The sequence below is a fragment of the Methylobacterium sp. Leaf361 genome (assembly GCF_001424445.1).
Lineage (GTDB): Bacteria > Pseudomonadota > Alphaproteobacteria > Rhizobiales > Beijerinckiaceae > Methylobacterium.
In genome coordinates this window covers 167,336-258,167 of sequence record NZ_LMPY01000067.1, presented here as the reverse complement: position 1 = coordinate 258,167, position 90,832 = coordinate 167,336, and the positions used below count along the sequence as shown (strand labels likewise).

General features: G+C 71.9%; 78 protein-coding genes and 4 pseudogenes (1 of these 82 only partly in view). 34 read left to right on the top strand and 48 right to left on the bottom strand.

The window, feature by feature from the left end; all coding sequences use genetic code 11:
- Positions 1 to 17: 17 nt before the first annotated feature.
- Positions 18 to 795: pseudogene (locus ASG32_RS29500) on the top strand (ferredoxin--NADP reductase); the annotation flags it as partial.
- Between the two features lie 187 nt (positions 796 to 982).
- Here ASG32_RS29500 and ASG32_RS29495 read toward each other — a convergent pair.
- From ASG32_RS29495 to ASG32_RS29435, 13 genes are all read right to left on the bottom strand, one after another.
- Entirely contained in the window at positions 983 to 3,022 is a 2,040-nt protein-coding gene (locus tag ASG32_RS29495; protein ID WP_056533372.1) for a molybdopterin oxidoreductase family protein, read from the bottom strand.
- Between the two features lie 224 nt (positions 3,023 to 3,246).
- A complete protein-coding gene (locus ASG32_RS29490; RefSeq protein WP_042672622.1) occupies positions 3,247 to 3,939 on the bottom strand; it encodes a GntR family transcriptional regulator in 693 nt (230 codons plus the stop codon).
- 85 nt (positions 3,940 to 4,024) lie between these two features.
- Entirely contained in the window at positions 4,025 to 4,789 is a 765-nt protein-coding gene (locus ASG32_RS29485) for a carboxymuconolactone decarboxylase family protein (RefSeq protein ID WP_056533369.1), read from the bottom strand.
- Positions 4,786 to 5,175: a cupin domain-containing protein gene (locus ASG32_RS29480; protein ID WP_020093166.1), complete on the bottom strand. Its 390-nt coding sequence runs from the start codon at positions 5,173 to 5,175 to the stop codon at positions 4,786 to 4,788. The genes ASG32_RS29485 and ASG32_RS29480 overlap by 4 nt, the downstream gene beginning before the upstream one ends.
- Positions 5,176 to 5,184: 9 nt before the next feature.
- Positions 5,185 to 6,114: an NAD(P)-dependent oxidoreductase gene (locus tag ASG32_RS29475; protein WP_280141623.1), complete on the bottom strand. Its 930-nt coding sequence runs from the start codon at positions 6,112 to 6,114 to the stop codon at positions 5,185 to 5,187.
- A 2-nt stretch (positions 6,115 to 6,116) separates the two neighbouring features.
- The gene (locus ASG32_RS29470; protein ID WP_056533363.1) at positions 6,117 to 7,493 is read right to left on the bottom strand and encodes an MFS transporter; all 1,377 of its coding nucleotides are present in this window, start codon (positions 7,491 to 7,493) and stop codon (positions 6,117 to 6,119) included.
- A 70-nt stretch (positions 7,494 to 7,563) separates the two neighbouring features.
- Positions 7,564 to 7,965, bottom strand: coding sequence for a carboxymuconolactone decarboxylase family protein (locus tag ASG32_RS29465; RefSeq protein ID WP_056533361.1), 402 nt, complete (start codon positions 7,963 to 7,965; stop codon positions 7,564 to 7,566).
- Between the two features lie 58 nt (positions 7,966 to 8,023).
- Positions 8,024 to 9,460: an aldehyde dehydrogenase family protein gene (locus ASG32_RS29460; RefSeq protein WP_056533359.1), complete on the bottom strand. Its 1,437-nt coding sequence runs from the start codon at positions 9,458 to 9,460 to the stop codon at positions 8,024 to 8,026.
- Positions 9,461 to 9,464: 4 nt separating this feature from the next.
- Positions 9,465 to 10,337, bottom strand: coding sequence for an NAD(P)-dependent oxidoreductase (locus tag ASG32_RS29455; protein WP_020093161.1), 873 nt, complete (start codon positions 10,335 to 10,337; stop codon positions 9,465 to 9,467).
- A gap of 55 nt (positions 10,338 to 10,392) precedes the next feature.
- Positions 10,393 to 10,719 (bottom strand): NIPSNAP family protein, encoded by a 327-nt coding sequence (locus ASG32_RS29450; RefSeq protein WP_020093160.1) that lies wholly within the window; start codon positions 10,717 to 10,719, stop codon positions 10,393 to 10,395.
- 12 nt (positions 10,720 to 10,731) lie between these two features.
- Complete coding sequence (locus ASG32_RS29445) at positions 10,732 to 11,541, bottom strand: N-acyl homoserine lactonase family protein (RefSeq protein WP_056533357.1); 810 nt, start codon at positions 11,539 to 11,541, stop codon at positions 10,732 to 10,734.
- A gap of 127 nt (positions 11,542 to 11,668) precedes the next feature.
- Entirely contained in the window at positions 11,669 to 12,907 is a 1,239-nt protein-coding gene (locus ASG32_RS29440; protein WP_056533355.1) for an MFS transporter, read from the bottom strand.
- A gap of 146 nt (positions 12,908 to 13,053) precedes the next feature.
- The gene (locus ASG32_RS29435; RefSeq protein ID WP_244492290.1) at positions 13,054 to 13,806 is read right to left on the bottom strand and encodes a helix-turn-helix domain-containing protein; all 753 of its coding nucleotides are present in this window, start codon (positions 13,804 to 13,806) and stop codon (positions 13,054 to 13,056) included.
- A gap of 407 nt (positions 13,807 to 14,213) precedes the next feature.
- Between ASG32_RS29435 and ASG32_RS29430 the strand changes: the two genes are divergently transcribed.
- The 8 genes from ASG32_RS29430 (at position 14,214) to ASG32_RS29395 (ending at position 22,685) form a co-directional block, all read left to right on the top strand.
- The gene (locus ASG32_RS29430; RefSeq protein ID WP_056533353.1) at positions 14,214 to 15,224 is read left to right on the top strand and encodes an ABC transporter substrate-binding protein; all 1,011 of its coding nucleotides are present in this window, start codon (positions 14,214 to 14,216) and stop codon (positions 15,222 to 15,224) included.
- Positions 15,225 to 15,274: 50 nt separating this feature from the next.
- Entirely contained in the window at positions 15,275 to 16,426 is a 1,152-nt protein-coding gene (locus ASG32_RS29425) for an acyl-CoA dehydrogenase family protein (protein WP_056533351.1), read from the top strand.
- Between the two features lie 5 nt (positions 16,427 to 16,431).
- Complete coding sequence (locus tag ASG32_RS29420) at positions 16,432 to 17,547, top strand: acyl-CoA dehydrogenase family protein (RefSeq protein WP_244492288.1); 1,116 nt, start codon at positions 16,432 to 16,434, stop codon at positions 17,545 to 17,547.
- A 14-nt stretch (positions 17,548 to 17,561) separates the two neighbouring features.
- Complete coding sequence (locus ASG32_RS29415) at positions 17,562 to 18,818, top strand: CoA transferase (RefSeq protein ID WP_056533347.1); 1,257 nt, start codon at positions 17,562 to 17,564, stop codon at positions 18,816 to 18,818.
- Positions 18,815 to 19,618, top strand: coding sequence for an enoyl-CoA hydratase-related protein (locus ASG32_RS29410; protein WP_056533345.1), 804 nt, complete (start codon positions 18,815 to 18,817; stop codon positions 19,616 to 19,618). Before ASG32_RS29415 ends, ASG32_RS29410 begins: the two co-directional genes overlap by 4 nt.
- 169 nt (positions 19,619 to 19,787) lie before the next feature.
- Positions 19,788 to 20,789 (top strand): TRAP transporter substrate-binding protein, encoded by a 1,002-nt coding sequence (locus ASG32_RS29405; protein ID WP_056533343.1) that lies wholly within the window; start codon positions 19,788 to 19,790, stop codon positions 20,787 to 20,789.
- Positions 20,790 to 20,817: 28 nt separating this feature from the next.
- Positions 20,818 to 21,405, top strand: coding sequence for a TRAP transporter small permease (locus tag ASG32_RS29400; RefSeq protein WP_020093150.1), 588 nt, complete (start codon positions 20,818 to 20,820; stop codon positions 21,403 to 21,405).
- Positions 21,402 to 22,685, top strand: coding sequence for a TRAP transporter large permease subunit (locus tag ASG32_RS29395; protein ID WP_056533341.1), 1,284 nt, complete (start codon positions 21,402 to 21,404; stop codon positions 22,683 to 22,685). The genes ASG32_RS29400 and ASG32_RS29395 overlap by 4 nt, the downstream gene beginning before the upstream one ends.
- Before the next feature lie 134 nt (positions 22,686 to 22,819).
- On the opposite strand, the gene glpT is transcribed toward ASG32_RS29395, so the two are convergent.
- From glpT to ASG32_RS29380, 3 genes are all read right to left on the bottom strand, one after another.
- Positions 22,820 to 24,160, bottom strand: coding sequence for a glycerol-3-phosphate transporter (gene glpT / locus ASG32_RS29390; RefSeq protein WP_056533339.1), 1,341 nt, complete (start codon positions 24,158 to 24,160; stop codon positions 22,820 to 22,822).
- 256 nt (positions 24,161 to 24,416) lie between these two features.
- A complete protein-coding gene (gene glpD, locus ASG32_RS29385; protein WP_056533337.1) occupies positions 24,417 to 25,922 on the bottom strand; it encodes a glycerol-3-phosphate dehydrogenase in 1,506 nt (501 codons plus the stop codon).
- A gap of 97 nt (positions 25,923 to 26,019) precedes the next feature.
- Complete coding sequence (locus ASG32_RS29380; RefSeq protein WP_020093146.1) at positions 26,020 to 26,781, bottom strand: DeoR/GlpR family DNA-binding transcription regulator; 762 nt, start codon at positions 26,779 to 26,781, stop codon at positions 26,020 to 26,022.
- Between the two features lie 218 nt (positions 26,782 to 26,999).
- On the opposite strand from ASG32_RS29380, the gene ASG32_RS29375 reads away from it, so the two are divergent.
- The 3 genes from ASG32_RS29375 (at position 27,000) to fixJ (ending at position 32,614) form a co-directional block, all read left to right on the top strand.
- A complete protein-coding gene (locus ASG32_RS29375; protein ID WP_056533333.1) occupies positions 27,000 to 30,338 on the top strand; it encodes a PAS domain S-box protein in 3,339 nt (1,112 codons plus the stop codon).
- Between the two features lie 115 nt (positions 30,339 to 30,453).
- Entirely contained in the window at positions 30,454 to 32,007 is a 1,554-nt protein-coding gene (locus ASG32_RS29370) for a PAS domain S-box protein (protein ID WP_056533331.1), read from the top strand.
- Positions 31,997 to 32,614, top strand: a complete 618-nt coding sequence (gene fixJ / locus ASG32_RS29365) for a response regulator FixJ (protein WP_056533329.1) — start codon at positions 31,997 to 31,999, stop codon at positions 32,612 to 32,614. Before ASG32_RS29370 ends, fixJ begins: the two co-directional genes overlap by 11 nt.
- Before the next feature lie 95 nt (positions 32,615 to 32,709).
- Here fixJ and efeB read toward each other — a convergent pair whose 3' ends face one another.
- The 3 genes from efeB to ASG32_RS29350 form a co-directional block, all read right to left on the bottom strand.
- On the bottom strand, positions 32,710 to 33,951 hold the full coding sequence (efeB, locus tag ASG32_RS29360) for an iron uptake transporter deferrochelatase/peroxidase subunit (RefSeq protein WP_056533327.1): 1,242 nt from the start codon (positions 33,949 to 33,951) through the stop codon (positions 32,710 to 32,712).
- 78 nt (positions 33,952 to 34,029) lie between these two features.
- Positions 34,030 to 34,917, bottom strand: a complete 888-nt coding sequence (gene efeO / locus ASG32_RS29355) for an iron uptake system protein EfeO (RefSeq protein WP_056533325.1) — start codon at positions 34,915 to 34,917, stop codon at positions 34,030 to 34,032.
- A 241-nt stretch (positions 34,918 to 35,158) separates the two neighbouring features.
- The gene (locus tag ASG32_RS29350; RefSeq protein WP_056533322.1) at positions 35,159 to 35,344 is read right to left on the bottom strand and encodes a hypothetical protein; all 186 of its coding nucleotides are present in this window, start codon (positions 35,342 to 35,344) and stop codon (positions 35,159 to 35,161) included.
- A 209-nt stretch (positions 35,345 to 35,553) separates the two neighbouring features.
- Here ASG32_RS29350 and ASG32_RS29345 point away from each other — a divergent pair, with 209 nt between their 5' ends.
- Together ASG32_RS29345 and ugpB are read left to right on the top strand one after the other, a co-directional pair.
- Positions 35,554 to 37,899 (top strand): HAMP domain-containing sensor histidine kinase, encoded by a 2,346-nt coding sequence (locus tag ASG32_RS29345; protein ID WP_056533408.1) that lies wholly within the window; start codon positions 35,554 to 35,556, stop codon positions 37,897 to 37,899.
- Positions 37,896 to 39,281: a sn-glycerol-3-phosphate ABC transporter substrate-binding protein UgpB gene (gene ugpB, locus ASG32_RS29340; protein ID WP_082558096.1), complete on the top strand. Its 1,386-nt coding sequence runs from the start codon at positions 37,896 to 37,898 to the stop codon at positions 39,279 to 39,281. Before ASG32_RS29345 ends, ugpB begins: the two co-directional genes overlap by 4 nt.
- Positions 39,282 to 39,407: 126 nt before the next feature.
- Here ugpB and ASG32_RS29335 read toward each other — a convergent pair whose 3' ends face one another.
- The 5 genes from ASG32_RS29335 to ASG32_RS29315 all read right to left on the bottom strand — a co-directional run bounded on the left by ASG32_RS29335 (position 39,408) and on the right by ASG32_RS29315 (position 45,017).
- Positions 39,408 to 41,045, bottom strand: coding sequence for an ABC transporter substrate-binding protein (locus ASG32_RS29335; RefSeq protein WP_056533320.1), 1,638 nt, complete (start codon positions 41,043 to 41,045; stop codon positions 39,408 to 39,410).
- Positions 41,042 to 43,369, bottom strand: a complete 2,328-nt coding sequence (locus ASG32_RS29330; protein WP_056533318.1) for a HAMP domain-containing sensor histidine kinase — start codon at positions 43,367 to 43,369, stop codon at positions 41,042 to 41,044. The genes ASG32_RS29335 and ASG32_RS29330 overlap by 4 nt, the downstream gene beginning before the upstream one ends.
- A 244-nt stretch (positions 43,370 to 43,613) precedes the next feature.
- Positions 43,614 to 43,829: a hypothetical protein gene (locus ASG32_RS29325; RefSeq protein WP_056533316.1), complete on the bottom strand. Its 216-nt coding sequence runs from the start codon at positions 43,827 to 43,829 to the stop codon at positions 43,614 to 43,616.
- Positions 43,830 to 43,844: 15 nt separating this feature from the next.
- Positions 43,845 to 44,114, bottom strand: coding sequence for a hypothetical protein (locus ASG32_RS29320; protein WP_056533314.1), 270 nt, complete (start codon positions 44,112 to 44,114; stop codon positions 43,845 to 43,847).
- A gap of 141 nt (positions 44,115 to 44,255) precedes the next feature.
- Complete coding sequence (locus tag ASG32_RS29315; RefSeq protein ID WP_056533312.1) at positions 44,256 to 45,017, bottom strand: response regulator; 762 nt, start codon at positions 45,015 to 45,017, stop codon at positions 44,256 to 44,258.
- Between the two features lie 134 nt (positions 45,018 to 45,151).
- On the opposite strand from ASG32_RS29315, the gene ASG32_RS29310 reads away from it, so the two are divergent.
- Positions 45,152 to 46,906: a DUF3369 domain-containing protein gene (locus tag ASG32_RS29310; RefSeq protein WP_020093132.1), complete on the top strand. Its 1,755-nt coding sequence runs from the start codon at positions 45,152 to 45,154 to the stop codon at positions 46,904 to 46,906.
- Between the two features lie 249 nt (positions 46,907 to 47,155).
- On the opposite strand, the gene ASG32_RS29305 is transcribed toward ASG32_RS29310, so the two are convergent.
- Together ASG32_RS29305 and ASG32_RS29300 are read right to left on the bottom strand one after the other, a co-directional pair.
- Positions 47,156 to 47,665 (bottom strand): c-type cytochrome, encoded by a 510-nt coding sequence (locus ASG32_RS29305; protein WP_082558095.1) that lies wholly within the window; start codon positions 47,663 to 47,665, stop codon positions 47,156 to 47,158.
- A 158-nt stretch (positions 47,666 to 47,823) separates the two neighbouring features.
- Positions 47,824 to 49,215: a PLP-dependent aminotransferase family protein gene (locus tag ASG32_RS29300; RefSeq protein ID WP_056533310.1), complete on the bottom strand. Its 1,392-nt coding sequence runs from the start codon at positions 49,213 to 49,215 to the stop codon at positions 47,824 to 47,826.
- A gap of 205 nt (positions 49,216 to 49,420) precedes the next feature.
- Here ASG32_RS29300 and ASG32_RS29295 point away from each other — a divergent pair, with 205 nt between their 5' ends.
- From ASG32_RS29295 to ASG32_RS35465, 8 genes and pseudogenes are all read left to right on the top strand, one after another.
- On the top strand, positions 49,421 to 49,825 hold the full coding sequence (locus tag ASG32_RS29295; RefSeq protein ID WP_085986796.1) for a DUF983 domain-containing protein: 405 nt from the start codon (positions 49,421 to 49,423) through the stop codon (positions 49,823 to 49,825).
- 280 nt (positions 49,826 to 50,105) lie between these two features.
- Complete coding sequence (locus ASG32_RS29290) at positions 50,106 to 51,362, top strand: AAA family ATPase (protein ID WP_280141621.1); 1,257 nt, start codon at positions 50,106 to 50,108, stop codon at positions 51,360 to 51,362.
- A complete protein-coding gene (locus ASG32_RS29285) occupies positions 51,359 to 51,811 on the top strand; it encodes a hypothetical protein (RefSeq protein WP_157862099.1) in 453 nt (150 codons plus the stop codon). The genes ASG32_RS29290 and ASG32_RS29285 overlap by 4 nt, the downstream gene beginning before the upstream one ends.
- Complete coding sequence (locus tag ASG32_RS33585) at positions 51,808 to 53,721, top strand: hypothetical protein (protein WP_056533306.1); 1,914 nt, start codon at positions 51,808 to 51,810, stop codon at positions 53,719 to 53,721. Before ASG32_RS29285 ends, ASG32_RS33585 begins: the two co-directional genes overlap by 4 nt.
- Positions 53,706 to 56,681, top strand: coding sequence for a hypothetical protein (locus ASG32_RS29275; RefSeq protein WP_056533304.1), 2,976 nt, complete (start codon positions 53,706 to 53,708; stop codon positions 56,679 to 56,681). Before ASG32_RS33585 ends, ASG32_RS29275 begins: the two co-directional genes overlap by 16 nt.
- 110 nt (positions 56,682 to 56,791) lie before the next feature.
- The gene (locus ASG32_RS29270; RefSeq protein ID WP_056533302.1) at positions 56,792 to 57,718 is read left to right on the top strand and encodes a LysR substrate-binding domain-containing protein; all 927 of its coding nucleotides are present in this window, start codon (positions 56,792 to 56,794) and stop codon (positions 57,716 to 57,718) included.
- 129 nt (positions 57,719 to 57,847) lie between these two features.
- Positions 57,848 to 58,885: pseudogene (locus ASG32_RS35470) on the top strand (MFS transporter); the annotation flags it as partial.
- 204 nt (positions 58,886 to 59,089) lie between these two features.
- Positions 59,090 to 60,043, top strand: coding sequence for an alpha/beta fold hydrolase (locus tag ASG32_RS35465; protein ID WP_056533300.1), 954 nt, complete (start codon positions 59,090 to 59,092; stop codon positions 60,041 to 60,043).
- 44 nt (positions 60,044 to 60,087) lie between these two features.
- On the opposite strand, the gene ASG32_RS29255 is transcribed toward ASG32_RS35465, so the two are convergent.
- Entirely contained in the window at positions 60,088 to 60,513 is a 426-nt protein-coding gene (locus ASG32_RS29255; RefSeq protein ID WP_056533297.1) for a MucR family transcriptional regulator, read from the bottom strand.
- Between the two features lie 473 nt (positions 60,514 to 60,986).
- On the opposite strand from ASG32_RS29255, the gene ASG32_RS29250 reads away from it, so the two are divergent.
- Positions 60,987 to 61,688 (top strand): GntR family transcriptional regulator, encoded by a 702-nt coding sequence (locus ASG32_RS29250; protein ID WP_020093119.1) that lies wholly within the window; start codon positions 60,987 to 60,989, stop codon positions 61,686 to 61,688.
- 10 nt (positions 61,689 to 61,698) lie between these two features.
- Here the strand turns inward: ASG32_RS29250 and ASG32_RS29245 are convergent, their stop codons facing one another.
- A complete protein-coding gene (locus tag ASG32_RS29245; RefSeq protein WP_056533294.1) occupies positions 61,699 to 62,115 on the bottom strand; it encodes a nuclear transport factor 2 family protein in 417 nt (138 codons plus the stop codon).
- A 196-nt stretch (positions 62,116 to 62,311) separates the two neighbouring features.
- Between ASG32_RS29245 and ASG32_RS29240 the strand changes: the two genes are divergently transcribed.
- Genes ASG32_RS29240 through ASG32_RS29225 form a run of 4 tightly spaced genes read left to right on the top strand, consistent with a single transcriptional unit; the run spans position 62,312 to position 67,746 of the window.
- Positions 62,312 to 63,493 (top strand): ABC transporter substrate-binding protein, encoded by a 1,182-nt coding sequence (locus ASG32_RS29240; protein WP_056533292.1) that lies wholly within the window; start codon positions 62,312 to 62,314, stop codon positions 63,491 to 63,493.
- Positions 63,494 to 63,501: 8 nt separating this feature from the next.
- Positions 63,502 to 64,371, top strand: coding sequence for a branched-chain amino acid ABC transporter permease (locus ASG32_RS29235; RefSeq protein WP_043348786.1), 870 nt, complete (start codon positions 63,502 to 63,504; stop codon positions 64,369 to 64,371).
- A gap of 4 nt (positions 64,372 to 64,375) precedes the next feature.
- Positions 64,376 to 66,844 (top strand): branched-chain amino acid ABC transporter ATP-binding protein/permease, encoded by a 2,469-nt coding sequence (locus ASG32_RS29230; protein WP_056533290.1) that lies wholly within the window; start codon positions 64,376 to 64,378, stop codon positions 66,842 to 66,844.
- Positions 66,845 to 66,855: 11 nt separating this feature from the next.
- Positions 66,856 to 67,746 carry a polysaccharide deacetylase family protein gene (locus ASG32_RS29225; RefSeq protein ID WP_056533288.1) on the top strand — a complete coding sequence of 297 codons (891 nt, stop codon included), beginning with the start codon at positions 66,856 to 66,858 and terminating at the stop codon, positions 67,744 to 67,746.
- Between the two features lie 22 nt (positions 67,747 to 67,768).
- On the opposite strand, the gene ASG32_RS29220 is transcribed toward ASG32_RS29225, so the two are convergent.
- The 5 genes from ASG32_RS29220 to solA form a co-directional block, all read right to left on the bottom strand.
- Complete coding sequence (locus ASG32_RS29220) at positions 67,769 to 68,548, bottom strand: amino acid ABC transporter ATP-binding protein (RefSeq protein ID WP_056533286.1); 780 nt, start codon at positions 68,546 to 68,548, stop codon at positions 67,769 to 67,771.
- Between the two features lie 4 nt (positions 68,549 to 68,552).
- Positions 68,553 to 69,404: an amino acid ABC transporter permease gene (locus tag ASG32_RS29215; RefSeq protein ID WP_056533284.1), complete on the bottom strand. Its 852-nt coding sequence runs from the start codon at positions 69,402 to 69,404 to the stop codon at positions 68,553 to 68,555.
- Positions 69,401 to 70,150, bottom strand: coding sequence for an amino acid ABC transporter permease (locus ASG32_RS29210; RefSeq protein ID WP_012320251.1), 750 nt, complete (start codon positions 70,148 to 70,150; stop codon positions 69,401 to 69,403). Before ASG32_RS29210 ends, ASG32_RS29215 begins: the two co-directional genes overlap by 4 nt.
- A gap of 37 nt (positions 70,151 to 70,187) precedes the next feature.
- Positions 70,188 to 71,030, bottom strand: a complete 843-nt coding sequence (locus ASG32_RS29205) for a transporter substrate-binding domain-containing protein (RefSeq protein WP_056533282.1) — start codon at positions 71,028 to 71,030, stop codon at positions 70,188 to 70,190.
- Positions 71,031 to 71,101: 71 nt separating this feature from the next.
- On the bottom strand, positions 71,102 to 72,265 hold the full coding sequence (solA, locus tag ASG32_RS29200) for an N-methyl-L-tryptophan oxidase (RefSeq protein ID WP_056533399.1): 1,164 nt from the start codon (positions 72,263 to 72,265) through the stop codon (positions 71,102 to 71,104).
- Positions 72,266 to 72,468: 203 nt separating this feature from the next.
- Here solA and ASG32_RS29195 point away from each other — a divergent pair, with 203 nt between their 5' ends.
- Entirely contained in the window at positions 72,469 to 73,425 is a 957-nt protein-coding gene (locus tag ASG32_RS29195) for a GlxA family transcriptional regulator (RefSeq protein WP_056533280.1), read from the top strand.
- Positions 73,426 to 73,449: 24 nt separating this feature from the next.
- Here ASG32_RS29195 and eutC read toward each other — a convergent pair whose 3' ends face one another.
- The 15 genes and pseudogenes from eutC to ASG32_RS29135 all read right to left on the bottom strand — a co-directional run bounded on the left by eutC (position 73,450) and on the right by ASG32_RS29135 (position 85,427).
- A complete protein-coding gene (gene eutC / locus ASG32_RS29190; RefSeq protein WP_056533277.1) occupies positions 73,450 to 74,229 on the bottom strand; it encodes an ethanolamine ammonia-lyase subunit EutC in 780 nt (259 codons plus the stop codon).
- Positions 74,226 to 74,589, bottom strand: a pseudogene (gene eutB, locus ASG32_RS35460) (ethanolamine ammonia-lyase subunit EutB); the annotation flags it as partial. The pseudogene eutB (ASG32_RS35460) and the gene eutC, both read right to left, overlap by 4 nt.
- 1 nt (position 74,590) lies before the next feature.
- Positions 74,591 to 74,879, bottom strand: a pseudogene (eutB, locus tag ASG32_RS35455) (ethanolamine ammonia-lyase subunit EutB); the annotation flags it as partial.
- Between the two features lies 1 nt (position 74,880).
- Positions 74,881 to 75,777, bottom strand: an 897-nt coding sequence (gene eutB / locus ASG32_RS35450) for an ethanolamine ammonia-lyase subunit EutB (RefSeq protein WP_244492284.1), incomplete at its 3' end; no start/stop codon positions are given.
- Between the two features lie 18 nt (positions 75,778 to 75,795).
- A partial coding sequence (gene eutB, locus ASG32_RS33580; protein ID WP_206780042.1) for an ethanolamine ammonia-lyase subunit EutB occupies positions 75,796 to 75,981 on the bottom strand: 186 nt, incomplete at its 3' end.
- Between the two features lie 97 nt (positions 75,982 to 76,078).
- Positions 76,079 to 76,783, bottom strand: coding sequence for a L,D-transpeptidase (locus ASG32_RS29180; RefSeq protein ID WP_056533275.1), 705 nt, complete (start codon positions 76,781 to 76,783; stop codon positions 76,079 to 76,081).
- 257 nt (positions 76,784 to 77,040) lie between these two features.
- A complete protein-coding gene (locus ASG32_RS29175; RefSeq protein ID WP_056533273.1) occupies positions 77,041 to 77,802 on the bottom strand; it encodes an SDR family NAD(P)-dependent oxidoreductase in 762 nt (253 codons plus the stop codon).
- 21 nt (positions 77,803 to 77,823) lie between these two features.
- On the bottom strand, positions 77,824 to 78,816 hold the full coding sequence (locus ASG32_RS29170; RefSeq protein ID WP_050731620.1) for an acetamidase/formamidase family protein: 993 nt from the start codon (positions 78,814 to 78,816) through the stop codon (positions 77,824 to 77,826).
- A 32-nt stretch (positions 78,817 to 78,848) separates the two neighbouring features.
- A complete protein-coding gene (locus ASG32_RS29165) occupies positions 78,849 to 79,559 on the bottom strand; it encodes an ABC transporter ATP-binding protein (protein WP_056533271.1) in 711 nt (236 codons plus the stop codon).
- Complete coding sequence (locus ASG32_RS29160) at positions 79,552 to 80,298, bottom strand: ABC transporter ATP-binding protein (RefSeq protein ID WP_020093101.1); 747 nt, start codon at positions 80,296 to 80,298, stop codon at positions 79,552 to 79,554. Before ASG32_RS29160 ends, ASG32_RS29165 begins: the two co-directional genes overlap by 8 nt.
- Positions 80,295 to 81,353: a branched-chain amino acid ABC transporter permease gene (locus ASG32_RS29155; RefSeq protein WP_056533397.1), complete on the bottom strand. Its 1,059-nt coding sequence runs from the start codon at positions 81,351 to 81,353 to the stop codon at positions 80,295 to 80,297. Before ASG32_RS29155 ends, ASG32_RS29160 begins: the two co-directional genes overlap by 4 nt.
- A 22-nt stretch (positions 81,354 to 81,375) precedes the next feature.
- Positions 81,376 to 82,248 carry a branched-chain amino acid ABC transporter permease gene (locus ASG32_RS29150; RefSeq protein ID WP_020093099.1) on the bottom strand — a complete coding sequence of 291 codons (873 nt, stop codon included), beginning with the start codon at positions 82,246 to 82,248 and terminating at the stop codon, positions 81,376 to 81,378.
- A gap of 103 nt (positions 82,249 to 82,351) precedes the next feature.
- Positions 82,352 to 83,599: an urea ABC transporter substrate-binding protein gene (locus ASG32_RS29145; protein ID WP_056533269.1), complete on the bottom strand. Its 1,248-nt coding sequence runs from the start codon at positions 83,597 to 83,599 to the stop codon at positions 82,352 to 82,354.
- A 35-nt stretch (positions 83,600 to 83,634) separates the two neighbouring features.
- Complete coding sequence (locus ASG32_RS29140) at positions 83,635 to 84,276, bottom strand: ANTAR domain-containing protein (protein WP_056533267.1); 642 nt, start codon at positions 84,274 to 84,276, stop codon at positions 83,635 to 83,637.
- On the bottom strand, positions 84,273 to 85,427 hold the full coding sequence (locus ASG32_RS29135) for a transporter substrate-binding domain-containing protein (protein ID WP_056533265.1): 1,155 nt from the start codon (positions 85,425 to 85,427) through the stop codon (positions 84,273 to 84,275). Before ASG32_RS29135 ends, ASG32_RS29140 begins: the two co-directional genes overlap by 4 nt.
- 428 nt (positions 85,428 to 85,855) lie before the next feature.
- Between ASG32_RS29135 and ASG32_RS29130 the strand changes: the two genes are divergently transcribed.
- The 5 genes from ASG32_RS29130 to ASG32_RS29115 form a co-directional block, all read left to right on the top strand.
- Positions 85,856 to 86,473: a glutathione S-transferase gene (locus ASG32_RS29130; protein WP_056533263.1), complete on the top strand. Its 618-nt coding sequence runs from the start codon at positions 85,856 to 85,858 to the stop codon at positions 86,471 to 86,473.
- 56 nt (positions 86,474 to 86,529) lie between these two features.
- Positions 86,530 to 88,590, top strand: a complete 2,061-nt coding sequence (locus tag ASG32_RS29125) for a pyridoxamine 5'-phosphate oxidase family protein (RefSeq protein ID WP_056533395.1) — start codon at positions 86,530 to 86,532, stop codon at positions 88,588 to 88,590.
- A gap of 115 nt (positions 88,591 to 88,705) precedes the next feature.
- A complete protein-coding gene (locus ASG32_RS35850) occupies positions 88,706 to 88,900 on the top strand; it encodes a hypothetical protein (protein ID WP_107352011.1) in 195 nt (64 codons plus the stop codon).
- A gap of 81 nt (positions 88,901 to 88,981) precedes the next feature.
- The gene (locus ASG32_RS29120; RefSeq protein ID WP_020093092.1) at positions 88,982 to 89,872 is read left to right on the top strand and encodes a LysR family transcriptional regulator; all 891 of its coding nucleotides are present in this window, start codon (positions 88,982 to 88,984) and stop codon (positions 89,870 to 89,872) included.
- A gap of 215 nt (positions 89,873 to 90,087) precedes the next feature.
- Positions 90,088 to 90,832: the 5' portion of an acyl-CoA dehydrogenase family protein gene (locus tag ASG32_RS29115; RefSeq protein WP_056533261.1), read on the top strand. 404 nt of this gene lie beyond the right edge of the window; the window shows 745 of its 1,149 coding nt (coding positions 1–745); it begins with the start codon at positions 90,088 to 90,090; its stop codon lies beyond the right edge, outside the window.

The window sequence follows — 90,832 nt, the reverse complement described above, 5'->3', positions numbered from 1 at the left end:
CGAGGACTGATCCGTCGATGAGCAAGTTCTACGAGGAGCGCGTTCTGTCGGTCCACCACTGGACCGACAACCTGTTCTCGTTCCGCACGACGCGGGATCCGGCGTTCCGGTTCCGCAACGGCGAGTTCACCATGATCGGCCTGGAGGTCGAGGGCCGGCCGCTCCTGCGCGCCTACTCGGTGGTCTCGGCCAACTACGAGGAGGAGCTGGAGTTCTTCTCGATCAAGGTCCAGGACGGCCCGCTGACCTCGAAGCTGCAGCACCTGAAGGTCGGCGACCCGATCATYGTCGGCAAGAAGCCSACCGGCACRCTGGTGCTCGACAACCTGCTGCCGGGCCGCAACCTGTACCTGCTGGGCACCGGCACCGGSCTGGCGCCGTTCCTGTCGATCATCAAGGATCCCGAGGCCTACGACCGGTTCGAGAAGGTCGTGCTGGTCCACGGCTGCCGGCAGGTGCAGGAACTCGCCTACGGCGAGACCATCACCGAGACGCTGCCGCGCCACGAGTTCCTGGGCGAGATGATCTCGAACCAGCTGGTCTACTACCCGACCGTGACCCGCGAGCCGTTCCGCAACCGCGGCCGGATCACCGACCTGATGGTCTCGGGCAAGCTGTTCGAGGATATCGGCCTGCCGCCGATGGCGATCGAGAACGACCGCTTCATGCTCTGCGGCAGCCCCGACATGATCCGCGACACCCGCGAGCTCCTGACGTCCCGCGGCTACGAGGAGGGCAACCACGGCGAGGCTGGATTGGTTCGCTGGCCGCAGGTGCGTGAGCGGACCGGGCTCANGAACGACCGCTTCATGCTCTGCGGCAGCCCCGACATGATCCGCGACACCCGCGAGCTCCTGACGTCCCGCGGCTACGAGGAGGGCAACCACGGCGAGGCCGCCCACTACGTCATCGAGAAGGCCTTCGTCGAGAAATAGCGCGCCCGCGCAGGCCGGTTCGGCCTCAGCCCGGTGCGGTCCGGGATTCAGGCCGCGCGGACCCAGACCGCGGTGTCGTGGAAGGCGGCGCCGTCGTTGGGCGCGGCCGGCGCGGACCCGATCAGCGCGTTGATCCCGCTGCCCCCGCCGATGAAGGCCGCGCTCGGCCACAGGCTCTCGACCACGACGACGCCCGGCTGCTGCCCCTCGGCGAGCCGCGCGTGCAGCCGGACCCGGCCGCGGGCATTGCCGATCTCGACGGCGTCGCCCGTGCCGATCCCGAGCCGGTCGCCGTCCGCGGGGTGGATCAGGCAGGTCGGCCGCCCCTCGCGGCGGAGCGACTCGGGCACGTTGGTGAAGGTCGCGTTGAGGAACTGGCGGGCCGGCGGGGCGATCATGCGGAACGGGTGCTCCGCATCGGCGGGCTCGGCCTCCGGCCAGTGATCCGGCAGGGACGGCATCCCGGCCGCGCGCGGGCCCAGTGACGCCCAGTCGGGCGCGAAGCGGAAGCGCCCGTCGGGATGGCCGAACCCGTTCAGGAAGTGGCTCTCGGCAAAGTCCGGCTGCGCGTCGATCCAGCCCTCCGCCTCCAGCCTGTCGAGGCCGCCCCAGCCGGAGCGCGCCAGGGTCGCGTCGGCGAGGTCCCGGGCGCTCAGGCGGAAGCCCGCGTGGTCCGCGCCGAGCCGGGCGGCGAGCGCTGAGAGAAGCGCGTGATTCGACCGGCACGCGCCCGGCGGCTCCAGGATCGCGGGGCCGGCCTGGATGTGGCTGTGGCCGCCGGCCCCGTAGATGTCGTCGTGCTCCAGGAAGGTGGTGGCCGGCAGCACGAGGTCGGCGAGCGCGGCCGTCTCCGTCAGGAACTGCTCGTGCACGGCCACGAACACGTCCGGCCGCGCGAGCCCGGCGCGCACCCGGGCGCTGTCGGGCGCGGAGACCGCGGGATTGGCCGACTGGATCAGCATGGCGCGGACCGGGGGCCCGCCCTGCAGGGCGTCGGGATCGTCGGCGAGCACGGCGCCGAGCCGGCTCATGTCGAGCTCGCGCACGCCCGGCGCCCTGGCGTCGAGACCCTCCGTCAGGGTCTTGTCCCAGTTGAAGATCGCGGCGTGCTGCCAGAGGGCGCCGCCGCCCGGGTGCTGCCACGCGCCGGTGACGGTCGGCAGGCAGGTCACCGCGTGCAGGTTCACCGCGCCGTTGCGGCTTCGGGTGAAGCCGAAACCGCAGCGGATGTAGCTGCGCGGCGTGCGGCCGTAGAGGGCCGCGAAGGCCTCGATCGCGGCGGGCTCCAGGCCGGTGATCGCCGCCGCCCATTCGGGCGTGCGCGACGCCAGATGCGCCTCCAGCGCGGCCGTGTCCTGCGCGTGCGCGGCGAGATAGGCCCGGTCCGCGTGGCCGTCGCGGAACAGGACGTGGAGCACCGCGCAGGCCAGCGCCCCGTCGGTCCCGGGCCGGGGCGCGAGGTGAAGGTCGGCGGCCGCCGCGGTCCCGGTGCGGTACGGATCGATCACCACCAGCTTGGCGCCGCGCGTCTTGCGGGCGCGGCTGATGTGGGTCATCGCGTTGACCTGCGTGCTGACCGGGTTGCCGCCCCAGACCACGATCAGGTCGGACAGCGCCATCTCGCGGGGATCCGGCCCGGCGATCCGGCCGACCCCGGCGCTCCAGCCCGCGATCGCCACCGCCGTGCAGATGGTGCGCTTGCGCCGCGAGTAGCCCATCACGTGGGTCAGCCGGTGGATGCCGTCGCGCTGGACGAGCCCCATGGTCCCGCCCGAGTTGTACGGCCAGACCGCCTCCGGCCCCCAACGGTCCGCCGTCTCGGAGAAGGCCGCGGCCAGCCGGTCGAGCGCCGCGTCCCAGGAGATCCGGCGCCACGCCCCGCCGCCCTTCGGCCCGACGCGCTCCATGGGGTGGAGGATCCGGTCCGGGTGGTGGACGCGCTCGCCGTAGCGGCTGACCTTCGCGCAGATCACCCCGGCCGTGTAGGGGTTGTCGCCGCCCCGGACCGAGACGACGCGCCCGTCCGCGACTTCAACGTCGAGGCTGCAGGCGGAGGGGCAATCGTGCGGGCAGACGGTCCGGACCAAGCGACGAACTCCCGTGGCGCCAGCATGGGGAAGCAAGGACCGTGCGGTTCTGGGCCTTCCGCCGGGGGACCGCAAGGCGTGTCGCCGCCGGTCGCTCGGCGCAGGGCGCCCGACATCACCGACAGGGCACCGATCCCCTGGACCGCCTCGGCCACGGGCGTCGCCGCGGAGGCGACCTCGCCGCCCTCCCCCGCGCAGGGTCTGCGCGCCCGCGGACCGCGCGCTCAGCTCACCGCGTCGAGGGACGTCTGCGCGATGCGGAACGCGAGCTGCTTGAGGGCGACCGCGCACGCGTTGGTGACGTGGAGGCGGGCCAGCTGCTCGGCCTTCGCGGCGTCCCGGGCCCGGAAGGCCGCGACGAGGGCGTCGATCTCGGCGAGGCTGTGCGGCAGCCGCTCGGGATGCATCAGCGATGTCGCGCGCAGCAGGTTGATCCGCGAGTAGAAGCCGCGAAGGGTCTCGCGGACCAGATCGTTCCCGCAATGGCTGAGCATCACGTCGTACAGGACGCCCTTGGCGCGCAGGACGCGGTCCGTGTCGCCGCTGCCGGCAGCCTCGCGCAGATCACCGGCAGCGCGTCCGAACTCGGCGATCGCCGCGTCCGTGGCCTGGGTGGCGAATTCGTGCGCCGCGTAGCCTTCCAGCACGGCCCGCAGCGCGTAGAGCTGACGCGCCTCCTCCACCGAGATCGAGGCCACGACCGGGCCGCGATGCGGCACCGTGTGGACGAGCTTCTCGGCCTCGAGCCGGCGCAGGGCCTCGCGCACGGAGGCGCGGCTGACGCCGAGCCCCTCGCACAACTCGCGCTCGATCAGCCGCTCGCCGGGGGCGTAGACGCCGGACGTGATCGCCTCGCGGACGGCGTCCTCGACCTTTTGCCGGAGCGTGTCCGGCTGGATGGCCCTGATCTTGTTCATCGCTGGGGATTCGGGGATCGCTGGCGAGCCGAAGCGGTGGCATGGCGCAGCCTCGGGTGGCAAGGCGTGCCCCGGCGAGCGTCGGTCAGCCCCGGCCCCGCGCGGCCAATTCGTCGCGCAGGATCGGCGCGGCCAGTTCCGCGCCGTGCATGCCGATCAGGCTGACGATCTCGAGGACTTCCATCAGCTCCTCCTTGGTCGCCCCGTAACCGAGGGCGTTCTTCATGTGCATCTTCAGGCCCGGTACGTAGAGGTGCGTCGCCGCCGCGTCGAAGGCGCAGTAGACGAACTCCTTCATCTTCGGCGTGAGCACGCCGTGGCGCCAGGGCCAGGCCGAGAAGTCGAGGTAGCCCTCGAACAGGTCGGGATCGAGTTCGAGGAGACCGTCCCAGAACGCGTGCCAGTAGCCCCGGTCGCGGGTGAAGTCGGATTTCAGCTGCTCCTGCCGCGGCGTCAGCGGCGCGGGGCCGCTCCGCTGACCGGCCTCCTCCAGCACCTCCAGCAGCAGCGGCACGCCGATGTTGCAGGCGTGGATGCCGAGGGTCGCCGTGAGCGCGAGCACCTCCGTGATCTCGTCGGCCGTCGCGCCCGCATCGAGGGCGTTGCGGATCTGGCGGCGCGTCCCGGGCGCGTAGAGGTGGGTCGCGGCCGTCGCGGCCGAGAGCGCGATCAGGGCGCGGTCCTTGGCGCCGAGATGGTTCTTGCGCACGGGGACCATCGCCAGCCGGGCCCAGGCGTCGAGGAAGCCCGGGGCCAGCTCGGCGAGGGCCGCCTGCTCCGCGTCCCAGTAACCGAGCTCGCCCTGCACGGTGTGCCGGAGGCTCTCCGGGCTCGGCGCGGGCCCGGTCATGCCGTGGCTCCGGCGTAGTCGGCCTCGACCACCTCGTCCTGCCAGTCGGTCTTGCCGAGCGAGATCGCCGTGTGGAGCAGGTAGCTGTCGGCGGCCGCGCCGTGCCAGTGCCGCTCGTCCGCGGGGATCCAGACGGTGTCGCCCGCGCGGATCGGCTGCGCCTGCTGGCCCGCGACGCAGATCCAGCCCTTGCCGGCGGTGACCTGCAGGATCTGGCCCTGCGCGTGCGCGTGCCAGAAGGTCCGCGCGCCGGGCGTGAAGAAGACGTTGTTGATCATCACGCCGCCCGTCGACGGCATCACCGGATCGGCCCAGACCTGCCCGGTGAAGGTCGGCCCGCGGCTCTCGGACTTCGCGCTGTTCTCGCGGCCGTGGAAGATCTGCATCGTATCCTCTCAGTTCTCGTGTCGGTTGCCGTGGAGCCGGACACCGCCGGAGACGTCGCCGATGGCGTCGACGACGCGGTTGGAGATGACGTCGCCGTAGCCGAGCGCCGTGGCGAGGCCGAAGCTCGCCATCGGGCCGGACGCGTTGAGGGAGGCGACGCCGAGCTCGTGCAGGAGATCGGTGTAGAGCACGACGTCCTTGGTCATCAGCTTGCCGGTCAGGCCGCCTTCCAGGTAGTCGCCGTCGACGATCTTCGGGAAACGGTTCAGCGTCGCGAAGTTGACGCCGCTGGAGGCGTTCAGCACCTCCAGGAGCCGGTGCAGGTCGAGCCCGGCCTTCCGGCCCGCGACCATGACCTCCGCGGTGGCGGCGAGGCTGACCGCGTTCAGGAAGTTGTTGAGCAGCTTGGTCGTGTGGCCGGCCCCCGATCCGCCCATCACGACGACCTTCTGGGCGATCGGCGCGAACACCCAGCCCAACCGGTCGATGACGGCGGGATCGCCGCCGACCATCAGGGTCAGCGTGCCTTTCTCGGCCGCGGCGGCGCCGCCGGAAATGCCCGCGTCGACGTAGGCGACGCCGCGCTTGGCCAGCGCCGCGGCGATGCGGCGCGTCGAGCTGGCCGAGGCCGTGCTCAGGTCGACGACGATCTGCCCGTCCCGGCAGCCCGCGAGGACCCCGCCCGCGCCGAGCACGACGCGCTCGACCACCTTGCTGTCGGGCAGGGACATCAGGACCACGTCCGTCTCACCGACGACCGCGGCGATCGAGGCCGCGTCCGTCGCGCCCCAGCGCGCGGCGGCCTCCTGGTCGGTGTCGAAGCCGACCACATCGATCCCCGCGCCGGTCAGGCGGCGCGTCATGCGGCCGCCCATGTTACCGAGCCCGATGAAGCCGATCCGGTTCCCGTTCATGCTGCGTCCTCCGCGCGGCGTCAGGCTCAGTGGCCGGTGCCGAAATCGACGTCCTTGGTCTCCGGCCCGATGAGCGCGCCCACGGTGCCGATCAGGCCGCCGACGATGAGCAGGGCCACGGGCGTCAGCGCGAGCGGCATCAGCGCGCTCAGCCAGTCCATGTAGAAGGCGTAGAAGGACGGGATCACCACCGAGAGGCTGAAGCCGATGCCGAAGCCGGTGGCGCGGACATCCGTGGCGAAGCGCTCGTTGATGTAGGTGACGATGACGCCCCAGGGCGAGGTCACGATCACCGCCAGGAGGCTGACCAGCAGCACGCGGGTGCCGAACGCCATCTCGGGCGTGACGGTCAGCGTGTAGAGGATGTACGCGCCCACCGTCGCGATCAGCGGGCCGACGATCACGAAGAACCGCCGGCGGCCGATGAGCTGCCCGAGCAGGCCGGATCCGATGTAGCTGAAGAACAGGATCGTGTAGCAGATCATCAGCGTCGCGGTCAGCGCGAAGCCGTTGAGGTGCAGGGTCTTCACCAGCAGACCGGTCGGCATGTAGATCGTGATGATGTTCTGCGTCGTCCAGAAGCCGGTCATCAGCAGCAGGACCTGCAGGAGGTCGCGCCCGCCCTTCCCGGAGAACAGGCCCGCCATGGGCGATGCCTCGGCCTGTTCGTCCCCGGCGGCGGCCTCCTTCTTCCAGACCTCCGATTCCGAGACCTTGTGGACGTAGTAGAGAGCGAGCAGGCCGGCGAGCGCCGCGCCGACGATGAAGGGGATGCGCCAGCCCCAGACCGTGTAGGGCGACCCGGGCCCGTCGAGCGGGAACAGGTAGAACATCAGCATCGTGATGAGGTTGATGCTGACGTAGGCGGCCGGGAAGCCCGCGATGATCAGGCCGCCGACGAAGCCGCGCTTGTCCTTCTTGGAATACTCGATGGCGAGCGGCATCGCCCCGGTGTAGCCGCCCCCGAGGAAGATGCCGTCGAGGAAGCGCAGCAGCACCAGCAGGATGTACGAGGCGAGGCCGAGCCTCTCGTAGCCGGGCAGCAGGCCGATCAGCAGCGTGATCACCCCGAAGCCCGCCACCGAGTAGATCGAGGCGGCCCGGCGGCCGACCTTGTCGGCGATCAGACCGAAGATGAGCGCGCCGATCGGGCGGCCGAGCAGGGTTGTGATGAAGACCAGCGAGGCCAGCACCGTCTCCATCTGGGGAGACAGGTTCTTCGGCTGGAACATGAACATCACCGGCGCCAGCGCGACCACCGGCAGGTAGATGTCGAACATGTCGATGTATTCGGAGAAGAACGCGCCGCGGATGGCGCTCTTCCGCTTCTCCTCGATCGACTGGGACGCGGCCGGGCGCGCACCCGCCGTATCCGTTGCCAAGGCTGCCGACGTGACCGACATGGCGTCTCCCTCCCTGTTCGTCTGCCGCGCGAGTTTTCTGACTGCGTCGGACCTGGGCGCGGGTGCGGGCTCAGCGCCCGCTGGCGTGCTCTCTGTCCCAATCGGCGATCGCCGCGGAGGCGGTCCGGAAGGCAGCCAGGGCCGCCGGGGCGCCGCAATAGACGAGCGCCTGCATCAGCACCGCCTGGATCTCGTCCCGGGTCACGCCGTTGTTGAGCGCGCCTTTGACGTGGACGCCGAGCTCGTGGTGCTGGTTCATCGCGGTCAGCATCGCGATGTTGAGCATGCTGCGGGTCTTGAACGGCAGCTTCTCGTCGCCCCAGACCGCGCCCCAGCAGTACTCGGTCACGAGCCGCTGGACCGGACGGTTGAACGCGTCGGCATTGGCCCAGGATTTCTCGACATGGGCGGCGCCGAGGACGGTCTTGCGGTTCTCGAAACCCTGGCCGAACAGCTCGCTCTCGTCGGACATCTAGTTCTCCTGGTCGGGGCCGACGCGCGCGGGCGCCGGCCGCATCGCGCGGGACGGATCAGTCGAGGCCGAAGCCGATCATCGCCTTGGTCTCGAGGTATTCCTGGAGACCGGCCTCGCCCCATTCCCGGCCGTTGCCGGACTGGCGGTAGCCGCCGAAGGGCGCGTGGACGTCCGGGGGCGGGTAGTTGATGTGGACCTGCCCGCCGATGAGCCGCCGCGCCACGGCGCGCGCCCGGTCGCGGTCCCGTCCCTGCACGTAGGCGGCGAGCCCGTAGCGCGAGCCGTTGGCGATCGCGATCGCCTCGTCCTCGCTGTCGTAGGCGAGGATCGACAGGACCGGGCCGAAAATCTCCTCCCGCGCGATGGTCATGTCGGGGGTCACGTCGGCGAAGATTGTCGGGCGGACGTAGAAGCCGCGCTCGAGATGGTCCGGCCGCTCCGGGCCGCCGGCGACGAGCCGCGCGCCCTCCGCGATGCCGGTGCGGATCAGCCCGACGACGCGCTCGTACTGGGTGCGGTTGACCACCGGGCCGAGATCCGTCTCGGGGTCGGCGGTCGGGCCGAGCCGGAAGCCCGCCGCCGCCTCGGCCGCGATGGCGGCCGCCTCCTCCATCCGGGCCCGGGGCACGAGCATCCGCGTCGGGATCGAGCAGGACTGGCCCGAGTTCGTGCAGCAGGCCGCGACGCCGCGCCGGACCGCCTGATCGAAGTCGACGTCCTCCAGCAGGATGTTGGCGGACTTGCCGCCGAGTTCCTGCGCGACGCGCTTGATGGTCGGGGCCGCTGCCCGGGCGATCTCGATCCCGGCGCGGGTCGACCCGGTGAACGAGACCATGTCGATCCCCGGATGCGCGGCGATCGCGGCGCCGACGCCGGGGCCGTCCCCGTTCACGAGGTTGAACACGCCCGGCGGCACGCCCGCGTCGTGCAGGACCTGCGCGAACAGCATCGCGCTGACCGCCGAGTACTCGCTGGGCTTCAGCACCATCGTGCAGCCGGCCGCGAGCGCTGGGGCGATCTTCACGACGATCTGGTTGATCGGCCAGTTCCAGGGGGTGATCAGGCCGCAGACGCCGATCGGCTCGCGCCGGATCCGGGTGGTGCCGCGATCCTCCTCGAACGCGAAGCGCTCCATCACCGCGATCAGCGCGTTGAGGTGCGCCGGGCCCCGCGCCGCCTGCCCCTTGCGCGCGAAGCCGATGGGCGAGCCCATCTCCTGCCGGATCGTCTCCGCGAAGATCTCGAACCGCTCTTCGAAGAGCGCGAGGATCCGGCGGAGAAGCGCGACGCGTTCGGTGGGCGCCGTCTCCGAGAAGGCCGGGAAGGCGGCGCGGGCCGCGCGCACGGCCCGGTCGACATCCGCAGCATCGCCGAGCGCGAGGGTGCCGAACGCCGTCTCGGTGGCGGGGTCGATCAGCGGGAACGGCCGGGCCGAAACCGGCTCGACCCAGGCGCCGTCGATGTAGAAGCGGCTCAGGTCCGTAAGCGCCATGGTCTCAGGCTCCCTCGGCCAGCAGGCGGTACATCTCGGTGTGGTCGGCCGCGGGCCCGACCTCGCCGGCGATGGCGTGCCAGGTCTCGATGCAGTGCCGGCCGAAGCCGAGCGGGTAGTCGACCGAGTCAGCCAAAGCCCCAGCGATGCCGAGATCCTTGTCCATCAGCTTCAGCGAGAAGCCCGAGGCGAAGCTGCCGCTGAGCATGAACTGCTTGACCTTGTTCTCGGAGGTGTTGCTGCGCCCGGACGAGGCGTTGAGCACGTCGGTCATGGCCTCCGGCGCGATGCCGAAGCGCTGCGCCACGTGGAGCGCCTCGACGGTGGCGAGCAGGCCCGCGGCGGAGACGAAGTTGTTCAGCGCCTTGGCGGCGTGGCCCGATCCCGCTTGGCCGATATGCAGGACGGATGAGCCCATCGCCTCCAGCACCGGCCGCCAGCGGGCGAGGAGATCCGCCTCGCCGCCGACGAGGATCGCGAGCGTGCCGTCCACGGCCCGCCGCACGCCGCCCGAGACCGGCGCGTCGAGATAGCCGAGCCCCTTCCCGGCGAGCGTCTCGCCGAGCGCGCGGGAGCGCACCGGCTCCGACGAGCTCATGTCGATCACGGTGGCGCCGGCCGGGAGCGCGTCGGCCCAGCCCTCGTCGAGCAGCACCGCCTCGACGATGGCCGAGTTCGGCAGCATCGTGATCAGCAGGTCGAGTTCGGACGCGTTCTCCCGCGTGAGAGTCGCCGCGCCGAGATCCCGGGCGAGCGCGTCGGTCCGGCCTGCATCCGCGTCCAGCAGGCGGAGCGCGTGCCCCGCTCGGGCCAGGCACCGGCTCATGGGATCGCCCATCATGCCGAGGCCGATGACGCCGATGGTTCTCTGTTCCATGCCGTGAATATCCCTCTGAGCGACGGCCGGACTGGCCCGGCGCCGCGTGTCCCCGTCAGCGCAGGGCGGAGAAGTCCGTGGGGGCGAGGAAGGTGTTCTCGATCCGGGCGACGATCGGCCGGTCCTTCTCGGTCTCGGCGCGGGCGGCGATCCAGTCCGGATCGGCCTGGAAGGCGTTCCAGCGCGCCTCGCGCTGGGCCATGTCCTCCCACTTGAGCAGGTAGGTGAGCGCGTGGTTGTCGGGACCGACGAGCGTGGTCCAGAAGCCGACCTGCTCGATGCCGTATTTCTGAAAGAAGCCGAGTGTGGTGGAGCGGAACCGCTCCAGCAGGGCCGGCAATCGGGTCGGGGCGCAATAGTAAACGCGCATCTCGACGATCATGGAATCCTCCGGTCAGTAGGTCGGTGAAGCGGTCGGAGGCAGGTCGACGCGCGCGATCCAGCCGGCGACATCCGCGGACGCCGGCGGGTAGATCGCGAGAACCTGCGGATCGTGGCCCGGGACGATGTGATCCTCGGACTCGGCCAGATGCCGGACCGTCCGGTAGCCCTCGAACATGTCGCCGACATTGTAGACAATGGGATAGGCGAGCCGGCGACCGATATTGGCGTAGAAGTGCGCGGCGTCGGAGGCCAGTACGACCCAGCCGCGCGCGGTCCGGACTCGGACGATCTGCAGGCCGTCCGAATGGCCGCCGACCCGGTGGAGGGTGATCCCCGGATAGAGCGTGTCGGTCGTCTCGCGGAAGCGGACGCGGTCCTCGAACAGGCGGTCCACCATCGCTTTCACGTCCTCGGCGGCGAAGGGGTGGCGGACCTCCGGATGGCACATGCACCGGCCGGTGCAGAACGCCATCTCGCGTTCCTGGACGTGGAAGCGGGCCGTCGGGAACAGGTCGTGGTTGCCGGCGTGGTCGTAATGCAGGTGGGTCAGGACGACGTCCTCAACCCGTAGCGGGTCGACGCCGATCCGCGCCAAGCCCTCCTCGACCGGCCGCACGACGCTGCGGCCCCGCTTCGTCGCCATCGCGCGGTCGAAGCCGGTATCGACGACGATCGTCCTGCCACCGCCGACGACGACCCAGACGAAGTAGTCGATCGGCATCGGGCCGTCGTGGATGTCCCCGCCGATGAAGTTCTCGCGGGCCATACGGTGATGATGCGCGTACTTGATCGCGTAGATCTCGTAGATCTCTGCGTCCATGCGGGCGTTTCCTTCGGGCGGCCGGTTGACCCGGCTCATCCTCGCGGATGCCTCTCATCCGCGGGCCGAATGGAGCACATCGTCCGACAATCTGTCAATCTGGCAAAATCTGGTCCGCAACCGCCGGTCAGGCCGGCGCCCTCGGGCGACGCATCGCGAAGCCGAACACCCACAGGGACAGGCCGAGATTGATCGCCGCCACGGCCAGCATCACCTCCAGCAAGGGCAGCAGGCCGAGCCGTTCGGCGACGTAGCCGCAGGCCAGGGGCGTGATCGCCTGGCCGAGGAGCGGGAGGCGGGCGAGCCGGCCCATCGCCGCCGCGTACTGGCCCTGTCCGTAGAGCGCCAGCGGCAGCGTGCCCCGCACGACGGTGCGCATGCCGTTGCCGGCGCCGTAGAGCACCATCGCGAGCCACGCCAGGGACGGGATCGTCGCTAGCAGCAGGAGCCCCAGCCCGACGCTGGCGCTCGACAGGAGCAGGGACCAGGCCGGGTGGGCGCGGCGGCCGAGGGCCAGTTCGACGACGCGCACGCCGACCTGGGCGGGACCGATCAGGCCGGTCAGGGCCACCGCGGCGGTCGCGCCGACGCCCAGCGTCTGCAGCAGGTTGAGCAGTTGCACCGAAGTGGCGGTCATGATCATCGCCGCCATCGTGAAGGTCACGGCGAGCAGGCGCTCCGCCGGCAGGCGCGCCGCTTCGGTCGAGCCGGTCGGCTCGTAGGGCCGGGGCGCCGCGGCGGGCTCGACCGCGCCCCGGCTCCGGGCCGGCAGCGCCCAGGCGAAGAGTGGGACCACGAGGGCGACGGACAGGATCGCGTAGGTGAGGCAGGCCCCGCGCCAGCCGACATGATCGACCAGGAACCTCGTGGCGGGCCAGCAGAGCGAGACCGCGAAGCCCGACGAGATCGCGATCTGGGTCATCGCCCCGCGCGCGGCGGCGCCGTAGGCTTGGCCGATCGCCGCGAAGAGCGGGTCGTAGAGCGCGGCCGACATGCCGAGGCCGGCGACCATCCAGGCGAGCAGGAAGACCGGGAGGGACTGCGCGACCGCCATCAGCACGAGGCCCGCCGCGATGATCGTGGCGCCGGCTACGAGGACCGGCCGCCCGCCGTGACGCCGGATCATGCGGCCGACGAACGGCGCGGGCAGGCCCGACACGAAGATCGCGAGCGAGAGCGCGCCCACCACCATCGCCTGCGGCCAGCCGGTCTCGGCGACGATCGGGTCCGAGACGACGGCGATGAGGAAGAACGTGCCGCCCCACAGGACGATCTGCGTGACACCGAGGGCGACGTTGCCGGCGATGGTCGGACGCGGCAGCGTATCGGGCGGCTCTGAGCCGCGCGCGGTTGGGGCGCCGGGCACGATGATGATGTCTCCCAGTGGTCGTCTTCGAGGCTGCAGGGCCTCGAGCCTCACTAGCGCGCTACCGGGCCGATCAGCCCCGCAATCCTCGATCTGCAGCCGTGCGCGGGGTTCGGAGGTGACGGCGGGGTCGACGGCGACCGGCCTCAGGGCCGCGACGGATCCTCCGGCAGGAACCGCGCCACCGCGTCGTGGATCGTCGCGGCGATCTCCGCTTCCCGACGCTCGAACTCGTCGAGCAGGCCGGACACGGCGACCGCCAGCGGGCGGCCCTTGCTGTCGATGCGCCGGGGCAGCGGGACCGCGATCGAGCCGGCGCCCGGCGTGACGAGCCCGCGGGAGAGGAAGTGCCCGTCCCGCCGCAGCCGCGCCAGGTTGGCCAGGACGGCCGCGACCGCGATCGGCGGCTGCTCGGCCGGCGCCTCCGCGTTCGTGCGGCGGACCAGCGGACCGATCTCGGCCTCCGGGCTGTCGGCGAGGAGCGCGGTGCCGGTCGCCGACCAGACGACGAGGCGGCGCGTCCCGGGCGGAACGTGGAAGCGCATGGCGGTGCGCGCCTGCAGGACGTGGACGTACTGCGAGAAGATCGCGTTGCGCGCGGCGAGGATCACCGTCCCGCCCGTACGCTCCGACAGGTGCTCGAGCATGCGCACGAGGCTGCCGTCGCGCACCGGTCCCTTGTCGAGCCACGCGCCGAGGAGCGCCACCCGGGGCGACGGCAGGAAGCTGCGGCTCGCCGGGTCGTAGTCGAGATAACCGAGCCGGACGAGGCTCTTCAGGAGCACCGAAGTCGAGGATTGCGGGACGCTCAGCCGCTCGGCGATCTCGGAGACCCTGGCTTCCCGCTGGATCTCGTCGAACAGCTCCAGGATCTGGAGCACCCGTCCGGCGGACTTCACCAGGGCCACATCCGAACCGGCGGGATCGGCCCCCACCGTCAGGTCCGTGGACGCGCCCCCCCGAGCGCCGATGCGCTCAACCATGACGCGACGCGCGAAACGACAGTCCTGGAGGCCGCACAGCTCGAAACGGCCCTGGTCGCCCACGCGCGGATCCGTGGTGATCGCGGCGCATCGCAGGCACGTTCCCTCCTCCGCCGCCCCAACAGGCCGCGCCGCTCGCCGGCACTATAGATCCGGCATGCCCGGCGACTCCCATCATATATGTGATATTCCTCAGCATATGGGCGATGGCTGTTGATGCCGGGTGCAGGCTCTGCCCTACTCGTGCGCGGTGTCGGACTCGTCTGACTGACCGGCACCGGGAGACCGCGCGGCAAGCGCGGCCCTGCTCGGGAGGAATACCGATGTCGCTCCGCCACGCGGCCGTCGCCGCGCGCCTCCTCGCCGCCGCGCTGATGCTCCCGGCCCTCGGCGGGGCGGCGCGGGCCGAGACGGCCTCTGTCCGCATCGGCCTGCAATACGGCCTCGTCTACCTGCCGGTGATGATCGCGCAGAGCGAGGGGCTGTTCGACAAACGCGCCAAGGCCGCGGGGCTCGACGGCTTGTCGGTCACGCTGACGCGTTTCAGCGGCTCGACCGCGATGAACGACGCGCTGCTCTCCGACAGCGTCGAGCTCGGCACCCTCGGCTCAGCCGGTGCCCTGATCGCCTGGGACAAGACCCGCGGGAGCCAGCAGATCAAGAGCCTCACTGCCCTGAGCTCGGTCGTCTACACGCTGTTCACCGGCAAGCCCGGCGTGACTGCACTGAAGGACTTCACCTTCGGCGACAAGATCGCGGTCCCGGCCTTCAGCTCGCCTCAGGCGATCCTGCTGCGGGTCGCGGCGGCCCAGCAGCTCGGCGGATCGGCCAAGGCCGACGCGCTGATGGTAAGCCTGCCCCATCCGGACGCCACCGCGGCGATGCGCGCCGGACAGGGCATCGCCGGCTACTTCGCGACGCCGCCCTTCACCCAGGTGCTGCAGGCGGATCCGAAGATCCGGACGGTCATGACCTCGACCGGCCTGATCGGCAGCGGCGACATCACCGCCGCGACCCTGAACGCGAAGCAGGGGTTCGTCGACGCGAACCCGAAGGTCGCGCAGGCGATCCGCGCCGGGATGGAGGATGCGGTGGCGCTGATCCGCAGCGACCCCAAGCGCGCGGCGTCGATCTATCTCGCCTCGGAGCAGGTTCAGATCGACCGCGCGCAAGTTGAGGCGATCCTGACCGACGGTTCCATCGTCTACGACGTGGCCCCGAAGGGAATGGTCGCCCTCGCCAAGGCGATGGCGACGCAGGGCTTCCTGCGGAAGGTGCCGGGCGACTGGCAGGAGATCTTCTTCCCCGGCCTCGAGGGCCGCGACGGCAGCTGAGCGCCGCGGATTCGGCGCCGCCAGCCCGTCCCGCCGCTCAGGGAGCCCCGATGCACAGTTTCCGCTTCAGCGCCGAGCCGCTCCCGCCCGAGGCCGAGGCCGCCCGCGCGTCCGTCCGCGCCTTCCTCGACGCGGAATGGGCGGCCGGGCATTTCGTCCCGCACCGGACCTCGTGGACGACCTTCGACGCCGCCTTCAGCCGGCGGGCGGGGGCCGCGGGCCTCATCGGCCTGACGATGCCGGAGGCCTATGGCGGCCACGGCCGCTCCGGCCTCGTCCGCTTCGTCGTCACCGAGGAGATGCTGGCGGCCGGCGCCCCCTGCGGCGCGCACTGGATCGCCGACCGCCAGTCGGGCCCGCAGATCCTGCGGCACGGCACCGAGGCGGCCAAGCGGGCGATCCTGCCGCGGATCTGCCGGGGCGAGTGCGCCTTCGGCATTGGCATGAGCGAGCCCAATTCCGGCTCGGACCTCGCCGCCGTCCGGACCCGCGCGGTCCGCGACGGCGACGATTGGGTGATCAACGGCTCCAAGATCTGGACGACGAACGCCCATCAGGTCGACTACCTGCTGGCCCTGGTCCGGACCGGCGAGCCGGGGCCGGACCGGCACGGCGGGCTGACCCAGTTCATCGTCGACATGGCGGCCCCCGGGGTGACGGTGCGGCCGATCCTCGACCTATCGGGCCATCACGAGTTCAACGAGGTGTTCTTCACCGATTACCGCGTCCCCGACGCGATGCGGGTCGGCGCCGAGGGCGCGGGCTGGGGTCTCGTCACCGAGGAGCTCGCCTTCGAGCGCTCGGGCCCCGACCGCTTCCTGTCGGATTACCGGCTGCTCGTCGAACTCGTCGACCGGATCGGGCCGGAGCCGGACCGGTTCCAGGCGGTCGAGACCGGGCGAATGGTGGCGCAGCTCACCGCGCTCCTCGGGATGTCGGCCTCGGTTGCGCGCCTCCTCGACCAGGGCGTCGTGCCGGGCGTCGAGGCGGCGCTCGTCAAGGATGTCGGCAACAGCTTCGAGCGCGCGGTGCCGGAGATCGCTCGGCGGCTGGTGCCGGTCGAGCCGAGCCTCACCGCACAGGGCGACGCCTTCCGCGAGGCTCTGGGCGGCGTGACCCTGCGGGCACCGTCCTTCACGCTGCGCGGCGGCACCCGCGAGGTCCTGCGCGGCGTCATCGCCCGGGGGCTGGGGCTGCGATGAGCCGGATGGAGCACGCCGAGGCCGGCGACGCGGTCGACGGGATCGTCCTCGATCAGGTCGAGCGGCTGCTCGCCCAGCACCTCACGCCGGCGCTGCTGGCGGCCTGCGACGGGGCCTCGGCGGCGGCCGCCTGGCCCGCGGATCTCTGGGCGGCGCTCGCCGAGAGCGGCCTGCCGCTGGCGCTGGTGCCCGAGGCGGAGGGCGGGATCGGCCTCGCCGCCGCCACCGCCGCCCGGCTGATCCGGCGCTGCGGCCGGGCCGCCCTCCCCCTGCCCCTGCCGGAGACCGTCGCGGGCGCGGCGCTCTGGGTCGCCGCGGGGGGACAGTCGGGCGACGGCGCCCTGTCGCTGTCCCCGGGCGGTGGCCCCGTGCGGATCGCGCCGCACGCGGAGGGCTTCGTCCTGGACGGACGGGTCGCGCAGGTGCCCTGGGGCGGTTCGGTCGCGGCCCTGCTCCTCGACGCCGTCGACGCGGCCGGCGTCCCGCACCTCGTGCGGATCGCCGCCCCCGAGACGATCCGTGACACGCACCACAATCTCGCGGGCGAGCCGCGCGACACGCTCGATCTGACCGGCCACACCGTCCCGGCCGAGGATGTCCGCGCCGCGCCGGGCTGGGCGACCGGCGCGGGCGTGCCGTCCGTCGAGGCCGTCGGCGCCTGGGTCCGGGCGCAGCAGATGGTGGGCGCCCTGGAGACCTGCCTCGGCTCGGCCCTCGCTCACGCCCAGGAGCGGCAGCAATTCGGCCGGCCGCTCGCCAAGTTCCAGGCGATCCAGCATATGCTGGCCGAGGCCGCGGGCCATGTCGCGGCCGCAACCGCAGCCGCCGACCTTGCCGCCGCCTGCTGGGGCGACCCGCGCTTCGTCCTCGCCACCGCCATCGCCAAGGCGCGCTGCGGCGAGGCGGCGGGCCACGTCGCGGCGATCGGCCACCAGATCCACGGGGCGATGGGCTTCACCCAGGAGCACCCGCTCCACCGCGCGACGCGGCGGCTGTGGTCCTGGCGCGACGAGTTCGGATCCGACGCCCTCTGGCAGGAGCGGATCGGGCGCGCGGTCTGCGCGGGCGGCGGCGCGGCCCTCTGGCCGATGCTGGTCCGCCTGCGCGGCGGCGCCGGGTGACTGGGGAGACAGGCGTGCCGGATCACTCCGCCGAAACTCACTCCACCGAGACGAACACGGCCGGCCCGCTCGCGGGCGTGCGGGTCGTCGACCTGACCAGCGTGATCATGGGGCCCTCAGCGACCCATATGCTGGCCGATCTCGGCGCCGACGTGATCAAGATCGAGACGCCGGAGGGCGATTCCTTCCGGCATTACCGGCCTGCCCGCGGCGCCGGGATGGGCGGCAACTTCCTGCACCTCAACCGCAACAAGCGCAGCGTCCGCCTCGACCTGAAGCGACCCGCGGCGCGGGCCGCCCTCGACCGGCTGATCGCCACGGCCGACGTCTTCGTCCACTCCATGCGGCCCCACGCGATCCTGCGACTGGGCTACGGCTACGAGCGGGTGCGCGCGCTCAAGGCCGACATCGTCTACTGCGGAGCCTACGGGTTCGGGGCCGACGGCCCCTACGCCCACAAGGCGGCCTACGACGACCTGATCCAGGCGGGCTCCGGCCTCGCGGCCCTGCAGACAACCGCCACCGGCCAGCCCGGGTACCTGCCCACGGTGCTGTGCGACAAGATCGCCGGGCAGGCCATCGCCTGCGCGATCCTCGCCGCCCTCTTCGAGCGCCGGGCCGGCGGCGGCGGGCAGGCGGTCGAGGTGCCGATGTTCGAGACCATGGTGGAGTTCAACTTCGTCGAGCACATGGTCGGCTACGCCTTCGAGCCGCCGCTCGGTCCGCCGGGCTTCAACCGGGTCCTGAGCCCGCGGCGCAAGCCCTACCGGACCCGGGACGGCCACGCCTGCATCCTGCCCTACTCGGACCGGAACTGGCGCGACTTCTTCATCCACACCGGCCGGCTCGAGTTCGTGGACGACCCGCGCTTCGCGCCGCTCGCCGTGCGGGTCGAGAACATCGAGATCCTCTACGCGCTGGTCGAGGAGGAGGCGCCGCGCCGGACCACCGCCGAGTGGGTGGCATTTTGCGATTCGGTGAGCATCCCGTGCATGCCGGTCCTCGGCCTGGAGGACCTGCCGGAGGACGCGCACCTGAAGGCGGTGGGCTTCTTCGGCAGCGCCGAGCATCCGAGCGAGGGGCGCTACCGCACCATGCGCCGGCCGGTCTCGTTCAGCGGCAGCCGCTTCGCGATCCGCCGCCACGCCCCCCGGCACGGCGAGCACACCGCCGAGGTCCTGGCCGAGGCCGGGCTCGACCCGGCGGAGATCGCCGCCCTGATCGACGCGCCGGACAGTTCCGATGCTGCGCCACTGGAGGCCGCCAGATGAGTGCTGAAGCCGAGACACAGGACGCCGGCGAGGACCTGCTGTTCTCCGTCGCCGACGGGGTGGCGACCATCACGCTGAACCGGCCCGAGCGGAAGAACGCCTTCACCTTCCCGATGATCGAGGCCTGGACGGAGGCCCTGCAGCGCTGCCGCACCGACGCGGCGATCCGCGTCGTGGTGGTGACCGGCGCGGGCTCGGCCTTCTGCAGCGGCGGCGACATCGTCGAGATGGGCGAGCGCCTCGACCAGCCGCCGGCACGACGCAAGGAGGAGCTTTACGGGCGGATCCAGCGCATCCCGCTGACGCTGGAGGATCTCGACAAGCCGGTGATCGCCGCCCTGAACGGCGTGGCCACCGGCGCCGGCCTCGACCTCGCCCTGATGTGCGACCTGCGCTTCGCCGCCAGGAGCGCCCGCTTCGCCGAGACCTACGTGCGGGTCGGCCTCGTCCCCGGCGCGGGCGGCGCCCATTTCCTGCCCCGCCTTGTCGGGACCGCGAAGGCGCTGGAGCTGTTCTTCACCGGCGATTTCGTCGATGCCGACGAGGCCCTGCGGATCGGCCTCGTCAATGGCGTCCACGCCGATGCGGACCTGATGCCGGCCGTGGCAGCGCTGGCGCGGAAAATCGCCAAGGCGCCGCCGCTGACGCTGAGCCTGATCAAGCGCGCGGTCTACCAAGGCATGCGCAACGACCTGCGCACCAACCTAGACCTGATCTCCTCGCACTACGCCGTCGTCACCGCGACGCCCGAGCATCGGGAGGCCGTGCAGGCTTTCATCGGGGGGCGCGACAGGACCTGACGCGTCGGGGCCCGGTCCCATTGCCGCCCGCATCAAGACTGAAACGTTTGTGCGGGCGACATCTTCCCCCCGGCGTCGCACTTTCGCGCTTGTCGCCACCGCGCTCACCTGCAAGTCTATCCAAAATTCAATCCGCGCAACGACGCGGGCTCAGGTCTGGGAGGACGCGATGACGGCTCGGATACTCGGTGCGCTCGTGTGTGCGCTCGCCTTCATCGCGCCGGCCGCGGCGCAGAGCCCCATCGTCATCAAGTTCAGCCACGTCACCACCACCGACACGCCCAAGGGCCAGGGCGCCGAGCGGTTCAAGCAGCTCGCCGAGGAGCGCACCAAGGGCGCGGTCAAGGTCGAGATCTACCCCAACAGCACGCTCTACAAGGACAAGGAGGAGGTGGAGATGCTCCAGCTCGGCGCCGTGCAGATGCTGGCGCCGTCCACGAGCAAGTTCGGGCCCCTCGGCGTGAAGGAGTTCGAGGCCTTCGACCTGCCCTACATCTTCCCCAACGAGCAGGTGCTGCGGCGCGTCCAGGACGGACCGATCGGCCAGGGCCTGTTCAAGAAGCTCGAGACCAAGGGGATCAAGGGCCTCGGCTACTGGGACAACGGCTTCAAGATCCTCACCGCCAACAAGCCGATGCACGCCCCCGAGGACGTGAAGGGCCTGAAGTTCCGAATCCAGTCCTCGAAGGTTCTGGAGGCGCAGTTCAAGCAGCTCGGGGCGCTGCCGCAGGTGCTCGCCTTCTCCGAACTCTACCAGGCGCTGCAGACCGGCGTGGTCGACGGCCAGGAGAACCCGCCGTCGAACGTGACGACCCAGAAGCTCAACGAGGTGCAGAAGCACGCCACGCTGACCTATCACGGCTACATCGGCTACGCGGTCATCGTGAACAAGGGCTTCTGGGACGGGCTGCCGGCCGACATCCGCGCGACGCTCGAGGGCGCCATCAAGGATGCGACCACCTACGAGCACGAGATCGCCGACAAGCAGAATGAGAAGGCGCTCGCCGACATCCGCGCCACCGGCAAGACCGAGGTCTACACTCCGACCGATGCCGAGAACGCCGCGTGGCGCAAGGTCCTGGCGCCGGTCCAGCGCGAGATGGCCTCCCGCGTCGGCAAGGATCTGGTCGCGGCGCTGAACAAGGAAGCCGAGGCGGCGCCGAACAACTGACCCCGCCGCAGCAGCGCCCGGACCGACCATGTTGCTGAAACTTCTTGATCGGCTCGAAGAGGTGCTGATCGGAACGCTGATGGCGGCCGCGACCGTCATCACCTTCGCCACGGTGGTGCACCGGTTCCTCTCCGGCATACCGGCGCTGCAGGACTACACCGACCGGATCGATTTCGGCTGGTCGCAGGAACTGTGCATCTACATGTTCATTTGGGTCGCGAAGTTCGGCGCGGCCTACGGCGTGCGCACCGGCATCCATGTCGGCGTCGACGTGCTGGTCAACCGCCTGCCGCCGGGCGCGCGCCGGGTGATGGTCCTGGTCAGCCTCGCGGCGGGCGCGCTGTTCACCGGGATCGTCGGCACGCTCGGCACGAACTTCGTCTGGCGCATCGGCCACACCGACCAGACGACGCCCGACATGGAGATCCCGGTCTGGATCGTCTACCTCGCGATCCCGCTCGGCTCCTACCTGATGTGCTTCCGCTTCCTGCAGGTCGCGTGGAGCTACTGGAAGACCGGGCACCTGCCCGCCCGCGACCACGCCCATGTCGACGGCGTCCCGACCGTCGAGGGCGTCGACCCGATCCAGCTCGGCCGCGAGGGAGGCCCCGCATGAGCGGCCTGATCATCTTCGGGCTTCTCATCGCCCTGATGCTCACCGGCATGCCGATCTCGATCGCGCTCGGCCTGACGGTGCTGACCTTCCTGTTCACCCTGACGCAGGTGCCGATCGAGAGCGTCGCGCTCAAGCTGTTCACCGGGATCGAGAACTTCTCGATCATGGCGATCCCGTTCTTCATCCTCGCCGGCAACTTCCTGGCCCATGGCGGCGTGGCGCGGCGGATGATCGCCTTCACGACCTCCCTCGTCGGGCACTGGCCGGGCGGCCTCGGGCTCGCGGGCGTGGTCGCCTGCGCGCTGTTCGCCGCCGTGTCGGGGTCGAGCGTGGCGACCGTGGTGGCGATCGGCTCGATCATCCTGCCCGCCATGGTGGCGGAGGGCTACCCTCGGCGCTTCGGCGCCGGGGTGATCACCACATCGGGGGCGCTCGGCATCCTCGTGCCGCCCTCGATCATCCTCGTGCTCTACGGGGTGTCGACGAATTCCTCGATCGGCAACCTGTTCCTCGCCGGTGTGATGCCCGGCATCGTCCTGTCGGCCATGCTGGCGAGCGTCACCTTCGTCATCGCCAAGCGCCGCGGCTATCCGCGCATGCCGAAGGCGTCCTGGGCCGAGCGCCTGCGCGCCTTCCGCGAGAGCGCCTGGGGCCTGTTCCTCGTGGTGATGGTGATCGGCGGCATCTACGCCGGCATCTTCACCCCGACCGAGGCGGCCGCGACGGCGGCCGTCTACGCCTTCGTCATCGCGGTGTTCGTCTACCGGGACCTGAAGCTGTCGGACGTGCCCCGCGTGCTTCTCGCGTCCGCCAACATGAGCGCGATGCTGCTCTACATCATCACCAACGCGGTGCTGTTCTCGTTCCTGATGACGTCGGAGAACATCCCGCAGACGATGGCGGCGTGGCTGATCGCCATGAATTTCAGCCCGCTGGTCTTCCTGCTCGTCGTCAACATCATCCTGCTGATCGCCGGCAACGTGATGGAGCCGTCCTCGATCCTGCTGATCATGGCGCCGATCCTGTTCCCGATCGCGGTCAAGCTCGGGATCGACCCGATCCATTTCGGGATCATCATGGCGGTCAACATGGAGGTCGGCCTGTGCCACCCGCCGGTCGGGCTCAATCTCTACGTGGCGAGCGGGATCGCCCATATGGGCATCTCCGAGCTGACCGTCGCGGTGCTGCCCTGGCTCCTGACGATGCTGGCCTTCCTGGTCCTGGTGACCTACTGGCCCGCCCTGTCCCTGTGGCTCCCGCGGGCGCTCGGGGCGATGTGACGGCCTGACGACCGGCGGAAGGATCCGATCGTCACGCTCGGCGCCGGGACGGCCGCTCCGGGCGCCCGTCCCGATCGCACCGGCACGGGCCGGCAGGAAGCCTGAGCATCCCTGCCGTGCCCGGAAACCGCCGCTCAGGCAGGCTGCGCGACCGCGGTGCTGCTGTGCCGCAGGGTCAGCGACAGGCAGACGATGGCGAGGACGCAGGCCGCCAGCAGGAGAATGAAGCAGCCGTTCCAGCCGTAATGGTCGGTCGTGTAGCCGACCAGCGCGCTCGCCGCGACGGAGCCGCCGAGATACCCGAACAGGCCCGTGAAGCCCGCCGCCGTCCCGGCCGCCTTCTTCGGCACGAGCTCGAGGGCCTGAAGGCCGATCAGCATCACCGGCCCGTAGATCAGGAAGCCGATGCAGATCAGGGCCGCGAGGTCGACGCCCGGATTGCCCTCGGGATTGAGCCAGTAGACCAGCGTCGCCGCCATGACGCCGAACATGAACACCACGCCCGTCGCGCCCCGGTTGCCGCGGAACAGCTTGTCGGACAGCCAGCCGCAGAGAAGGGTACCGGGAATGCCGGCCCACTCGTAGAGGAAGTAGGCCCAGGAGGTCTTATCGACCGAGAAGTGCTTGGCCTCCTTCAGGTAGGTCGGCGCCCAGTCCAGCACGCCGTAGCGGAGCAGATAGACGAAGACGTTGGCGAAGGCGATGTACCAGAGCATCCGGTTCTTCAGCACGTGCTCGACGAAGATCTCGCGCGTGGAGAACTCGCGCTCGTGGTTCGCGTCGTAGCCGTCCGGATAATCGTCCTTCCAGGCTTCCACGGAGGGCAGCCCGCAGGATTGCGGCGTATCGCGCATGGTGATGAAGGCGAAGACCGCGACGCCGAGCGCCACGGCGGCGGGCACGTAGAACGCCGCGTGCCAGTCGTTGAACCAGGCCAAGCCGAGCAGGAAGAGCGGGCCGATTAGGCCACCGCCGACATTGTGCGCCACGTTCCAGACCGAGACGACGCCGCCGCGCTCCTTCTGGGACCACCAGTGCACCATCGTGCGGCCGCTCGGCGGCCAACCCATGCCCTGGAACCAGCCATTGAGGAACAGCAGCACGAACATGATGCCGACGCTGGAGGTCGCCCAGGGCACGAAGCCAAACAGGAACATCACCAGCGACGAGAGCACGAGGCCGATCGGCAGGAAGTAGCGCGGGTTGGAGCGGTCCGAGACCATGCCCATCAGGAACTTGGACAGGCCGTACGCGATCGCGACGGCGGAGAGCGCGGTGCCGAGCTCACCGCGGCTGTAGCCCTGCTCGACGAGGTAGGGCATCGCCAGCGAGAAGTTCTTGCGCAGCAGGTAATAGCCCGCATAGCCGAGAAAGATGCCCGCGAAGATCTGCCAGCGCAGCTTGCGGTAGGTCGGATCGACGCGATCCGTCTGAATGGGTGGCCTGTGGGCCGCGGGAGCGAGAAAGCCGATCATGGCGCGCCTTGGTGCTTGAGACCGCGGATGAACCCGGGCTCATCCCGGGCGCATCTCGGATTGGACGGGGTGCTGAGGTGCAGCGCTCAGCGTCGCGCCGTATCGGCGCGCCGACGCGCGATCCGCGCGTCCGGTCTCGACCTGTGGCGATGGTGGACGGCATGGTCCGGTCGCGGCATCGTTTCCTCCTGTGATGCGGCGCCTCTCCGGCTCGGCCGGGTCGCCGTCTCTCGGTCTCGCTGCGTCCTTGCCGGTCTCAGACGGCGGCGGCCATCGCGCCGTCGGTGCGGCCGGTCATGGACGCGATCCGCGCTCGGAGCGCCGCGACCTCGTCGGGCGAGAAGGCGAGACCGAGCTTCGACCGGCGCCAGAGAACGTCCTCGGCGGTGCGGGCCCATTCCCGGTCCATCATCCAGCGCAGCTCGCCCTCGTGGAGGCCGTGTCCCAGATCGGGTCCCAGATTCGAGGCGATGCGCAGCGCATCCGTCCCGTAGGCGGCCACCATGCGCTGGACCGTGGCGGCGCCGAGCCGGGGCGCGGTGCGGGCGAGGCGCGCCTCGAGCTCGGCCACCCCGTCCACCGCGAAGTCGCCGCCCGGCAGCGCGGCGCCTCCGGTCCACGAGCGGCCGCGCGCCCCGAGGCGCTGACCGATCTCCTTCAGGGCATCCTCGGCCAGCTTGCGGTAGGTGGTGATCTTGCCGCCGAAGATATTCAGCACCGCCGCCTCGCCGGCCGCGCCGTCCGTCTTCAGCACGTAGTCGCGCGTCGCCTCCTGCGCCGCGGAGGCGTGATCGTCGTAGAGGGGGCGCACCCCCGAGAAGGTCCAGACGATGTCGTCCCGACGAAGCGGCGTCGCGAAGTACTCGCTGGCGGCGCTCAGGAGATAGGCGATCTCCTCCTCGGTGATCGCCGCGTCGGCGGGATCGCCGGAGAAGTCACGGTCCGTCGTGCCGACGAGCGTCGTGTCGTTCGCGTAGGGGATCGCGAAGATGATGCGCCCGTCCGCGTTCTGGAAGATGAAGGCCCGGTCGTGGTCGTAGAGCTTGCGCATCACGATGTGCGAGCCCTGCACGAGGCGCACGTGCTTGGCCTCGCTCCGGCCGAGCGGGCCCTGGATCACCCGGTCGACCCAGGGGCCGGCCGCGTTGACGAGGAAGCGCGCGGCGATCTCCTCCTCGCGGCCGGTCCGAAGCTCGCGCCGGACGATGCGCCAGAGATCGCCCTCGCGCCGGACCGAGACGACGCGGGTCCCCACCGCGATCTCGGCGCCCCGCGCCTCGGCGTCGCGCGCGTTGAGCACCACCAGGCGCGTGTCGTCGACGCGCGCGTCCGAGTACTCGAAGCCGCGCCGGAACTCGGATTTGAGCGGGGCGCCGATGGGGCCGGAGAGGTCCACGGGGCGCGTGCCGGGCAGGCGCTTGCGGCCGCCGAGATGGTCGTAGAGGAACAGGCCGATCCTCAATAGCCAGGCGGGGCGCAGGCCCGCGTGCAGCGGCAGGACGAAGCGCAGCGGGCGCACGATGTGGGGCGCGATTCCCCAGAGCACCTCGCGCTCGGCCAGTGCCTCGCGCACGAGGCGGAATTCGTAGTGCTCCAGGTAGCGCAGACCGCCGTGGATCAGCTTGGTCGACCATGACGAGGTGCCGCTGCCGAGATCGTTCTGCTCGGTCAGCGACACCGAGTATCCCCGGCCGGCCGCGTCCCGCGCGATGCCACAGCCGTTGATCCCCCCGCCGATGACGGCAACGTCGAACGTCCGCATGATCCTCCCCCTCTCGTGCCGCGGCGTCGGACGCGCGGCTGCGAAAGCAGAAGAATTGAATACGAAACCAAAGGAAAGTCAATCGAAACCGATACGCTCAGCGACCGGTTTCGACGAGCCGCACTCCGGACGCGCGGCACAGGTCGCGCAGCGTGTCGCTGGGGCAGCGATCGGTCACGAAGGTGCCGACTTGGCTGAGCTGGGCGAGCCGGACCGGCGCGCTGCGCTCGAACTTGGTGGAATCGGCGACCAGCACGACGTGGCGGGCGTTGGCGATGATCGCCTGCGCGACCCGAACCTCGCGATAATCGAAGTCGAGGAGGGCCCCGTCCTCGTCGATCGCCGAGGCCCCGATCACCGCGAAATCGACCTTGAACTGGCGGATGAAATCCACCGCCGCCTCCCCCACGATCCCGCCGTCCGAGCGGCGGATCAGGCCACCCGCCACGATGCACTCGATCTCCGGGCTGGGCCGCAGGGCGAGCGCGACGTTGAGGTTGTTGGTGATCACCATGAGGCCGGAATGGCTCAGCAGCGCCCGGGCGACGGCCTCGGTGGTGGTGCCGATATTGATGAACAGCGAGGAGCGGTCCGGGATCAGGTCGGCGGCCGCGCGTGCGATCGCCGCCTTCTCGGGCGCCGCGATCGCGTTGCGTGCCTCGTAGTCGAGGTTCTCGGCGCCCGCGCCGAGCACCGCCCCGCCGTGGATGCGCGAGAGGAGGCGAGCGTCGCAGAGGTCATTCAGGTCCTTCCGGATGGTCTGCACGCTGACCGCGAACCGGCCGGACAGGGCATCGACCGAGACGCGCCCCTCGGTCCGGGCGACGTCCATGATCGCGTTCTGACGCTCCGAGAGCATGCCTTCAGACCTCCGCGCGGCGAAAACGAAACCGGTTTCGGTGCGAACGCGCGAACGATGCCGAAAAGCGAAGGCGCGCTCTGAACCGGCCTTCACGCCTAGCGGATTCACCTCTGGGAGGAAACGTCCGGACCCCGCGGCCCGGCCCGGCGGATGTTGACGATGCGCGCCCGCGCGTCGACAAGGGCCGCGATGGAACGGTTTCGGTATTCGCATCGATGACGCGCGGGGCCGTCCCGCAGAACTGGTCTCCGGTCGGAGGCGGGGTTCTCGGCGACCTGATCCGCGGTCATGACTGGGCGGCGACGCCGCTCGGGGCCATCGCCTCCTGGCCCGCGCCTGTCCGGACCATCGTCCAGACCCTGCTGCTCTCGCCGGTCCCGACGGTGGCGATCTGTGGAAGCGACGGGATCTTGGTCTACAACCGGGGCTACGCGGAGGTCTGCGGCCCGCGCCATCCGGAGGCCCTCGGCGGGCGTCTCCTGGAACTCTGGCCGGAAGCCCGCACCTTCAACGCGCACGTGATCGCCAGCGGCCTGGCCGGTCGCCCGCTCAGCTTCCGCGCCCAGGAACTGGAGCTCTGGCGACACGGGCGTCCGGAGACGGTCTGGATGGACCTCGACTACACGCCCATCCTGGACGACGACGGGACGCCGATCGGCACGCTCGCCACGGTGCGCGACATCACCGAGCGCGTCCTCAGCGAGCGTCGGATCGCCGAGAACGAGAGCCGCCTCGGCTTCCTCGACCAGCTGGGCCAGGCAACCGCGAACGCCCGCGACGCCGGCACGATCCTGGAGATCACCACGCGCTGCGTCGGCACACATCTGAACCTGTCGAATTGCGCCTACGCCGACATGGATCCGGACGGCGACGGCTTCACCATCCGCGGCAACTGGCATGTGCCGACGGCGCCCTCGATCCTCGGGCATTACAGCCTCGCCGATTTCGGCGCCCTGGCCGTCCAGGAACTCAATGCCGGCCGGCCGCTCATCATCAACGACAACGCCGCCGAGCTCGCCCCGCATGAGGCCGAGGCCTTCCGGGCGATCGGGATCGCGGCCACCATTTGCATGCCGCTGGTGAAGGACGGACGGCTCGCCGCCCTGATGGCCGTCCACCACGCGCGGCCTCACCGCTGGTCGCGCGCCGAGCTCGCGCTCATCCGCGAAGCGACCGAGCGCTGCTGGGCGCATATCGAGCGTGTCGGCGCGGAGGCGAGCCTGCGGCTCAGCGAGGCGCGGCTCCGCGCCCTGGTCCACGCGACCTCCGACGTGGTCTACCGCATGAGCCCGGACTGGCAGGAGATGCGCCAGCTCCACGGCCGCGGCTTCCTGTCCGACATGGCGGAGCCGAGCGTGCGCTGGCTCGACCGCTACGTCGATCCGGCCGACAGGCCCGAGGTCATGGCCGCCGTCAACGACGCGGTCAGCCGCAAGGGCCTGTTCGAACTCGAGCACCGGGTCCGGCGCGCCGACGGCGGCGTCGGCTGGACGCTGTCGCGCGCGGTGCCGCTGATCGATCGGCACGGGACCGTCACCGAGTGGTTCGGGATGGCCAGCGACGTCACGTTCCGCCACGAGGCCGACGCGCGGCTCAGGGAGAGCGAGGCCCGCTTCCGCGCCATGGCGGACGACGCGCCGGTGATGACCTGGATCACCGACGAGACCGGGGCGTGCATCTACCTCAACCGGCGCTGGTACGAGTTCACCGGGCAGGCGGAGGCCGATGCGCTCGGCCTCGGCTGGCTGGACGCGATCCATCCCGACGACCGCGCCCACTCCGAGCAGGTGTTCCTGGCGGCGAATGCCGACCGAGCGTCGTTCCGCCTCGAATACCGCCTCCGGGACGGGGACGGCCGGTACCGCTGGGCGCTCGACGCCGCGTCGCCGCGGTTCGCCTCCGACGGCGCGTTCCTCGGCTATTTCGGCTCGGTCATCGACATCGACGAGCGCCGCGAGGCCGAGGCGCGGCTGCGCACGCTGACCGACGTCGTGCCGGCCTTCGTCTGGTTCGCCTCGCCGGACGGCCGGCTGCATTACCTGAACGACCGCTGGTGCGCGTATACCGGCCTCGACACGCAGGCGTCGCTGCCCGATGGCTGGATCGAGGCGGTGCATCCGGACGATCGCGCGCGGACGGCGGCGGTCTGGGCGGACGCGCGCGAGCGGGGTGTCACCTACGAGATCGAGGTGCGCTATCGGCGGCACGACGGCGCGTATCGCTGGTACATGGCCCGGGCCGAACCGCTGCGCGATCCCGGGGGGACCATCACCGCCTGGTTCGGGACATCGACCGACATCCACGACCGCAAGCTGGCGGAAGACGGCCTGCGCGAGCTGAACGAGACCCTGGAGAGCCGTGTCGCCGAGCGCACCGGAGAGCTGCTCAAGACCGAGGAGGCGCTGCGCCAGTCGCAGAAGATGGAGGCCGTGGGCCAGCTCACCGGCGGCGTGGCGCACGACTTCAACAACCTTCTGACCATCATCCGCTCGTCCGTCGACTTCCTGCGCCGGCCCGAGCTGCCCGAGGCGCGCAAGGCCCGCTACCTCGACGCGGTGTCCGACACGGTCGATCGCGCCGCCAAGCTGACCGGCCAGCTTCTCGCCTTCGCCCGCCGCCAGACCCTGGACCCGCAGGTCTTCGACCTCGGCGACCGGTTGCGGGCCGTGGCCGAGCTGCTCGACACGGTGACGGGCGCGCGGATCCGGGTCGTCACCGCGATCCCGGAAGTCTCCTGCGCCGTGCGCGCCGACCTGAGCCAGTTCGAGACGGCGCTGGTGAACATCGCCGTCAACGCGCGCGACGCGATGGACGGCGAGGGCACCCTCACGCTGCGATTGACCTGCACCTGCCCTCTGCCGGCGATCCGCGGGCACGCGGCGAGTGCGCGGCCGTTCGCGGCGATCGCGCTCACCGATACCGGCTCCGGCATCGCCCCGAACGTGCTGGACCGGATCTTCGAGCCGTTCTTCACCACCAAGGAGGTCGGCAAGGGGACGGGCCTGGGCCTGAGCCAGGTATTCGGCTTCGCGAAGCAGTCCGGCGGCGATGTCGCGGTCGAGAGCGTGCTCGGCGCGGGGACGACCTTCACGCTCTACCTGCCCGAAGTCGCGGCCGAGTCCGCGCCGTACGCCGCCGTCGCCCCCGCGGAGCCGGCCTCCCCCATCGGTTCCGGCCAGCGCGTTCTGGTGGTGGAGGACAACGTCGAGGTCGGCACCTTCGCCACGCAGATTCTGGAAGATCTCGGTTACGAGACCACCTGGGCGGCGAATGCCGAGGAAGCCTTGGACCGGCTCGGACCCGAGGGAACGGAGTTCGACGTCGTGTTCTCGGACGTAGTGATGCCGGGAATGGGGGGGTTGGCCCTCGCGCAGGAACTCAGGCGCCGGATGCCGCGGCTTCCGGTGCTCCTGGCCTCAGGCTACAGCCACGTCCTCGCGCAGGACGGCGCGCACGGATTCTCGGTCCTGCACAAACCCTACTCGGCCGAGCAGCTCGGACGCCTGCTCCGGCAAGTCACCGCGCGGAAGCAGGGCGCGACGGCGACGCCGTGAGCTGCTGCGGCGCGCACGCGCCTCCCCCCGGCTGTTTGCTGATGCAACCGGCGGTGTAAGACGGGCGCCGACGACCCGGAATGATGACGGTGCCGTCCCCCCGCGCGCGACTGACATGACGACGCCTGAACACCCATACGCGCCCGCCACCGGCAACGGCGGCCCCTTCGACGCCGACGGCCTGCGGCTGACGCTCGACGAGGCCGGCATCTGCGGCTGGGCCCTCGACATCCCGACCGGGCGCGTCACGATCCTCCCGTCCTGCATCCGCCTGTTCGGCGTGCCGCCGGACCGTCTCACCACCCTGGACGAGATCCAAGCGCGCGTTCACCCGGACGACCGCGCCGCCCGGGCGGCGGCGATCGGGCGCGCGCTGACGGACGGCGGAAGCTACGAGATCGACTTCCGCGCCGTGCATCCTGATGGACGCGTTCACTGGTTGCGCTCGCGCGGGCGCGTGCAGGTCGATGCCGGCGGCCGGCCGTGCCGGCACCGGGGCGTGGTCTTCAGCATCCACGCGCAGAAGCAGGCCGACGAAGAGTTGCGGGCGCGCGAGGCGCACCTGCGCTCGATCCTCGACACGGTCCCCGATGCGATGATCGTCATCGACGAGCAGGCGCAGATCAAGTCGTTCAGCGCGGCCGCCGTGCGCCAGTTCGGCTACGGCTCGGTCGAGATGGTCGGGCGGAACGTCAGCGTGCTGATGCCGGAGCCGTACCGCAGCCAGCACGACGCCTACATGGCCCGCTACCTCCGGACGGGCGAGCGCCGGATCATCGGCATCGGCCGCGTCGTGGTCGGCCAGCGCAAGGACGGCTCCACCTTCCCCATGGAGCTGTCGGTCGGGGAGATGCGCTCGGGCGGCGAGCGCTACTTCACCGGCTTCATCCGGGACCTCACCGAGCGGAACGAGACCGAGACGCGCCTGCAGGAGCTGCAGTCCGAGCTGGTGCACATGTCGCGCTTCACCGCCCTCGGCGAGATGGCCTCGACCCTGGCCCACGAGATCAACCAGCCCCTGACGGCGATCGCGAGCTACCTCAAGGGCTGCCGCCGCCTCCTCGGGCGCATGGAGGGTCCCGAGGTGCCCCTGCTCGCCGACGCGGTGAATCAAGCGGCCGATCAGGCCCTGAGAGCCGGGCAGGTGATCCGGCACCTGCGGGATTTCGTGTCGCGCGGCGAGAGCGAGCGCCACATCGAGGGATTGCCGAAGCTGATCGAGGAAGCGAGCGCCCTCGCCCTCGTCGGCGCCAAGGAGAAGGGTGTGCGCGTCCGCTTCGATCTCGACCCGGACGCGCCACTCGTGATGGCGGTCCGGATCCAGGTGCAGCAGGTCCTGCTCAACCTCATCCGCAACGCGATCGAGGCCATGCAGGACGTCGCCCGGCGCGACCTGACCGTCGCCACGCGGGCGCTGCCCGCCGAGGGCCTGGTCGAGGTGCGCGTGTCGGATACCGGGACCGGCATCGCGCCCGAGATCGCCGAGCAGCTCTTCCAGCCCTTCGTGACGACGAAGGCGAATGGCATGGGCGTCGGCCTGTCGATCTGCCGGACCATCGTCGAGGCCCACGGCGGCAAGATCCAGGCCGGCCCCGGTCCGGACGGCGGGACGACCTTCCGCTTCACCCTGCGCACCTTCGACCGCGAGGAGATGGCTCATGTCGAGTGACGCGCCCGTGCACATCGTGGACGACGATCTCGCGGTGCGTCAGGCGCTGGCCTTCCTGCTGGCGACCGACGGGCTGACCGTCCGCGTCCACGATTCCGCGACCGCCTTCCTGGCGGCGGAGCCCGAGCGCGTCGGCTGCGTCGTCACCGACGTGCGCATGCCCGGCATCGACGGCGTCGAGCTCCTGCACCGCCTCCGTCAGCGGGGCAGCCTGCCGCCGGTCATCGTCATGACGGGCCACGCGGACGTCGCCCTCGCGGTCGCGGCCATGAAGGCCGGCGCGGTCGACTTCATCGAGAAGCCGTTCGACGACGAGGTGCTCCTCGCCAGCATCCGCTCGGCCCTGGCGCGCTCGGACCGGACGGCCAAGCGCGCGTCCGAGCGCGACGCGGTGCGGGCGCGCCTGGCCGAATTGACCGAGCGCGAGCGGCAGGTGCTGGAGGGACTGATCGCCGGCAAGGCCAACAAGGTGATCGGCCTCGATCTCGGCATCAGCCCGCGGACGGTGGAGATCTACCGGGCGAACGTCATGTCCAAGCTCCAGGCCGGCAGCCTTTCCGAACTCGTCCGCATGGCCCTGATCGCGGGACAGGCGGACGGCGACTGAGTGCGGAGGCGATCCCGCGGGCGGCCGGTCCCTCGGGCGCCCCGGGCGCAGCATCCGGGGGCGGTGGTCCGAGCCGGGATCCGCGTCGACGCCGTCTAGGTCGTGGCCAACATGCCTTCCCCGAGGAAGGAGCCGGGCCCCGGCACGCCGGGCAGAGCGAAGAAATAGCCGCCGCCGATCGGGCGGATGTACTCTTCGAGCCCCTCGCCGGACAGACGGTTCTGCACGGTGACGAATCCGGCGGCGAGGTCGGCCTGGTAGCAGACGAACAGCAGGCCCATGTCGAGCTGGCCGGCGGCGGTCAGCCCGCGGGAATAGTTGTAGCTGCGGCGCAGGATCAGGCTGCCCTCGGTGCCCGGCAGGCGCGGATTGGCGAGACGGATATGGGCCGCGAGCGAGATCGCCTCGCCGTCCGGGTCGGCGGCGTAGTCGGGGACGTCGCGCTCGTGTCCCTGCCGGAGCGGCGCGCCGCTGCCCTTGTGCCGCCCGATGATGGCCTCCTGCTCGCCGAGCGGCGTGCGGTCCCAGCGCTCGACAAGGGTGCGGATGATCCGCACCACCTGGTAGCTTCCGCCCGTCGTCCAGGCCGGCTCGTCCTGCCCCGACCCGACCCAGACGTAACGGTCCATCATCCGGAGGTCCCGCACGTCGAGGTTGGCGGTGCCGTCCTTGAAGCCGAGCATGTTGCGCACGGTGTCGGCCCCCATGGTCTTCACCACGTGGGGCGGGAGGAAGCCCTCCATCTTCCAGCGCGGCGTGAGGAGGCCGGGCGTCGCCTTGATGACGTCGCGCAGGGCGTGGATGTTGGTCTCGGCGGTGTTCGAGCAGAACTGGATCAGCAGGTCGCCGTGGCACTGCGCCGGGTCGAGGGCGTCGTTGGGGAAGCGCTCCATCGGCCCGAGATGGCGCGGGCGAGCGCGACCCAGGCCGAACCGGTAATCGAACAGGCTCGCGCCGACCGAGACGGTGGCGGTGAGATTGTCCGGGAGGATGGTCGGCCCGAGGATGCCGGAATTGCGCGGCGGCAGTTGCGGGTGGAGATCGGGCACGGCACCGCCCCGCGTCAGGAAGGCGAGGCGCTCGGTGAGGGTCCGGAACAGGTGGGGCAGCTCGCCGCGCCGCTCGGCCAGCACGTCGAAGGCGACGTAGAGGGCGGCGGCCGGCTGCGGGGTGACGATCCCGGCTTGGTGGGGGCCGTAGAAGGGCTGAGAGACGAGCGTCCCCTCGGTGGCGGTGGTCGGAGTCGCATCCTCGGCCCGGGCGGGCCCGAGGAGCGCGGCGGCGCCGAGGCCGCCGAGAAACCGGCGGCGGGTGGGAACCGGTGAAAGGAAGCGCATCGTCGCTCGGCAAGATCTGGTCGCGCTGCCGCCTTTAGCCACGAAGAGAGGCCACAGCGCGGCACCTCGACAACGATATCAGTCTAGACCCAACCGGCCACGCAGCGTCGACAGATCTTCAGCCAGAAGGGTGATGGGCCCCTTCAGGGCGTTGCGGTCCCGGGCGGTGAGGTTGTCGTAGCTCTGGAAGCCGCCGTCCGGACTGCGGTAGCGCGCGAGCAGGTCCTCGACCCGCTTGTAGCTGCGCTCGACCCGGGCCACGAAGTCCCGGTCCGTCAGCAGCGGCCGCAGGAGCGTGAACACCACCTTCGAGCCCTCGATATTGGCCTGGAAGTCCCACAGGTCGGTGCGGCTGTAGCGCTCCTCCTCGCCGCTGATCTTGGTGGCGGCGATCCCCTCGATCAGGGCCGAGGCCGCCCCGACCGCCCGGGCGGGCGGGATGGCGAGCGCCGCGAGTCGGTCGCGCAGGGTCACGGTCTCGGCGGTGAGCCGCTCCGCGACCTCGCCGAGCCCCTCCGTGGTGCCGAGGGTGAACAGCGCCATCTCCAGCCGATGGAAGCCGACGAAGGCGGGATCGCGCTCGCGCAGCTCGAACTCGTCGCTGCGCACGTCGAGACGCTTGATCAGCTCGGGAAACAGGGCCGCCACCGGCTCGATGCGCTCGTAGGGCGCGCGCGCCGGGGCGTAGAGCCGGCGCGCCTCCGCGAGCTGCCCGGCCTGGATCGCCGCGACGAAGTGCGCGGTCTCGCGCACGAAGGCGTTGGCCTGGGCCACGACGTAGGTCCTGTACGCCGCGAGGGCCGCGGCCAGCTCCGGCGGCACCGGCCGGGACGGCCGGGCGGGACGCGGGCTGTCCGGCATGTCGAGGGACCAGCCCGGGCGGGGATCGCCGACGCCGATCAGCGTCGCCAGAGCGAGGGCCGCGATGCGGGATCGGTCCCGGGCGAGGCTTGGAGACGCGGGCATGGGCGGCGGCGCATCGTGACACGGGGCGCGGCCCGAGCCGGCCGCATCGACCGGCTAATCGAGGCCTCACCGGCGGGCAACTGCCGACCGCGGCGGCGGTTCGCGGCGGGCCCTGGTCGACCGGCCTTCCGGCGGCCTCGCGGAGCATGATCGCGGCGCTTTCAGACGAGGAGCGGGATCACGATCGCGAGCAGGACATTCCCGCCGACGAGCAGGATCAGAGGAAGCGTCTCCACGCCGGTCAGCCCAGGCAGGACCGGGCGCGGATCCCGGCCATCGCGGGCTTCGCCGGGCAGGCGGGCGCGTCCGCGGCGTAGCTCCGGGTGCCGGCCGGCTGCCCGGTGACGGCCTGCGAGAGCGCCGGCAGGTAGGTCGTGCCGACCATGATGCCGGCCGAGAGCAGGAGGCGGGCGATGACGTCGAGCATGGTGTTTCCCCTCATTCGGCCTTCGAGGACCGTTGTGCGGGGCGGTATCTACGCAAGCGGTGCTGCGGGAATATTGCGTCCCGTGTTGCTTCAGCGCTCTCGGGAAGTCATCGCGCCGATGGCACAATAACGGAGTGTGTCGTCGCGGAATCAGCGACGGATCGGGGAGCGGGACGGGTGACGGGGCGCGGGACACGGTGCGCGGCGCGATGATCCGCGGGTTGGGGAGGTCCGGGATCGCGCGCCGCGTCCTCGTGGTCGGCGCGATCCCGATTCTCGTCGCGGCCGCCATCGCGCTGGGCGCCTGGATCCTGCTCTACGAGGCCGAGCGGGCCCGGACCGGCGCCGTGGTGGCGACGGAGACCGCACAGACGCTGACGTCGATGAACCGGGCGCGGGCGGATGCCGTCAGCGGCGGCACCGCGCGGCGGGACGAGGCCGAGCGACGCTTCGACGAGCGGGCCGCCACGGCGGCCGGGCAGCTCGAACGTCTGGAGGGTCTCGCGCGCACCCGCGGCCAGTCGGCTCTCGTGGCGACCGTCACGGGCGATCTGAACTCGCAGGTGACGCGCATGCGCTCGCTCCTGCTCTCCGAGCGGACGGCGAACGCGACGATCGCCGATATGGCCCGGCGGGCGGACGCCCTGGTGGCGCTGACCGACGTCGCGCGCCGGCGCCAGCAGCAGGACAACGCTCAGCTGATCGCCGTCCTGGCCGTCAAGGATGCCGAGCTGGAGCGGAACCAGGGCGTCGTCACGGCCCTCCGGGAGCTCCGGGAGGCGATCAGCACCGCGGAGCTGAACCGGGCGCGCATCGGCCGCCCGGTCTTCCCGATCGAGTTCGATGAGCTCGCTGCCGACCTGCGGCAGCTCGATGCGGTGGGCGACCGGCTGCGCCGCGTCCTGCGGGTCGACGGCGAAGCGGGGGCGGCGGACCGGGCGACGGAGCTCCTGAAGGCGTACCGCGACCGGAGCCGGACCGAGGACGGCCTCAACAGGGTGCTCTCCGAGGGCTTCGAGCTGACCCGCGCGACCCAGGCCGGCCGCGTCCTGGTCGAGTGGTGCGACCAGCTCGTCCAAGTGAACGTCACCCGGCAGAACCGGCTGTACGAGGAGGTCGCGCTCCTGATCCGTCACTCGGTCCTCTCGAACGAGGCCGAGCTCTCCGCCCAGGACATCGCCCTCACGGCCCTGCGCTTGGCCCGGCGGACGGATGCGGCCCTGGCGCGCCGGGATACTGCGGAAGCGTCGCGGGTGCTGGAGGCGGGCGCGGAGCTGTCGGGCACGTCCCGGACGCTGCTCATCCCGGTGAGCATCCGGGACGAGATGGCGGAGGCGATCGACGGGTGGCGCACGCAGCTCGCAGCGACGATCGGGAAGATCGGCGAGCAGAACGAGACCATCGCCGACATGGACAGCCGCGCCGCCACGATGAGCGCCAACGCGCAGACCTTGAGCCGGGCCTTCATCGACGATGCCGACCAGTTCGGCAGCGTGATCCGGCAGTTGCTGGTCGTGGGGGCGGTCGGCGCCCTGTGCCTGGGGATCGGCGCCGCCGCCGCGGTGGCGCGCTCGATCACCCGGCCGCTGCACGCGCTCCAGCACAGCATCGTCACCGCCGCCGCCGCGCCCGCCCCCGAGGATATCGGCCGCGACAGCCACCTGCTCACCCGACGCGACGAACTCGGCGACATCGCCAGGGCGACCAACGCGTTCCTGGAGCAGATCCGCCGCCGCGAGGCGGACCGGCGCAACGCCTCCCAGCGCGCCGACGACGCGCTCACGACCCTGCGGCAGGCCCAGGAGGACCTGATCCGCGCCGAGCGGCTCGCCTCGCTCGGGCAGCTCGTGGCGGGCGTCTCGCACGAGATCAGCACCCCGCTCGGCATCGCCCTGACCACGGCGACACAGGTCCAGTCCGACTCGGCCGCGTTCGCGCGCATGGTCGGGGACAACCAGCTCTCCCGGTCGCGGCTGACCCAGTATGCCGGGCGGATGCGGGAGGGCGCGCAGCTCCTGACCAGCAACCTGATGCGCGCGGCCGATCTCCTCTACAGCTTCAAGCAGGTGGCGGCCGATCAGGCCATCGAGGACCGCCGCCCGCTGAACCTCGCGGACTGGATCGACGAGCTCCTGAAGAGCCTGCGCGCCCTGGCGCGGCCGGGCCGCCACGTCTTCGAGGTCGACTGCCCGCCCGATCTCGTGGTCGACACCCTGCCGGGGATCCTGGCGCAGGTCGTCTCGAACGCCGTCAAGAACGCGATCGAGCACGGCTTCCAGGATCGGGAGGGCGGCCGCATCACCATCACGGGGATCCGGTCCGGGGACGGCATCGGCCTCTCCATCGCCGATGACGGGCGCGGCATCGACGGGGCCGACCTCGGCCGCGTGTTCGACCCGTTCTTCACGACGGCCCGCGCCCGCGGCGGCACGGGCCTGGGCCTGCACATCGTCCACAACCTCGTGGTGAACCGCCTCCAGGGGCGAGTCGAACTGCAGAGCAGCGCGGGTGCCGGCACGGTGCTGCGGCTGTGGCTCCCGGAGCGGCTGACATGAGCGGCGCGACGCAACCCATCCGGCGCGGCGTCGGCCGCTCGAGGCTGCCGAGCACCGGCCTGCTCATGCCGCTGCTCGTCGGGCTACTCGTCGGGCTGCCCGCGGCGCTGCGCCCGCTGCCCGCCGCGGCCCTCACCGAGATCCAGTTCTGGCACGCCCTGGACGGGCCGAACGGCGAGCTGGTGACCCGCCTCGCCGAGACCTTCAACGCCTCACAGCCGGACTACCGGGTCGTGCCGGTCTACAAGGGCTCCTACGCCGAGACGATCAGCAGCGGCATCACGGCCTACCGCACCGGCGCGGCGCCGCACCTGCTGCAGGTCTTCGAGGTCGGCAACGGCACCATGGCGGCCGCCGTCGGCGCCGTCAGGTCCGTCGCCACCGTGATGCGGGAGGCCGGGCTCTCGGTGACACCCGAGGACTTCCTGCCGGTCGTCGCCACCAATTATCGGGATGCCGAGGGCGGGATGCTGTCGCTCCCCTTCAACGTCTCCTCGACGGTGATGTGGATCAACCGCGACCGGTTCCGTCTGGCGGGACTCGACGCCAAGCAGCCCCCGGCGACCTGGCCCGAGGTCTTCGAGGCCGCGCGGCGGCTCAAGGCGGCGGACGGCAAGCGGTGCGCCCTGTCCTCCGCCTGGCCGACCTGGGTGCATCTCGAGCAGCTGTCCGTCTGGCACGACCGGCCGCTCGCGACCCGCTCCAACGGCCTGGACGGCTACGATGCCGAACTCGTCTTCAACGGCCCGCTCCAGGTCCGCCACCTGCAGAACCTCGTCGACCTGAAGCGCGCGGGCGTGTTCGAGTACAACGACCGCGTCAATCGCGGCGAGAGCCGGTTCGTCTCGGGCGACTGCGCGATCTTCCTCACCTCGTCCAGCCTGTACGGCAAGGTCGCCACCGCCGCCCGGTTCGACTGGACGGTCGTGCCCATGCCCTTCTATCCCGACGTCGTGCCGGAGCCGCAGAACGCGATCCTGGGCGGCGGCTCGCTCTACGTGATGCAGGGCAAGACGCCGGACGAGTACCGCGGCGTCGCCCGGTTCCTGGCCTTCCTGATGGACGGGCGGCAGCAGGCCGCGATGTACCGGAACACCGGCTACATCCCCACCACGCGCGCCGCCTACGACGACGCGGTGGCGGAGGGCTTCTTCGAGCGGCACCCGCAGCTCCACGTCGCCGTGCAGGAACTCACCCGGCGGCCGCCGACACGCAACACCGCCGGTCTGCGCCTGGGCAACATGCTGCAGATCCGGGACATCTGGGCCGAGGAACTGGAGGCGGCGCTCGACGGCGCGAAGGCGCCGCAGCGGGCCCTCGACGACGCCGTGGCGCGGGGCAATCAGGTGCTGCGGGTCTTCCAGCAGCGGACCAAGAAGTGAGCGTGGTCGGTCGGCCCACCCCGTCATCGCGAGCGCCGCGAAGCGACCCAGGGATGCGCGCCGTCAGTGAACGTGGCGCTGCTGGATTGCTTCGCTCCGCTCGCGAGGACGGTGCTGTCGTTGCCGTCAGCGCGGGTCGCGGAACCGTACCGTCTCGAACAGGTGGCGGCCGAGGGGATCCATCGTCAGGCCGAGCACGTCGTCGCGGAGCGCCAGATGCACCTTGGTGTGGGCCAGGGGCACCCAGGGCATCGCGCGCCGGGCGATGGCCTGAGCCTGCCGGTACAGAGCCTGGCGCGCCTCCCGGTCGCCGGTTCGGCGGGCGGCCTCGACCAGCCGGTCGTAGGCCGGGTCGCACCAGCGGGCGAGGTTGGCGCCGCCGGTCTGGGCGGCCTTGCAGCCGAGCAGGACGTTCAGGAAGTTGTCCGGGTCGCCGTTGTCGCTCGTCCAGCCGTAGAGCATCAGCGTGGGCTCTCCGCCGTACAGGGCGGCGCGGTACGCGTTCCAGGGACGCGTGACCGGGCGCGCGCGGATGCCCACCTGCGCGAGGTCGGCCTGGATCATGTCGGCGACGCGCCGGCCGTTCGGGTTGTAGGGTCGGCTGACTGGCGGATACCACAGGTCAACGTCGAAGCCGTCGGCGAGCCCGGCCTCGGCCAGCAGGCGCAGCGCCTCGCCGCGGTCGAAGGGGGTGTCCGGCAGGTCCGCGTCGTGGGCCCAGATCCCGGGCGGCAGCGGCCCCTGCGCCAGGATCCCGGCATCGCCGTAGACGCCCGCCACGATCGCCCGCCGGTCGATGGCGAGGTTGACCGCGAGCCGCACCCGGACGTCGCCGAAGGGCGCGCGGGTCGTGTTGAGGGCGAGATAGGCGACGTTCAGCTCGGCCAGCGCGAGCAGCGTCAGGCCCGGCTCCGCCCGGATCGCGTCGAGGTCGCCGGTCGCCGGGAACGCCATGGCGTGGCACTCGCCGGCCCGCAGCTTGTTCAGCCGGACCGCCGCGTTCGGCGTGATCGCGAAGACGAGACCGTCGGGGCGCTCGCCCGGCTCGTTCCCGTCCGCGGGGCGGCGCCAGTAATCCGGGAAGGCGCGGTAGCGGAGGACCTGATCCGGCCGGTACCCCTCGAAGACGAACGGGCCCGTCCCGACGGGCGCCCGGGCGAGGTCGTCCGACGCGTTGCCGGCCGCGAGGGCGGCCGCGTACTCGGCGGACAGGATGGCGCCGAAGGCCTGCGCGATGTTGGCGAGGAAGGTGGTGTCGGCCTCGCGCAACCGGAAGCGGACGTGGCGCGGATCCTGGGCGTCGACGGTCTCGATCAGGTCGGCGAGGCCGAGATCGTGGAAGTAGGTGAAGCCCTGCGAGGCGCCGTCGGGCCCGGAGCGCCGCTGCCGGGTGAACGAGAACACCACGTCGTCGGCGTTCAGGGCGCGCGTGGGGGTGAAGCGCGCGTTGGCGTGGAAGCGGACGCCGTCCCGCAGAGCGAAGACGTAGGTCCGGCCGTCCTCCGAGACCGTCCAGGATTCGGCGAGGGCCGGGCGGATCGTCGTGGTGCCGGGCACGAATTCCACGAGCGTATTGTAGACCTGCCACGCGGCGTTCATCGTGGTGGTGGTCGTGGCGCGGGCGGGATCGAAGGTTTCCGGGCTGCCTTCCGAGCAGAACACGAAGGTGCGCGCAGATGCCGGGCCGTGCCCCAGGAGCAGGGCCGAGATGAAGCCGGCCGCCAGGGCGCGCTGCCCGGCGCGGTATGCCGCGGCTGGCCTCACGGCGTCCGGATCGCGCCGGTCCGCGGCCGCGCGGCCGCTCCGGCACCCTGGGCGGGAAAGTCGACCTGCACGACGGTCCCCTGGCCGGGCTCGCTGCTGACCGCGATGCGGCCGCCGAGCTTGGCGGTCACGAGATTGTGGACGATATGCATGCCGAGCCCCGTGCTGCCGGCGCTGCGGGCCGTCGTGAAGAACGGGTCGAAGATCCGGTCGAGGTGCTCCGGCGGGATGCCCTGACCGGTGTCGCGGACCTCCATCCGCACGAGGCCGCCCTCCCGTTCCGACACGTGCACGGTGATCCGTCCCGGCTCGCCCGCCCGGAACCCGTGCACGACCGCGTTCGCGATGAGGTTGGTCACGATCTGCGCGAGCACGCCGGGATTGGTGTCGATGACGAGGTCCGCGGGGCAGGCGCGCTCCACCGTATGGCCGCCCTTGCGCAGCATCGGCCTGAGGCTCGCCAGCAGGTCGTCGAGCCAGGTCGCCAGCACGACGCTGCGGCTCTCGTCGCTGACGCGGTCCACCGCGACCTGCTTGAAGCCCTGGACGAGGTCGGCGGCCCGGGTGAGATTCGTGCAGAGCAGGGTGGCGCCCTCCTCGACCCGGTCGACGAAGTGGTTCAGCCGGGACCGCGACAGCGTGCCGGCAGACAGGCCGGTGCGGAAGGCCCGCGCCTCGTCGCTCATGAGCGTCCCGGTGGTGAGCGCGATGCCCAGCGGCGTGTTGATCTCGTGGGCGACCCCGGCCACGAGCTGCCCGAGGGAGGCGAGCTTCTCGGCCCGGACGAGGTTGTCCTGGGTCCGGCGCAGCTCGACCAGGGCGACGTCCGCCTGATCCTTGGCCCGTCGCAGCGCGCCTTCCCGGCGGGTGATCTCGGAGACGAAGACCGCGGTGGCGCGGGCGATGTCGCCGAGCTCGTCGCGGCGTGCCGTGCCCCGCACGGCCGCCCCCGCCGGGTTACCGGTCAGCATGACCATGTCGCCCTGGAGGGCGCGCAACGGCACCAGGATCGAGCGGGCGACGAGGATCACGACCAGCGCGCCGAACAGCAGGAGCCCGGCCGCGCCGGCGAGCAGGATCCGCTGGATGACGATGCCGGACCGGTCGGCGTCCTCCACGAAGGCGTCGTTGAGCGCCTTGGCACTGTCGATCATCGTCGCGGCGAGCCCGTCCATCGCGACGATCATGGCGTTCTGCTGCCGCAGGCCCCCGATGGTGGTGGTGAGGCGCCCGCGCCACCCGTCGAGGGCCTGGACCATCTCGGCCTGGATCAGCGGCGAGATCGGCAGCGAGGCGGCGCTCCGGGCGAGGCGCTCGCCCTCGTCGCGCATCCGCTCGGCGAGGGCCGCGTCCCGGTGCAGGAGGGCGCCCGCGGTGCGCGGCCCCAGCTTGAGGGTGCCGATCGCGACGTTCTGGGTGGCCCGCTCGATCTCGTTGGCCTCCACGGAATAGGCCAGCAGCTGCGCCACCTCGTCGTGCAGGCTCTCCTGGCCGGACGTCTCGATCTTCAAGGTGCGCTCGATCCAGGCGTCGAGCCTCGCGCGGAGGTCCGGCTTCGACCCCGCCGTCTCGGCGGTGAGCGCGTCGAGGGCCTCCGCGTCGGCGTCCCGGCCGTCGGCCCGCAGCGCCGCCGCGAGGTCGCGGCTGGCGGCGCGGAAGAGGCCCTGCGCGCGCGGGCCGTCGCTCTCCGAGACCGCCGCTCCGGCGGGGCCGGCCGCGGGGGCCTCGCTCCGGGCCGCGGCCTGGGCGGCGAGCACGGCGCTCTCCGCGCTGCGGGCTCTCAGGGCGTTGAGGCGGGCCACGAGGCCCCGGGCGACCCGCAGCGCCTCGACCTTCTCGGCCGTCGAGCGCGCGAGGTCGGCGTTCGAGGCCTGCTGCCGCAGGCGCGCCCGGTCGGTGAGGTCGATCAGGGTGTCGGCCCGCTGCGTCATCTCGCGGATCAGGCCGTCATTCTCCCGGGTCCGGCGGACGAAGGCGTCCATCTCACCCCGGTAGCGGGCCAGCGCCCGCTCCACCGAGGCGGTCCGCGCGCGCTGCTCGTCGATGCGGGCGAAGCCGGCGAGCCGGCCGAGGCCGGCCTCGGCCCGTGCCGTCAGGCTGGCGAAGCGCTCGGCGTAGGCGGGCCGGTCCTGCGCGTCCGCGGCGGCGTACTGGTCGCGGACCAGGCGGGCGGTGGCGATGTCGTGGTAAACGTCGGCGGCCAGGACCGCGCCGCGCCGGGCGCGCTCCTCCTGCGCCAGGAGGAGCCAGCCGGCCATGGCGATCGCGCCGGCGGCGAGGATCGGCACGCCACCGACCAGGGCGATCTTGGGTCCAACCCGCATCCACGTCCCGACATAGGGGTCCGGCAGCAACTTAAGGCCGTGCCGGAGAGCGGTGCAATCGGGCGGCGCTCCGGCGACCGGATCACCCGGTGTCCGCGCGCAGTCTTCGGTCGATGCCGCCCGCCCCGTCATCGCGCGCGCAGCGGAGCGACCCAGGGCGGCGCGCGCCCGGCCGATGTGGCGCCGCCGGATCGCTTCGCTGCGCGCGCAGAGACGGCGTCGAAGCCATCCGCCACGGGCGATCTCAGCGATGTCGGGATCGGGGCGGCCGCGGGTCCGGGCCGGCCAGCACGGCATCCTGCGCGTCACGCGCGCGATCGCGCGGCGCCGGCACGCCGAACCGCTCGGCGCAGGTCGGCAGGCGCCGCGGAGCGCGTTCTCCGGCGCGCAGCATGCGGCGCAGCGCACCGAGCAGGTCGGGATCTTCGTCGGCACCGGGGTCGTCGCTGAAGTGCGGCATGGCGGTTCGCGCCCCTCACCGACGGCCGGGCGCGGCGTCGACCGCGATGAGCCGGACGCGACGGCCCGCCGGGTCGCCGACCAGGCCGGCACCCGCGCAGGCGCCGGGCGGGTACGGCCAGGCCGCCCCGCCACAGGCGGCGCCGTCACGGGCCGCCGCGGAGGCTTTTGCGCCCCCGCTGGCCTGCATCGGCACCGTGCTGGCCGCTTGGGTCCAGCCGACGAGCGCCAGGACGCAGAGCGTGCCGAAAGCCGCGGTCGACGAGGTACCGATCACGTGTCGCATGGCCCGTCCTCCGGGCACCTCCGGCCCTCGGTCCTGCCACGCTGATAGGGACGCTCCGTACCGCGGATATTGCTTCCAGCCCGATCTGGAGCGTGAATTGTTGCGTCACCCCATCACGACGCAACATTGATCCGGGTCGCATCAGTCTCCCTCGGGGCGGAATATGTATCCGAGGCCCCGCACGGTGCGGATGTAGCGCGGATTGCCGGGGTCCGGCTCGACCTTCTTGCGGATGCGGTTGATCCGTACGTCGATGGCACGGTCGAACGCGTCCGGGTCGCGGGCGTCCGCGAGGTCGAGCAGGCGCTCGCGCGAGAGCGCCCGCCGCGGATTGTCGGCGAACGCCTTCAGCAGATCGAATTCCGAGCGGGTGAGCGCCTGCTCCAGACCGGCATCGTCGCTGAGGCGCAGGGCGTCGAGCTCCAGCCATTTCGTGCCGAACCGGATGCGGCGCCCGCTCACGGGAACCGGGGCCGGCGCGGCGGTCGGCGTCTGCACGCGGCGTAGGACCGAGCGCACGCGGGCGACCAGCTCGCGCAACTCGCAGGGCTTGGGCAAGTAATCGTCGGCCCCGAGTTCCAGCCCGACCACGCGGTCGATCGCGCTCGCCGTGGCGGTGAGCATGATGATCGGGATCGCGGTCCGGGCCTTGAGGTCGCGCACGATGGAGAGCCCGTCCTCCTCGGGCATGTTCAGGTCGAGCACGATCAGGTCCGGGCTGTGGCCGGCGAGGTGCTCCCGCAAGGAGCGCCCGCCGTCGCACAGGACCACCGAGAACCCGTGGAGCTTCAGGTAATCCCCGACCATCTCGCGGGTCGCCGCCTCGTCGTCCACCACGGCGATCGACGGGATCGCCGCACCGCCGCGGGCGGCGCCGGGGGCGGGGCTGTCTGGTATGGTCATCGCAGCGGTGCGCACTTTCCGGGTTCGCTCTTGAACGAATGCAGGAATCGTATCGGCTCACGGTAGCGTGACAAGTTTTCAACACGATTTCTAGCGTAGTCGTCCGATTGCGAGCAGCATTTCAGGTCATAGCCATGGACGATGACACCCTCACGCTGATCCCTGACGACCTCGACGAGGCGCAGCCGACCGCGGGAGCCTGGGTGATCGCTGTGATCGACGACGATCCGGCCGTGCATGACGGCACGCGCTACGCGCTGGCGAGCTACACCCTCGACGGGCGCGGCCTGGAGATTCTCACCGCCCGTTCGGCCGCGGAGGCGCGGGTGCTGCTCGCCGAGCGCCGCGACGTGGCGGTGGTGCTGCTCGACGTGGTGATGGAGACCGACAATGCCGGGCTGGAGCTGGTGGACTACATCCGGCGCGAGCTCCGGCAGGAGACCGTGCGCATCATCCTGAGGACGGGCCAGCCCGGGCAGGCGCCGGAGCGGCGGATCATCGTCGACTACGACATCAACGATTACAAGGCGAAGACCGAGCTGACCGCCGACAAGCTGTTCACCAGCCTCACCGCGGCCCTGCGCGCCCATCAGCAGCTCAAGCGCCTCGACGAGACCCGGCGCGGGCTCGAGATCATCATCGACGCCGCGCCGATGCTCCTCGATCACAAGTCGATGCAGCGCCTGGCGGAGGGTGTCCTCACCCAGGTCGCCTCGCTCCTGAACGTCGCCTGCGCCGGCATCTTGGTCCTGCGCGAGACCGCCGCCCCGCAGGAGCGCTTCTGCGTTCTGGCCGGCTCCGGCTGTTACGGCCACTACGCCGGCCGCGAGCCGTGCTGGCCGCTGGAGGAGCGGGTGCAACCCCTTGTCGAACGCGCCTTTGCCGAGCGCCGGCACAGCTTCGGCGAGCATTGGTCGACCCTGTATCTGCACACGGCGAGCGGCAGCGAGATCGTCGCGCTGATCGAGGCCGACCGCCAGTTGTCCGAGACCGACCGGTCGCTCATCGCCCTGTTCACGAGCCGGCTGTCGATCGCCTTCGACAACGTCATCCTCTACGAGCGGCTGCAGCTGACCAACGCCGACCTCGAGCGGCGGGTCGTCGAGCGGACCGCCGAGCTGATCCGGGCGAATCGCCGGCTGGACCTGCAGCGCTCGGACCTGCGGCGCGCCAACAGCCTGAAGACCGAGATCCTCGGCACGATCGCGCACGATCTGAAGAACCCGCTGGCGGTCATTCTCGGCCGCGCCGAGATGCTGTCCGACCTGATCGACATGCAGGGCGACCGGGAGCAGATGCGGGCGCAGGTGCAGCACGTGCGCACCAGCGCCAAGGGGCTGACGACCATGATCGACAGCCTCATGGCCGACGCGATGAACGACGCCCTCGACATCAGCCTGCGCCGGGAACCGGTCGACCTCGCGGGCCTCGCCCGGGAGGTCTGCGAGGCCGACCGGCCGCTCGCCGACGCGAAGGACCAGACCCTGGTCTGCGAAGGCCCGGACGAGCTGTTCCTCTGCGGCGACGCCGAGCGCCTGCGCGAGGCCCTCGACAACCTCGTCTCGAACGCCATCAAGTACAGCCCGACGGGCGGGGCGATCACGGTCCGGGTCAGCCGCGAGCCGGGCCCGCGCGGCGCGGAACTGATCTGCGCCGTCGCCGACCACGGGCCCGGCCTCTCGCCGGAGGATTCGGCCCGGGTGTTCGGGCGGTTCCAGCGCCTGTCGGCCAAGCCCACCGGCGGCGAGAACTCGACCGGTCTCGGGCTCTCGATCGTCCGTCGGATCGCCGAGCTTCACGGCGGCCGCGCCACGGCGGAGAGCGCCGGTCCGGGGCTGGGGGCGGTCTTCGCGATCCGCTTCCCGGAAGAATCCGTCGGACTGATCTGAGGGATCGCCGGGTCAGTCCGTGCCGCCACGCGAGACGTCGCGCAATCCGGCGGCAGAGGAGCTTGACCACAACGCCGCTCCGAGGCGGCCGATCACCGGCCGCGACCGCGAGGAGACGGCCGATGGCGACGCGCGGGATGACGAACACCGCGTCCGGATCCGACCGGCTCGTCGCTTGGTCGATGATCGCGGGTCTCGCACCGGCTCCGATCGCGTCGCGAAGGACGCGCGATGCCGCCGGGGAGCCGCTCAAGGCCGCGACGGGCGCGCCTCTGCGTCACCGTCCCCCGGTGACCGGGTCCGGAGATAGGCGATGAGATCCCCCCGATCGAGGGGATCGGGAAGGCCGCGGAAGGTCATGCGCGTGCCGGGCGCCAGCTTCGCCGGGGCGGCGAGCCAGAGGTCCATCCGCTCCGGTGTCCAGACGCCGCCCAGCGCCCGGAGCGCCCCGGTATAGCCGTAGCGCCGGCTGTTGCTGGCGACCGGCTTGCCGAGCACGCCGTAGAGTTCGGGTCCGTTCCGATCGCCCGCCCCCGGGCTGATCGTGTGGCAGGCGGCGCACTGACCGAACAGCCGCCCGCCGCGCTCCGCGTCGGCCACCCGCATGACGTCGTCGAACGTCGGGGTCTCGCCCAGGGCGCGGCGGCGCTCCCGTCCGTCGTCCGAGCAGGCTGAGGCGAGCAGTGCCAGCGCCAGTGCCGAGACGCGCGAGGGACGACGCAGGATCCGCGGGCGCGTCCGCCTGAGACACCGGATCATCGCGTTCCCTTCGCGGTCAGAGGGGTCGGACCGGCATGGGCCGGTCGGCCGTTGGGGAGCGCGGCGCGCCGGGCACGATCCGGCCGACGACCGGGGCGGCGCGCGACCGGGCGGCGCAGCTTGGCCGAGCGCGCGAGGCTCGCGCCGCCTCTGCCGGCTCAGACAACGGTGGAGATCGCACCGGGCGGGTGCGCCAGCAGCGTCGCGAGCAGGCTGAGGCCGTACCGGAGCGTCTCGGCGTCCGGCGCCGCACCCAGGGAGACGCGGATCGCTTCCGGGGCGGCCCCGACCGCGAAGGCGTCGCTCGGGACGACCGACACGCCGAGCTGGCGCGCGTGGGCGCCGAACTCGCCGCGACGCCAGGGATCGGGCAGCCGGAGCCACAGATGGTGCCCGCACGGATGCGCCCAGACGTCCAGGTCCCGGAGCGTCTCGCGCGCGACCGCCTGCCTGAGCTCGTTCTCCTGCCGGATCGCCGCGACGATGCCGTCGAGCTCGCCTTCGGCGATCCAGTGCGAGGCGAGCGCGGCCGTGAGGGGCGAGGCCATCATGTTGATGGCGCGCAGTTCGGCCGCCAGCCGCACCGCCTCGTTCGTTCCCGGGACCGCGACGTAGGCGATGCGCAGGCCGGGACTCGCGCATTTGGACAGCGTCGCGATGTGCCACGTGATGTCGCTCGCCTGGGACGCGATGGGAGCCGGGGCGTCGTGGGGCAAGGCGCCGTACGCGTCGTCCTCGATGATGGCGACGCCGTGCGTGCGGGCGGTCTCGGCGATCCGCCGACGCCGGATTGCCGGCAGGGTCGCGGTGGTCGGGTTGTCGAGGGTCGGCACGAGGTACAGGGCCCGCGGCCGATCGGATCGGCACCGCTCGAGCAGGGCGTCCGGGTCGAGCCCCTCCGCGTCGCCGGCCACAGGCAGGAGGCGGACGCCGCGGCGCTCCGCGGCCATGCGCAGCCCGGGATAGGTGAGCGCTGGGACGCAGAGGGCGTCGCCCGGCTTCAGGACGGCAGCGAGCACGGCGGCGAGCACGACCTGGGCACCGCCGGCCACGAGGACGCGCTGCATCGGGAGCGCCCCGAGCCGTTGACCGAGCCAGTGGGCCGCCGCCGCCCGGTCGGCGAGGTTCCCGGCACTGTCCTGGTACTGCATCCGGGCCAGGAAGGTGGACGAACCGGCCAACCGCGACAGACCCGCGTCCAGGCGCTCCGCCAGCCGCGCCGCCTCCGGCTGGGGCGGCATGTTCATGCTGAAATCGACGCTGCCGGACGGATCGGGCCTGCGCATCTCCCCGGCCGGCGATCGGGACGCCCGGACGAAGCTGCCCCGTCCCGCGGTCGCGTCGATCAGGCCCGTTCGGCGCGCCTCGTTGAAGGCGCGCGTGACCGTGGTGAGATCGACGTTGAGGTGCTTCGCCAGGGCGCGCTGCGGCGGAAGGCGCGCTCCCGGCGAGAGCCGGCCGGCCCGGATGTCATCGGCCAACGCCCGGACGATGGCGAGGTACTTGGGCCCCGTGTCGCCGGCGATTGTCGGGCTCCAGGATTCCATCATTGACCCCTGTAATCCCACCACTGTATGCATACATTGAGCGCGCGGCCAGATCGCTCAGTGTTCGCAACCGGCCGCGATCCGCCGGAAACCTGTCGGATTGCTCAGTCTCAACCGCGATTGTATGGCTTGATATGCCATACAATCGGCAGGCGCAAGGCCGGTCGATCAGGGATCGGCGCCGGCCTGTTGCTCAGGACCGTCGATGATGCAGAGGACCACCGACCAATCGCTCATGTCCGTCGGCCTGCGCTGCCGCTGCCCGCGCTGCGGGACAGGACGCCTGTTCGACGGCTTCATCACCCTGCGGCCGCGCTGCGAGGCGTGCGGGCTGGACTACGGCTTCGCCGATCCGGCGGACGGGCCCGCCTTCTTCATCATGATGACGATGGCGTTCCCCGTCACCGCTTTCGGGATCTGGCTGGAACTCACCTACGATCCGCCGCTCTGGGTCCACGCCGTGGTGACGCTGCCGCTGCTCCTCCTGGCCTGCGTGCCGATCATCCGGCCGCTGAAGGGGCTCTTCATCGCCAGCCAGTACATCAACAAGGCCGAGGAGGGACGCCTCGCGGTCCCGAAGGCGCCGGTCTCCGGTCCGACGTCGCGGGACTGACCGCGTCGCCGGTGCGTGCGCGTCGCCGCGATGATCAGGCGGCGGTCGCGGCACGTTGACCAGAAGTCGACCGCCGGGCTAGCCTCGCGGAATCAGAGTATTCCGGGAGATCTCGTGGGCAGAATGTTTCGCCTGATCGTCCCGGCGCCGGGGCTGCGCGACGATAGTGGGAAGCGTACACGGGCAGATTTGGCGTCGCGGCGGATGCCGGTGATCGGCACGCGCGGCCGCGCTGGAAAGTCTTCGGTCCAGCCGCGCCTCACGTCACGGGACGGGCTCCGTGAGGCGCCCGCCGCCGGCTCGACGGCGCGGCGCGGGACGGCACCGCGACCGATCGCCCTGTCGCGGCGAGCGGGCCGAACCTGACGGGAGGGGGGTTATCGATACCGCCATCGCACGCCTGGAGCGCGCCATCGGCCGCGCGGCCCGCGGCCTGGTCGGGCGTCGCCACGTGGTGGAGCTGGTGCACCTCGCGCTGGTGGCGCGCGAGCATCTCCTGCTGATCGGACCGCCTGGCACCGGCAAGTCGGCCGCGGTGCGGGCCTGCGCCGCCGGGACCGGGGCGCGCTGCTTCGAGTACCTGATCGGACGCTTCACGGAACCGGCCGAACTATTCGGCCCGCTGGACCTCGAAGCCCTGCGCGCGGGCAAGCTGCGGCCGGACATCTCCGGCATGCTGCCGGAGGCCGAGTTCGCCTTCCTCGATGAGGTCTTCCTCGGCTCCACCGCGATCCTGAACGCGCTTCTCGGCGTGCTGAACGAGCGCCGCTACCGCCGGGGGCATTTCGACACCGCCGTCCCGCTGCGCTGCTGCGTCGGCGCCAGCAACGCCCTGCCGGAGGATCCCGGTCTCGCGGCCTTCGCCGACCGCTTCCTCGTCACGGCCTTCGTCGATCCCCTGGCCGATACCGACCTGGAGGCCCTGCTCGCCGGCGATCCGGTCGCGTCCCTCGAACCCGGCGACGGGGAGGCGCCGCTGACGCTCGCGGAGATCGACGCCCTCGCCGAGGCCGCCGCGCGGATCGACCTCGCGCCGGTCCGGCCCGCCTACGCGCAGGTGGTGCGCAAGCTGCGCGCCCGCGGCGTGCGGCTGAGCGACCGGCGCGTGGTGCGGGGCCAGTCGCTCGTCGCGGCGGCGGCGCTCATCGCGGGCCGGACGGCCGCGGAGGAGGCCGACCTGTGGCCGGTGATCCACCTCGTCCAGGACCGGATCGCGCAGGACGAGGCCCGCGACCTGCTGCGCGTCGAGCTCGGCGCCGCGGCGAGCCCCGTCCTGCCCGCGGCCGCCAAGGCGGCGGGCTACGGTCCGGCCGCGCGGGCCGCGGACCTCGCCAGGGAGGGGGAGGCTCTGGCCGCCTCCGCCCCGGACGACCGGACCGCCCCCGCCTTCGAGGCCTGGCTGGTCCGCGCCGAATCCTTCCTCGTGCAGATCGACGCCGCCTTCGGGGCGGAGGAGCGCCCGCCGGCCCTCGCCGCGGCGCGGGACGCACTGCTGACGCGCTGCCGGGCACCGGTCGCGGGCGTGACTCCGGCGTGATCCAGGATCCGGCGCGTCTTCCCCTGCGATTGATGCCGGCGGCCGGCGGCTCGCCGGTGGGTCTGCGCCTCACCTGCAGCGACGCGGCCGGCCTCTTGGCGCGGATCGCCCCGCGGATCGGCTGCTACGCCACCCTGCGCCTGGCGCTGGCGGGCGGCGAGGCCGTCCTGTTCGCCCCCGACACGGGCTCGGGCCGGCTGGCGCTGCCCTGGTGCGCGACGCCGCTCGGGTGGCTGGCGGCCGACGGGCCGCTGCTCCTGCCCTTCGGGTGCCGCCTCGCCGTGCCGGCGCCCTGGCGCGCCGAGGTCGCGCGCCGCCTGCTCGACCGGCACGGTCTGGGTGGTCCGGCCCTGCTCGTCCCCGAGGGCGAAACCCTGCGCCTGCTCGACCTCGCCGGTTCGCGCGCCGTGCCGGACATCGATACCGGCCGCCTGGGAGAGGCGGCGTGAGCGCCGCATCGACCGGTCCGCGGACGACCCTTCCGCCGGCGCTCGCACCGTGGACGGCGCTCTTCTCCGACATGGCGGAACCGGATCTGCGGATCCTCGCGGCGCTGGTCGAGGCGCTGCGGCCCCTCGTCGAGCGGGCCGACGGCACGAGCGGGCAACCGCAGGGCGAGATCGACGGGCTGGGGTGCCTCGGAACCCGCGGCGGGATCGAGCGCCTCGTCGCCTCGGAGTGGCTCTGGCGCGACCTCGATCCGGACGCCTTCCTGCAGCGCGCGGCCGAGCGCGACCTGCTGACCCTGGAGCCGGTCTACCGTCAGGCGGCGGATGCGGGCGCCGTGCTGGTCGTGGTCGATGCCGGGCCGGAACTCCTCGGCGCCCCCCGCCTCGTGGCCTTCGCGGCGCTGCTCTGCCTGGCCGGCCTCGCCCGGAGGCGCGGCGCGCGCCTGCTCTGGGCCTCGACCGCCACGCCGGAGCGGCGCTGGCTCAGCGCGTTGAATCGGTCCGACGCCGCGATCCTTCTCCGCGAGAGCGCCGCCACATCCCTCGACGCGGTCGAACTCGAACGGGTCCTGGCCGAGCCGGTCGCGACCCGCGCGGCCGGGCGGCCCGGCGCCAGCCTCTGGCTCATCGGCGGGTCCGACCTGCCCGAAGCGGCGCGACCGTGCCGGCGGATCACTATCGTGGAGCGGCCGCGTCTCGGGCCGGACGGCCTCGCCGTGGCCGCCGACGTCACCGTGCTGGACGCCACCGGCCCTGTCGCCGCCGCGCGCCTCGACCTCCCGCCGGAGCGCGAGGCGGTGGCGCTGTTGCGCGACCCGTTCCGGCCCCGTCCGGCTCCCGGACGCCCACCGCCCCGGCGGTCCGCGCCCGACCGGAGCGCGGCGCCTCCGGAATGGGCGCCCCGCGGGCTGGCCTTCGCGCCCTGCGGCGAGCACCTCCTGGTGGCGCGGCCCGACGGCATCCTCATCGTCCCCGTCACCGGCACCTCCGGCGCGCTGCGCCTGCCGGTCGCACCCCACGAGCGCCTCGTGGGGCTCGCCGTCGGCCGGTCGCGGATCCGGGCCGCGTGCCTCAACGTCTACGCCGACGACGCGCGCCTGACGCTCCGCAGCTGGACCTTCGACCGCTCGGGCGCCGCTGCGACGCTCGACCGGCGGATCCCGCGGGACCATCCCCTGGTGAGCCGGCGCCTGCCGAAGGCGGTTCTGCCGCCCCTCGGGACGCTGAAACGCCGCAACCGGTCCTGGCTCCTGGCGGCCGACGGCACGGCCTTCCTGGTCTCGGAGACGCGGCTGATCGACTACGCGCCGCTCGCGGGCGAGCTTCCCCTCGCGGTCACGCCCGCCGGTCTGCTGATGCGCGATCGCGCGGACGGGGTGATCGCGCGGCGGCCGTCCGACGGGAAGGTCGTGGCGCGGTTCCCCGGCCGGGCCGGATCGCTGCGGCCGGGCGGCGGCCTCGCCCTCTGCGCGGTGCGCGGGCAGCCCACCCTGGGGATCGAGCAGGCGGGCGGGCACTGGCACGTGGTGAACGCCGCGGACGGAGCGGTCGCGCACCTCGGGCCGCAGGGCCGGATCATCGGCATCGTGCCCCCGTACGACGGCGTGCGCGCCCAGGCCGTCGGAAGCCTCCTCGCCCTCCATCTCGACCACGACGAGGCGGACTCGGCGCGCCTGACGTTCCGGACCCCGGACGGCGCGGCGGCGGGCGATCCCCTGACGCTTCCGGACGCGACCCTCGAGGCAGTGCGCGTCGCCGTCGATGCCGATGCCGTCCCGTGCATCGCGGCCGCGCGGTGCGACGCAGGGGGCTTCGTCGACGCGCTCGCCTTCGGCCAGCTCGACCGCGGATGGTCCCACCTGAGAGATCTCGGCGCGTTCGCGGAAACCGTCCCGTGCCTGGGCGCCTGAGGCCGCCGCCGGTCCCCGATGCCCGGGAGCCGCTCGCGGCCCTGCGCCCGCGCGGCTGGTTGCATGCCGGCACGATCCCCCTCGACGGGATCCTGATGGCGCGCGGCTCCGCGGGGCCGGACTGGCGCGCCCGGCTCCTTCCCTGGCTCGAGCACGCCGCGGAGGTGCGATCACGCGGCGATCGCGTGCTCGTGCTGTTCGCCGCGCCCGTCACGCGGGACTGCGCGGCCCTCGGACCGGTCCTGCCGGTCGTGCGCAGTGCCGGGATCCTGACCGCCGTACCCCTCGCCGAGCCGGAGCCGCCCGTCGCCGCGGCCCTGCGGGACCATGTCGTCCACATGACGGGGGGACGCCTCGCCGCCGAGCCGCTGGCGGCCTTCGCCAGTCTCGACATCGCCGGTTGGTGGGATCTCGACGCGATCGCGGTGCATCCGGCCGAACGCCTGCCGGTCCTGCGACCGGCGCCGCCGGCACGCCGCCTCGTCAGCGCCCCCGCCCTCGTCGCCGACGCGGACCCCCTCGCGCCGGTCCGCGACGCCGCGACCCGGCGGCCGCGGCGTCGGACGAAGCACGTCCTCGGCGATCTCGTCACCCGCGGCCGGCGCCTGATCGGCGGCGCGTTGGGGCTCCTCTGGACCGCCTACGTCGTCCTGCTGGCCTCCATCATGGTCGGCGCCATGGTGCTCGGCTTCGCCGAGAACGTCCAGACGACGGCGGAGCAAGGGGCCGCCGCGGCCCACTGGGGCAGCCTCGCGCTGCCGGTGCTGGTCCTTCTCGTCCTCGCGTGGTTCGCGTTCCGGCGCCGCGGAGCGCGGGCCGCGCGTGAGGGCGCCGCGCCCTCGGCCAGCCCGCCCGCCGGAACCGGCAGCGGGCGCACGCCCATCTGGCGCCGGGCGGCGGCGTGGCTCGCGTGGCGCTCGCCCTACGCGGCCCATCTTCGCCGCCTCTATGCCCGGCGGCTCACCGAGGTCGAGCGGCTGTTCGCGGCGGGGCGCGTCGACGAGGCCCTGTACCGGGCGATCGGTCTCGGCGGCGCGGCGCGGCGCGGGAGCGCCTTCGCCGACCTGCCCCTGACCGGGCCCGGGCTGCGCAGGAGCCTCGACCTCGATCTCGGGCCGCAGCGGGCGAGCGGACTGAGCCTCGCGCCCGCGGACGAGATCCGGCTCGCGGCGCTCTACCGCGCGCAGGCCGTGGCGATGGCCGGACGCGGCGACACGGATCGCGCGGCCTTCGTGCTCGACAGCCTGGTCGGGAACCCGCACGAGGCGGTGCGCCTCCTCGCGGAATCCGGGCGCCTGGAGACCGCCGCCCGTCTGGCCGAGGCGCGCCGCCTCCCGCCCTCGACGACCGTCCCGCTCTGGTTCCGGGCGGGGCAGACCGAGCGGGCCCTGGCACTCGCCGCCCGCCACGAGGCCCACGCGGAGCTCTGGAAGGAACTCGGGGCCGACGATCCGTTCCGACCGGTCCTGGCCGAGGCCTGGGCCGCGCGCCTCGTCGGGATCGGCGCCTTGGATCGCGCCGCCGCGGTCACCTTCGGCCTGCCGGCTCTGGCCGAGCGGCGACTGGACTGGATCCGGCAAGCCCTCGACGCCGAGACGCCGGTGCCGGCCGCGCCGCTCGCCCGGGCCCTGCGCGCCCTGCCCTGGGAGGGACGGGACGGCGACCGGCCGCACGCTGCCTTCGCGGACCTGGTGGGCGCGACCGGGGCCGAGGCGGCGGCGCGCCGGAGCGCGGTGGCCGCGCTCCTGCTCGACGCGCAGTTCGAGGGCGGTCCGGAGCGGCCGCCGACGCCCGCCTTCGCGCTCCTCTGCCGCGGCCTCGCGCGCCGCCTCGCCGCGGATGACGGCATCCTCGGCCACGATGCGGAGCGCGCCCGGCTCGCCGGGCGCCTCGCGGAAGCCGGCGGACAGGTCGCCCTGCGCCAGCATCTCCGGCAGCTCAGGACGCGCACCGCACCGTCCGCCTCCCGCCTGGCGGGCCCGCTCGTCGTCCCGGACGGCCCGGCGCTGGCCGAGATCGCCGATGCCGCGCTCCTGTCGGGCGGGCGGCTGCTCCTGGGCTACCGTTCCGGTCTCGTGCGCCTCCTCGGCCGCGCCGGCCGCGAGCGCTGGCGGGGACAGGTGGATGGCCTGACGGGCTTCGCGCGTCTCGGCGCGGGCGACCGGGCCCTCGTTCTGCGCGAGACGCTCGAAGGCCCCGACGTCCAGCTCTTCGACGCCGGCACCGGACGTCTCCTGCCGCTCGGTCCCCTGCCGATCACGCACTGGCATGGTCAGGCGGACGAGACCGGCTGGCTTGTCTTCGATGGGGAGGCGCTCGTCCGGCTGGACACCGCCTCGCTCCTCGGTCGCGCGGGCGGCGCGCCCGGCTCCGACGGCGCCCTGGCGCACCATTGGCGCCTGCCCATGACCGAACCGGGCCGGCCGCTGCTGCTCGCCGCCTTCGCGGACGCGAGCGCCCTGATCTACGCCCGGCACGACGGCCTGATCGAGTGGTGGAGCCTGTCCTCCCGCACCCTTGCGGTGACGTGCCGGTTCTGGACGCCGCCCGATCGCGGCGTCGGCGTGCTCGGCCTGACCGAGGCCGTCGCGTGGTCCCTCGAGGGGACCGGCGCGCATCCGCACCTGCGGGCGCATCCCCACGCTTTCACGACGGCCTCCCGGGAGCAGGAGCGCGCGTTGATCGAGGCCGCCGCGCGCGCGGAGCCCGCGGACCCGCCGCGCCTAGTCGCGGCGGAGAACGGCCGCCTCTGGGCCGCGACCGCCACCGAGGAGGGGACGCTCTGGGCCAGCGTGCCCGGCGCGAACCGGATCCGCGGACCGGCCGTCCTGTGGCAGGGCAGCGGGAGCCTGCGCGCGCGCTTCGCTCCCGAGGGCGACGCCGCGGCCGTCTTCGACGGGCGGGGTCGCCTGATCGTGTTCGAGACCGTCACCGGACAGGTGATCCTGCGCCTGATCTGACCGGCCGGGCGCGCGCACCGCCTTGGGCACGCGACACCATCCGGGCTAGCTTCCCCGTCGGACGACGACGTCGCTGCCCCGGCGACCGGCAGGCTCACCCCGACGATCCCATGCGGCCCCGCACGCCTCCCCTCTCCTCGCTCAGGCTCTTCGAAGCGGCCGGCCGCCATCTCAGCTTCGCCCGCGCGGCGTCCGAACTGAACCTGACGCCGAGCGCCGTGAGCCACGGGATCGTCGGCCTCGAGAAGGCGCTGGGCGTCAAGCTGTTCGTCCGGGAGCCGGGCCGGCTGGCGCTGACGCGCGAGGGGGCCGAGTACCTGACCTACGTGTCCGAGGCGCTGTCCCTCATCCTGATCGGCACGCGCCGCCTGCCCACGCCGCGGTCCGGCAGGACCCTGGCCATCAGCTGCGCACCGACCCTGGCGACGCGGTGGCTGCTGCCCCGGCTCCCGGCCTTTCGCAGCCGCCACCCGCAGATCGCGATCCGGATCGACACCTCCCACCGGCAGGTCGGCTTCCCGATCGACGGCTTCGACTTCGCCCTCCGTCTCGGCCGGGTTCCGACTCCGCGCCACCGCAGCGTCCGCCTGTTCGAGGATTGGCTGCTCCCCGTCTGCAGCCCGGCCCAACGCGGGGCCGTCACCGGTCCGGACGGCGTCCTCGACCTCCGGCGCGCGACGACGATCCACGTCACCTCCGCGACCGAGGACTGGCAGGCCTGGAGCGACGCGTCGGGGGCGGTGGAGCTGGCCTCGGCCGACACCCTGCACGTCGACACGTTCGCGATGGCGCTCCAGGCCGCGGCCGCGGGCCTCGGCATCGCCCTCGGCCGGGGGGCGCTCATGGACCGGGAGCTGCGCGAGGGTACGCTCGTCGGGGTCGGCCCCGCCGTCCCGGCGGCGACCTCCCACTGGCTCGTGAGCGCCGAGGGCGACGACGACCGGCCGGAGCCCGACCTGTTCCGGACCTGGCTGCTGGCAGAGGCGCGCCGGTTCGCGGCCGAGCAGAAGCGGCGCTTCCCGACCGGCGCCGCCTGAGGGCCCGACGGGACCGGGACGGCGCGCCCCGCCCGTGAGCGGCGTTCACTGCCCGTGGAAATCTTCTCGTTTGTCGCGCCGGCCACCGGCTGCGACCGTCTCCGAAGGCGACAGCCAACGGAGGCCGCGATGGCAACGATCGGGCGCGCGCGCGCAGGGCGACGGGGCGGGTTGCCGGTGGTGCCGGTGGCGGTCGCGGCCGGCCTGGTTCTGAGCGGCGCGATGGGCATCCGGCAGACCTTCGGGCTGTTCCTCGGGCCCTTCTCCCTCGAAACCGGCATCCCGGTGGCGACGACCGCCCTCGCCATCGCCCTGCACAACCTCGTCTGGGGCTTCGCGCAGCCCTTCGCGGGCGCGGCGGCAGACCGCTACGGAGCCGCGCCAGTCGTCGCCCTCGGCGCACTGGTCTACGCGGGCGGCCTCGTCCTGACGGCGCTCGCGCCGACGGCGCCGACGCTGCTGCTCGGCCTGGGGCTGCTGGTCGGGATCGGGATCAGCTGTACCAGCTTCGGCGTCGTCCTGACCGCGGTCGGTCGCGCCTCCGCACCGGAGCGTCGCAGCGCGGCTCTGGGCCTCGCGAGCGCCGGCGGCTCGCTCGGCCAGGTGCTGCTCGTCCCGTTCGCGCAGTCCGTGACCGCGGTCGCGGGCGTGAGCGCGGGGCTCCTCGCGCTCGCGGCGATCATCGTCGCGCTCGCGCCGCTCGGTGTCGCGCTCGACCGCGCGCCCCGCGCCGGCGTGCCCGACGGCTCTTCGGCGGCCGGCAGCCTGTCCGAGGCGCTCCTGCGGGCGTGGCGGCACCCGGGCTACCGGCTGCTGACGCTCGGCTTCTTCACCTGCGGCTTCCAGCTCGCCTTCATCGCGACCCACCTTCCGGGGTACCTCGCCCTCTGCCACATGCCGGCGGGCCTGGGCGCGACCGCGCTGGCGCTGATCGGCCTGTTCAACATGGCCGGGAGCTGGGGGTGCGGCTGGCTCGGCGGCCGGTACCGGCCGCAGCACGTCCTGGTCTGGCTCTACCTCATCCGCGCCGCCGCGATCGGCACCTTCCTCGTCGCGCCGAAATCCGAGGCTGTCGTCCTCGCATTCGCGGCCGTGATGGGCCTGACCTGGCTGGGCACGGTCCCGCTGACGAGCGGCCTGGTGGCGCGGGTCTTCGGGATCCGTCACCTCGGGACGCTGTTCGGGATCGTCTTCCTCAGCCACCAGATCGGCTCGTTCCTCGGGGCGTGGCTGGGGGGGCGTGGTTCTGGAGGTCTCCGGATCCTACGATGGGGTCTGGTTCGCCACGGCCCTCGCGGGCCTGGTCGCCGCGCTCCTCCACCTCCCGATCGACGATCGTCCGGTCCCGGCGGCCACCGCCGAGGGGGTCCGATGACGCCCGTCCGCCACGCGCCCGCCGCGACCGCCGGTGTCGACGCGCGACCCGTGGCGATCGCCTGCCGCGACGGCTACCGGCTCCGCGGTCATCTCTGGCGGCCCGAGGCGAACCGGCCACCGGGCCGGGGCACGATCGTCGTCAATCCCGCGACCGGCGTCCGCGCGCGCTACTACCACGCCTACGCGCGGTTCCTGGCCGAGCGGGGCTTCGTCGTGCTCACCTACGATTACCGCGGCATCGGCGACTCGCGGCCCGCGCGCCTGAGGGGATCCGGCATCCGCTGGCGGGACTGGGGCGAGCTCGACTTCGACGCCGCCGTCCGATGGATTCGGCAGCGCGAGGCGGGGCCGCTGACGGTCGTCGGTCACAGCATCGGCGGCTTCCTCCCCGGCTTCGCCGAGGCCGAGGGCGCGGTGGACCGAATCCTCACCGTCGGCGCGCAATTCGCCTATCGCCGCGATTATCGCGCCCGCGACAGGCTCAGCATGATCGCGAAGTGGCACCTGCTGATGCCGTGCGTGACCGCCGCCGTCGGCTACTTTCCCGGCCGTCGGCTCGGATGGCTCGAGGATCTGCCGGCCGGCGTGGCCTACGAGTGGGCATTCCACGGGCGGCGCATGGAGGCGAGCTACCCGGCCGCCGAGCGCCCGGCCCTCCTCGCCCGCTTCGCCGCCGTCCGCGCCCCGATCCTGGCGGTCGGTACGCCGGACGACCCGTTCGGCACGCCGGCGGCGATCCGCCGGGGCCTCGGCTACTACGTGTCGAGCCCGCGCATCCTTGTACAGCTGACCCCGTCCGCGATCGGCGCGGAGGCGCCCGGCCATGTCGGCCTGTTCCACGCGCGCAGGAGCGGCGGATTCTGGGCCGACACGCTGCGCTGGCTGAGCGACGGGCAGAATCCCTGGCCAGACTCCGTGATCGATCCGGGTCGCCCGATCCCCGCCTGACCGCGCGTATCCCGGCGGCCCAATTCGGACGCGGGCGAGAGGGCCTATCCCGCCCTGTGTCGCAGCTGCAGCGATCGCGCGATCTCCGAGCGCTTGGCGGCGTAACCCGGAGCCACCATCGGATAGTCGCGCGGCAGCCCGTACTTGGCGCGATACTCCTCCGGTGTCAGCCCGTAAGCCGTCAGGTGACGCTTGAGCGTCTTGTAGGACCTGCCGTCGATGAAGCTGATCAGGCCTTCGGCCTGGATGGACGCGCGGATCTCCCGCGCGGTGGCGGCCTCGGGCGTCGCGACCGCGCGCGCCGGTCCCGCGCTGATCTGGCTAAGCATTTCGTACGTACTGGCTAAAATCTCACAGAGTTGGACAGGGGATACCGGATTCCGGATCACGTAGGCGCAGACGATCTTGATTGAATTTCTCAAGGACGAGTCAGAAAATTCTCCCGCACCGACACCAACCTCAGGTAGCATACCTGCCATTCTCCCTCTAAACGCACCTCATGAGAGTTGTATATCAATTTTCGCATGTCAATCCTTCATCTTGATTGAGCTTCAAAAAAGAACATCGTGACCACTATTCTACTTATAGAAACAATGGCTACAAAATTTCTCAACCAGAAAGTGGCTCCATCCTCCCTGCTGATCTGGGTACCGAACAGGTTGCTGGACTGGATCTGCGACACGTCCGTGGCGGCGACTTTGTCGGAAGCGGTCGCGCCGGTCCCGCACGGGACGCCCACGGACGCGGATGGAAGCGCGATCGGCGGAGTTCGCGCACGGCGGACGGTCGCCGACGACGCTGGCGCGACCGTTGCACCTCGGGTCCCAGGTCTGCGAAGAGCCCAGCCGGCACGGGACCGGATGCGGGGCGCCGGATCGCGTCGAGAGAGGATCATGACGGATCAATCCGCACGGACACGGGCGACAGAGTCCGGACGCCGTCCATGAAGGCGGGCGACGAGGGCGATCGCGTCGGGGCGATCTGCCAGGCCCTGAGGCGGGCCATCGTGGAACGGGCGCTCGCCCCCGGCGACCGGCTGCCGGAGGACGCCCTCGGCGAGCGGTTCGGGGTGAGCCGCACCATCGCCCGGCAGGCCCTGCTGCGGCTGGCCGGGGAAGGCTTGGTCGATCTGCGCCGCAACCGCATCGCCGTCGTGGCGACGCCGAGCTGGGAGGAGGCGCGCGACACCTTCGACGTGCGCCTCGGCCTGGAGCGGCTCGTGGTCCGCCGCCTCGCCGGGCGGCTCAGCGCGGAGCAGCGTCAGGTCCTGCTGGACCAGATCGCGCGCGAGGAGGCCGCACGGGGCGGCCCCGAGGCGCTGTCGATCCGGCTCGCCACGGAGTTCCACCTGATGCTCGCCGAGATGACCGGCAGCGCCGTGCTGATCCGGTACGTCGCGGAACTCGGCTATCGCTGCGCCCTGATCCTGTCCCTCTACAGCCGCCCGCATTCCTCGGACTGCGCCGTGAGCGAGCACCGCGACATCGTCGCCGCCCTGGTCTCGGGCGACGCCGAGCGCGCCGCCGCGCTCATGGACCACCACCTCGACGCGGTCGCCGACCGGGCGCGGATCGTGCCCCCGGCCCCGCGCGAGCGCGATCTGGCACGCCTGCTGGCGCCCTACGTCGCGGGCGGCGGGGCCTGAGCCCGCCGCGTCAGGCCGTCAGGCCGTGCTTCGTCAGCAGGCGCTCGGCGCTGTCGTTCCAGACCTCCATGCCGACGATCAGCCCGTCGCGCACGGTGAAGCGATCGACGTAGTGGTTGCCCTCGAAGGGCGTGCCGTCCGGCCACGCGCCGTACAGGGTCCCGAGGCTGTAGACCGTGGTGACGCCGTCGCCCGGCACCACGTCCAGCCGCTCCATCCGCTTCTTCACCCAGGCGTAGCGGCCGGCATTGAAGGCCGTGACCTCGGACGGATGGTTGAACACGCGCGCGCCGGTGAACACGATCCGGGTGCCCGGCGCCATGTAGCGTGCGGCCGTCTCGGGATCGGGCACCATCGAGGCCTCGAGATAGGCGGTCACGTTGGCGGCGTCGCGCGCGGTCGCCGCGCTTTGGGTCACGTTAGTCATGCAGGCCTCCTGTCGGCCCAACGTGCCGCAAAAGGCCGGCCCGTGCATGCAGGAAGTGTATGCACTTTGACGCCAGATTGAGCACAGCTTGCCTCCGAGGATACAGGCACCGGTCTGTACAGCGGCCGAAGCGGCCAATTCCTGGTGGCATGGAGGTTGCGCAAAGCAGGCTGCGCCCCGCCCTCGGAGACACGCCATGGCCTCCTTCCTGCCCCCGACCCTGCGCCGCTTCGCGGTGACGACGAGCGCGCTGCTCGGCCTCGCCGTCTCGACCGCGCAAGGTGCCGACACCATCAAGATCGGGCTCGTGACCGCCCTGAGCGGCCAGTCCGCGAAATCCGGCGAGGCGATCTCCCGCGGGATCGGTCTCGCGATCGACGAGATCAACGCCAAGGGCGGCGTCCTCGGGCGCCCGCTCGAGCTCGTGGCCCGGGACGACGAGGCCAACCCGTCCAAGGGCGTGCTGGCGACCCGCGAGCTGATCCAGCGGGTCGGCGTCGTCGCGGTGGTCGGCGGCCTCGACACGCCGGTCTCGATGGCGATCGTGCCCATCGCCAACCAGATGAAGGTGCCGTTCATCGGCCCCTGGGCGGCCGGCACCGGCATCACCCGCAACGGCGCCGCCGACAACTACGCCTTCCGCGTCTCCGCGGTCGACGCTCTCGTCGACGAGGCGCTGGTCGCCTACGCGGTGAAGACCTACGGGGCGAAGAAGCCCGGCATGATCCTCGTCAACAACGCTTGGGGCGAGTCGAACCAGAAGGGCCTCAAGGACGCCCTGCAGGCGGCCAACCTCCCGGCAGCGGGCATCGAGAAGTACGAGGCCAACGACGTCGACATGGTGCCCCAGCTGTCCCGGCTGAAGGAGGCCGGGGCCGACGCGCTGTTCCTCGTCGGCAATGTCGGCCCCTCGGCCCAGGTGGTGAAGTCGCTGGACCGGATGGGCTGGTCGGTGCCGGTCGTCTCGCACTGGGGCCCGGCGGGCGGCCGCTTCGACGAGCTCGCCGGCCCGAGCGCCGGGAAGGTCCATTTCATCCAGACCTTCACCTTCGCGGGCAACGCGTCGCCGAAGGCGGGCGCGGTGCTCGACGCGCTCAAGGCCAAGTACCCGGCGATCAAGTCGATGGCCGATGTCACCCCCGCCGTCGGCATCGCCAACGCCTACGACGCCACGCACCTGCTGGCGCTCGCCATCCAGGCCGCCGGCTCCACCGAGGGCCCGAAGGTCCGCGACGGCTTCTACAAGATCGGCACCTATCCGGGCCTTATTAAAACCTACGCCACGCCCTTCGCGCCCGGCCAGCACGACGCGCTCGGGCCGAACGACTACGTGTTCACCCGCTTCAAGGACGGTGAGATCGTCGCGGTGACCAACTGAGCCCGGCGATGCTGACCTCCATCCTCGTCAGCGGCCTCGGCCTCGGCAGCATGTACGGGCTCGTGGCCCTCGGCTTCCACGTGACCTACGCGGTGTCGGGGACCGTGAACTTCGCGCAAGGGAGCGTCGTCACCCTGGGCGCGGTCCTGGCCTACGCGCTCGGCGTCACCCTGGGCTGGCCGATGCCGGCCGCGATCGTCCTGGCGCTCGCCGGCTGCGCCCTGTTCGGCCTCGTGGTCGAGCGGGCGCTGGTCCGCCCGTTCGTCGCGCGCGGCTCGGACGCGTGGCTCCTGGCGACGGTGGCGGGCGGCATCGTCCTCGACAACACCGTGCTGTTCACCTTCGGCAAGGAGCCGCGCAGCCTGCCCTCGCCGCTGGCCACGAAGCCGGTGGAGATCCTCGGGACCGGCATCTACCCGCTGCAGCTCGTGATCCCGGTGGTCGGGATCGCGCTCGCCTTCGCGATCCGCACGGTGTTCCGCCGGACCGATCTCGGCCGCGTCCTGCTCGCCGTGGCGCAGAACGCCGACGCCGCCCGGCTGATGGGGATCGACGTGCGCCGCACCGTGGCCTGCGCCTTCGCGCTCTCGGCGGTGCTCGCCGGCATCGCGGGCCTGCTGATCGCGCCGCTGTTCTCGGTCTCGGCCGAGCTCGGCACGCTGTTCGGCATCAAGGCCTTCGCGGTCGCGATCCTCGGCGGCATCGGTTCCGCCACCGGGGTGATCCTGGCGGGGCTGCTCTACGGCCTCGTCGAGGCCGGCGTCACCGCGACCCTGGGCTCGACCTACACGCAGCTCGTGGTGTTCTCGGTGATCATCCTGGCCCTCACTCTGCGCCCCGACGGCCTGCTCGGCCGCGCCGCGGTCAACAAGGTCTGACGCGATGCCGTACCTGCGCTCAGGCCCGGCGATGCGGCTCGGCATCGCCGGCCTCACCGCCGCCGCGCTCGGCCTCGTCGCGCTGACCGCCGGCTACAGCCACTTCGTGATCGCCCTCGTGGCGCTGACCACGGTGGCGGGCGTCGGCCTCAACGTGCTCCTCGGCCTGACCGGGCTGATCTCCTTCGGCCAGGCCGGCTTCTACGCGATCGGCGCCTACGCGAGCGCGATCCTGACGCTCCACGGCGTCAGCTTCTGGCTGGCGCTCCCGGCGGCGGCCCTGATCGCGGCGCTCGTCGGCGGCCTCGTGGCAGTGCCGGCGATGCGGGTGAAGGGCCCCTACCTCGCCATGCTGACGATCGCCTTCGGCTTCATCGTCGAGCACGGGCTGATCGAGGGCGGCGAGCTGACCGGCGGCCAGAACGGCCTCGTCGTCACCGACGCGCCGAGCCTCCTCGGCGAGCCGCTCTCGCCGGCCGGCCTCGCGGTGCTGGCGGTGCTCGCCGCCGGGGCGAGCCTCGCCGGGTTCGACCTCCTCGCCCGCAGCCGCCTCGGCCGGGCGATGCGCGCCGTGCGCGACGCCGACGTCGCCGCGGCGGCTCTGGGCTTCGACCCGGTCCGGGTGAAGACCCTGGCCTTCGCGATCTCCGCCGCCCTGACCGGCCTCGCGGGGGCTGTCCTGCCGCCGCTGATGCTGTTCATCGCGCCTAGCTCGTTCCCGTTCTCGCAGTCGATCCTGTTCGTCCTCTCGGTGATCGTCGGCGGCGCCGGCACGGTGCTCGGCCCGCTTCTCGGCGCCCTCGTCACCGTGCTGCTGCCGGAGGCGCTATCGGGGCTCGCCGAGTACCGCCTGCTGTTCTTCGGCGTCGCGACCCTGGCGGTGCTGTGGCTGGTGCCCTCGGGGCTGGTCGGCAGCCTCGCCCGGCTGCTGCCCCGAGGCCGCGACGCGGCGGCCGCCGCCGAGGGCGGGGAGCTGCCGCTGCCCGGCACGGCGGCGCGCGAGGCCCTCGTCCTCGACGGCGTCGGCATCCGCTTCGGCGGCATCACGGCGGCGGACGGCGTCGACCTCACGGCGCGGCCGGCGGCCGTCACCAGCGTGATCGGCCCGAACGGGGCCGGCAAGACCACCGTGCTCAACATAGTCTCGGGCTTCTACCGCCCGAGCGCCGGGGCGATCCGGCTGGGCGGGCGCGACCTCGCCGGGCGGCCGGCCCACGTCGTCGCCCGCGCCGGCATCGCGCGCACCTACCAGACCACGCGCCTGTTCGGCTCGCTGCCGGTGGCCGACAACGTCGCCCTCGGTCTCGCGCCGGGCCGGCTCTGGCGCCGCGCGCGGGCCCGGGACCGCGCGACGGCCGCCGCGCTCCTCGCCTTCGTCGGCTACCGGGGTGCCCTCGACCGCCCGGCCGCCGAGCTGCCCCACGTCGACCGGCGGCTCGTGGAGATCGCCCGCGCGCTCGCCGGCAGCCCCGCGGTGCTGCTCCTCGACGAGCCCGCCGCCGGCCTGTCCCGGGCCGACACCGACCGGCTGGCCGGGCTGATCCGCCGGATCGCCGACAGCGGCGTCGCGGTGGTGCTGGTCGAGCACGACATGCCGCTGGTGATGGGCATCTCCGACCACATCCTCGTCATGGATGCCGGCCGCCCGATCGCGCGCGGCACGCCCGCCGAGATCCGGCGCGACCCGGCGGTGCTGCGCGCGTATCTCGGCGGCGCCGACACCCCGGCCCGGCCGCGGAGCGCGCCGTGGCAGGGACCGGCGGACGCCGTCCTCTCGGTCCTCGACCTGACCGCCGGCTACGGCGCCGCGCCCGTCCTCGACGGCGTCCATCTCGACGTGCGGCCCGGCGAGACCGTCGCGCTTCTGGGCGCGAACGGCGCCGGCAAGTCCACGGCCATGCGGGCGCTGGCGGGGCTTCTGCGCCCGGTCGCGGGATCGGTCGTGTTCGACGACCGGCGCGTCGACGCGCTGCCCGCCCACCGGATCGCCCGCGGCGGCCTCGTCCTGGTGCCGGAGGGGCGGCAGGTCTTCCCGGAGCTCACCGTCGTCGAGAACATCCGCCTCGGCGCCTTCGGGCGCGGGTCGCCGATCAACCCGGCAGAGGTCGAGCGCCTGCTCGACCGGTTCCCGCGGCTGCGCGACCGGGCGGCGAGCCGGGCGGGCTTGCTCTCCGGCGGCGAGCAGCAGATGCTGGCCATCGCCCGCGGGTTGATGGCGCACCCGCGCATCCTGCTCCTCGACGAGCCGTCGCTCGGCCTCGCCCCGACGATGATCAACGCCCTCTACGCGACCGTGGCCGAGCTGCGCGACGAGGGCGTCACCATCCTGATCGTGGACCAGATGGCGGCGCTGGCCCTCACGGTCGCCGACCGCGGCTACGTGCTGGAGCAGGGCCGGGTCGTCGCGCGCGGAACCGCCGCGGAGCTGTCGGCGGACAAAGGGCTGGAAGCGGCCTATCTCGGTGCGGCGTAACGGGGGCTCTGATGGACACGAATGCCGGACACGGTCGCTACGGCTACAGCGCCCTCCCCGACCGGCCGGTCTACGACTGGCCGGAGGGCAAGCGGCTGGCCGTCTATGTCGGGCTGAACCTCGAGACCTTCGCGTTCGGCGAGGGCCTGGGCGCCGAGCTGGCGCCCGGCGGCCCGCAGCCGGACGTGCTCAACTACGCGTGGCGCGACTGGGGCAACCGGGTCGGCGCGTGGCGGATCGCCGAGATGCTGGACGCTTTGGCGATGCCGGCGAGCGTGCTCGTCAACAGCAACCTCTACCGGGACTGCCCCGGGCTGATCGAGGCGTTCCGGGCGCGGGGCGACGAGATCGTCGGCCACGGACGCACCAACGCCGAGCGGCAAGGCACCCTCGACGAGGACGCGGAGCGGGCCCTGATCGCCGAGACGACCCGCGAGATCGCCGCGCGGGAGGGCCGCCCCCCCGCCGGGTGGCTCGGGCCGTGGATCTCGCAGTCGCGGGTGACGCCCGATCTCCTCGCCGAGGCCGGGTACCGCTACCTGCTCGACTGGGACCACGACGACCAGCCGACCTGGTTCGCGACGCGCGGCGGCGGCCGCATCCTGACGGTGCCCTACCCGCAGGAACTCAACGACATCCCCGCGATCGTCGCCCGCAAGGAGACGGGCCGCCAGTTCGCCGAAGCCATCGTCGACGCCTTCGAAGAAATGCTGGAGCAGTCTCGGGGCGCGCCGCTGGTGATGGGCATCGCGCTCCATCCCTACATCGTCGGGCGCCCGCACCGGCTGCGGCCGCTGCGGCGGGCGCTGCGGCACATCGCCGACCGGCGGGACGACATCTGGCTCACCACCGCCGGGGCGATCGCCGACCACGTCGTGGCGCGGGAGGCCGGGCCGCGCTGACGCGGCCCTGACCCCGGCGGGCTCAGAGCACCTGCGACAGGAACCGGCGCGTGCGCTCGTCCTGGGCGGAGGCGAAGAAGGTCGCGGGCGGGCCGTGCTCGACGATGACGCCGCGGTCGGTGAAGTAGATGTGGTCGGCGACGTCGCGGGCGAAGTTCATCTCGTGCGTGACGAGCATGCAGGTCATGCCCTCCTCGGCGAGTTCCCGGATCGTCACCAGGACCTCCTTGACCGTCTCCGGGTCGAGGGCGGCGGTCACCTCGTCGAACAGCATCACGTCCGGCCGCATCGCCAGCGAGCGGGCGATGGCCACGCGCTGCTGCTGGCCGCCGGACAATTCGCCCGGATAGGCGTTCTCCTTGCCGGCCAGCCGGACCTTGGCGAGGAGTGCCCGCGCCCGGGCCTCGACCTCGCGCTTCTCCTGCCCGAGGACGTGGATGGGGGCCATCATCACGTTCTGCAGCGCGGTCTTATGCGGGAACAGGTTGTACTGCTGGAACACCATGCCGACCTTGCGGCGCAGCGCCAGCTTGTCGAGCCGCGGATCGGTCACCTCGATCCCCTCGACCTGGATCGAGCCCGCGCTCACCGGCACCAGGGCGTTGACGCAGCGGATCAGCGTCGACTTGCCCGAGCCCGAGGGGCCGATGATGCAGACGACCTCGCCCTTGCGGACGTCGAAGCTGATCCCCTTCAGCACCTCGAACGTCCCGAAGGACTTGTGCACGTCGACGACGCGGACGATCGGCTGATCGGGGGTCCAGTTCGGGGACGGGGTGGCGGCCAGGGTCGCGCGCGTCATGGTCTCAGCGGGTCTCGAAGCGGCGTTCCAGGGCGGCGGTGAACCGGTCGATCGGGTAGCAGTAGAGGAAGAAGCACAGCAGCGCGAAGCCGTAGAGCGGCGCGAACAGTTCGGGGCGGCCGCCCTCGGCGGCGTGCACCTGCGCGGTCAGCGTCAGCATCTCGGTGACGCCGACGATGGAGGCCTGCACGGTCGCCATCGCGATGAGCGAGTAGACGTTCATCCAGGGCGGCAGCATGCGCTTCGCGCACTGGGGCAGGATGATGCGCCACATCGTCTGCCGCCGGGTGAAGGCCAGGGATTCGGCGGCCTCCCACTGGGTGTTCGGCACCGAGCGCACCGCGCCGCGGACGATCTCGGCGACGTTGGCCATGACCGGCAGGCTGAAACCGAAGGTCGCCTTGACCCAGTCGGGCAGCGGCACGCGGACACCGAACACCGTGACCTGGAACGGGACCAGGAACATCACGAAGAACAGCAGGACCAGCCAGGGCACGTTGCGGAAGACCTGCGTGGCGCACCACGCGAGGCGGGGCAGGATCCGCCCCTCGGCCAGCATGGCCAGCCCGAGCCCGATGCCCGCCACCGTGCCGATCGCCATCGCCATCAGCGAGATCGCCACGTTGAAGGCGAAGCCCGTGAGCAGGAGGGGCGCCCACTTGATCACCACCTCCAGCGGGGACAGCGCGGCGGCGCCGCCCTGCGCCCAGGCCGGGACGGCGACGAGTGCGAGCGCGGTGAGCAGCCAGAGATGGGCCGGGCGCAGGCGCGCCGCCGCGCGGTCCCTCGGGAGCGCGAAGGGCAGCAGCACCGGCAGGTCGCCCGGTCGCCCGCCCCGCGGATCGGCAGCTTTCATCGGCCGTATCCCGGGATCCGCAGGGCGCGTTCCCAGCGGTGCATGATCCAGACGAGCACGCCGACGAGGACCGCGTAGGTCGCGAGCAGCACCAGCATCATCTCCAGCACGTTCTGCGATTCGGACCAGATCTGCTTGACCGCGTACAGCGTCTCCGGGACCGCGATGGCGTAGGCCAGCGTGGTGGTCTTGAGGAGGTTGATCAGGTTGTTGTTGAGCGCCGGCAGGCAGACGCGCAGGGCCAGCGGCAGGACGACGTACCGGTAGGCCTTGAAGCGGGTGTAGCCCAGGGCCTCCGCGGCCTCGACCGTGGTCCGCGGCACGGCCTCGATGCCGGAGCGGAAGATCTCGACGTTGAACGCGCCCGCGAACAGCGACAGCGAGATGATCGCCCACTGGACATTGTTGAGGATCGGCGCGCGCAGGCCGTCGGCCGAGCGGATGTCCGGGAGCAGCGTCCCGAGGCCGAAATAGAAGAAGAAGATCTGCACGAGCGGCGGCGTGTTGCGGAAGACCACCACGAAGCCGTTGACCAGTGCCCGCAGGACGCGCGACGGCCCGCTCTGCAGGAGCGCGCCGACGGCGCCGATGACGAGGCTCGCCAGGATCGTGCTGATCCCGAGGAGCAGCGTCATCCGCAGGCCGGCCACGTAGCGGTCCCAGTCGTAGGGATCGTAGAAGACCGTGAAGTTGAAGCCCGTGGTCTCGTAGAGCTGCTGGAACCACGCCTGGATCGTGGCGATCATCGCGGGCTAACGCTCGGTGTTGTCGCGCAGAACCGCATCAGTTGGTCGCGTTCTTGTACTTCTCGTGCATCGCCTTCGAGTAAGCGGTCGGCTCGATGCCCCACTTCTTCTCCTCGTCGACGATGAAGCCGGTCTTCATCCAGTCCTTGGTGGCGTCCTCGACCGCGGCCTGGAGCGTGGTGTTGCCCTGCGCCACCGCCATCATCCACGGGGCGTCGAGGATGCCCTTGAGCGGCAGCGCGTAGTTGGCCTTCCAGTCGTCGTCGAGCAGTTTACCCTGCAGCATGCTCTGGTCGTAGACGTAGCCGATGCAGTTGCCCTGCTTGAGCGCGAAGAGCGGCTTCTCGGACCCGTCGAAGGCGACGATCTCCGCCCCGTAGGTCCGCGCGACGTCCTTGTTGTACCAGGCGCCCGAGGTGGCGCAGAGCGGCTTGCCTTTGAGCTGCGCCCAGTCGGTGATGCCGGACGACTTGGGCAGCAGGACGTTCACGAAGTCGGAATAGTAGTTCGGGTCGATCGCCTGCACCACGCGGCGGCGCTCCGGCTTGTCCGACAGGGTGGCGATCAGCAGATCGACCTTGCCCTGCTGCAGGAACTCGATCCGGTTGGCCGAGACGACCGGCACGAGCTCGAGCTTCACGCCGAGCCGCTTGGCGAGGTCGGCGGCGAGGTCGGGCTCCAGGCCGATGATGGTCCCGCTCGGGTCGCGGAAGCCGAACGGCTTGTAATCCGCCTTCACGCCGACGATCAGCGTTCCGCGCTTCTTGATCGCGTCGACGCCGTCGGCGGCCGTGGCCCGGCCGGGCATCGCGACGGTCGAGAACGCCGCGAGCGCGGCCAGCGCACCGGTGGTCAGAAGGGTGCGGACGGTGAGACGCATCGGATCTTTCCTGCTCGGGTCGACGGATCTTGGCATGGTTTCAAGCAATCCACGAGCCATTGGCCGGCGCATCAACTGAAACGTGCCAGAGCGAAGGGCTTGAGATCGACGGTGCTACCGGTCCCAGCCAGCTCCGCGGCGACGGCCTCGCCGATGCCGGCCGAGTGCTTGAAGCCGTGCCCCGAGCAGGCGGAGACGACCAGGACCCGCTCCATCGCGGGATGCCGGTCGATGATGAAGCCGCGGTCGGGGGTCACCGTGTAGACGCAGGCGGCGGCCTGGACGACCTCCGGGGTCGCGCCGGCCAGCCGGTTCGCGACGCGCAGCCGGTACATGTCGTCGGATTCCGACGGATCGACGCGGCGCTCCACCCCGTCGGCGGTGGTGGTGGTGCTGTACTGCTCCGTCGCGACCTTGATGGACCCGTCCAGCGGCGGGAAGCCGTAGAGGTATTCCGTGTCGCTCGTCCCGTACATCCAGATGAAGACCGGCGCGTGTGGCCCGTAGGCGGTCTCGTCCGCGAGCGCGTACCAGTGCAGCAGTTGGCGACGGACGGTCAGGAGCCGGTCGAACGGGCTCCCGAGCAGGGGGGCCGTCCAGGCGCCCGCGGCCACGACGGCGCGGTCGGCCAAGATGGTCTCCTCTGCCGTCTCGATGCGGACGCCGCTCCCGTCCTGCTGCAGCCCGACCACCGTGCAGTTGGTGCGGATCTCGGCGCCCGCGGCACCCGCGCGGCCGAGCTGCGCCGCGAGGCAGCGCTCCGGGAACACGTAGCCGCCGCCCGGCTCGTAATAGGCCTTCTCGTCGCCCGCGAGGTTCAGGAATTGCGGGAAGCGGCGGGCCACCTCCGCCCCTGTCAGCACCTCGTGGACGATGCCGGCGCCCTCCGCGGCGCTGATGGACCGGCCCACGAAGTCCGGTTTGCCGTGGTGCGAGGAGATGCCGTGGCCCGGGGCCATGACGAGCGCCCCGCAGGCGTTCAGCAGGGTCTCGCCCGTCTCGGCCTCCAGCTCGCGCCAGATGCGGTGCGAGGCGGTGACGAAGGGGACGTAGTCGGCGCCCTCACCGACCGCCTGACGGGTGATCCGCGTCTCGCCGTGGCTCGACCCGAGCGCGTGGGGCGGCGCGAAGCGGTCGAGCCCGATGACCGCGGCGCCCCGCTTCGCCAGCTGGTAGAGCGCGGCGCTGCCCATCGCGCCGAGACCCAGCACGGCGACGTCGTAGCGGCGGCTCACGGCCGACACTCCCGCTCGCTTCCGGGACGGGCCGCCGCGGCGGCGCGGAACGGAGGAAGATCGGCGGGTCGAGGCATCCGGAAGCGATCTCGCGCGGGACGGGGTAACGGCACACAGCATGATCAATGCCGAGGCGGACGTTTGACTGAAACAGACGGTTTCCTGCACGTTTGAGCCATCGAGGAGCGGAGGGGGCGTGCGAGATGGAGGCGGAGACCGGGGACCGCCCGCAGGAGATCGGGTTCATCCTCGTGCCCGGCTTCGCGCTGCTGTCCTTCGCTTCGGGGTGCGAGCCGTTCCGGGCGGCCAACGAACTTGCCGGGCGGCCGCTCTACCGCCTGCGCTACTTCGGCGAGTCGGAGGGCTCAGTGGCCGCCTCGTCGGGCGCCGAGGTCCCCACCGAGGCGCTGCCGCGCCAGCGCGGCCACCTCCACACCCTCTTCGTCTGCGCGGGCGGCGAGCCGACCGGGTGGGACAGGCCCGAGATCCACGCGACCCTGCGGCGGATGGCCCGACTCGGCGTCCGCATCGGCGGCATCTCGGGCGGTCCCTACCTGATGGCCGAAGCGGGCCTGCTGGCCGATCGCGCATTCACGCTCCACTGGGAATATGCCGGTGCCACGGTCGAGACCTTCCCGGAGGCGCGCCTGAGCCGGGCGCGCTACGTCGCCGACGGCGATCGCCTGACCTGCGGCGGCGGCGTCGCGCCCCTGGAGATGGCCCACGCCCTGATCGCCGAACGCATGGGCGAGGCCTTCGCCCGGCGCGTCTCCGACTGGTTCCTCCACACCGCCATCGGCGCCGCCGACGACCCGCAGCGGGCCTCCGCGGTCGAGCGCTACGGAATCCACCATCCGGCTCTGCTGGCGGTGCTGGAGACGATGGAGAAGACCGTGGAGGCGCCGCTCGGCCGCCTCGCCATGGCGCGCCTCGCGGCGATCAGCCCGCGCCACCTCGACCGGCTGTTCCTCGACAAGCTCGGGCTCAGCTTCTCGGCCCAGTACAGGGCGATTCGCCTCGCCCACGGACGCCGCCTTCTGCGCCAGAGCCCGCTCAGGATCGGGGAGATCGCGACGGCCTGCGGCTTCACGAGCGCGGCCCATTTCGCCCGCTGCTACCGGTCCCAGTTCGGCTGCAGCCCGTCCGCGGAGCGCGCGTGACGTCCGCCCGAGTCGTCCGAGCGGTCAGTCCCGCGCGTCCGGCAGCGCCTTCGGGTCTGCGGGATCGTCCCGGCGCAGCGCGACGCCGCTGGTGCCCTGGGCCAGCATCGCCCGCAGCAGCGCCTCCATCTGCGCGGCGGCCGCCTCGACCGCCAGACCGCCCTCCCGGATGTTCGAGATGCAGTTCCGCCGGGAATCGGGCAGCCCCGGCGCCGGGCCGAACGTGACGTAGCAGCCCAGGCTGTCGGAGGCCGACAGGCCCGGCCGCTCCCCGATCAGAACCACGACGCAGCGCGCCGCGAGTCGCGCCCCGATCGGATCGCCGATCGCTACACGTCCCTGGCTCGCGACGACCACCGGCGCGAGGCGCCAGCCGGCCCGCCGCACCCGCGCTGCCAGCGCCGCCGCCGCCGGGACCGCGTTCAGCGCGACCGCCGTCGCCGACAGCCCGTCCGCGATCACGATCGCCACGTCGAAGCCCGGCCCGTGCCCGTCGAGCACCGACCCGGATTCCGGATCGAGGGTGCGGCCCCTGTCCGGCCGGCGCAGGTACTCCGCCCGGTCGGTCACGGCGGAGCGGACCTCCACCGCGTCGAGGCCCTGCGCCCGCAGCCCTTCGCGGATCGCGGCCGCGTCGAGGGGCGTCCACACCGCCTCGCGGGCGCGGGCATGGTCGAGCCCGAAGGCGAGCGCCGCGCCGGTCGGCAGGCCAGCGCCGTGCGCGCCGAGCGCGATGCGCGCCTGGGTCAGCCCGCGCAGGTCGCGCAGCGTCGGGTGGCCCGGACGGGCCGGCTCGCCGCTCACGCCGCCCGCCCGGGCAGGAGCCGGGACGCCTCCGCCAGGGCCGGGGGCAGCGCGCCCGTCGCGCTGACCAGCCGGCCCTGCTCGTCGGTGATGCCCACCGCCCGCAGCCACGCCTCGAATTCCGGGGCCGGACGGCGACCCAGGGTCTCGCGGGCGTAGACCGCGTCGTGGTGTGACAATGACTGGTAGTTCAGCATCACGTCGTCCGCCCCCGGCACCGTGATGACGAAGTTGACCCCGGCCGCGCACAGCAGGGTCAGCAGCGCGTCCATGTCCTCGCCGTCGGCATCGGCGTGGTTGGTGTAGCAGACGTCCACGCCCATCGGCAGGCCGAGCAGCTTGCCGCAGAAGTGGTCCTCCNAGCGCGTCCATGTCCTCGCCGTCGGCATCGGCGTGGTTGGTGTAGCAGACGTCCACGCCCATCGGCAGGCCGAGCAGCTTGCCGCAGAAGTGGTCCTCCAGCCCGGCGCGGATGATCTGCTTGCCGTCGTAGAGGTACTCGGGACCGATGAAGCCGACGACCGTGTTGACCAGCAGCGGGTCGAACTCCCGCGCCACCGCGTAGGCGCGCGCCTCCATGGTCTGCTGGTCGACGCCCCAGTGGGCGTCGGCCGAGAGCGCCGAGCCCTGGCCGGTCTCGAAGTACATGANCGCCACCGCGTAGGCGCGCGCCTCCATGGTCTGCTGGTCGACGCCCCAGTGGGCGTCGGCCGAGAGCGCCGAGCCCTGGCCGGTCTCGAAGTACATGAGCTGCCCGCCCTCCGGGCAGCGGCCGAGCGCGCGGGCAGCGTCCGAGGCCTCGCGCAGGACGGCGAGGTCGACGCCGAAGCCGGCATTGGCCTTCTGCGAGCCGGCCACCGACTGGAACACGAGGTCGACGGGCGCGCCGCGGGCCATGGCCTCGATCGCCACGGTGACGTGGCCGAGGCAGCAGTGCTGGGTCGGCACGTCGAGGCGCAGCCGCAGGGTCTCGAGCAGCTCGACGATGCGGATGTAGTCCGGCAGGGAATCGGTGGCCGGGTTGACGCCGATGACCGCGTCGCCCGAGCCCATCAGCAGTCCGTCGAGCGCCGAGAGCAGGATGCCCTCGGACGAGTCGGTCGGGTGGTTGGGCTGGTTGCGGGTGGCAAGGCGCCCGGGCAGGCCGATGGTGGAGCGGAAGCGCGTCGCCACCGGCCGCTTGGCGGCCACCGCGACGAGGTCCTGCAGCCGGCAGATCTTGGAGACCGCCGCGACCATCTCGGGCGTGAGGCCGGGCGCGAGGGCAGAGAGGGCGTCCGCGTCGGCGGCGGGCGCGAGCAGCCACTCGCGGAAGGCGCCGACCGTCAGGGATGAGACCGGCGCGAAGGCTTCCGTGTCGTGGCGGCGGGCGATGAGGTCGGAGACCTCGTCCTGGTCCGAGGGGATCAGCTCCTCGGCCAGGAAGGTCTTGAGCGGCAGGTCGGCGAGGGCGATCTGCGCGGCCAGGCGCTCGACCGGCCCGTCGGCGCAGAGCCCGGCGAGCTGGTCGCCCGAGCGCTCCGGCGTGGGTATTGCAGAGGGGCTCACCCGTTGGGTGCGCCCCTNCTCGGCCAGGAAGGTCTTGAGCGGCAGGTCGGCGAGGGCGATCTGCGCGGCCAGGCGCTCGACCGGCCCGTCGGCGCAGAGCCCGGCGAGCTGGTCGCCCGAGCGCTCCGGCGTGGCCTTGGCGAGCAGGCTGCGCAGGTCGGGGAAGGTGAAGCGTGTGCCTTCGATCGTCGTCGCGTAGGCCATTCGGGCGCTCCCGGCGCGCTGTCGGACCTCAGGGGACCCGATCCTGCAGGATGTCGGGGCCGCCGGGAAGCGGGGACGGCGCGGGCGCGGCCGGCCCTCAGGCCGGCAGCACGACCACCTTCGTCTTCACCGGCGTGCGCGCGTAGAGGTGGATCATGTCCTGGCTGAGCAGGCCGACGCAACCGCTGGTGATGCCCGTGCCGATCGATTCGGCGTCGCTGCTGGCGTAGATCGTGTAGAGCGTATAGGCGCCGTTCTGGTAGAGGTGCAGCGTGCGCGCGCCGAGCGGGTTGTCGAGGCCGCCGGGCATGCCGCGGGCGTATTTCGCGGCCTCGGGCTGGCGCCGGATCATCTCCTTGGGCGGGGTCCAGGTCGCCCACTCGGACTTGCGGCCGACATAGGCGTTACCGTTCCACAGGAAGCCCTGGCGGCCGACATTGGCGCCGTAGCGGGTGGCGGTGCCGTCACCCTCGATGCGGTAGACGTAGTAGTTGGCGGGATCGACCACGATCGTGCCGGGCGCTTCCGACGAGGCGTACTGGACGGTCCGACGGTAGTATTTCGGGTTGACCTTGCTGACGTCGACCGCCGGGATCGGGAACTTCTCGTTCGGCATCGGCCCGTAGGTCTTCGCCGCCTCGGCCATGAGCAGGGTGTCGGTCGTCCCGCACCCGCCGAGCGAGAGCGCGCCGATCCCGAGGGCCGAGCCGGCCAGGAACGACCGGCGGCTGAGAACTCCCGCCTCGCTTCCGAGGCGCCCGCGCCAGTCGAGCCCGCCGGCCTCGCGATCGTCCGTCATCATCGCCCTGGACTTCCCTGTCCTGCAGCCCGGCGCGACTGCGCGGCGTGCCACCGCCGCGCGAACGGCCAAGCTTGAGAGTGCCGCGTGCCAGCGCGCGTGGCAAGCTTGTCTTTACAGAGTCGAGAGCGGCCGAAATGCGTCGCAAGTGTGGTGAGTCCTCGCGATCTCCGGACTTCGTCGCTGAACGACCGTACTGAACGCGCCGGGTGTGCTTCGGACGTCGCAGGTGTCCCGGTGCGGGGCGAGGCCGGTCGGCGTCAGAACTGCACGCCGCGGGTCAGGCTGCCGTCGACCACGAGGTTGGTGCCGGTGATGAAGCTCGCGGCCGGGCTGGCCAGGAAGACGGCCGCGCGGGCCACTTCCTCCGGCCGCGCCATCCGGCCGGTCGGGTTCAGCCGGAGTGCCTCGGCGAACAGCGCCGGGTTGCCGGTCTCGATCTGGTGCCAGACGCCGCCCGAGAAGTAGGTGTTGCCGGGCGAGACCGAGTTGGCGCGGATGTTCCGGGGCGCGAGCTGGAAGGCCAGCCCCTGCGCGTAGTGGATCAGCGCCGCCTTGAAGGCGCCGTAGGGACCGGCCGCGAAGTCGATCTCGCGCCCGGACACGCTGGAGATGACGACGATCGCGCCGGCCTCGGAGCGCTCGAGGAACGGCATCGCCGCCTCGACCGCCGTGACCGTGCCCATCATGTCGACCGCGAAGCCGCTGCGCCACGCCGCCTCGTCGCTGCCGACCGCGAGGGCACTCACGTTGGGCACCACGATGTCGAGGCCGCCGAGTTCCTCCGCGGCCCCGGAGACCCAGCCGCGCAGCGCGGCGGAATCGGCGACGTCGACGGCGCGCCCGGTCGCCGCCACGCCCCTGGCGCGCAGGGCCGCGACCTTGGCGGCGACCTCCGCTCCGTTGCGGGCGCAGAGGGCGACCGCCGCCCCCTCGTCGGCCAGCAGGTCGACGATCGCCGCGCCGATGCCCTTGGTGCCGCCGGTCACCAGCGCGCGGCGGCCTCTGAGCCCGAGATCCATGCCGTCCTCCTCCGTCGCCGGTCAGGCGTGGGCGATCGCCTTCGTGATCGAGGCGCCGAGCGTGTATTTCGGATCGACCATGTTGCCGAGCCGCACGCGCCCGCACTGCGTGAGCAGCATGTAGGCGTCGATCTCGTCGAAGCCGAAATCGGCGGCGAGCCAGCGGATCAGCTCCCGGTAGGCGATGCGCGCCGCGTCCTCCATCGGCCGGGACGAGCCGATCGTCATGTAGAAGTCTTCGGTCTCGAGCCGCGGCCAGCGGAAGGTCCAGCCCTTGATCAGGTCGATCTGCACCGTCGTGTGGGTCGGGTGCTCCACCGCGACGCCGCAGAGTTCGCCGTCGCCCTGCGCGGCGTGGCAGTCGCCGAGGTAGAGGAGCGCGCCCTTCGCATTCACCGGCAGGTAGATCACCGCGCCGACGCCCACGTCCGGCAGGTCCATGTTGCCGCCGTAATAGTCCGGCTGCAGCGAGGAGATCGCCTCGATCTCCGGCGAGGTGCCGATCGTGCCGATGAACGGCTGGTAGGGCAGCGTGATCCGGTCGTTCCAGCGCACGCCGGTCTCGGCCGTGACCTCGAGCTTGCGCACCCGCTCGGGGAGCGGCGGATTGAGGAGCGCGGTGTCGCCGGTGGCGACGAGGCCGCCGAATTCCGGCATGATCAGCGTCGTGCCGCAGGGCTGCGGGCCGCGCGGCCGGATCGAGCGGATCGCCACCGCGAGGCAGTCGCCCTTCTCGGCGCCATTGACGTAGATCGGCCCGTTCTGCGGGTTGAGGTAGGGGAAGTTCAGGATCTGCGTCGGGCTGTCGGTCTCGTGGCGGATCTTGCCCTCGAAGGCGTCGTGCGTCTCGACGGTGACGACGGCGCCGGGATCGACGGTCAGCACCGGCTCGGCGAAGGGCCCGTAGACGTAGTGGTAGCGGCCCTGCTCGGCCTCGGTGATCGTGTGCTCCCGGCCGGGCTTGCCGCCGGCGACGCCCTTGCGGGCCATGATGGACTGGTCGAGCCACTGCATGGTCGTCTCTCCCTTGGTTGTCTGCCGTGTCGTCAGACGGCGAGGTGGCGCCGCACGAGGTCGCGGTCGTCGAGGTCACCGGCCGTCAGCTCCGCGACGATCCGGCCCTTGTCCATGACGTAGCTGCGCTGGGCCATGGCGCGGATCAGGTCGAGGTTCTGCTCCACGAACACGATCGTCACCCCGGTGCGGCGGTTGAGATCGACCAGGGTGCGGCCGATCTGCTGCACCACCGAGGGCTGGATGCCCTCGGAGGGCTCGTCGAGGAGGATCAGCGCAGGCCCGCCGACGAGGACGCGGCCGATGGCGAGCTGCTGCTGCTGGCCGCCCGAGAGCGTCCCCGCCCGCTGCCCGCGCCGCTCCCGCAGGATCGGGAAAGGCCCGAAGGCGCGCTCGTAATCCGGCCGCTCCCCCTTCGGCAGCAGCGACGCGCCGACCGTCAGGTTGTCGACAACGCTCATGCGCGGGAAGACATCGCGGCCCTGCGGCACGTAGCCGATGCCGAGGCGGGCGCGCCGGTGGGCGGCGAGCCCCTCGACCGCCGCACCCCGGAACGCGATGCCGCCCGCGGAGGCGGGCAGGAGTCCGACGAGGCTGCGCATCAGCGTCGACTTGCCGACGCCGTTGCGGCCGATCACCGCCACGATCTCGCCGGGCCGGACCGCGAGGTCGACGCCCTGCAGCACGGGCTTGCCGCCGTAGCCGGCGCGGAGGCCGGTCGTCGCGAGGAGCGGCTCAGGCATCGGCGACGCTCCGCAGCGGCGGCGCGTCCGCCTCCCCGAGGTAGATCGCGGCGACCCGCTCGTCCGCGATGATCGCGTCGGTGGTGCCCTGGGCGAAGATGCGCCCGACGTGGAGCACGGTCACCCGCTGGGCGATCTGCCGGACGAAGGCCATGTCGTGCTCGATGGCCAGCACCGCGACGCCGTCGCGGTTGAGCGCCTGCACCATCGCGCCGGTGGCGAAGGTCTCGTCCGGCGACATCCCGGCGGTGGGCTCGTCGAGGAGGAGCAGGCGCGGCTTGAGGCTGATCGCCATGCCGATCTCCAGCCACTGCTTCTGCCCGTGGCTGAGGTTGCCGGCGCGGTCGGAGGCCGCCGCGGTGAGATTGAGGAAGGCGAGCAGTCGGCGGATCTCGGCACCGAGCGAGGCGCCCTCGAGATGGTGCTGCAGGGCTATCTCCAGGTTGTGCGCCACCGACAGGCTCGGGAAGATGCCCGGCACCTGGAACTTGACGCTCATGCCCCGCCTGATCCGCGCGAAGGGCTTGAGCGCGGTGATGTCCTCGCCGGCGTAGAGGATCTGCCCCCGCTCCGGCGTGTACTCGCCGAGCAGCAGGCGGAAGAAGGTGCTCTTGCCGGCGCCGTTCGGCCCGATCAGGCAGTGGATCTCCCCCGCCGCGAGGGCGAAGTTCACGTCGTTGGTGACGTGGAGCCCGCCGAAATGCTTGCTCAGATCGCGGGTCTCGAGCAGCGGATTCATCGGCCCACCTCCCGGCGGCGGAGGCGCCCGAGCCCGCGCATGGCCGCCACCACGAGGCCGTCGGGCGCCGCCAGCACCACCACGACGAGGAGCAGGCCCATCACCACCAGGGCGTACTGGCTGCCGTAGATCGTCAGCGCCTGGAAGCCGCCGAGGACCACGAGCGTGCCGATGAGCGTGGCCGTCAGGTCGCCGCGGCCGCCGACCGCGACCCAGATCACCGGCAGCGCGGCGGCGGTGAGCCCCATGCTGGAGGGCGTGATGTACTGGCCCCAGGCGGTGTAGAGGGTGCCGCTCAGCCCCGCGAGGGCCGAGCCGATCACGAAGGCGGCGAGCTGGTAGCGCCGCACGTCGTAGCCGAGCATCTCGGCCCGTTCCGGGTTCTCGCGGATCGCCACCAGCACGTTGCCGAACCGGGCGTTCACCAGGATGCGCAGCGCGAGGTAGACGACGATCAGGAGGCCCAGGAGGCCGTAGTAGAGGGCGACGTCGGGAAACAGCACGACGTCGCCGTCGAGCCACGGCACTGTCAGGGGCGGCATGCCGCTCATGCCGTTGTAGCCGTTGAGCCGCGCCGCCCCGATCTTCCATTCCGGGCCGGCGGTCTGCGCCATGAAGCGCTCCAGGGCGAGCGTCACCGACAGGGTGATGATGCCGAGGAACACCCCGCCGATCCGGCCGAAGAACAGGAAGTAACCGAGGAGCGCCGCCATCACGGCCGAGAGCGCGACCGCCAGCACCAGGGCCGCCAGGGTGAAGCCGTAGGCGGCGCCGACGTTGAGGGTGAGCACGCCGTAGGCGTAGCCGGAGAGGCCGAAGAAGGCGGTCTGGCCGAAGCTGAGCGCGCCGCCATAGCCCCAGATCAGGCACAGGCCGAGCGCCATGAACACCCAGCAGAAGAAGTAGGCCGTGTTGCCGACCGTGTAGCCGTCCGCGAACCACGGGTAGGCCACGGCGGCGGCCACCGCGAGGGCGAAGGCGGTCCAGAAGGCCGGGCCGCGCCCCAGGGTCTGCGGGCCCTCGAGGCGCCGGAGCAGGGTCATCGCTGAGGTCATCGCCGAGGTCACTGCCATGGCCTCAGGCCCGCTCGCGCAGGATCAGGCCCGAGATGCCCCGCGGCAGCACCCGGATCACCAGGATCACCGCGACGAGGAGGCCGATCTGGCCGAAGAGCTGGCCCTGCCACGTCGTGAGCAGCGCCCGCACCGTGCCGAGCACGAGCGCCGCCGGCGCCGTGCCGAGGAAGATGTCGGCGCCGCCGACCACCACGGTGACGAAGGCCTCCATGATGAAGGTCGTCCCCATGGTCGGCACGATGGTCATGGTCGGCGCGTAGAGCCCGCCCGCGAGGCCCGCCAGCGCCGCGCCGAGGCCGAAGGTCAGGGCGTAGACCGTGCGGGTGTCGACGCCGAGGGCCTCGGCCATGTGCGGCACCTGGATGGTGGCGCGGGCAAGCGTCCCGAAGCGGGTGGCGTTGAAGGCGAGGTAGAGCCCGGCCAGCACCGCCACGGCGGCGACCATCAGCACGACGCGGTAGGTCGAGTAGGAGTAGCCGCCGACCGTGAAGCTGCCGAGCGGCGTGCCGATCCCCGGCATGCTGGAGCCCAGCAGGATCAGCGTGCCCTGCGTCGCCGCGAGGCTGATGCCCCAGGTCGCCACGATCGTGTCGAGGGGCCGCCCGTAGAGGTGGCGGATGACGAGGCGCTCCATCACCATGCCGACGGCCCCGGCGACGAGTGCGCCGGCCAGGATGCCCAGCGGCAGCGGCAGCCCGGCCCGCGTGGACGCCGCCGTGACGTAGGCGCCGCACATGATCAGCTCGCCGTGCGCGAGGTTGATCACGCCCATCATGCCGAACACCACCGCGAGGCCGCAGGCGGAGAGGACCAGGAACGAGAACGCGTCGCCGATCTGGTAGAGGAACGTGAAGGCGTGAGTCAGCAGATCCATCCGGAGGCCCGATCGTGATGGCTGTGGGCCGGGGCCTCGGCCCCGGCTATGTCGCGTCGTCTCCGGCCCGGGGCCGCGGCGCGCGGATGTCCGACCCGGCAGGTCAGGGCTTCGGCGGGTTGCTCGGCGTGTACTGCGCCATCGGATCCTTCTGCGTCAGGTCGCAGCCGGCCTTCCCGAGCCAGTAGGGCTGGATGTTGTCCCAGGTCTTCGGGAAGGAGATCGCGTGCTTCTCGTCGACTTTCGCGAGGTAGATCGTGTGGGAGGCGTGCTGGCTCTTCGGATCGATGCAGACCTTGCCCTCCGGCGCGTCCACGCAGACGTCGCCCGCCGCGATGACCTTGCGCAGGTCGGCGCGCTTGGTCGAGCCGTTCGCCCGCTCCACCATCTGCTTGTAGAGGTAGACCGCGAGGTAGGAGTTCTCGGCCTCCTGGTTCACGTACGGCTCGTTCGGGAACTTCGCCTTCCACTTGGCCAGGAACGCCTTGCTCGACGGGCTGTCGACCTCCTCGATGTAGTTCGTGGTCACGTACATGTTGGCGAGGCTCGGGGGCTGGAAGCGCTTGTGCTCGTAGCCCTGGCCGATATTGACCGAGGAGCCCATCGGCACCTTCAGGTTCGCGGCCGCCGCCTGCTCGTAGTAGGAGGCCTGCGCCGTCCCGACGAGCAGCGTCATCAGGATGTCGGGCTTGGCCTTCTGGATGTTCTGGATCGTCTGCGAGAACTGCGACACGCCGAGGGGGATGAACTCCTCCCCGACCATCTCGCCGCCGTTCTCCTTGACGATGTTGCGCACCCACTCGGCCGAGATCTGACCGAAATTGTAGTCGGCCGCGATCGTGTAGACCCGCTTGCCGAACTTCTCCATCATCCACGGGATCAGCGTCGAGAACTGCTGCTCCGGCACCGCGCCCGTGACGACCATGTGGCCGTCGCAGACGCCGCCCTCGTACTGGTTGTTGTAGAACGCGAAGCCGTCGAGCTGGTCGACGATCGGCCGGTAGGCCTCGCGGGACGCGCTGGAGAAGCCCGCGAAGACGGCGTTAACCTTGTCGCGCTGGAGCACCCGGCGCATGAATTCCTGATAGCGCGTGTTGTCGGACTGCGTGTCGTAGATCACGAGCTCCAGCTTGCGCCCGGCGATGCCGCCCGCGGCGTTGATTTCGTCCGCGGCGAGCTGGATGCCGTGGACCTTGCCGATGGTGGCGACCGCGAAGTCGCCGGACTGGTCCTCGAGGACACCGAGCTTGATCGGGTCGGCGGCGCGCGCCACCGGGGCGGCCAGGGATACGCTCGCGAGCAGGGCGGCCGCGAGGGCGGACAGGCGGGATCCGCGGGGCGTTCTCGTCATCGGGTCGTCCTCGTCTACGGGGTGGAGTGCGTGCTTCAGGATCGGGCCAGCCGCGGCGAGCGGGCCGGCGCGGCGACGGACGGACGGGCGCGGACCAGCGCCTCGCAGTAGGCTTCCAGGGGCTGCCGGGCGCGCATGGCGTCGCGCCGCAGCGTCTCGTAGGCCGCGTCGTCGTCGAGGCCGTGCTCCTGCATCAGCCGGAGGATCGCCTTGACGACGTGGCGCCGACCGCGCCTCCGCTCCTCGTGGCGAGCAAGGCGTTCTTCGAGGAGACGGCGCCGGTTGTGCTCGTTCACCGCCAGGAACAGGGCGGCGTAGACCGAGGCGCCGTGAATCGGCTTGCGCAGCAGGCCGGTCGCGCCGAGCTGGAGCAGCCCCTTGAGGCGGCTCGGCGCCTCGACGCCCACGAGCCCGACCACTGGGACCGGCGGCAGGTCAGGCACGGCGCTCGCCGCGAGGCCCGGCAGCGGCAGGTCGCCGTCCACGATGACGATGTGGTGCTCGGGGTCGAGGATCTCGAAATCGAGCCACGGCGCCTCGCCGGCCGGGACGACCGAGGCCACGGTGAGCCCGAGCTTCATCAGGGTGCTCGCCAGGACGTCCGTGGCGGTGCTCTGCGGCGCGATCAGCAGGGCCTGCGCGCCGCTGAAATTCTGGATCAGCCGGGGCGTCGTCATGGCACCACCTTCAGGTGCGGGCGCCGGCTCACCGGCACGACGCGCGGATCGCTGCGCACCAGGTAGGGGTCCGGCGCGACCGGCGCCTCGGCCTGCGCCACGATGGTGAAGCGGGCCGCCGCCGTCGAGAGGCCGATCCGAGGGGTCAGGCAGGCGTGGAGGGTCGTCTCGTCGAGGCGCACCGGTCCCTGGGGCGCCTCGAACTCGTCGGCGCAGGCCGCCCGGCGCACCGTCGCGGCATCCTCGGTACCGGCCCGCGCCAGCGCCCGCGCCAGGAGATGCACCGCGATGTACGAGGATTCCGCATCCGCCGAGGGGGTCGGGCCTGCGGGGAAGCGCGCCGCGTAGGCCGCCATGAAGGCGCGGTTGCGGGGCGTGTCGATCGACGTGAAGTAGACGCTGGAGGACAGGTGGCCGTCGACCGCCTCCGGCCCGATCGCCTCCAGTTCCGGCTCGGCGAGGCTGCAGCTCGCCACCGGCATGGTCCGCGCCTGGTCGATGCTGCGCGCCGCGCAGGCACTCCGGAAGTCGCGGAAGAACCGGTACGCCGAGATGCCGATCAGCGTGCTGAAGACGAAGTCCGGCTTCGCGGCCAGGATCGCCGCGATCACCTGATCGAAGGCGGTCTCGCCCACCGCGAGGTAGCGCTCGCCCGCGACGTCGCCGCCGGCGATCGCCAGCGTCTCCCGCAGGATCCGGTTGTTCTCCCAGGCCCAGATGTAGTTGGAGCCGACGCAGAAGGCGGTGCGGCCGCCCCGGGCGAGGAGGTGCCGCACCAGCGGGACGATGTGCTGATTCGGCGCCGCCCCGGTGTAGACCACGTTCGCCGAGGTCTCGAAGCCCTCGTAATGCGACGGGTACCAGAGCAGGGCGTCCCGCTTCTCGAAGATCGGGATGATCTCCTTGCGGCTCGACGAGGTGTAGCAGCCGACGACGTGGCGGATCCCCGCGTCGAGGAGCCGCTCGGCGCCGGCGACGTAGCCCGCGAGGGCGCCCTGCGGATCGCGGATCACCGGTTCCAGGACGCAGTCGCCCCGCGCGTTCACCTCGTCGATCGCCAGGAGCGCGCCGTTCAGCATCGCCCGCCCGACGAGACCGTAGGGTCCGTCCGTGGAGAACAGGATGCCGATGCGGTGATGGCTGAGGCCCATGCAATCCTTCAGAACGCAAAAAGCCCGCCAGTGCGGAAGCACTGCGGGCGGCATCGCCGTGAAAGATGGTGACGTATTGGCGCGAAACTGGGCAGCTTTGCCCCGCGCCTGAAAACTAGGCTCCTCGGTAATGGCCTCGGTGTCAAGTCCCGCGCAGTCTTTTCGGAACAGGCGTCTTGATGATTGCTTCCCGGGTCGCTGATCGGCCTCTGTGCCAAGCCCGTCCGCGGCGCCTGTCCCCGCGGAGGCGAGGCGGAGGACGGCCGCGCCAGGCCGGCACAGGATCGCTCGGCACCTTTGGCCCGCGCGATTATTCCGATTTCCGGAATGATGAACTGCGGAGAACGCCTATTCTGCTCGCCCTAACGCGGCGGCATTCTCCTCATACGGCCCGGGGCGATCCCGGCCCCCGACGGAGATCCACGGTCATGAAGCTCTACCACCATCCCCTCTCGGGCCACGCGCACCGGGCCCGCCTGTTCCTATCCCTGGTCGAGGCCCCGCACGAGCTGATCGAGGTCGACCTGAAGGCGGGCGGACACAAGACGCCGGCCTTCCTGGCCATGAACCCGTTCGGTCAGGTGCCGGTGCTCGACGACGACGGCGTGATCGTCTCCGATTCCAACGCCATCCTCGTCTACGTGGCGAAACGGCTCGGCCGGTCCGACTGGCTGCCCGAGGATCCGCGCGCCGCGGCGGCGGTCCAGCGCTGGCTCTCGGTCGCGGCGGGCGAGCTCGCCTACGGGCCGGCGGCCGCGCGGCTGATCACGGTGTTCGGCGCCACGTTCAACCCGGAGGAGGTGATCGCCCGGGCGCATACGCTCCTGGGGCGGCTCGAGGCGCATCTCGATGGCCGGGACTGGCTCGCGGCCGAGCGGCCGACCGTCGCGGACGTGGCGGTCTACAGCTACCTCGCCCGCGCCCCGGAGGGGAACGTGGACCTGTCGGGCTACCCGCGGGTCGGGGCCTTCCTGCGCCGGATCGAGGGCCTGCCGGGCTTCGTCCCCTTCGCCCAGACCCCCGCAGGCCTCACGGCCGCGGCGTGACCGGAAGGCCCCGGGCGCACCCGCGCCCGGGGCGGATGCAGATGGAGGGCGCGAAGATGGCTGACGGTCAGACCCTTGCGACGCTGCCGACATGGCATGCCGGCGAGACGTCCATCCAGGAGACGGTCGGCGCCGCCGACCGGATGGCGGTGATCGGCCAGCGGGTGGTGCGGGACTTCATGCCCGATCAGCACCGCGCCTTCTTCGCGGAGATCCCGTTCATCGTGCTGGGCAGCGTCGACCGGCAGGGCGACGTCTGGGCCACGCTCCTGGCTGGCCGTCCCGGCTTCATCACCTCGCCGACCGCCACGACCCTCGACATCGCCGCGCGGCCGGACCCGGCCGACCCTGCGTCCGATGGCACGGGCGACGGCGACGCAATCGGCCTCCTCGGGATCGCGCTGGACAGCCGCCGCCGCAACCGCGTCAACGGCCTCGTCCGCTCCACGGCCGGCGGAGCCCTGCACTTCGCCGTCGACCAGAGCTTCGGGAACTGCCCGCAATACATCCAGCTGCGCGACATGAGCTTCGTCGGCGAGCCGGGCGCCCCCGCTCCGGCCCCCGCCGAGGAGAGCACGAAGCTCGACCCGGAAGCCCGCGGCCTGATCGCGGCGGCGGACACGTTCTTCGTGGCCTCCTACGCCGACCGGGAGGGCCGGCGCCAGGTCGACGTCTCGCATCGCGGCGGCAAGGCGGGGTTCGTCCGCATCGCCGCGGACGGCACGCTGACCATCCCCGACTTCGCCGGCAACCTGTTCTTCGCCACGCTCGGGAACATCTTCCTGAACAGCAGGGCCGGCCTGGTCTTCACCGATTTCGAGACGGGCGATCTCCTGCAGCTGACCGGCGACGCCGAGGTGATCCTGGACTCGCCCGAGATCGCGGCCTTCCAGGGCGCCGAGCGGCTCTGGAGCTTCCGGCCGCGCCGGGTGATCCGCCGACGCGGTGCCCTGCCGCTGCGCTGGTCGTTCCGGCCGGACGGCTGGTCGCCGAACGCGCTGATGACCGGCGACTGGGCGGAGGCCGCCGACCGCGTCCGGGCGGCCGAGCGCGCGACGCAGTGGCGGCCGTTCCGGGTAGCCGAGATCGTCGACGAGAGCCGCACGATCCGGTCCTTCCACCTGACCCCGGACGACGGGGCCGGGCGGCTCCCGCACCGCGCGGGCCAGCACCTGCCGATCCGCGTCACGCTGCCGGGGGCAGACGCGCCAGTCATAAGAACCTACACGCTCTCGGTCGCGCCCTCGGACCCGACCTACCGGATCAGCGTGAAGCGCGACGGCACCGTCTCGCGGCACCTTCACGACCGAGTCCAGGTCGGCGACATCGTCGAGGCGCGCGCCCCCGGCGGCGGCTTCACCCTCGATGCGAGCGCGGCGCGCCCGGCCGTGCTGCTCGCCGGCGGCGTCGGGATCACGCCGCTCCTCGCGATGCTCCGGCACGTGGTCTACGAGGGCCTGCGCACCCGCAAGATCCGGCCGACCACGCTCGTCTACGCCGCCCGCACCCGCGCCGAGCGCGCCTTCGACCGGGAGTTGTCCGAACTCGCCGCGGCGGCGCAGGGCGCCGTGCGGATCGTGCGCGTCCTGAGCGATGTCTCCGATGCCGCGGCTGGCGTCGATTACGAGGCCGCGGGCCGGATCGACATGGCCCTGCTCACGCGGTTCCTGGCCTTCGCGGATTACGATTTCTACCTGTGCGGCCCGTCGGCCTTCACCCAGGCGCTCTATGATGGCCTGCGCGGCTACAACGTGGCGGACGACCGGATTCACGCGGAGGCGTTCGGTCCCTCGGGGCTCATCCGCGACGCCGGAACGGCGGCCGTGCCCCCGCGCCCGCCGGCCTCCACGGAGACGGTGCCGGTCGCCTTCCTCGACACCGGCAAGGAAGCGCGCTGGACGCCGGATTCGGGCAGCCTCCTCGACCTCGCCGAGGCGCGGGGTCTCGCACCGGAGTTCAGCTGCCGCGAGGGCAGCTGCGGGACCTGCCGCACCAAGCTGCTCGCCGGCGCGGTGACCTATCTGAGGGAACCGAGCGCACCGGTGGCTGAGGACGAGGTGCTGATCTGCTCCGCGGTGCCCGCGGAGGGCACGGACCGGGTGCAGCTGGCGCTCTGACGCGCGCGACGGCACGGCGCGCGCCGTGTTCCGCGTTGCGGGACCGGCGCCGGCGGATCATCCTGCGCCGCTGCCGGAGCCGGGCTGAACCTTCCCCGAGGGCAAGGAGCCCGTCCTGTCCCGTCCGCCGCCGCCGCCCTTCGACGCGCAGAGCACGATCACGAAGGTCCGCCTCGCCGACGACGGGCTGATGCGCTATCGGCACAGCAGCATCAACGCGTTGCCGATCGCGGAATCGGACCGCGAGTTTCACTGGCCCCTCGGGCGCCGGCCGGACGACCATCCGGGCCTGAGCCATTTCGGCTTCTGACCGATCGGCCGGGACGCCGACGCGGCGGGCCGGATCGGGCGTGAGCGTCGCGACCCGGCCGCGAGAACCCGGAGCGAGGCTATGGATCGGTGGCAGGCCATGCGCATCTTCGCGAAGGTCGCCGAGACGGCGAGCTTCGCGCAGACCGCCCGCCTCCTGCACATGAGCCCGCCGGCCGTGACGCGCGCCGTGGCGGCGCTCGAGGAGACCATTGGCGCCCGCCTCCTGATCCGGACGACCCGCTCCGTGAAGCTCACGGAAGCGGGCAGCCGGTACTACGAGGATTGCCGGCGGATCCTGGCCGACATCGCCGAGGCGGAATCGGCGGCGGCCGGCTCCAACGCGACGCCGTCGGGCACGCTCGCGGTGACGGCCTCGGTCCTGTTCGGACGGATGCACGTGCTCCCGATCGTCACCGACTACCTCGACACCTACCCGACCATGGTGGCGCGGACCCTCTTCGTCGACCGGCCGGTCAGCATGGTGGAGGAGGGAATCGACGTGGCGATCCGCATCGGCCACCTGACCGATTCCGGGTTCACGGCCGCTCGAGTCGGGTCGGTGCGCCACGTCATCTGCGGCGCCCCGGACTACTTCGCGCGGCACGGCGTGCCGGCGACCCCGGCGGATCTCAAGCGCCACCGGATCGCCGTCTCCACCGGGGCCTTCGCGTCGCCGGAGTGGCGGTTCGGCCGGAACGAGCGGGTGGTCGTCCGCCCCACTCTGGAGGGCAACACCAACGAGGTCTCGATCGGCGCCGCACGGTCGGGCTGGGGGCTGGCGCGTGTCCTGAACTACCAGATCGGCCCGGACCTGCGGGACGGCCGCCTGCAGATCGTGCTCGCCGACTACGAGGAAGCGCCGCTGCCCGTCCACGTCCTGTACCCGGAAGGCCGGCACGCGCCCGCGAAGGTGCGGACGTTCGTCGATCTGGCCGTGGCGCGGCTGCGCGCCAACCGGACGCTGAACTGAGAGCAGCCCGGATCGACGACGGTCGCATTGGTCGCAGCCGCGGCCGGGGAAAGGATGGCTCAGTCTTAGGTTAGTTTTTTAGGATCTTCCGCATCTTCTGCGGGCAATGGGGGCCCATACGTGACGAGACCCGAGCGCGCGACCGTGGGCAACCGCCCCTCAGCGGCCATTCGCCTGGATGTCGACGCGGTGGCGCTCTGAGAGGAGTCAGGCGCATGGATCAGTGGACCCGCCTGGATCCCGTCTACGATTCCGAGGCGGCCGCGCGCGCGATCGCCGCGTCGGCGCCCGCGCGCGCCGACGCCCAGGATCACGACGACGGCTTCCCACTGGATGACATCGCCGATCTCGCCCGCCTGGGGCTGCTCGCCGCGCCCGTGCCGGTGGATCACGGCGGCGCGGGCCTCGGGACGGAGCCGGGCGCCGGTGCCCTGGCGGAGGTTCTGCGGCTGGTCGGCTACGGAAGCCTCGCTCTCGGCCGGGTCTACGAAGGTCACGTCAACGCCCTCCAGCTCGTCGCCCGGTACGGCTCACCCGCCCAGCGCGTCCCCCTGTTCGCCGACGCGCGCGCCGGCCATCTGTTCGGTGTCTGGAACACCGAGCCGGGGGAAGGCGGCCTCACGATCGAGGCCTCGGACGTCGACGGCCATCTCCGCGGCGTGAAGACCTTCGCGTCGGGCGCCGGCTTCGTCACCCGCGCCCTCGTCACCGCCCGGCATCCGGGACATGGCGGCACGGCGATGATGGTGGTGCCGCTCGACGCCGGCACGCGGTCCGATCTCTCGGCGTGGCGGGCGCAGGGCATGCGCGCCTCGGCGACCGGCACGATCGACTTCACCGGCCTCGCCTTCGCAGCCGACGATATCCTCGGCCAGCCCGACGATTACTTCCGGCAGCCGGCCTTCTCGGGCGGCGCGTGGCGCTTCGCGGCGGTGCAACTCGGCGGCATCGAGGCCGTGT

Coding starts and splice junctions, on each gene's coding strand:
- ASG32_RS29490 (WP_042672622.1), bottom strand. CDS start 3,939: ATGAACAAGATCAGGGCCATCCAGCCGGACACGCTCCGGCAAAAGGTC.
- ASG32_RS29485 (WP_056533369.1), bottom strand. CDS start 4,789: ATGACCGGGCCCGCGCCGAGCCCGGAGAGCCTCCGGCACACCGTGCAG.
- ASG32_RS29480 (WP_020093166.1), bottom strand. CDS start 5,175: ATGCAGATCTTCCACGGCCGCGAGAACAGCGCGAAGTCCGAGAGCCGC.
- ASG32_RS29470 (WP_056533363.1), bottom strand. CDS start 7,493: ATGTCGGTCACGTCGGCAGCCTTGGCAACGGATACGGCGGGTGCGCGC.
- ASG32_RS29465 (WP_056533361.1), bottom strand. CDS start 7,965: ATGTCCGACGAGAGCGAGCTGTTCGGCCAGGGTTTCGAGAACCGCAAG.
- ASG32_RS29460 (WP_056533359.1), bottom strand. CDS start 9,460: ATGGCGCTTACGGACCTGAGCCGCTTCTACATCGACGGCGCCTGGGTC.
- ASG32_RS29455 (WP_020093161.1), bottom strand. CDS start 10,337: ATGGAACAGAGAACCATCGGCGTCATCGGCCTCGGCATGATGGGCGAT.
- ASG32_RS29450 (WP_020093160.1), bottom strand. CDS start 10,719: ATGATCGTCGAGATGCGCGTTTACTATTGCGCCCCGACCCGATTGCCG.
- ASG32_RS29445 (WP_056533357.1), bottom strand. CDS start 11,541: ATGGACGCAGAGATCTACGAGATCTACGCGATCAAGTACGCGCATCAT.
- ASG32_RS29430 (WP_056533353.1), top strand. CDS start 14,214: ATGTCGCTCCGCCACGCGGCCGTCGCCGCGCGCCTCCTCGCCGCCGCG.
- ASG32_RS29425 (WP_056533351.1), top strand. CDS start 15,275: ATGCACAGTTTCCGCTTCAGCGCCGAGCCGCTCCCGCCCGAGGCCGAG.
- ASG32_RS29420 (WP_244492288.1), top strand. CDS start 16,432: ATGGAGCACGCCGAGGCCGGCGACGCGGTCGACGGGATCGTCCTCGAT.
- ASG32_RS29410 (WP_056533345.1), top strand. CDS start 18,815: ATGAGTGCTGAAGCCGAGACACAGGACGCCGGCGAGGACCTGCTGTTC.
- ASG32_RS29405 (WP_056533343.1), top strand. CDS start 19,788: ATGACGGCTCGGATACTCGGTGCGCTCGTGTGTGCGCTCGCCTTCATC.
- ASG32_RS29400 (WP_020093150.1), top strand. CDS start 20,818: ATGTTGCTGAAACTTCTTGATCGGCTCGAAGAGGTGCTGATCGGAACG.
- ASG32_RS29395 (WP_056533341.1), top strand. CDS start 21,402: ATGAGCGGCCTGATCATCTTCGGGCTTCTCATCGCCCTGATGCTCACC.
- glpT (WP_056533339.1), bottom strand. CDS start 24,160: ATGATCGGCTTTCTCGCTCCCGCGGCCCACAGGCCACCCATTCAGACG.
- glpD (WP_056533337.1), bottom strand. CDS start 25,922: ATGCGGACGTTCGACGTTGCCGTCATCGGCGGGGGGATCAACGGCTGT.
- ASG32_RS29380 (WP_020093146.1), bottom strand. CDS start 26,781: ATGCTCTCGGAGCGTCAGAACGCGATCATGGACGTCGCCCGGACCGAG.
- ASG32_RS29375 (WP_056533333.1), top strand. CDS start 27,000: ATGACGCGCGGGGCCGTCCCGCAGAACTGGTCTCCGGTCGGAGGCGGG.
- ASG32_RS29370 (WP_056533331.1), top strand. CDS start 30,454: ATGACGACGCCTGAACACCCATACGCGCCCGCCACCGGCAACGGCGGC.
- fixJ (WP_056533329.1), top strand. CDS start 31,997: ATGTCGAGTGACGCGCCCGTGCACATCGTGGACGACGATCTCGCGGTG.
- efeB (WP_056533327.1), bottom strand. CDS start 33,951: ATGCGCTTCCTTTCACCGGTTCCCACCCGCCGCCGGTTTCTCGGCGGC.
- efeO (WP_056533325.1), bottom strand. CDS start 34,917: ATGCCCGCGTCTCCAAGCCTCGCCCGGGACCGATCCCGCATCGCGGCC.
- ASG32_RS29350 (WP_056533322.1), bottom strand. CDS start 35,344: ATGCTCGACGTCATCGCCCGCCTCCTGCTCTCGGCCGGCATCATGGTC.
- ASG32_RS29345 (WP_056533408.1), top strand. CDS start 35,554: ATGATCCGCGGGTTGGGGAGGTCCGGGATCGCGCGCCGCGTCCTCGTG.
- ugpB (WP_082558096.1), top strand. CDS start 37,896: ATGAGCGGCGCGACGCAACCCATCCGGCGCGGCGTCGGCCGCTCGAGG.
- ASG32_RS29330 (WP_056533318.1), bottom strand. CDS start 43,369: ATGCGGGTTGGACCCAAGATCGCCCTGGTCGGTGGCGTGCCGATCCTC.
- ASG32_RS29325 (WP_056533316.1), bottom strand. CDS start 43,829: ATGCCGCACTTCAGCGACGACCCCGGTGCCGACGAAGATCCCGACCTG.
- ASG32_RS29320 (WP_056533314.1), bottom strand. CDS start 44,114: ATGCGACACGTGATCGGTACCTCGTCGACCGCGGCTTTCGGCACGCTC.
- ASG32_RS29315 (WP_056533312.1), bottom strand. CDS start 45,017: ATGACCATACCAGACAGCCCCGCCCCCGGCGCCGCCCGCGGCGGTGCG.
- ASG32_RS29310 (WP_020093132.1), top strand. CDS start 45,152: ATGGACGATGACACCCTCACGCTGATCCCTGACGACCTCGACGAGGCG.
- ASG32_RS29305 (WP_082558095.1), bottom strand. CDS start 47,665: ATGATCCGGTGTCTCAGGCGGACGCGCCCGCGGATCCTGCGTCGTCCC.
- ASG32_RS29300 (WP_056533310.1), bottom strand. CDS start 49,215: ATGATGGAATCCTGGAGCCCGACAATCGCCGGCGACACGGGGCCCAAG.
- ASG32_RS29295 (WP_085986796.1), top strand. CDS start 49,421: ATGCAGAGGACCACCGACCAATCGCTCATGTCCGTCGGCCTGCGCTGC.
- ASG32_RS29270 (WP_056533302.1), top strand. CDS start 56,792: ATGCGGCCCCGCACGCCTCCCCTCTCCTCGCTCAGGCTCTTCGAAGCG.
- ASG32_RS35465 (WP_056533300.1), top strand. CDS start 59,090: ATGACGCCCGTCCGCCACGCGCCCGCCGCGACCGCCGGTGTCGACGCG.
- ASG32_RS29255 (WP_056533297.1), bottom strand. CDS start 60,513: ATGCTACCTGAGGTTGGTGTCGGTGCGGGAGAATTTTCTGACTCGTCC.
- ASG32_RS29250 (WP_020093119.1), top strand. CDS start 60,987: ATGAAGGCGGGCGACGAGGGCGATCGCGTCGGGGCGATCTGCCAGGCC.
- ASG32_RS29245 (WP_056533294.1), bottom strand. CDS start 62,115: ATGACTAACGTGACCCAAAGCGCGGCGACCGCGCGCGACGCCGCCAAC.
- ASG32_RS29240 (WP_056533292.1), top strand. CDS start 62,312: ATGGCCTCCTTCCTGCCCCCGACCCTGCGCCGCTTCGCGGTGACGACG.
- ASG32_RS29235 (WP_043348786.1), top strand. CDS start 63,502: ATGCTGACCTCCATCCTCGTCAGCGGCCTCGGCCTCGGCAGCATGTAC.
- ASG32_RS29230 (WP_056533290.1), top strand. CDS start 64,376: ATGCCGTACCTGCGCTCAGGCCCGGCGATGCGGCTCGGCATCGCCGGC.
- ASG32_RS29225 (WP_056533288.1), top strand. CDS start 66,856: ATGGACACGAATGCCGGACACGGTCGCTACGGCTACAGCGCCCTCCCC.
- ASG32_RS29220 (WP_056533286.1), bottom strand. CDS start 68,548: ATGACGCGCGCGACCCTGGCCGCCACCCCGTCCCCGAACTGGACCCCC.
- ASG32_RS29215 (WP_056533284.1), bottom strand. CDS start 69,404: ATGAAAGCTGCCGATCCGCGGGGCGGGCGACCGGGCGACCTGCCGGTG.
- ASG32_RS29210 (WP_012320251.1), bottom strand. CDS start 70,150: ATGATCGCCACGATCCAGGCGTGGTTCCAGCAGCTCTACGAGACCACG.
- ASG32_RS29205 (WP_056533282.1), bottom strand. CDS start 71,030: ATGCGTCTCACCGTCCGCACCCTTCTGACCACCGGTGCGCTGGCCGCG.
- ASG32_RS29195 (WP_056533280.1), top strand. CDS start 72,469: ATGGAGGCGGAGACCGGGGACCGCCCGCAGGAGATCGGGTTCATCCTC.
- ASG32_RS29180 (WP_056533275.1), bottom strand. CDS start 76,783: ATGATGACGGACGATCGCGAGGCCGGCGGGCTCGACTGGCGCGGGCGC.
- ASG32_RS29175 (WP_056533273.1), bottom strand. CDS start 77,802: ATGGATCTCGGGCTCAGAGGCCGCCGCGCGCTGGTGACCGGCGGCACC.
- ASG32_RS29170 (WP_050731620.1), bottom strand. CDS start 78,816: ATGCAGTGGCTCGACCAGTCCATCATGGCCCGCAAGGGCGTCGCCGGC.
- ASG32_RS29165 (WP_056533271.1), bottom strand. CDS start 79,559: ATGCCTGAGCCGCTCCTCGCGACGACCGGCCTCCGCGCCGGCTACGGC.
- ASG32_RS29160 (WP_020093101.1), bottom strand. CDS start 80,298: ATGAATCCGCTGCTCGAGACCCGCGATCTGAGCAAGCATTTCGGCGGG.
- ASG32_RS29155 (WP_056533397.1), bottom strand. CDS start 81,353: ATGACCTCAGCGATGACCCTGCTCCGGCGCCTCGAGGGCCCGCAGACC.
- ASG32_RS29150 (WP_020093099.1), bottom strand. CDS start 82,248: ATGGATCTGCTGACTCACGCCTTCACGTTCCTCTACCAGATCGGCGAC.
- ASG32_RS29145 (WP_056533269.1), bottom strand. CDS start 83,599: ATGACGAGAACGCCCCGCGGATCCCGCCTGTCCGCCCTCGCGGCCGCC.
- ASG32_RS29140 (WP_056533267.1), bottom strand. CDS start 84,276: ATGACGACGCCCCGGCTGATCCAGAATTTCAGCGGCGCGCAGGCCCTG.
- ASG32_RS29135 (WP_056533265.1), bottom strand. CDS start 85,427: ATGGGCCTCAGCCATCACCGCATCGGCATCCTGTTCTCCACGGACGGA.
- ASG32_RS29130 (WP_056533263.1), top strand. CDS start 85,856: ATGAAGCTCTACCACCATCCCCTCTCGGGCCACGCGCACCGGGCCCGC.
- ASG32_RS29125 (WP_056533395.1), top strand. CDS start 86,530: ATGGCTGACGGTCAGACCCTTGCGACGCTGCCGACATGGCATGCCGGC.
- ASG32_RS29120 (WP_020093092.1), top strand. CDS start 88,982: ATGGATCGGTGGCAGGCCATGCGCATCTTCGCGAAGGTCGCCGAGACG.